At 72.6% G+C, this 113,715-nt stretch carries 103 protein-coding genes (1 of these 103 running past the window's edge); 53 read left to right on the top strand and 50 right to left on the bottom strand.

Annotated features, from left to right (window positions below):
* Positions 1–464, top strand: partial view of a methyl-accepting chemotaxis protein gene (locus AB0368_RS20240; protein WP_366155437.1) — the 3' end only. The gene continues 724 nt to the left of window position 1, outside the view; 464 of the gene's 1,188 nt are visible here — the last part of the coding sequence; the start codon falls outside the window, past its left edge; it ends in the stop codon at positions 462–464.
* A 4-nt stretch (positions 465–468) separates the two neighbouring features.
* Here the strand turns inward: AB0368_RS20240 and AB0368_RS20235 are convergent, their stop codons facing one another.
* Both AB0368_RS20235 and AB0368_RS20230 read right to left on the bottom strand, forming a co-directional pair.
* The gene (locus AB0368_RS20235) at positions 469–969 is read right to left on the bottom strand and encodes an NUDIX domain-containing protein (RefSeq protein WP_366155436.1); all 501 of its coding nucleotides are present in this window, start codon (positions 967–969) and stop codon (positions 469–471) included.
* A complete protein-coding gene (locus AB0368_RS20230) occupies positions 962–1,744 on the bottom strand; it encodes a hypothetical protein (protein ID WP_366155435.1) in 783 nt (260 codons plus the stop codon). Before AB0368_RS20230 ends, AB0368_RS20235 begins: the two co-directional genes overlap by 8 nt.
* Before the next feature lie 88 nt (positions 1,745–1,832).
* Here AB0368_RS20230 and AB0368_RS20225 point away from each other — a divergent pair, with 88 nt between their 5' ends.
* Positions 1,833–2,639 carry a DUF3097 domain-containing protein gene (locus AB0368_RS20225; RefSeq protein ID WP_366155434.1) on the top strand — a complete coding sequence of 269 codons (807 nt, stop codon included), beginning with the start codon at positions 1,833–1,835 and terminating at the stop codon, positions 2,637–2,639.
* On the opposite strand, the gene AB0368_RS20220 is transcribed toward AB0368_RS20225, so the two are convergent.
* Positions 2,636–3,949 (bottom strand): serine hydrolase domain-containing protein, encoded by a 1,314-nt coding sequence (locus AB0368_RS20220; protein ID WP_366155433.1) that lies wholly within the window; start codon positions 3,947–3,949, stop codon positions 2,636–2,638. The genes AB0368_RS20225 and AB0368_RS20220 overlap by 4 nt on opposite strands.
* Before the next feature lie 116 nt (positions 3,950–4,065).
* Here AB0368_RS20220 and AB0368_RS20215 point away from each other — a divergent pair, with 116 nt between their 5' ends.
* The 3 genes from AB0368_RS20215 to AB0368_RS20205 all read left to right on the top strand — a co-directional run bounded on the left by AB0368_RS20215 (position 4,066) and on the right by AB0368_RS20205 (position 6,545).
* Positions 4,066–4,515, top strand: coding sequence for an NfeD family protein (locus AB0368_RS20215; protein ID WP_366155432.1), 450 nt, complete (start codon positions 4,066–4,068; stop codon positions 4,513–4,515).
* Between the two features lie 9 nt (positions 4,516–4,524).
* Positions 4,525–5,640 carry an SPFH domain-containing protein gene (locus AB0368_RS20210; protein ID WP_366155431.1) on the top strand — a complete coding sequence of 372 codons (1,116 nt, stop codon included), beginning with the start codon at positions 4,525–4,527 and terminating at the stop codon, positions 5,638–5,640.
* Positions 5,641–5,831: 191 nt separating this feature from the next.
* A complete protein-coding gene (locus AB0368_RS20205) occupies positions 5,832–6,545 on the top strand; it encodes a hypothetical protein (protein WP_366155430.1) in 714 nt (237 codons plus the stop codon).
* A 5-nt stretch (positions 6,546–6,550) separates the two neighbouring features.
* Here AB0368_RS20205 and AB0368_RS20200 read toward each other — a convergent pair whose 3' ends face one another.
* From AB0368_RS20200 to AB0368_RS20190, 3 genes are read right to left on the bottom strand one after another with little or no spacing between them, the layout of a single operon-like run.
* Positions 6,551–7,087 (bottom strand): GNAT family protein, encoded by a 537-nt coding sequence (locus tag AB0368_RS20200; RefSeq protein ID WP_366155429.1) that lies wholly within the window; start codon positions 7,085–7,087, stop codon positions 6,551–6,553.
* 39 nt (positions 7,088–7,126) lie between these two features.
* Complete coding sequence (locus tag AB0368_RS20195) at positions 7,127–7,933, bottom strand: RNA methyltransferase (protein WP_366155427.1); 807 nt, start codon at positions 7,931–7,933, stop codon at positions 7,127–7,129.
* Between the two features lies 1 nt (position 7,934).
* Positions 7,935–8,522 carry a dihydrofolate reductase family protein gene (locus AB0368_RS20190; protein ID WP_366155426.1) on the bottom strand — a complete coding sequence of 196 codons (588 nt, stop codon included), beginning with the start codon at positions 8,520–8,522 and terminating at the stop codon, positions 7,935–7,937.
* A 182-nt stretch (positions 8,523–8,704) separates the two neighbouring features.
* Here AB0368_RS20190 and AB0368_RS20185 point away from each other — a divergent pair, with 182 nt between their 5' ends.
* On the top strand, positions 8,705–11,404 hold the full coding sequence (locus AB0368_RS20185) for a hypothetical protein (protein WP_366155425.1): 2,700 nt from the start codon (positions 8,705–8,707) through the stop codon (positions 11,402–11,404).
* A gap of 58 nt (positions 11,405–11,462) precedes the next feature.
* Here the strand turns inward: AB0368_RS20185 and AB0368_RS20180 are convergent, their stop codons facing one another.
* The gene (locus AB0368_RS20180) at positions 11,463–12,764 is read right to left on the bottom strand and encodes a hypothetical protein (protein ID WP_366155544.1); all 1,302 of its coding nucleotides are present in this window, start codon (positions 12,762–12,764) and stop codon (positions 11,463–11,465) included.
* Positions 12,765–12,843: 79 nt separating this feature from the next.
* On the opposite strand from AB0368_RS20180, the gene murD reads away from it, so the two are divergent.
* The 8 genes from murD (at position 12,844) to AB0368_RS20140 (ending at position 22,201) form a co-directional block, all read left to right on the top strand.
* Positions 12,844–14,196 carry a UDP-N-acetylmuramoyl-L-alanine--D-glutamate ligase gene (gene murD, locus AB0368_RS20175; protein ID WP_366155424.1) on the top strand — a complete coding sequence of 451 codons (1,353 nt, stop codon included), beginning with the start codon at positions 12,844–12,846 and terminating at the stop codon, positions 14,194–14,196.
* Positions 14,197–14,525: 329 nt separating this feature from the next.
* Complete coding sequence (locus AB0368_RS20170) at positions 14,526–15,500, top strand: MurR/RpiR family transcriptional regulator (protein ID WP_366155423.1); 975 nt, start codon at positions 14,526–14,528, stop codon at positions 15,498–15,500.
* 64 nt (positions 15,501–15,564) lie between these two features.
* The gene (locus AB0368_RS20165) at positions 15,565–16,869 is read left to right on the top strand and encodes an extracellular solute-binding protein (RefSeq protein ID WP_366155422.1); all 1,305 of its coding nucleotides are present in this window, start codon (positions 15,565–15,567) and stop codon (positions 16,867–16,869) included.
* A gap of 59 nt (positions 16,870–16,928) precedes the next feature.
* Positions 16,929–17,918 carry a sugar ABC transporter permease gene (locus AB0368_RS20160; protein WP_366155421.1) on the top strand — a complete coding sequence of 330 codons (990 nt, stop codon included), beginning with the start codon at positions 16,929–16,931 and terminating at the stop codon, positions 17,916–17,918.
* The gene (locus tag AB0368_RS20155; RefSeq protein WP_366155420.1) at positions 17,918–18,817 is read left to right on the top strand and encodes a carbohydrate ABC transporter permease; all 900 of its coding nucleotides are present in this window, start codon (positions 17,918–17,920) and stop codon (positions 18,815–18,817) included. The genes AB0368_RS20160 and AB0368_RS20155 overlap by 1 nt, the downstream gene beginning before the upstream one ends.
* A 35-nt stretch (positions 18,818–18,852) precedes the next feature.
* Positions 18,853–20,286 (top strand): N-acetylglucosamine/diacetylchitobiose ABC transporter substrate-binding protein, encoded by a 1,434-nt coding sequence (gene ngcE / locus AB0368_RS20150; RefSeq protein ID WP_366155419.1) that lies wholly within the window; start codon positions 18,853–18,855, stop codon positions 20,284–20,286.
* Positions 20,287–20,337: 51 nt separating this feature from the next.
* A complete protein-coding gene (locus AB0368_RS20145) occupies positions 20,338–21,249 on the top strand; it encodes a sugar ABC transporter permease (RefSeq protein WP_366155418.1) in 912 nt (303 codons plus the stop codon).
* A gap of 19 nt (positions 21,250–21,268) precedes the next feature.
* The gene (locus AB0368_RS20140; protein ID WP_366155417.1) at positions 21,269–22,201 is read left to right on the top strand and encodes a carbohydrate ABC transporter permease; all 933 of its coding nucleotides are present in this window, start codon (positions 21,269–21,271) and stop codon (positions 22,199–22,201) included.
* Between the two features lie 6 nt (positions 22,202–22,207).
* Here AB0368_RS20140 and AB0368_RS20135 read toward each other — a convergent pair whose 3' ends face one another.
* The gene (locus AB0368_RS20135) at positions 22,208–22,582 is read right to left on the bottom strand and encodes a response regulator (RefSeq protein WP_366155416.1); all 375 of its coding nucleotides are present in this window, start codon (positions 22,580–22,582) and stop codon (positions 22,208–22,210) included.
* 119 nt (positions 22,583–22,701) lie between these two features.
* On the opposite strand from AB0368_RS20135, the gene AB0368_RS20130 reads away from it, so the two are divergent.
* The 4 genes from AB0368_RS20130 to AB0368_RS20115 all read left to right on the top strand — a co-directional run bounded on the left by AB0368_RS20130 (position 22,702) and on the right by AB0368_RS20115 (position 27,758).
* Positions 22,702–24,396 carry a bifunctional 3'-5' exonuclease/DNA polymerase gene (locus AB0368_RS20130; protein WP_366155415.1) on the top strand — a complete coding sequence of 565 codons (1,695 nt, stop codon included), beginning with the start codon at positions 22,702–22,704 and terminating at the stop codon, positions 24,394–24,396.
* A gap of 278 nt (positions 24,397–24,674) precedes the next feature.
* Positions 24,675–25,286 (top strand): GtrA family protein, encoded by a 612-nt coding sequence (locus AB0368_RS20125; protein WP_366155414.1) that lies wholly within the window; start codon positions 24,675–24,677, stop codon positions 25,284–25,286.
* A 20-nt stretch (positions 25,287–25,306) separates the two neighbouring features.
* Complete coding sequence (locus tag AB0368_RS20120) at positions 25,307–27,220, top strand: amylo-alpha-1,6-glucosidase (protein WP_366155413.1); 1,914 nt, start codon at positions 25,307–25,309, stop codon at positions 27,218–27,220.
* A gap of 10 nt (positions 27,221–27,230) precedes the next feature.
* Positions 27,231–27,758 carry an NUDIX domain-containing protein gene (locus tag AB0368_RS20115; RefSeq protein ID WP_366155412.1) on the top strand — a complete coding sequence of 176 codons (528 nt, stop codon included), beginning with the start codon at positions 27,231–27,233 and terminating at the stop codon, positions 27,756–27,758.
* Here the strand turns inward: AB0368_RS20115 and AB0368_RS20110 are convergent.
* Together AB0368_RS20110 and AB0368_RS20105 are read right to left on the bottom strand one after the other, a co-directional pair.
* Complete coding sequence (locus AB0368_RS20110) at positions 27,719–28,405, bottom strand: response regulator transcription factor (protein WP_366155411.1); 687 nt, start codon at positions 28,403–28,405, stop codon at positions 27,719–27,721. The genes AB0368_RS20115 and AB0368_RS20110 overlap by 40 nt on opposite strands.
* On the bottom strand, positions 28,402–29,598 hold the full coding sequence (locus AB0368_RS20105) for a sensor histidine kinase (RefSeq protein WP_366155410.1): 1,197 nt from the start codon (positions 29,596–29,598) through the stop codon (positions 28,402–28,404). Before AB0368_RS20105 ends, AB0368_RS20110 begins: the two co-directional genes overlap by 4 nt.
* A gap of 146 nt (positions 29,599–29,744) precedes the next feature.
* On the opposite strand from AB0368_RS20105, the gene AB0368_RS20100 reads away from it, so the two are divergent.
* The 3 genes from AB0368_RS20100 to AB0368_RS20090 all read left to right on the top strand — a co-directional run bounded on the left by AB0368_RS20100 (position 29,745) and on the right by AB0368_RS20090 (position 33,943).
* Entirely contained in the window at positions 29,745–30,275 is a 531-nt protein-coding gene (locus tag AB0368_RS20100) for a DUF1707 domain-containing protein (RefSeq protein WP_366155409.1), read from the top strand.
* A gap of 92 nt (positions 30,276–30,367) precedes the next feature.
* Positions 30,368–31,189, top strand: coding sequence for a metal-dependent hydrolase (locus AB0368_RS20095; RefSeq protein WP_366155543.1), 822 nt, complete (start codon positions 30,368–30,370; stop codon positions 31,187–31,189).
* A gap of 123 nt (positions 31,190–31,312) precedes the next feature.
* Positions 31,313–33,943: a glucosidase gene (locus tag AB0368_RS20090; RefSeq protein ID WP_366155408.1), complete on the top strand. Its 2,631-nt coding sequence runs from the start codon at positions 31,313–31,315 to the stop codon at positions 33,941–33,943.
* Here AB0368_RS20090 and AB0368_RS20085 read toward each other — a convergent pair.
* A complete protein-coding gene (locus tag AB0368_RS20085; protein ID WP_366155407.1) occupies positions 33,915–35,072 on the bottom strand; it encodes a hypothetical protein in 1,158 nt (385 codons plus the stop codon). The genes AB0368_RS20090 and AB0368_RS20085 overlap by 29 nt on opposite strands.
* A gap of 175 nt (positions 35,073–35,247) precedes the next feature.
* Between AB0368_RS20085 and AB0368_RS20080 the strand changes: the two genes are divergently transcribed.
* Genes AB0368_RS20080 through AB0368_RS20070 form a run of 3 tightly spaced genes read left to right on the top strand, consistent with a single transcriptional unit; the run spans position 35,248 to position 39,853 of the window.
* On the top strand, positions 35,248–36,078 hold the full coding sequence (locus tag AB0368_RS20080) for an LLM class F420-dependent oxidoreductase (RefSeq protein ID WP_366155406.1): 831 nt from the start codon (positions 35,248–35,250) through the stop codon (positions 36,076–36,078).
* A complete protein-coding gene (locus AB0368_RS20075) occupies positions 36,075–36,458 on the top strand; it encodes a TIGR03668 family PPOX class F420-dependent oxidoreductase (protein WP_366155405.1) in 384 nt (127 codons plus the stop codon). The genes AB0368_RS20080 and AB0368_RS20075 overlap by 4 nt, the downstream gene beginning before the upstream one ends.
* Positions 36,459–36,514: 56 nt before the next feature.
* Positions 36,515–39,853 carry a hypothetical protein gene (locus AB0368_RS20070; protein WP_366155404.1) on the top strand — a complete coding sequence of 1,113 codons (3,339 nt, stop codon included), beginning with the start codon at positions 36,515–36,517 and terminating at the stop codon, positions 39,851–39,853.
* Here the strand turns inward: AB0368_RS20070 and AB0368_RS20065 are convergent.
* The 9 genes from AB0368_RS20065 to AB0368_RS20025 all read right to left on the bottom strand — a co-directional run bounded on the left by AB0368_RS20065 (position 39,850) and on the right by AB0368_RS20025 (position 50,393).
* The gene (locus AB0368_RS20065) at positions 39,850–42,222 is read right to left on the bottom strand and encodes an excinuclease ABC subunit UvrA (RefSeq protein WP_366155403.1); all 2,373 of its coding nucleotides are present in this window, start codon (positions 42,220–42,222) and stop codon (positions 39,850–39,852) included. The genes AB0368_RS20070 and AB0368_RS20065 overlap by 4 nt on opposite strands.
* Positions 42,223–42,278: 56 nt before the next feature.
* Positions 42,279–42,548: a hypothetical protein gene (locus AB0368_RS20060; protein ID WP_366155402.1), complete on the bottom strand. Its 270-nt coding sequence runs from the start codon at positions 42,546–42,548 to the stop codon at positions 42,279–42,281.
* 75 nt (positions 42,549–42,623) lie between these two features.
* Positions 42,624–43,202 carry a DsbA family protein gene (locus tag AB0368_RS20055; RefSeq protein ID WP_366155401.1) on the bottom strand — a complete coding sequence of 193 codons (579 nt, stop codon included), beginning with the start codon at positions 43,200–43,202 and terminating at the stop codon, positions 42,624–42,626.
* Positions 43,203–43,222: 20 nt separating this feature from the next.
* The gene (locus AB0368_RS20050) at positions 43,223–44,245 is read right to left on the bottom strand and encodes an aldo/keto reductase (RefSeq protein WP_366155400.1); all 1,023 of its coding nucleotides are present in this window, start codon (positions 44,243–44,245) and stop codon (positions 43,223–43,225) included.
* 19 nt (positions 44,246–44,264) lie between these two features.
* A complete protein-coding gene (locus tag AB0368_RS20045; RefSeq protein ID WP_366155399.1) occupies positions 44,265–45,854 on the bottom strand; it encodes a DHA2 family efflux MFS transporter permease subunit in 1,590 nt (529 codons plus the stop codon).
* A 262-nt stretch (positions 45,855–46,116) separates the two neighbouring features.
* Entirely contained in the window at positions 46,117–46,299 is a 183-nt protein-coding gene (locus tag AB0368_RS20040) for a hypothetical protein (RefSeq protein WP_366155398.1), read from the bottom strand.
* Between the two features lie 34 nt (positions 46,300–46,333).
* Positions 46,334–47,602 carry a reverse transcriptase family protein gene (locus tag AB0368_RS20035; RefSeq protein ID WP_366155397.1) on the bottom strand — a complete coding sequence of 423 codons (1,269 nt, stop codon included), beginning with the start codon at positions 47,600–47,602 and terminating at the stop codon, positions 46,334–46,336.
* 242 nt (positions 47,603–47,844) lie between these two features.
* A complete protein-coding gene (locus tag AB0368_RS20030; RefSeq protein ID WP_366155396.1) occupies positions 47,845–49,650 on the bottom strand; it encodes an anthranilate synthase family protein in 1,806 nt (601 codons plus the stop codon).
* A gap of 158 nt (positions 49,651–49,808) precedes the next feature.
* Positions 49,809–50,393 carry a hypothetical protein gene (locus AB0368_RS20025; RefSeq protein ID WP_366155395.1) on the bottom strand — a complete coding sequence of 195 codons (585 nt, stop codon included), beginning with the start codon at positions 50,391–50,393 and terminating at the stop codon, positions 49,809–49,811.
* Positions 50,394–50,618: 225 nt separating this feature from the next.
* Here AB0368_RS20025 and yiaA point away from each other — a divergent pair, with 225 nt between their 5' ends.
* Positions 50,619–51,080, top strand: a complete 462-nt coding sequence (gene yiaA, locus AB0368_RS20020; protein WP_366155394.1) for an inner membrane protein YiaA — start codon at positions 50,619–50,621, stop codon at positions 51,078–51,080.
* A 4-nt stretch (positions 51,081–51,084) separates the two neighbouring features.
* Here the strand turns inward: yiaA and AB0368_RS20015 are convergent, their stop codons facing one another.
* The gene (locus AB0368_RS20015; RefSeq protein ID WP_366155393.1) at positions 51,085–51,324 is read right to left on the bottom strand and encodes a hypothetical protein; all 240 of its coding nucleotides are present in this window, start codon (positions 51,322–51,324) and stop codon (positions 51,085–51,087) included.
* A gap of 168 nt (positions 51,325–51,492) precedes the next feature.
* Here AB0368_RS20015 and AB0368_RS20010 point away from each other — a divergent pair, with 168 nt between their 5' ends.
* The 5 genes from AB0368_RS20010 to AB0368_RS19990 all read left to right on the top strand — a co-directional run bounded on the left by AB0368_RS20010 (position 51,493) and on the right by AB0368_RS19990 (position 57,063).
* The gene (locus tag AB0368_RS20010) at positions 51,493–51,867 is read left to right on the top strand and encodes a response regulator (protein WP_366155542.1); all 375 of its coding nucleotides are present in this window, start codon (positions 51,493–51,495) and stop codon (positions 51,865–51,867) included.
* A gap of 15 nt (positions 51,868–51,882) precedes the next feature.
* A complete protein-coding gene (locus tag AB0368_RS20005; RefSeq protein WP_366155392.1) occupies positions 51,883–53,874 on the top strand; it encodes an ATP-binding protein in 1,992 nt (663 codons plus the stop codon).
* A gap of 45 nt (positions 53,875–53,919) precedes the next feature.
* Positions 53,920–54,957, top strand: coding sequence for a LacI family DNA-binding transcriptional regulator (locus AB0368_RS20000; protein WP_366155391.1), 1,038 nt, complete (start codon positions 53,920–53,922; stop codon positions 54,955–54,957).
* A gap of 32 nt (positions 54,958–54,989) precedes the next feature.
* Positions 54,990–56,675 carry a glycoside hydrolase family 13 protein gene (locus tag AB0368_RS19995; RefSeq protein ID WP_366155390.1) on the top strand — a complete coding sequence of 562 codons (1,686 nt, stop codon included), beginning with the start codon at positions 54,990–54,992 and terminating at the stop codon, positions 56,673–56,675.
* Positions 56,676–56,784: 109 nt separating this feature from the next.
* Positions 56,785–57,063 carry a hypothetical protein gene (locus AB0368_RS19990; protein WP_366155389.1) on the top strand — a complete coding sequence of 93 codons (279 nt, stop codon included), beginning with the start codon at positions 56,785–56,787 and terminating at the stop codon, positions 57,061–57,063.
* 3 nt (positions 57,064–57,066) lie between these two features.
* Here AB0368_RS19990 and AB0368_RS19985 read toward each other — a convergent pair whose 3' ends face one another.
* On the bottom strand, positions 57,067–58,275 hold the full coding sequence (locus AB0368_RS19985; RefSeq protein WP_366155388.1) for a pyridoxal phosphate-dependent aminotransferase: 1,209 nt from the start codon (positions 58,273–58,275) through the stop codon (positions 57,067–57,069).
* Positions 58,276–58,367: 92 nt separating this feature from the next.
* Between AB0368_RS19985 and AB0368_RS19980 the strand changes: the two genes are divergently transcribed.
* On the top strand, positions 58,368–60,068 hold the full coding sequence (locus tag AB0368_RS19980; protein WP_366155387.1) for a methyl-accepting chemotaxis protein: 1,701 nt from the start codon (positions 58,368–58,370) through the stop codon (positions 60,066–60,068).
* Between the two features lie 3 nt (positions 60,069–60,071).
* On the opposite strand, the gene AB0368_RS19975 is transcribed toward AB0368_RS19980, so the two are convergent.
* The gene (locus tag AB0368_RS19975; protein WP_366155386.1) at positions 60,072–61,784 is read right to left on the bottom strand and encodes a HAMP domain-containing sensor histidine kinase; all 1,713 of its coding nucleotides are present in this window, start codon (positions 61,782–61,784) and stop codon (positions 60,072–60,074) included.
* A 141-nt stretch (positions 61,785–61,925) separates the two neighbouring features.
* Here AB0368_RS19975 and AB0368_RS19970 point away from each other — a divergent pair, with 141 nt between their 5' ends.
* The 3 genes from AB0368_RS19970 to AB0368_RS19960 are packed head-to-tail and all read left to right on the top strand — an operon-like array spanning position 61,926 to position 64,869.
* The gene (locus AB0368_RS19970; protein ID WP_366155385.1) at positions 61,926–62,300 is read left to right on the top strand and encodes a response regulator; all 375 of its coding nucleotides are present in this window, start codon (positions 61,926–61,928) and stop codon (positions 62,298–62,300) included.
* Positions 62,300–63,415, top strand: coding sequence for a HEAT repeat domain-containing protein (locus tag AB0368_RS19965; protein ID WP_366155541.1), 1,116 nt, complete (start codon positions 62,300–62,302; stop codon positions 63,413–63,415). The genes AB0368_RS19970 and AB0368_RS19965 overlap by 1 nt, the downstream gene beginning before the upstream one ends.
* A complete protein-coding gene (locus AB0368_RS19960) occupies positions 63,412–64,869 on the top strand; it encodes a glycosyltransferase (protein ID WP_366155384.1) in 1,458 nt (485 codons plus the stop codon). Before AB0368_RS19965 ends, AB0368_RS19960 begins: the two co-directional genes overlap by 4 nt.
* Here the strand turns inward: AB0368_RS19960 and AB0368_RS19955 are convergent.
* Complete coding sequence (locus AB0368_RS19955; RefSeq protein WP_366155383.1) at positions 64,837–65,502, bottom strand: DUF3159 domain-containing protein; 666 nt, start codon at positions 65,500–65,502, stop codon at positions 64,837–64,839. The two genes, AB0368_RS19960 and AB0368_RS19955, sit on opposite strands and share 33 nt — an antisense overlap.
* 104 nt (positions 65,503–65,606) lie before the next feature.
* On the opposite strand from AB0368_RS19955, the gene AB0368_RS19950 reads away from it, so the two are divergent.
* Complete coding sequence (locus AB0368_RS19950; RefSeq protein ID WP_366155382.1) at positions 65,607–66,782, top strand: PP2C family protein-serine/threonine phosphatase; 1,176 nt, start codon at positions 65,607–65,609, stop codon at positions 66,780–66,782.
* Positions 66,779–67,072: a cold shock domain-containing protein gene (locus AB0368_RS19945; RefSeq protein WP_366155381.1), complete on the top strand. Its 294-nt coding sequence runs from the start codon at positions 66,779–66,781 to the stop codon at positions 67,070–67,072. Before AB0368_RS19950 ends, AB0368_RS19945 begins: the two co-directional genes overlap by 4 nt.
* Before the next feature lie 60 nt (positions 67,073–67,132).
* Here the strand turns inward: AB0368_RS19945 and AB0368_RS19940 are convergent, their stop codons facing one another.
* A complete protein-coding gene (locus tag AB0368_RS19940; protein ID WP_366155379.1) occupies positions 67,133–67,450 on the bottom strand; it encodes a hypothetical protein in 318 nt (105 codons plus the stop codon).
* A 168-nt stretch (positions 67,451–67,618) separates the two neighbouring features.
* On the opposite strand from AB0368_RS19940, the gene AB0368_RS19935 reads away from it, so the two are divergent.
* Positions 67,619–67,921: a hypothetical protein gene (locus AB0368_RS19935; RefSeq protein ID WP_366155378.1), complete on the top strand. Its 303-nt coding sequence runs from the start codon at positions 67,619–67,621 to the stop codon at positions 67,919–67,921.
* A gap of 11 nt (positions 67,922–67,932) precedes the next feature.
* On the opposite strand, the gene AB0368_RS19930 is transcribed toward AB0368_RS19935, so the two are convergent.
* From AB0368_RS19930 to AB0368_RS19910, 5 genes are all read right to left on the bottom strand, one after another.
* Positions 67,933–68,193 carry a hypothetical protein gene (locus AB0368_RS19930; protein ID WP_366155377.1) on the bottom strand — a complete coding sequence of 87 codons (261 nt, stop codon included), beginning with the start codon at positions 68,191–68,193 and terminating at the stop codon, positions 67,933–67,935.
* A gap of 133 nt (positions 68,194–68,326) precedes the next feature.
* Complete coding sequence (locus AB0368_RS19925) at positions 68,327–69,889, bottom strand: CocE/NonD family hydrolase (RefSeq protein WP_366155376.1); 1,563 nt, start codon at positions 69,887–69,889, stop codon at positions 68,327–68,329.
* A 106-nt stretch (positions 69,890–69,995) separates the two neighbouring features.
* Positions 69,996–70,436, bottom strand: coding sequence for a MarR family transcriptional regulator (locus AB0368_RS19920; RefSeq protein ID WP_366155375.1), 441 nt, complete (start codon positions 70,434–70,436; stop codon positions 69,996–69,998).
* Positions 70,433–70,852, bottom strand: a complete 420-nt coding sequence (locus tag AB0368_RS19915) for an EVE domain-containing protein (RefSeq protein WP_366155374.1) — start codon at positions 70,850–70,852, stop codon at positions 70,433–70,435. The genes AB0368_RS19920 and AB0368_RS19915 overlap by 4 nt, the downstream gene beginning before the upstream one ends.
* Positions 70,849–71,283 (bottom strand): SRPBCC family protein, encoded by a 435-nt coding sequence (locus AB0368_RS19910; protein ID WP_366155373.1) that lies wholly within the window; start codon positions 71,281–71,283, stop codon positions 70,849–70,851. The genes AB0368_RS19915 and AB0368_RS19910 overlap by 4 nt, the downstream gene beginning before the upstream one ends.
* Positions 71,284–71,415: 132 nt before the next feature.
* Between AB0368_RS19910 and AB0368_RS19905 the strand changes: the two genes are divergently transcribed.
* From AB0368_RS19905 to AB0368_RS19895, 3 genes are read left to right on the top strand one after another with little or no spacing between them, the layout of a single operon-like run.
* Positions 71,416–72,417: an ATP-binding cassette domain-containing protein gene (locus AB0368_RS19905; RefSeq protein WP_366155372.1), complete on the top strand. Its 1,002-nt coding sequence runs from the start codon at positions 71,416–71,418 to the stop codon at positions 72,415–72,417.
* Positions 72,414–73,199 (top strand): ABC-2 family transporter protein, encoded by a 786-nt coding sequence (locus AB0368_RS19900; RefSeq protein ID WP_366155371.1) that lies wholly within the window; start codon positions 72,414–72,416, stop codon positions 73,197–73,199. Before AB0368_RS19905 ends, AB0368_RS19900 begins: the two co-directional genes overlap by 4 nt.
* A gap of 1 nt (position 73,200) precedes the next feature.
* Positions 73,201–73,989, top strand: a complete 789-nt coding sequence (locus AB0368_RS19895) for an ABC-2 family transporter protein (RefSeq protein WP_366155370.1) — start codon at positions 73,201–73,203, stop codon at positions 73,987–73,989.
* Here the strand turns inward: AB0368_RS19895 and AB0368_RS19890 are convergent.
* The 7 genes from AB0368_RS19890 to AB0368_RS19860 all read right to left on the bottom strand — a co-directional run bounded on the left by AB0368_RS19890 (position 73,949) and on the right by AB0368_RS19860 (position 83,920).
* Positions 73,949–74,647 carry a phosphatase PAP2 family protein gene (locus AB0368_RS19890; RefSeq protein ID WP_366155369.1) on the bottom strand — a complete coding sequence of 233 codons (699 nt, stop codon included), beginning with the start codon at positions 74,645–74,647 and terminating at the stop codon, positions 73,949–73,951. The two genes, AB0368_RS19895 and AB0368_RS19890, sit on opposite strands and share 41 nt — an antisense overlap.
* A gap of 30 nt (positions 74,648–74,677) precedes the next feature.
* Positions 74,678–75,391, bottom strand: a complete 714-nt coding sequence (locus tag AB0368_RS19885) for a phosphatase PAP2 family protein (protein ID WP_366155368.1) — start codon at positions 75,389–75,391, stop codon at positions 74,678–74,680.
* A 34-nt stretch (positions 75,392–75,425) separates the two neighbouring features.
* The gene (locus AB0368_RS19880; protein WP_366155367.1) at positions 75,426–77,771 is read right to left on the bottom strand and encodes a DUF3488 and transglutaminase-like domain-containing protein; all 2,346 of its coding nucleotides are present in this window, start codon (positions 77,769–77,771) and stop codon (positions 75,426–75,428) included.
* The gene (locus AB0368_RS19875) at positions 77,765–78,892 is read right to left on the bottom strand and encodes a DUF58 domain-containing protein (RefSeq protein WP_366155540.1); all 1,128 of its coding nucleotides are present in this window, start codon (positions 78,890–78,892) and stop codon (positions 77,765–77,767) included. Before AB0368_RS19875 ends, AB0368_RS19880 begins: the two co-directional genes overlap by 7 nt.
* Positions 78,893–79,011: 119 nt before the next feature.
* Positions 79,012–79,998 (bottom strand): MoxR family ATPase, encoded by a 987-nt coding sequence (locus AB0368_RS19870; protein ID WP_366155366.1) that lies wholly within the window; start codon positions 79,996–79,998, stop codon positions 79,012–79,014.
* 10 nt (positions 79,999–80,008) lie between these two features.
* A complete protein-coding gene (locus AB0368_RS19865; RefSeq protein WP_366155539.1) occupies positions 80,009–82,636 on the bottom strand; it encodes a fibronectin type III domain-containing protein in 2,628 nt (875 codons plus the stop codon).
* Positions 82,637–82,822: 186 nt separating this feature from the next.
* Positions 82,823–83,920 carry a tetratricopeptide repeat protein gene (locus AB0368_RS19860; protein ID WP_366155365.1) on the bottom strand — a complete coding sequence of 366 codons (1,098 nt, stop codon included), beginning with the start codon at positions 83,918–83,920 and terminating at the stop codon, positions 82,823–82,825.
* A 162-nt stretch (positions 83,921–84,082) separates the two neighbouring features.
* Here AB0368_RS19860 and AB0368_RS19855 point away from each other — a divergent pair, with 162 nt between their 5' ends.
* The 3 genes from AB0368_RS19855 (at position 84,083) to AB0368_RS19845 (ending at position 86,636) form a co-directional block, all read left to right on the top strand.
* Positions 84,083–85,336, top strand: coding sequence for a lamin tail domain-containing protein (locus AB0368_RS19855; protein WP_366155364.1), 1,254 nt, complete (start codon positions 84,083–84,085; stop codon positions 85,334–85,336).
* 254 nt (positions 85,337–85,590) lie between these two features.
* Entirely contained in the window at positions 85,591–86,196 is a 606-nt protein-coding gene (locus tag AB0368_RS19850) for a response regulator transcription factor (protein ID WP_366155363.1), read from the top strand.
* 29 nt (positions 86,197–86,225) lie between these two features.
* Entirely contained in the window at positions 86,226–86,636 is a 411-nt protein-coding gene (locus AB0368_RS19845) for a VanZ family protein (RefSeq protein ID WP_366155362.1), read from the top strand.
* Here AB0368_RS19845 and AB0368_RS19840 read toward each other — a convergent pair.
* Genes AB0368_RS19840 through AB0368_RS19795 form a run of 10 tightly spaced genes read right to left on the bottom strand, consistent with a single transcriptional unit; the run spans position 86,609 to position 97,829 of the window.
* Positions 86,609–87,388 (bottom strand): glycoside hydrolase family 16 protein, encoded by a 780-nt coding sequence (locus tag AB0368_RS19840; protein WP_366155361.1) that lies wholly within the window; start codon positions 87,386–87,388, stop codon positions 86,609–86,611. The genes AB0368_RS19845 and AB0368_RS19840 overlap by 28 nt on opposite strands.
* Positions 87,389–87,392: 4 nt before the next feature.
* Positions 87,393–88,598 carry a cytochrome P450 gene (locus AB0368_RS19835; RefSeq protein ID WP_366155360.1) on the bottom strand — a complete coding sequence of 402 codons (1,206 nt, stop codon included), beginning with the start codon at positions 88,596–88,598 and terminating at the stop codon, positions 87,393–87,395.
* Complete coding sequence (locus tag AB0368_RS19830; protein WP_366155359.1) at positions 88,595–89,764, bottom strand: glycosyltransferase; 1,170 nt, start codon at positions 89,762–89,764, stop codon at positions 88,595–88,597. The genes AB0368_RS19835 and AB0368_RS19830 overlap by 4 nt, the downstream gene beginning before the upstream one ends.
* On the bottom strand, positions 89,710–90,858 hold the full coding sequence (locus AB0368_RS19825) for a GNAT family N-acetyltransferase (protein ID WP_366155358.1): 1,149 nt from the start codon (positions 90,856–90,858) through the stop codon (positions 89,710–89,712). The genes AB0368_RS19830 and AB0368_RS19825 overlap by 55 nt, the downstream gene beginning before the upstream one ends.
* On the bottom strand, positions 90,855–91,670 hold the full coding sequence (locus AB0368_RS19820; protein WP_366155357.1) for a Wzz/FepE/Etk N-terminal domain-containing protein: 816 nt from the start codon (positions 91,668–91,670) through the stop codon (positions 90,855–90,857). The genes AB0368_RS19825 and AB0368_RS19820 overlap by 4 nt, the downstream gene beginning before the upstream one ends.
* Entirely contained in the window at positions 91,667–92,785 is a 1,119-nt protein-coding gene (locus AB0368_RS19815) for a glycosyltransferase (RefSeq protein WP_366155355.1), read from the bottom strand. Before AB0368_RS19815 ends, AB0368_RS19820 begins: the two co-directional genes overlap by 4 nt.
* Positions 92,782–93,504, bottom strand: coding sequence for a polysaccharide deacetylase family protein (locus AB0368_RS19810; RefSeq protein ID WP_366155354.1), 723 nt, complete (start codon positions 93,502–93,504; stop codon positions 92,782–92,784). The genes AB0368_RS19815 and AB0368_RS19810 overlap by 4 nt, the downstream gene beginning before the upstream one ends.
* Positions 93,494–95,035, bottom strand: a complete 1,542-nt coding sequence (locus tag AB0368_RS19805; RefSeq protein WP_366155353.1) for a lipid II flippase MurJ — start codon at positions 95,033–95,035, stop codon at positions 93,494–93,496. The genes AB0368_RS19810 and AB0368_RS19805 overlap by 11 nt, the downstream gene beginning before the upstream one ends.
* Entirely contained in the window at positions 95,032–96,414 is a 1,383-nt protein-coding gene (locus AB0368_RS19800) for an O-antigen ligase family protein (protein ID WP_366155352.1), read from the bottom strand. The genes AB0368_RS19805 and AB0368_RS19800 overlap by 4 nt, the downstream gene beginning before the upstream one ends.
* A gap of 2 nt (positions 96,415–96,416) precedes the next feature.
* Positions 96,417–97,829 (bottom strand): sugar transferase, encoded by a 1,413-nt coding sequence (locus tag AB0368_RS19795; RefSeq protein ID WP_366155351.1) that lies wholly within the window; start codon positions 97,827–97,829, stop codon positions 96,417–96,419.
* 401 nt (positions 97,830–98,230) lie between these two features.
* Here AB0368_RS19795 and AB0368_RS19790 point away from each other — a divergent pair, with 401 nt between their 5' ends.
* From AB0368_RS19790 to AB0368_RS19770, 5 genes are all read left to right on the top strand, one after another.
* Entirely contained in the window at positions 98,231–100,108 is a 1,878-nt protein-coding gene (locus AB0368_RS19790; protein WP_366155350.1) for an adenylyl cyclase, read from the top strand.
* 131 nt (positions 100,109–100,239) lie between these two features.
* Positions 100,240–101,709 (top strand): S8 family peptidase, encoded by a 1,470-nt coding sequence (locus AB0368_RS19785; RefSeq protein ID WP_366155349.1) that lies wholly within the window; start codon positions 100,240–100,242, stop codon positions 101,707–101,709.
* 20 nt (positions 101,710–101,729) lie between these two features.
* A complete protein-coding gene (locus AB0368_RS19780; protein ID WP_366155348.1) occupies positions 101,730–103,028 on the top strand; it encodes a hypothetical protein in 1,299 nt (432 codons plus the stop codon).
* A gap of 88 nt (positions 103,029–103,116) precedes the next feature.
* Complete coding sequence (locus AB0368_RS19775) at positions 103,117–105,132, top strand: S8 family serine peptidase (RefSeq protein WP_366155347.1); 2,016 nt, start codon at positions 103,117–103,119, stop codon at positions 105,130–105,132.
* Positions 105,132–106,016, top strand: coding sequence for a hypothetical protein (locus AB0368_RS19770; protein ID WP_366155346.1), 885 nt, complete (start codon positions 105,132–105,134; stop codon positions 106,014–106,016). Before AB0368_RS19775 ends, AB0368_RS19770 begins: the two co-directional genes overlap by 1 nt.
* A 12-nt stretch (positions 106,017–106,028) precedes the next feature.
* On the opposite strand, the gene AB0368_RS19765 is transcribed toward AB0368_RS19770, so the two are convergent.
* On the bottom strand, positions 106,029–106,403 hold the full coding sequence (locus AB0368_RS19765; protein ID WP_366155345.1) for a hypothetical protein: 375 nt from the start codon (positions 106,401–106,403) through the stop codon (positions 106,029–106,031).
* A 67-nt stretch (positions 106,404–106,470) separates the two neighbouring features.
* Here AB0368_RS19765 and AB0368_RS19760 point away from each other — a divergent pair, with 67 nt between their 5' ends.
* Entirely contained in the window at positions 106,471–107,196 is a 726-nt protein-coding gene (locus tag AB0368_RS19760; protein WP_366155344.1) for a YdcF family protein, read from the top strand.
* 42 nt (positions 107,197–107,238) lie between these two features.
* Positions 107,239–107,940, top strand: a complete 702-nt coding sequence (locus AB0368_RS19755) for a glycosyltransferase family 2 protein (RefSeq protein WP_366155343.1) — start codon at positions 107,239–107,241, stop codon at positions 107,938–107,940.
* Here AB0368_RS19755 and AB0368_RS19750 read toward each other — a convergent pair.
* Together AB0368_RS19750 and AB0368_RS19745 are read right to left on the bottom strand one after the other, a co-directional pair.
* Positions 107,937–109,772 carry a HAMP domain-containing sensor histidine kinase gene (locus AB0368_RS19750; protein WP_366155342.1) on the bottom strand — a complete coding sequence of 612 codons (1,836 nt, stop codon included), beginning with the start codon at positions 109,770–109,772 and terminating at the stop codon, positions 107,937–107,939. The genes AB0368_RS19755 and AB0368_RS19750 overlap by 4 nt on opposite strands.
* Entirely contained in the window at positions 109,769–110,461 is a 693-nt protein-coding gene (locus AB0368_RS19745; RefSeq protein ID WP_366155341.1) for a response regulator transcription factor, read from the bottom strand. The genes AB0368_RS19750 and AB0368_RS19745 overlap by 4 nt, the downstream gene beginning before the upstream one ends.
* A 91-nt stretch (positions 110,462–110,552) precedes the next feature.
* Here AB0368_RS19745 and AB0368_RS19740 point away from each other — a divergent pair, with 91 nt between their 5' ends.
* The 3 genes from AB0368_RS19740 to AB0368_RS19730 are packed head-to-tail and all read left to right on the top strand — an operon-like array spanning position 110,553 to position 113,661.
* Positions 110,553–111,773, top strand: coding sequence for an HlyD family secretion protein (locus AB0368_RS19740; protein WP_366155340.1), 1,221 nt, complete (start codon positions 110,553–110,555; stop codon positions 111,771–111,773).
* The gene (locus AB0368_RS19735) at positions 111,770–112,468 is read left to right on the top strand and encodes an ABC transporter ATP-binding protein (RefSeq protein WP_366155339.1); all 699 of its coding nucleotides are present in this window, start codon (positions 111,770–111,772) and stop codon (positions 112,466–112,468) included. The genes AB0368_RS19740 and AB0368_RS19735 overlap by 4 nt, the downstream gene beginning before the upstream one ends.
* Positions 112,465–113,661 (top strand): ABC transporter permease, encoded by a 1,197-nt coding sequence (locus tag AB0368_RS19730; protein ID WP_366155338.1) that lies wholly within the window; start codon positions 112,465–112,467, stop codon positions 113,659–113,661. The genes AB0368_RS19735 and AB0368_RS19730 overlap by 4 nt, the downstream gene beginning before the upstream one ends.
* Positions 113,662–113,715: the final 54 nt, after the last annotated feature.

Raw genomic sequence — 113,715 nt, 5'->3', positions numbered from 1 at the left:
TCGCCGCGCAGACCAACCTGCTCGCCCTCAACGCCACCATCGAGGCCGCCCGGGCCGGCGAGGCGGGCCGCGGCTTCGCCATCGTCGCGGGCGAGGTCAAGGAACTGGCGCAGGCCACCGCGCAGGCCACCGAGGAGATCGCCCGCCGCATCGAGGGCATCCAGCACGACACCGGCGAGGCGGTCGAGGCGGTCAGCGGCTTCTCCGCCATCATCGGCACCATCGCCGAGCACCAGGTCACGATCGCCGCCGCGGTCGAGGAGCAGTCCGCGACGACCGGGACCATGGTCCACGGCGCGGGCCTGGTCAGCAGCGGCAGCGAGCAGATCAGCCAGGCGATCGGCGCGGTCAGCACGGCGGCCGGCGAGGTGCGCGGCGCGGCCGTGGAGACCCACCGCGCGGTCGGAGAGCTGACCGGTACGGCGGCTCGCCTGCACGACCTGGCGGAGGTCTTCCGCTCCTAGGCCGTCACTGGCCGGCCACCTGGGCGAACCAGCGGCCGGCCACCCGGGTGTGCAGCTCGAAGCCGAGCTCCTGCGGCTCGCGGAGGACCAGCCGCTCCCGCGTCTCGCCGGTCACGGCGGCCTCCGGGAGCTCCGCGGCCGTGGCCACGGCCGGGAAGAGGCCGAAGATCAGCAGGGTGCCGTCGGGGGCGCTGAGCGCATCGAAGAGGCGTACCGAATCGGGGTCGGACCGCAGCCCGGCCTCCTCCCACAGCTCCCGGGCGGCGGCCTGCTGCCAGGTCTCACCGAACTCGATGAAGCCGCCCGGCAGGGCGAGCCGGTCCTCCGCCGGCGGGATTCCCCGCCGGATCATCAGCAGGCCCCCGCCGACCGGCTGAACCGCCACGGCGACCGGCGCCGGGTTCCGGTAGCTGGTCTCCCCGCACGCCCCGCAGCGCCGCGGCCACGGCTGGCCCGGAATGAAGCGGGCACCGCAGAACGTGCAGTGCGCGAACCGGTCAGCCATGCAACGGGGAGTTGCAGGCCGCGACCAGAGCCTGCCGGCAGGCCGTCAGGAGCGGGCGCAGGGCCGCGTCGCGCTGCTGCGCCTCGTAGGTGTTGACCGCCCCGCCGGGAGCGTTGTGCTCGGCGAGCGCCAGCACCTGGTCGAGGATGCTGGCGCGGGCGAAGAGCCGCCGCGACCGCGGGTCGAACCCGGGTGGCAGCGTCGCCGTGCTCTCCGGGCGGCGTAGGGCCTGCAGCGCCCCGGCCAGCTCCGGGCGCCACTGGGCGACGTCCAGGCGGGTGAGCTGGGTGGTCGCCTCGGCCAGCGCCTGGGTCAGCTGTGCCTCGGCCTCCGCCGACCCCATCTGGAAGACCGGCCTGTACTCGGCGACCGGGAAGAACCGCCACAGCACCGTCTCGAAGGTGACGCCCGAGCCGGACGTGTGCCGGCGCACCTCGGGGACGATCCCGAACCCGGGCGTCACCAGCGCCTCGCCGGCCACCAGCGCGGCGCCGGTGAGTTCGCCGGGGCCGGGAAGGCCCCGCGGGTCGCCGGGAACCGGCAGCACCAGGCGGATCTCGTCGGGGTGCAGCTTGGCGAACGTGGGCAGCGCCTGTCCCAGCGGCACGTCCGTCCAGGTGCCGGGGGCATCGGCGACGAGGTGCTCCTCGTCGCCGGCGATCTCGTCGGCCAGCTCGTCGAACGGGACGAGGCCGGCGCGCCAGGCGCGTACCCACGCGACGAGCCGGGTGGACCGGCGCGCAGTGAGGGTCGCCGCATCTGCTGCGGGGGACATGCGAGCAAGGGTACGTGGCGCGCGCCGACGTTGTCTCGGCCGGAGCGTCGCAACCGGCGTGTCCGCGCGGACGGGTTACCGTGCGGACATGTATGGGGAGGACGTACTCGCGGGCAACTGGCGGCGCCGCAAGGTGATACCCGAGGTGGACGCCGAGCCCGGCCTGGTGGTCGAGGACGCGGACGCCGGCTTCTGCGGCGCCGTGGTCGGATTCGAGTTCGGCGCCGTGGTGCTCGAGGACCACCACGGCCGCCGCCGCAACTTCCCGCTGGAGCCCGCCGCGTTCCTGCTCGACGGCCGGGTCGTGACGCTGCGCAGACCGGCGGCCGCAGCGGCCGCGCCGAAGCAGAAGCGCACCGCCTCCGGGTCCGTCGCGGTCGAGGGCGTCCGCGCCCAGGTCGCCAAGGCCAGCCGGATCTGGGTCGAGGGCATCCACGACGCCGCCCTCGTCGAGCGCATCTGGGGCGACGACCTGCGCGTCGAGGGCGTGGTGGTGGAGCCGCTCGACGGCATCGACGACCTGGCCGGGGCGATCCGCGACTTCCGGCCCGCCCGCCACCGGCGCGTCGGCGTGCTGGTCGACCACCTGGTGCCGGGATCCAAGGAGAGCCGCATCGTGGCCGCGGTCACGGACCCGGACGTGCTGGTCACCGGCCACCCGTACGTCGACGTCTGGCAGGCGGTGAAGCCGCAGCGCGTCGGGCTGCGCGAGTGGCCCGTGATCCCGCCCGGCCGGCCCTGGAAGGAGGGCGTCTGCCAGGCGGCGGGCATCGCCGAGCCGGCCGAGATGTGGCGCCGCATCCTGAGCAGCGTGAACAGCTACAAGGACGTCGAGACGCCCCTGATCAACGCGATGGAACGCCTCATCGACTTCGTCACCGAGCCCGCCGGCTAGGCGAGGTGACGCGGGTCCCGGCTGAAGACGAAGCTCGCGACGTCCAGCTTCTCCACCGTGCCGTCCGCCGCCCGCAGGACGGCGAGCACCTCGCCGGCGTTCGCGCCCGCGGTGCCGCGCCAGCGGTCCGGGGCCTCCCGGACGAACCGCCACGGCGCCCGGGCGGCGAAGCCGGTCGGCGCCATCACCAGCTCCTCGCCCTCGGCGGTCACCTCGAACTCGCCGCCCATCCACCACCAGCGCCCGCACAGCTCCGCGGCCTCGCCCTCGGGGGCCGCCCCGGGACGCCACGGCTGGGGCGGTGCCGGCTCCGCGTCCAGCACCGCGGTCAGCGCCTCCAGGGACACCGCGCGGATGCTGGTGCCGCGCAGGCCGTACGAGTTGGCGAAGGCGATCACGCCGGTGCGGCTGGGACGGTGGACCAGCAGCTGGGAGACGTAGCCGGGCATCGAGCCGCCGTGGCCCACGTACACGCGTTCGCCGACCCGGTTGAGCTCCGGGCCGAGACCGTGCCCGGCGGTCCAGGTCTCGTCCTGCATCACCACCGGCGTGCACATCTCGTCGACGGTCTCCCGGCTCAGCACCGTGGGCGCCGGATCGGCGAGGAACGCGGCCCACTTCGCCATGTCGGTGACGGTCGACCACAGCTGCCCGGCCGGGGCCATCGCGACCGAGTCCGGCCGTGGCTCCTCGTGCAGGCTGCCGTCGAGGGCGTGGACGACGTACCCGCGGGCGAACGGCTCGACGGGGGAGTAGGTGGTCCGCTTCATGCCGAGCGGGTCCAGGACGCGCTTGCCGACGAGATCGGCCCAGGAGTCCCCGGTGACCCGCTGCAGAACGGCCCCCAGCAGCCCGTACGCGAGATTGGAGTAGTGGTAGGTCCGGAACGGCGGCCCGGCGATCTTGTCGGGTGCCAGGTCCGTCAGGAGCCGCTCGAGGCTCATGCCGGCGGTGCGCTCCCACCACGGGCCGTCCGGCTCGCGCTGCAGCCCGGAGACGTGGCCGAGCAGCTGGCGCAGGGTGATGCCACCGACCGGGGTGCCGGGCAGATGGCGGTACAGCAGGTCGTCGAGCCCGAAGAAACCCTCGTCGCGCAGCTGCATGACCATCGTCGCGGTCAGCGTCTTGGTGATCGAGCCGAGCCGGTACTGCGTCTTCGGGTCCGGCGGCGGGGTCTCGCCGGCGCCGGTGAAGTGCAGCAGCGAGCGGTCGCGGACCACCGCCAGCGCCAGTGACGGCGCCCGGCCCGCGGACTGCGCGCGAGCGGCGATCTCGGTGACACGTCGGCCGGTATCCGGCAGCAGGGACACGGTGAGCCTTCCTGATGGGGAGTCCTGGGTACAACTGCGGTACGCGGATATGGCTACGCGAGAACAGCTGCCGGCGCGATGTCGCTACGCGTGCGCGAACGTGTCACGATCTGGGTGTGGAAGCTGTCCTCTGGTTGGTGCTCGGCATCGCCCTCGCGATCGCGGAGGCCTTCACCGCGACCTTCCTCATCATCTTCTTCGCCGTCGGGGCCCTCGCGGCGGCCGGCGCGGCGGCGCTCGGCGCCTCCCTGCTGGTGCAGGCCATCGTCTTCGCCATCGTGTCGGGCCTCTCGGTCGGCGCGCTCCGCCCCGTCATCATGCGCCACCAGCGGCCGGCGTCCGAGACGGGCGAGACCCCGATCGGCATCGAGGCGATCGAGGGTTCCCACGCGATGGTGCTGGAGGAGGTCGACGCCGACCACGGCCTCGTGAAGATCGACGGTGAGCTGTGGACCGCACGCTCCTTCGACGGAGCCGAGAAGTATCTGCCGGGCGAACGCGTCCGGGTCATCAAGGTCAGAGGCGCCACGGCCATCGTGTGGCGCGACGACATGCCGAACATCTAGAGAGGCACCATGGACGCCGTTATAGGTGTACTCATCTTCGTCATCGCGCTCTTCGCGGTGATCACCCTCATCCGATCGGTCCGCATCGTCCCCCAGCAGCGCATGGACGTCGTGGAACGGCTCGGCAAGTACAAGCGCACCCTCGCCCCGGGCCTCAACCTCCTGGTCCCGTTCGTCGACGCGGTCCGCACCAAGGTCGACATGCGCGAGCAGGTCGTCAGCTTCCCGCCGCAGCCGGTGATCACCTCGGACAACCTCGTGGTCAGCATCGACACGGTGCTCTACTTCAAGGTCGTCGACCCGGTGCGCGCCACGTACGAGATCTCGAACTTCCTCCAGGCCATCGAGCAGCTGACGGTCACCACCCTGCGTAACGTCATCGGCTCGCTCGACCTGGAGCGCGCGCTGACCAGCCGCGAGGAGATCAACCGGCACCTGTCGAGCGTCCTCGACGAGACCACCGGCCGCTGGGGCATCAAGGTCACCCGCGTCGAGATCAAGGCCATCGAGCCGCCGGCGAGCATCCGCGACTCCATGGAGAAGCAGATGCGCGCCGAGCGCGAACGCCGCGCGACGATCCTCAACGCCGAGGGCCACAAGCAGGCGGCGATCCTCACCGCCGAGGGCGAGAAGCAGTCCGCAGTCTTGCGCGCCGACGGTGACCGCCAGTCCCGCATCCTGCAGGCCGAGGGACAGGCCAAGGCCATTCGTACGGTCTTCGACGCGATCCACACCGCCAACCCGTCGCAGAAGGTCCTCGCGTACCAGTACCTCCAGGCACTGCCGCAGATCGCCAACGGCACGGCCAACAAGGTCTGGATCGTGCCGACCGAGCTGACCAAGGCCCTCGAGGGTCTCGGCGGCGCCCTGGGTGGCCTCGCGAACATGGCAGGCGACGTGCCGTCGGAATCGGTCGACACGGGCGCCGTCGAACGGGAAGCCGCGGCGGCGGCCCAGGCGGCCGCGGACGAGGCGGCGGCCGTCAACGCCCAGGTCCGGGCCGCTGAGGCGCAGGTCTCGGGTGACAACGGGCCCAAGGGGTTGCCGGCGCCGGAGACCATCCCGCCGTCCGCTGCCCTGGGAGCGGCGGACTACAACGGCGCGGGAGAGCCTGAACGCGCCTGATCCGGGTGATTGACGATGCGGGGCGGCCGGTGGCCGCCCCGCTTCCGTGTCCAGGGCACCCCCGGCCGGGTGCGGGATCGTAGCGAATATCGCAAAACGCCGCGGATCACCGCTGCTTTTTGCCATGGTGGATCCAGGATTCCCGACCGGTGCCCCCGGCCGCTCGGCTTGAGCCCGATCAAGGCGGAGCCATGAGCATCAGTCAGCACCAGACGGCGAGCGGCCGCCCGCTGCGCGTATCCCCGGCCTGGGTGGGCGCCGCCCACCCGTCGGCCGCCGAGGATCACCTGCTCCCGATCCGGGAAGCGGTCTGGATCTGGTCGGTACGCCGGTACGCCCGCACCGCCCTCTGGGCCCTGCCGGTGGGCGCCGCCCTCTACGGCTGGTCGACCCTGGGGGTGCCGAGCCCCGCCGGCCAGCTGGCGGTCCAGGTCGCGGCGGGCTGGCTCTGCACCATCGCGATGATCGCGCTGGCGGGGCTGCTCGCCGGCTCCCGAACCCGCCGGCCGGCCGTGGCGGGCCTGCTCATCGGCCTGGCCGGCGCCCTCCTGTGGCTGCCCCTGCTCACCCTGCCGGGCGGCGGCACGACTCCCGCCGGCTTGGCCGGCCCCGCCGCGCCGGACGCCGGCGGGCTGCCGGGCCTCGGCCTGACGGCGGCGCAGGTCAACACCGCGTCCGTCATCGCCGCGGCCGTGATGGGGGTCGGGTGGCTGCTGCTGGGGTGGGCGGTGCTGCGCTCCAGACTGGTCAATCCCGCCGACGGCGTGCTGCTGATCCTCGCCGCCGTGTCGATCGGGGCGGGCTCGTTCGCCGTCAAGCCACTGCCGACGGTCGGTGCCCTGATCCTGCTGGCCGCGGGCATGGGTCTGGCGTGGACCGGCTCCCGCCTGATCCCGCCCGCCTGACCCCCCTAGTGGGGCTTGATGCGATACACCACTGAGCGCCGCAGGGAGCCGGGTGGGACGGTCGGGTCGTCGAAGTCGTCGGCCGGGTCGCGGGTCATGCCGAGCCGGTGCATCACCGCCTGGGACCGCTGATTGCCCGCCGCGCAGATCGCCAGGATCTCGGCGAGTCCGAGGACGTCGAAGCCGAAGTCCAGGCATGCGTGGCCGGCCTCGGTCGCGTAGCCGTTGCCCCAGGCCGACCGGGCCAGCCGCCAGCCGACCTCGACGCCCTGCAACGGCATGCCTTCCTCCACGGGGTCGAGGCCGGCCATGCCGATGAGCTCGCCGGTCGCCGCCAGCTCGATAGCCCACCAGCCCCAGCCGCGCTGGTCCAGGTCGGACCGGAAGGCCTCGATCGAGCCGGCGCTCTGCTCGTAGGTCATGACGGCCGGGAAGTACTCACGGACGACCGGGTCGGCGTTCATCGCCGCCCATGGCAGGACGTCCTCGTCGCGCCATCGGCGCAGGATCAGCCGTGCGGTCTTGAGCTCGGAGAAAGTCATCGCGTCCTAGGGGAGTAGGGCCGGTGGCCGGGCATCCGTTCAGAGGTCGTCATCGCGTCCCAGTTCCCAGAACGCCACCGCTGCTGCCGCCGCAACGTTGAGCGAGTCCACGCCGCGGCGCATCGGTAACCGTACCGGGGTGTCGCTCGCCGCCAGGGCGTGGCGGGACAGGCCGGGGCCCTCGGCGCCGAGCAGCAGGGCGGGCCGGGCCCGGTGGGCGGCGTCGAGGCGTTGCATCGGCAGTGCGTCCCCGGCCGGGGTCAGCGCCAGCACCGTGAAGCCCGCGTCGCGGACCCGGTCCAGGCCCTCCGGCCAGGGCTCCAGGCGGGCGTACGGCACCGCGAACACCTCGCCCATGCTCACCCGTACGCTGCGCCGGTAGAGCGGGTCCGCGCACGACGGTGACAGGAGGACGGCGTCGATGCCGAGGGCCGCCGCGCCGCGGAAGACGGCGCCGATGTTGGTGTGGTTGTTGACGTCCTCGAGGATGGCGACGCGGCGGGCGGCGGCGAGGACCTCGCCGGCGTCGCGCAGGGGCAGGCGGTGGAAGGACGCGAGCACGCCGCGGTGCACGTGGAAGCCGGTCGCCCGCTCCAGCACGGCCTGGGTGGCCGCGTAGACCGGCGCGTCGCCGAGGTCGTCGAGCTGGTCGACCCGCTTGGCGTCGACCAGATAGGACCGGGCCCGGTAGCCGGCGCGCCGCGCGCGGCGCAGCACAAGCTCGCCCTCGGCGATGAAGAGGCCGTTCGGCGGCTCCCACTTCGTGCGCAACTCGAGATCGGTGAGGGCGCGGTAGTCGCCGAGCCGCTCGTCGTCGGGGTCGGTGATCAGCTGGACGTCGGGCACTTCAGTCCACCCGGTAGGTGAGGTGGGTGGCGTGCCCGGAGACCCGCACGTGGACCTGGCGCAGCGCCCGGGGCGTGGCACCGGTGAAGAGCGGGGTGCCGGAACCGAGCAGGACCGGCGCGAGGTGCAGCCGCAGCTCGTCGACGAGGCCGGCGTCGATCGCGCCGCGCACGATCTCGCCGCCGCCCATGATGACGGCCTCACGCTCCTCGGCCATCGCGCGGGCCTTGGCGACGGCGCTGCGCAGCCCGTCGACGACGAACGTGACCCGCTCACCGAGCCGGGCCCGGTCGGGCGGGTTGCGCGTCACGACCAGGATCGGCGGCGGGGCGGCCAGGTCGGCGCCGTAGCCCATCTCGTCGTTCCACCCGTGCGGGCCGTCGATGATGTCGAACAGCTTGCGGCCCATGACGACCACGCCGGTCGCATCGGTGGCGGCAGTCAGCACCTCGCGGTCGACCGCGTCCCCGTCGAACACCCACGTGTGCAGCCCCTCGCCGCCGTGGCCGAGGCCGTGGGCGAGATCGGGGCCGGGGCCGGTCACGAACCCGTCGAGCGACACCGAGATGTCGGCGACCACCTTGCCCATGCGCATCTCCTCGGCTCGTCCGCGTGCAGAGCCGAGCATGCCATCCGGGTACGACAGGACCCGCCGCCGGGCCGTGCCCAGCGGCAGCCCCGGCTCCCTCCGGCGGGGTAGCGGCGGCAGATCGCGCCCGGCGGCAGTACGGTTGTACTGTTCGCGTCGTTCGGCGGTCGGGGGGTGTGCTGGTGTCAACCGGTTCCGGATCCGACCCCCACCTGCTCGCGTTGCTCCGCGCCATGCGGTTGCGCTCGGCCGCGCCGGATGCGGCCGCGGCTGGGGAAGCCGACGCCACCGCGGCGCTGACCAGCCAGGCAGCGCCGACGGAGGACCGCGAGAGCGCCGAGGCGGTGCATCCGGAGGAGCTGCTGCACCCGGACTGGCCCACGGCCCACCCGAAGACGGAACTGCCCGCCGAGCAGCACACCCTCCCGCCGGTCGAGCTGCCGCCGGTGCATCCGTCCCACGAGCTGCAGGAACGGGGTGTCCCGAGGCCCGGCTTGGAGCGGACCGCCGCCGAGGCGGCCGGTGATCTCCGAGCCGGCCTGGGTTCGGTGCCGTCCAGTCCGCGCCCCGTCCCGCCCACGACCCCCAGCCCGTCGACCAGTCCGGACACCGCCGGGGCTTCGTCCGGCTCCGACGTCAGCGGTGCCGCGACCTCGGGCGCCTCCAGCCCCGCGACGCCGAGCACGGGCGCCTCCAGCCCGGCGGCGCCGAGCTCGGGGGCCTCCGGTCCGACGCCCAGCGCCGGATCATCGCCGTCCGCCGGGGTCACCATTCCCGGCTACATCCTCCCTTCCCTGGTGGAAACCGAGTCCGGGTCGGTCTCCGGCGGCGCCCCGCCCGCCCCGACCAGCGAACCGATCGTCGACGGCCCCGCGCGGCCCGCGACGCCGGCCGCACCCGCGGGACGCACTCCGGCGGGCTCCCCGGCCCCACCCACGGACATCGCCCCCGGTCACCTGATGGATCTGCTCCCGCAGTACCTTGCCCGCCAGACACCGGCGGCCCCTGCGCCCGGGAACACCCCGCAGACGCCGCCCACACCCACGAACCCGCCCGCTGCCCTGCCGCCGGGCCCTACTGCTCCGGGCGCGCCGCCGCTCACCGGCACCACGCCCCCGAAAACTCCGGTCGCCGGTACGCCGGGGTCCGGCGCACCGACCGCCCCCACCCCGGGAAGTCTGTCGATCCCCGCGACGCCGATCACACCCCGGCCACCACAGGGCAGCCCCATCCCGGGCACCCCTGTCCCGCTGCCGGGCGCCGCGACGCCCGCGCTCCCGCCGGTCCCCGGTGCCCCGGTTCAGCTACCGGGCGCGGCGACGCCCGCGCTCCCGCCGGTCCCCGGCGCCCCGGTTCAGCTACCGGGCGCGGCGGCGCCCGCGCTCCCGCCGGTCCCCGGCGCTCCGGTCCAGCTCCCGGGCGCCGCGACGCCCGCGCTCCCGCCCGCCAGGCCCGCAAGTCCGTCGACGCCCGCGCTCCCGGCGTTCCCGGGGGCTCCCGCGATCCCGCCGGGCACCCGCACCGACGTACCGGCCAACCGCCCCACGATCCCGTACCCGCCGGGCGCCGGACCCTGGCCCGGTGGCCTCCCGGTCTCCTCGACCCAGCCGATCGAGGCCATTCCCAGGGTCGGCGGTCCGCGGCCGACCGGGCCGCCCTGGCCGGGTGATCCGATTCAGTCGCTCGCGCCCCCACCGCCCCTGCGCCCGCCGATGCCCGTCCCGCCCGCCCGGACCCTGGCACCGGTCGACGGCATGAATCCGGCCGACGACGCGATGATGCACGAGGTGCAGCGCCTGCTCAGCAACAGCTTGTCGCTGGCCGGGGGCCCGCCGGAGGTCGCCGCCCGGCTGCGGGCCGCGCTCGTGCAGGCGGAGCCCGCGCTGTTCCGTGGCATTCCCGGCGACGTCGCTTCGCAGACGGATCAGCTGGCGGACGGGCTGACCTGGCTGGTGCACAACTTCGACCAGCCGCCGGCGTTGGTAGCCGGCTTCGGGCGGCTCGGTGCCGCGCTCGCCGAGTGCGGGATCGCTCCGCAGCAATTGCAGCTCGCCGGGGCGGCGCTGGCCGAGGCGATGCGGGCGGGCATGGCCGCGAACGGGTGGCGGCAGGACTTCGACCAGGCGTGGCGGTCGACGTGGCAGCACGCGTACGAGTGGATCGCGCACGGGATGGCCACGGCCCGGTACCAGCCCACGACCTGGACCGCGGTGGTCGAGCGGCACGACCGGCGCCGGGACGACCTGGCCGTCGTGCGGCTGCGGCCGTACCTTCCGATGCCGTACCGGCCGGGGCAGTACGCGCGGATCGAGGTGCCGGAGCTCCCCGGGCTGTGGCGGCCGTACTCGCTGGCCGGGGCGCCGCGCCGGGACAACATCGTGGAGCTGCACGTACGGGCGAAATCGGTGAGCGGTGTCAGCGGCACGCTGGTGCATCGGCTGGGCGTCGGCGACAAGGTGCGGATCGCGCGGGCCGAGGGCGGGATGTGCCTGCCGGAGTCGGGCCGCGACCTGCTGATGATCGCCGGGGACACCGGGGTGGCCCCGCTGAAGGCGCTGCTGACCGAGCTGGCGGCGACCGCCGATCCGCGGTCGGTGGTGCTGTTCTGGGGCGCGCGGACCCTCAGCGAGCTCTACGACATCGACGAGATCGCGGCGATCGCGGGGTCGGCGCGGCGGGCCACGGTCGTGCCGGTGATCTCCGAGGGGCCGGCCGGCCCGTACGCGTCCGGCCTGGTCACCGATGCCGTGGCCGCCTACGGGGAGTGGTCCGAGCACGAGGTCTATCTGGCCGGGCCGCCGCTCATGCTGGCCGCCACCGCCGCCGCTCTCTACCAGCTCGGAGTTGCGCCCGAGCGGATCCACCACGACGCTCCGGAGTGATCGACTGCACCGCAGCGAAGCAAGGGCCAGGAGAGCACGACCATCAGGCACAGGGTGATCAGAGCAGCAACGACAGGGCTTTCGCGTACGCCGGAGGCAGGAACGTCTGCCCGCCCGGAGTGAGCACCGCGTCCCGCGACGCCTCGGCCCACGCCGCGGCCGGCACCGCCTCGCGCAGCGCTACCACGACAGGCGCATCGCGCCACTGCGGGTCGTCCGCGAGCATGGTCAGCGCGACCAGAGACTCCTCGACCTCGCCGACGCATTCAAAGGGCTTGTGCGCGTCGATGCCGAGCAGTTCCAGGTAGCCGGGGACCTGGGCCGGGTCGGCGAACAGGTCGCGGCCGAAAATGCGGGTCAGCCGTTCGCGGGGCATCGACGGCGCCATGGCGAGCGCGACGAAGCGGCACTTGGGGCAGTCCCCGCACCAGCGGGCCGTCGGGTCGTGCAGCTTGAACGCCTTGTTGCAGCTGGTGACCACGTCGTCGTACGCGGTGAACCGGGCGAACAGCTGGGCGATGTGCAGCTCGGACAGTGACCGCAGGAGCGAGAAGTACGGCTCGGTGAGCCCGGCGTGGGCGGTGATCGCGGCCCGCAGCAGTCCTTCCGCCTCGACCCCCTTCGACCACTGGTGGTTGATCGGGTGACCGTTCCAGATCAGGTTGGGGTCGGACGCGGAGCGCTCGTTGGACATCACCACCGGGCCGAGTCCGTGCAGCGTGGCGGTGGCGATCGCGATCAGCGAGTTGATCGCGGTGACCGGGATGTGGCCGTTGCGGGCGCCGGCCTTGTTCAGCTCGAACAGGCGCGGGTCGAGCCTGCGGCGGGCGGCCAGCGCGGGCAGGCCGGAGGCGGCGTTCACATTGACGATGACCGGGTTGGGGTTGACCGAGAACGGCACCGGGTCGAGGCCGGCGGCGCGCAGGATCTCGAGGGTGACGATGGAGTCCTTGCCGCCGCCCACGGCCGACAGGGGACGCCCGTCGGCGTTGTCGACGGGTGCGGCCGGCTCGGACCCGCCCGGGACGTCGACGGTCATGTCGAGCACGTACGGCAGCTGGTTCACGTACGCGTACTCGCCGAGGCCCTGGCTGTAGACGGCGTCGAACAGGGCCTTCGCCTCGGCCGGCACGGCCGTGGGCGCCTCGATGCGCTCGGGCGCGCCGATTTTGTAGTAGCTCACCCCGGCGACCACGTGGAGCAGCTCGAGGACCCGGTGGAAGGTGTCCGGCACGGCGGCGCCCACGGGCACCGGGAAGGTGATCGTCTCGGTGAAGGCCTCGGGGGCGGGCCCGTCCAGCAGATAGTCGAACGTCGCGACCCCGGTGGCGGGGTCGTAGGCGTACGAGGGGAAGCGCATGACGTCGAACTGCACCCGCGAACTCCTGTCACTGGACCGACGGGCAATACTAGTGCGACTCGACAGAGGGAGTGTTCCTGTGCGCCTGGCAGACCTGCGCGGACGGTCCGTGGCCGTCTGGGGTACCGGCCGTGAGGGCCGGGCCGCCGTGACCGCGATCGCCGCGCACGGGCCGGCGCGCCTGATGGCGGTGGACGACAGCGCCAACTTCCTCTCGGTGCCGTGGGAGGGCGAGCTGGCGTCCCTGGCGCCGCTCGCCGGCGGTGACCACGCCTTCCCGACGCTCGCCGCCGCCGACGTCATCGTGCGCTCGCCCGGGGTGCCGCAGACCCATCCGTGGATGGCCGAGCTGCGCGGCCGCGGGGTGACCGTCACGGGCGGTAGCGCGCTGTGGATGGCCGAGCACGCCCGGCGGACCGTCGGGGTCACCGGCAGCAAGGGCAAGAGCACCACATCCGCGCTGATCAGCCATCTGTTGGCGGCCGCCGGCCGGCCCAACGTCTTCGGCGGCAACATCGGTGTGCCGCTGCTCGACCTGCCCGCCGCCGAGCAGTATGTCCTCGAGCTGTCCAGCTACCAGTGCAGCGACCTTGCCGATTCGCCCCGGGTCGCGGTGGTCACCTCGCTCTTCCCGGAGCACCTGGACGCGCACGGCGGTGAGCGCGAGTACTACCGCGACAAGCTGAACCTGCTGGCGCACGGACCGGAACTGATCGTCGTCAACGGCGCCGACCAGCGGCTGGTCCGCGAGACGATCGACGTACGGGACCTCAACGGCTTCCCGGCGATCCCGGCCGGTTCCGGCGACTCGCGGTTCCGCGTCGACGACGACGAGCTCGTCTACTGCAGCGACGAGCCGCTGTTTCCCCGCGACACGCTGCGGCTGCGCGGGCGGCACAACGCGCGCAACCTGTGCGTGGCGCTGGCCGTTCTCGACGGGGTGGGCATCGATGTGCCGGGCCTGCGGGAGGAGCTGCGTGCGGCGGTCGCGTCGTTCGAGGGGCTGCCGCATCGGCTCGCGGAGATCGAGGATCCGTCCGGGCTCACCTTCGTCGACGACACGCTGTCGACGAGTCCGTATTCGGCGATGCACGCGATCGACGCGTACGAGGGCCGCCCGCTGACCGTCCTGGTCGGCGGCACGGACCGGGGCCTGGACTACGCGCCGCTGCGCGAGCATCTGCGGGGCCGGGAGATCACCGTGATCGGGCTGCCGGACAGCGGTCCGAGGATCCTGGCCGAGCTGGCCGGGCTGCCGGGCGTCCGTACGGAGTCCGCCGAGGATCTGCCCGCCGCGGTGCGTCTCGCGCGCAAGATGACGCCGGCCGGCGGGGTCGTGCTGTTGTCGCCGGCCGCCCCCAGCTACGGCCGGTTCCGCAACTTCGAGCACCGCTCCGAGGTCTTCGCGCAGGCCGTGCGGAACAGCGCTTAACCGGTTCTGGGCATAATTTTCGCCAACTGACGGAACACCCTCGCAGATTGCGAGGGTGTTTCACGTTGCGCCACAAACCGGCTGTTCGGGGGAGTCGGCGGGGGCCGTACGGCCTATGAACGAAGCGGTACAAATCCCCGCATGTGATGGCGGTCACGTCGTAACGGCCATATGGGATTGACGGGGGTCAACCGATGGTCACGCAATGCGGCGGTAGCCGATTGCTCCAGGTAACGGTTTGAAAACTTCGCCCACAGACTTGACAGAAAGGGGTCCGCAGTAAGAACTTTTACCGCGACAGTTAACACCCCTTGATGAGAGGACGGCCCATGGTCGAGCCGGACGTGGACGGCACCGCCTCTACCGTGGTGGCCGACCCGCTGGTGCGCGATCAGGCGCCCGCTCCCGTGATCTCCAACGCGAGCGACGGCGTGCTGCTGCGCGTACGTACTCTGCTGCCGGAGTTCACCGGGGCCCTGCAGCGCGTCGCCGAGCAGGTCCTCACCGACCCGGCGGCGGCCTCCCGCGCCACGATCGTCGAGCTCGCCGAGCGCTCCGGCACCTCGCCCGCGACGGTCACCCGCTTCTGCCGGGCGATGGGCTTCGACGGGTACTCGGACCTGCGGCTGGGCATCGCCGCCGAGACCGGCCGGGCCCGCTCGGCCGGCTGGACCGTCGACATCGGGCGCGAGATCCAGCCGAGCGACCCGCTCTCGCGCGTTCTCGCCCAGATCATGGCCGCCGACACCCGGGCGATGCACGACACCGCCGCGCTGCTCGACCTCGCGGAGGTGGAACGGGCCGCAGTGGCGATCGCGGCCGCGCCCCGGGTCAACATCTTCGGCGCCAGCGGCAGCGCGCTGGTCGGCGAGGAGATGCAGTTCAGCCTGCACCGCATCGGCGTGGCGGCGTGGGCCTGGACCGACGTGCACAACGGCCTGGCCAGCGCCGCGCTGTCGCGGGCCGGCGACGTCGCGCTCGGCATCTCGCACTCCGGCGAGACCGGCGAGACGATCGAGCTGCTCGCCGAGGCCAGCAGCCACGGTGCCACCACCATCGCCCTGACCAGCTTCCCCCGCTCGCCGCTGGCCGAGCTGGCGGACATCGTCCTGCTCACTGCCACGCAGGCCACGACGTTCCGCCCCGACGCACTCTCCGCGCGCCACCCCCAGCTGGTCGTGCTCGACCTGCTCTACGTCGCCGTCGCCCAGCGGACCCACGAACGTTCGCACGCGGCCTTCCAACGCACCGCCCAAGCCGTCAGCGGCCACAAAGCCGTCAAGGACGGCAGCTCCGCCCCTTAGAAGTGCCCGACAGCACCAGCTCCCCTCACACCCCCCAGATGTGAATTCTTTCCAGGAGGAAAGCGTGAAGCGCAGACTCGCGGTCACCGCGTCGCTCGCCGCGACGCTGCTGGCCGCCGCCGCATGCGGTTCGAGCAGTGACAGCAGCACCCCCAACGCCAACGCGTCCGTCAACGGCGCCGGCAAGACCATCAAGGTGTGGCTGATGGTCGACGCCCAGGGCGGCTGGCCCGAGGTCGTCAAGCAGGCCAACGACCGCTTCACCCAGGCCACCGGCGCCCAGGTCCAGGTGGACTACCAGCAGTGGCAGGACCACCTCGCCAAGCTCGACACCACCCTGGCCGGCAGCGAGGTCCCCGACGTCGTCGAGCTGGGCAACACCGAGATGCCGAAGTACGTCTTCAACGGCGCCTTCGCCCCGCTGGACAAGTCGCAGTTCGAGAACTCGGGCCAGTGGCTGACCGGCCTGTCCGCCCCCTGCGAGCTCGACGGCAAGACCTACTGCGTGCCGTACTACGCCGGCGCCCGGGTCCTGCTCTACAACACCGACCTGTTCGGCAAGGCCGGCCTGTCCGCGCCGAAGACGTACGAAGACGTCGTGGCCGCGGCCAAGAAGCTCAAGGAGAAGAACGGCAGCGACAAGCAGTTCTCCTCGTTCTACATGCCGGGCAAGTACTGGTACGCCGCGATGGCGTGGGTGCACGGTTCGGGTGGCGACATCGCCAAGAAGAACGGCGACAAGTGGGCCGGCACCCTGTCCGAGCCGGCCGCCCAGGAAGGCCTGACCAAGTGGGCCGAGCTCGCCAAGACCTACTCGACCGGTGACCCCACCAAGGACGAGGCCGACCAGGACCCGGTGTTCGCCCAGGGCAAGACCGGCATGCTGTACGCCAACGGCTGGGAGCTGGGCTCGGTCCAGGAACAGCCGAAGGACCCCAACGACCCGGCCTCGGCCAAGGTCAAGACCAAGGTGAACGGCAAGGTCGCCTCGGCGCCGATGCCCGGCGTCCCGTCGTTCCTCGGCGGCTCGGACGTGGCCGTCACGGCGAAGAGCCCGAACGCCGACCTGGCCGCGAAGTGGGCGCAGATCTTCACCGACACCAAGTCGCAGGAGGGCCTGATCGCCAAGGGCGCGCTGCCCAACGCGACCAACCTGCTCGACAAGGCCGCCGCGGTGAAGGGCAACGAGGCGACCGCGCAGGCCGCCAAGGAGACCTGGTTCGTGCCGATGGCTCCGAAGTGGTCCGAGGTGGAGTCCGCCAACGTCCTGCAGGACATGCTGGTCAGCATCGCGACCGGCAAGTCCACGGTGGCCGACGCGACGAAGGCCGCCGACGCCAAGATCAACGAGATTCTGAACGCCGCCTGACGCACGCCGGTGCCGCCCCCCCGTACCGGTGGGCGGCACCCCTCACCGCAGGAAGAGAGGTGAAGAGACAGATGTCGGTCGTCGACTCCCCGTCAGCGCCGCCGGCCCCGCCCGCGCCGGCCCCGGCCGCAACGCACGCCGGGCGCAAGCGCCGCAGGACCACGGGCGGCCGGGTGCCGTACGTCCTGGTGCTGCCCAGCCTGCTGCTGCTGGCCGCGCTGCTCGGATACCCGCTGGTGCGGATGGGCGTGCTCTCCTTCCAGCAGCTCGGGCTGCGGCAGCTGTTCGCCAACCTGCCGCCGGAGAACGTCGGGCTCGACAACTACACGCGGGTCCTCACCGACCCGGTCTTCTACCAGGTGCTCGGCCGTACCGTCGCTTTCACGGTGGTGTCGGTGCTGCTGACCGTGGTGCTGGGCCTGGGCGTCGCCCTGCTCATGCGGCGCGTCTGGGCGCCCGTACGGATCATCATGATCGTCGCGATGATGTTCGTCTGGGCCATCCCGCAGTTGGTCGCGACCCAGACGTTCCGCTGGCTCGTCGACTCCGACTTCGGCGTCCTCAACTGGCTGATCGACCGCATCCCGGGCGTCGACTTCGCGAACCACAGCTGGTTCGCCGACCCGATCCAGGGCTGGAGCGTCATCACCACGATCGTCGTGTGGGCGGGCATCCCGTTCATCGCGATCACCCTCAACGCCGGCCTCACCCAGGTGCCCAAGGAGCTGCTGGAAGCGGCCGTGATCGACGGTGCCTCCGCCTGGCAGGCGCTGCGCCGGGTGACGCTGCCGATCCTCAAGCCGCTGCTGGTGATCGTCACGACCCTGTCGGTGATCTGGAACTTCGGCCTCTTCACCCAGGTGTGGGCGGTGCGCAACGGCCGGCCCGAGGCCCAGTACCAGGTGCTGGCGACCTGGTCCTACAGCCTGGCGTTCAAGAACAACAACTACGGCCTGGGCTCCGCGATCGCGATCATCTCCGTCCTGCTGATGCTCGGCGTCATGGTGTTCTACATGCGCCAGATGTTCAAGATCGGAGATGTGGACTGATGGTCGCCGTCGCACCCCAGACCGCCGTACGCACGCGGCGCCGCCAGTCGCGCGAGTCCGACACGCCCACCGTCGGGCGCAGCTTCGGCGGCACCATCGTCGCGAACCTGGCCGGGCTGGTCTTCTCCCTGGTCATGTTCTTCCCGATCTACTGGGTGGTGAACACGGCGTTCAAACCGGCGCCCGAGATCCTCCAGTACGACCCGACGTTCTATCCGCACGGCTTCACGCTCGACAACTTCAGGTCGGCGTTCAACGCGCCGTTCTTCCAGCGTGACCTGGTCAACGGCGTGCTGATCACCGTCGGGGCGGTGATCGGGGCGCTGGTCGTCGGCTTCCTGGCGGCGCTGGCCATCGCGCGGTTCCGGTTCTACGGCCGCAAGGCGATCATCCTCATCGTCCTGTCGGTCCAGATGGTGCCGCTCGTCGCGGTCCTCATCCCGCTGTTCCTCATGCTGCAGGACTACAAGCTGACGAACAGCCTGCTCGGCGTCACGCTGGTCTACATCGTGCTGATCCTGCCGTACACGGTGTGGACCCTGCGGGGCTTCATCCAGGGCGTGCCACGGGAGCTCGACGAGGCCGCGGAGATCGACGGGGCCGGCCGGTTCCAGGTCTTCTGGCGGATCATCCTGCCGCTGACCGGCCCGGGCCTGGTGGCGACCTCGGTCTACGGCTTCATTCAGGCCTGGAACGAGTTCATCATCATCAACACCCTCAACGACCAGGCGAACCAGAACCTCATGGCCTGGCTCATGCAGAACCAGACGAGCAAGGGCACCTTCTGGGGTCCGCTCATGGCTGGGTCGATCCTGACCGCGCTTCCGGTGGTCGTGTTCTTCCTGATCGTCCAGCGCAACATCGCCACCGGCCTGACGGCGGGCGCCGTCAAGGGCTGACCCGGCACCGCAACAACACCCTGAGGAGAAAGTGCATGACCGAGATTTTCAAGCCTGAGGTGGACCGCCGGACGCTGCTGCGCCGAGCGGCCGCCGTTGGCCTGCTGGCCACGCCCGCCGTCGGCATGCTCAGCGCGTGCGTCGGCGGCGGCAAGGACGACGACACCACGTCCGACAAGCCCAAGGGCACGGTCTCGGCGACCAACCCGCTGGGCGTCAAGGAGGACGAGCCGCTGGAGATCATCATCTTCAACGGCGGCCTCGGCACCAAGTACGCGACCGACGTCGACATCCCGTCCTACAACAAGCTCTTCCCGAACTCCAAGGTCACGTTCAACCAGACCGAGGAGATCTCCACCGTGGTGCAGCCGCGGTTCAGCGCCGGCAACCCGCCGGACATGATCAACAACTCCGGTTCCAAGCTGATGGACCAGGGCGCCCTCGTCCAGGCCGGTCAGGTGCAGGACCTCACCGACCTGTTCGCCGCGCCGTCGGTGGACATCTCGGGCAAGACCGTCAAGGACACCCTGATCCCGGGCACGATCGAGCAGGGCACGTTCAACGGCAAGCCGTACGTCCTGAACTACGCGTTCACCGTCTTCGGCCTCTGGTACTCCGGGAAGCTGTTCAAGGACAACGGCTGGACCGCGCCGACCACCTGGGCCGACTTCATCAAGCTGCTCGACGCGATGAAGGCCAAGGGCATCACCCCCTACGGGTACGCCGGTGCCAACGCGCCGTACTACCAGTACACGGTGATCCTCGCCAGCGCCGCCAAGATCGGTGGCGCCGACATCCTCAAGAACATCGACAACCTCGAGGACGGCGCCTGGACCAACGACGCCGTCAAGCAGGCCGCGGCCGCGTGGGCCGAGGTCGGCGCGAAGTACTCGGACAAGGCGTTCCTGGGCCAGAAGCACACCGAGGTTCAGCTGAAGCAGAACCAGTACAAGGTGGGCCTCTACCCTTCCGGCTCCTGGCTGGAGAACGAGCAGGCCAAGGACACCCCGGACGGCTTCGACTACCAGCTGATGCCGCTGCCGAGCGTGACCACCGCCGACAAGCTGCCCGTCACCGCGCTCTACGCCGCGGCCGGCGAGCAGTACTTCGTCGCCAGCAAGGGCAAGAACCCGCGCGGCGGCATGGAATTCCTGCGCCACATGCTCTCCAAGAACGGCGCCATCGGGTTCACGAAGCTCACCAAGACCCTGACCGTGGTCGCGGGCGCCACCGACGGCATGGAGATCAGCGCCGGCCTGACCTCGGGCAACAAGGCCCTGGGCGCGGCCGGTGCCGACACCTTCAGCTTCCGCTTCGACACGTGGTACAAGAAGCTCGACGACGAGGTTCGCGCCGCCACCAACGAGCTGATGTACCAGGGCGGCACCGCCGACAAGTTCTGCCAGCGAGTGCAGAAGGCCGCCGACGCCATCAAGAAGGACTCCTCCATCGAGAAGTTCAAGCGCTGACCCTTATCCACCCGACGAGTTGAACCGCGATCACGAACGGAGCACGGAACCATGAAGCACGGCAGGTACCCGTTCATCATCGGCTTCCTGATCGTGCCGGTGGCCATCTATGGGACGTTCGTGGTCGCGGCTTACCTTCAGGCGTTCCAGTTGTCGTTCACCAACTGGCGAGGCTTCTCGCCCGAGGTGAACTACATCGGGTTCGACAACTTCACCCGGCTGTTCCAGGACAGCACCTTCTGGAAGGCGATCCAGCACCACGTCCTGCTGCTGATCTTCCTTCCGCTGCTGACGATCGTCCTGGCGCTCTTCTTCGCCTTCCTGCTGAACGTGGGCGGCGGCTCGAAGGGTGGCCGTACCCGTGGGGTCTGGGGGTCGAAGGTCTACCGCGTGGTGTTCTTCTTCCCCCAGCTGCTCGCCCTGGCCCTGGTCGCCGTCATCTTCGCGCGGGTCTACTCGCCCGACGAGAGCGGTCTGATCAACGGCCTGCTGAACCAGTTCGGCGGGGGGCCGATCCTGTTCCTCGCGGACAAGAACCTGGCACTCTGGTCGATCCTGGCCGTGCTCGTCTGGCAGGCGGTCGGCTTCTACGTGGTGCTGTTCTCCGCGGGCATGGGGTCCATCCCCACGGAGATCTACGAGGCGGCGGCGCTCGACGGCGCCACCCGCGGCACGCTGTTCTTCAAGGTCACGCTGCCGCTGCTGTGGAACACCCTCCAGGTCGCGTGGGTCTACCTCGGCATCGCCGCCTTCGACGCGTTCGCCTTGGTCAACGTCATGTCCGTGGACCGGGGAGGCCCGGACGGGGCGACCACCGTGCTGGGCCTGGAGATCTTCCGCAACATGCAGGACTACGCACAATTCGGCTACGCCTCGGCGATGGGCGTCGTGCTGTTCTTCCTGACCATCACCTTCGCGGCGCTGACCCTGCGGGTCACCCGGCGCGACGCCGTCGAGCTCTGAGCCGTACCGGGAGCCTGAGATGACCAACCTGCGTACCGATATCTCCGCACCACCGCCCGGCACCGTGCCGTACCCGGGCCGGCGGCACGCCGCCGCGGCGAACCGCGACAAGGGCGAGGCGAAGCTCTTCAGCGGTTTCGCCCACGTCGCGCTGGCGATCTGGGGGATCCTCGTGATCGCCCCGCTGATCTGGGTGATCCTCGCGTCGTTCAAGAGCAACACCGAGATCTTCACCCACGCGCCGTTCAGCCTGCCGAGCAAGATCTCCTTCGAGACCTACAAGACGGCCTGGACCGAGGCGCACATCGGCCGCTACTTCCTCAACAGCGTCTTCGTGGTGGCGCTCAGCACCACCGGCACCATGATCTTCGGGTCGATGGCCGCCTACGTGCTCGCCCGCTACAAGTTCGCCGGCAACCGCTTCATCTACTACCTGTTCGTCTCGGGCCTGGCGTTCCCGGTCTTCATGGCGATCGTGCCGCTGTTCCTGATCCTGCAGAACCTCGGCCTGCTGAACACGTACACCGGTCTGATCCTGGTCTACATCGCCTACTCGCTGCCGTTCACGGTGTTCTTCATGACGGCGTTCTTCAAGACGCTGCCGAACCACGTCGCGGAGGCGGCGATCGTCGACGGCGCCTCGCACACCCGGCTGTTCTTCCAGGTCATGCTGCCGATGGCCCGGTCCGGCCTGGTCAGCATCACGATCTTCAACATCGTCGGCCAGTGGAACCAGTACCTGCTGCCGGTCGCGATCATGCAGGGCCAGGGCGCGGACAAGAAGTGGGTCCTGACCCAGGGCATCGCGAACATCTCGGTGTCGGCGGGCTACCAGGCCAACTGGGCGGCGCTGTTCGCGGCGCTCACCCTCTCGATCCTGCCGATGATCATCGTGTACGCGTTCTTCCAGCGTCAGATCCAGTCGGGCCTCACGGCCGGCGCCACGAAGTAGGTCACCTCACGGGGTGATCAGCCCCATGTAGGCGAGCTTCTGCTTGATGGTGTCGGGCGCGAACGGCTTGAGGACGTACTCGTGCGCCCCGGCCGCCAGCGCCCGCACCATCTGGCTGTGCTCGCCCTCGGTGGTCACCATCATCATGCACATGTCCCGCAGCGGGGGCATCTTGCGGATGTGGCGGATCAGCTCGAGGCCGTCCATCACCGGCATGTTCCAGTCGATCAGCGCCACGTCCGGCACGGTGGGGATCTCCACCAGCAGGTCGAGGGCCTCCTGCCCGTTGCTCGCCTCGTACGCCGAGAAGCCCAGCCCGGCCAGGGTGCGCTGCAGGATACGACGCATCGTGCTCGAGTCGTCGACCACCAGAGCCAGCATTCGGTCGCATTTCGAAGAGGGTGGGCAACGGATTCCATCGGCCGGTGCATTCGCTTCCTGAGCAGATCGCTCTCCGGCGAGTTCCGGTTTCTGTCGTACCCCTGTTCCAGAATGACGGGGTGCTGGTAGCCGCGGTCTCCGACGACGGGAGCTGGCACGGCCCGGGGCACCTCCAGGCCGTGCACCCCGACGGCACGCCCGCGTCCGGGCCGCAGCCGGTGGCCGACCTGCCGGCCGCGATCGCCGAGCGGGAGGCCGCCGAGCGCCCCCGCTGGGTCTGGGCCGCCACCGCCGACTGCTATCCCGCGCTGCTGCGGACCGGGGTGCGCGTCGCCCGCTGTCACGACGCGGAGCTCATCGAGGCGCTGCTGCTCGGCCACGCCGGGCGGTGGGGTGAGCCGCGGGCGCTCGCCGCCGCCTTCGCCCGGCTCACCGGCGGGCCCGTGCCGCCCGATCCGCCGCCCCGGTTGGCGCAACCGCCGGGCTTCGCCCAGGCCGCGCTCTTCGATGCCGCTGCCGGTCCGCCGCCCGCCGCCGGCCCGGTGGTCCTCGAGGCCCTGACGCGGGTGTACGCGGACCAGCAGCGTCGCATCGCGGCGACCGGGCAGCCGGGGCGCTTCGGCCTGCTCGTCGCGGCGGAGTCGGCCGGGGCGCTGGTCGGCGCGGAGATGGGCCACACCGGCCTGCCCTGGCGCGCGGACGTCCACGACGAGCTGCTGCGTGACCTGCTCGGGCCGCCTCAGCCGGTGGGGCCGCCCCGCCGGCTCGCCGAGCTGGCCGCCGAGGTCAACGCCGCGTTCGGCATGCACGGCCTGCACCCCGACTCGCCGGCAGAGGTGCTGCGCGCGTTCGCCCGGGCGGGCATCGACGTCCCGAACACCCGGGCCTGGGTGCTGCGCCGGGTCGAGCACCCGGCGGTCAAGCCGCTGCTGGAATACAAGGAGCTCTACCGCATCTGGACGGCCCACGGCTGGGCCTGGCGCGACGCCTGGGTGAGCGAGGGCCGCCTCCGCCCGGAGTACGTCCCCGGCGGCGTCGTCTCCGGCCGCTGGGCCACCCGCGGCGGCGGCGCCCTCCAGGTGCCCAAGGTGGTCCGGCGCGCCGTGGTGGCCGACCCGGGCTGGCGCTTCGTCGTGGCCGACGCGGGCCAGCTCGAGCCCCGCGTCCTGGCCGCCGTCTCCGGAGACACCCGCCTCGCCGCAGCCGGCATCGCCGACGACCTGTACGCAGCCCTGGCGACCGACGCCTTCGGAGGCGACCGGGCCCGCGCCAAGGTCGCCTTGCTCGGCGCCATGTACGGCCAGACCGGCGGCGCCGCGATCCCGGCCCTGGCGGTGCTGCGCCAGAGCTACCCGACTGCCTTCGACTACGTGGAGGCGGCGGCCCGCACCGGCGAGGCGGGCGGCTTGGTCCGCTCCTGGCTGGGCCGCACCTGCCCCCCGGCCTCGACAGCCTGGCGCGACGCAGGCCTCGACCCACCGGAGGAGGCAGGCTCCGCCGAGGCGCCCCAGGGCGGAGCGTCCGGCCGCGCCCGGGGCCGCTTCACCCGCAACTTCGTCATCCAGGCGACGGCGGCGGAGTGGGCCCTGGTCCTGCTGGCCACCCTCCGAACGGCACTGGAGGGCCTGCGCGCCGAGATCGTGCTGTTCGTCCACGACGAGGTGGGGGTGCACTGCCCCGAGGAGGAGACGGAGCAGGTCGTCGCGGCGGTGCGGGCCGGCGCGGCTCGGGCGGGGGAGCTGCTGTTCGGGCGGACCGAGGTGCGGTTCCCGCTGGATGTGTCGGTGGTCGAGTGCTATGCCGACGCCGCATGACCGGCCGTGGCCCGCCGGGGGGCTGACCCGCCGCGGCCCCGCCTGATGGCCGGAGCCGCCGTCGTCCGCCCGGGCGTCCCGAGTGCGCCATACACAGGCCGGGCTGGGCGGGACCCGCCGGGCTGGGCTTCACCGACCGGGTTTGCGGGGCGCCGGCGCCGAATTCCGCCGGCTCTGCGCGGTGCCGGGAACCCTCAAGGGGGATGTGGAAGCCGACCGGAGTGTGGCGCAGGCGAATAGCCCGCCCGCCGCCGCGCCGGGGACCTAGGCTGTCGCGGATGTGGGTGACCGGACTGCTGCGCAGACACGATGAGTCGGCGAAGTTCGTGGTCGTCGGCGGCATCTGTTTCGTTGCGACGGCTGTCATCAACTACGCGCTCAAGCTCACCGTCCTGCACGCGAAACCGGTCACCGCCCTGGCGATCGCCACGATCATCGCGACCGTGCTCTCGTACGTCCTGAACCGGGAGTGGTCGTTCCGTCGGCGCGGCGGTCGTGAGCGGCACCATGAGGCCGGGCTGTTCTTCGCCGTCAGCGCGGTCGGCGTCGGGCTCACCGTGCTGCCGCTCGCCGTCTCCCGGTACGTCCTGCTGCTGCGCGTCCCCGACGTCGGGCGGCCGGTGCAGGAGATCGCGGACTTCGTCAGCGGAATGATCCTCGGCACGCTCATCGCCATGGGCTTCCGGTGGTGGGCGTTCCGCCGATTCGTGTTTCCCCACCCGGAGGGCCGCGCCCCCGCCCGGGAGAAGCAACAGAAGCCCGACGAGCCGGCGACGCGGCAGAAGCCGGAGAAAAGACTGAAGCCAGAGAAGAGGCTGAAGCCGGAGAGCCCGAACAAGACGGACAAACCGGACAAACGCGAGAAAGCGACGGAGCCCGGAGCCCGGTGAGCCGCTACGAGAGGACGACCATGCGTCGCATCGCGTTCGGTCCGCAGGTCTGCGGGCGCCTCGACGAAGGCGCCGCGCGCGAGTGGCTACTCACCGACGGTCTCGGCGGGTACGCCATGGGCACCGTCAGCGGGCTGCGTACCCGGCGCTATCACGGGCTGCTGGTCGTGGCGGGACAGACGCCGGCCGCGCGTCACCTCGGGCTCGTCTCGCTCGATCCGGTCGTCACGCTCGCGTCCGGCGCGGTGGTGCGTCTCGGCACGCACGAGTGGGCCGACGGTGCCGTCGCTCCTCGGGGCTACGAGCTTCTCTCCGGGTTCGAGCTCGTGGACGGGTTGCCGCGGTGGCGGTGGCGGATCGGTGACGTGGTGCTCGAGCGGGAGATCGCGATGGCGTACGGCCGCAGCAGCCTCGCCGTCGTCCATCGGCTCCTCACCGGCGGGCCGGTCAGCCTGCGGCTGCAAGCGCTGTGCACGTGGCGTGACGTGCACGGGGAGCGGACCGCCGCCGGTCCCGAGCCCGATGTCGTCGAGGTGGACGGCGGGTGCGTGGTCGACGGCGCGTACCGGTTGCGGGGGCCCGGATTTCGGGGCTCGGGGCAGTGGTTCCGCGGTGTGCGGCACCGCGAGGAGGCGGCGCGCGGACTGACACCCATTGAGGATCTCTGGTACGCGGGGAGCTTCCAAGCCGAACTGCGCCAGGCCGGGGCCACCGCGTCGGTGTCGGCGTGGGCGGACGACCTGACCGCCGCCCCCGAGCCGGCCGAGGAGGTCGTCGCGGGTGCGCGTACCCGTCATCGGGCGGTCGTGGCAGCGGCCGCACCGGCCGACGATGCGCAGGCCACCCTGGCGCTGGCGGCCGATTCCTTCGTGGTGCGGACCGCGGCCGGGCCCGATGTGGTCGCCGGGTATCCCTGGTTCGGGGCCTGGTCGCGGGACACGATGATCAGCTACGAGGGGTTGTTCCTCGCCACCGGGCGGGAGACGGTGGGCCGGTCGCTGCTGCAGAGCTACGCGGCGACGTTGTCGCAGGGCATGCTCGCCAACACCGCCGACACCGGCAGCGTGGAGTACAACACGGTCGACGGCACACTGTGGTTCCTGCACGCGGTCGGCCGGCACGTGGCGCTCACCGGGGACACCGACCTGGCCGCCGAGCTGGTGCCGGACCTGCGCTCGGTCGTCGACGCGCACCTGGCCGGCACCCGGTACGGCATCGGCGTCGACCCGGCTGACGGGCTGCTCCGGCAGGGCGCCGCGGGCGAAGCGCTGACCTGGATGGACGCGCGGGTCGACGGGGTGGCGGTGACGCCGCGGGCGGGCAAGCCGGTCGACGTGAACGCGTTGTGGGTCAACGGGCTCGCGATGGTCATCAAGCTGGCCTGGCAGGCGCGGACCAACGCCGGGGCGGCGACCCGGGCCCATCCCGCGGCGCTCGCCTCGTTCGCGCGGCGGTTCCCGGCCGGTGGCGGGCTTCTCTACGACGTGGTGGACGGGCCCGGCGGTGACGACGCGACGCTGCGGCCCAACCAGTTGCTGGCCTGGTCGCTGCCGTACGCGCCGCTGCGCCCCGAGCCGGCCGCGCTGCAGACGATCGGGGCGGCGCTGATGACGCCGCTGGGTCCGCGCAGTCTCGCGCCCGGGGCGCCCGGTTATCGCGGCAGTCACCGGGGCTCGCCGGCGCAGCGGGACACGGCGTACCACACGGGTACGGTGTGGCCCTGGCTGACCGGGCCGTACGTGGCGGCCTGGCACCGGCTCGGGGTGTCGGCGGAGCAGACCCTGTCCGACGCCGACGGTCACCTCGGCGAGTACGGGCTCGGGTCGGTCTCCGAGACCGCCGACGGGGACGCGCCGCACGGCGCCACCGGCTGCCCGTTCCAGGCGTGGTCGGTGGCGGAGGGGTTGCGCGCCCGGCGGCTGGCGGGGCCGTAGGGTTCTGCGGGTGCCGGCATCCGACTACGTCAAGAACCTGCGCGCCCGGGTGGGCCATGACCTGATCATGTTCCCCACGGTCAGCGCCGTCGTGCTCAACGACCGCGGCGAGATTCTGCTGGGGCAGCGCAGCGACAACCACCGGTGGTCGCTGATCGCGGGGCTGATGGACCCCGGCGAGCAGCCCGCCGAGGCCGTCGCCCGGGAGGTGCTCGAGGAGACCGCGGTCCAGGTCAAGGTGGAGCGCCTGGCCGGGGTGGCCCTGCACGAGGTCACCTATCCCAACGGGGACCGGTGCCACATGGTGAACACCTGGTTCCGGTGCCGCGCCACGGGCGGCGAGGCCCGGGTCAACGACGAGGAGTCCATCGCGGTCGGCTGGTTCCCGCTGGACGCGTTGCCGGAGCTGAGCGCGTTCGCGCTCCAGCGGATCCGTACGGCCCTCGACGACGGTGCCCCGGCCTGGTTCGCCCAGCCGGGCGAGTCCGTCGAAGGGAGTCAGGCCAGCCAGCCCGGGCGGATCAGCCCGGCCTCGTAGGCGAGCACTACCAGCTGCGCGCGGTCGCGGGCGGCGAGCTTCACCATCGTGCGGCTGACGTGCGTCTTCGCCGTCGCCGGGCTGATCACCAGGCGCGCCGCGATCTCGTCGTTGGACAGCCCCTCGCCGACCAGCACCATCACCTCCCGTTCCCGGTCGGTGAGCTGCGCCAGGGTGCGCTCGACGGCCTCGGGCGGGGCGGCCGGGCGGCCCCGGCCGCCGGGCGTGGCGAACTCGCCGATCACTCGCCGGGTGACGCTGGGCGACAGCAGGGCGTCGCCGGCTGCCACCGCGCGGATGCCGCGCAGCAGCTCGACGGGTTCGGTGTCCTTCACCAGGAACCCGGACGCGCCCGTGCGGAGCGCCTCGAAGACGTACTCGTCGAGCTCGAACGTGGTGAGGATGACCACCCGGGTCGCGGCCAGGGCGGGCTCGGCGGCGATCCGGCGGGTCGCCTCCAGGCCGTCGACGCCGGGCATGCGGATGTCCATGAGCACCACGTCGGGGCGGGTCTCGGCGGCCAGGCGTACCGCCGCCAGGCCGTCGCCGGCCTCGGCGACCACCTCGATGTCGGGCTCGGCGTCCAGCAGGGCCCGGAAGCCCGCGCGGACCAGGGCCTGGTCGTCGGCGAGCAGCACCTTGATCACGGTTCCCCCTCGGTGGCAGCGGCGGTCGGCAGCGTCGCCGCCACCAGGTATCCGCCCTCGGGCAGCGGGCCCGCGCTCAGCGTGCCGCCCAGGCTCTCGGCGCGGGCGCGCATGCCGGCGATCCCCGAGCCCGCGCCGTCCGGCTCGGCGGCGACCGCGGTGCCGTCGTTGCGGATCCGCAGGCGCAGCTCGGCCGGGGCGTACTCGATCGCGACCTCGGCGCCATCCGCGGCGGCGTGGCGGCGCACGTTGGTGAGGGCCTCCTGCACGATCCGGTACGCCGCCCGGTCGACCTCGGCCGGCAGCGGACGCCGCTCCCCGGCCGTGGTGGTGCTGACCGGCAGGCCGGCATCCGCGGTGAGGTCGGCGAGGCGGTCGAGTCCCAGCGCGGGCTGCCGGGGCGCCGCCTCCTCCTCGGGGCGCAGCACGCCGAGCACCGCCCGTACCTCGCGCAGCGCTTCCGCGCTCGCCGTCTTGATCGCCGTCAGCGCCTCTCGGGCCTGCTCGGGCCGGTTGTCCATCAGGTGCAGGCCGACGCCGGCCTGCACGTTGATCAGCGACAGGTGGTGGCCCAGCACGTCGTGCAGCTCGCGGGCGATGCGCAGCCGCTCGTCGGAGGCCTGGCGGCGCTCCTGTTCCTGATGGGCCCGGGCCCGCTCGGCGTTCACCTTCGTCATCTCGGCGATGTACGCCGCCCGGGACCGTGCGGCGTTGCCGAGCACCATGGCCAGCCCCAGGCCGAGCGCGGCGAGCACGGCGTCCCGCACTCCGAGCCGGACCGCCTCGGGGACCCCGAGCTGCTCGGCGAAGATCCCGGTGACGGCGACCCAGGCCGCGTACAGGGTGGCCGCCACGGCGAGGGCAGGGCGCCCGCGGCCGGTCCTGACGGCGGTGAACAGTGCGACGGCCGGGGCGACGGCGTAGGTCCAGGAGGGCGGGAACAGCGTCGCCAGCCCGATGGTCGCCGTCCCGGCGACCGCCAGCACCGCGAGCGGGGCCTTGCGGCGCCAGGCGAGCGCCAACGGGCCGATCAGCAGGAGCGTCCACGCGATGACCTGGGTGGCGTGGAGGAGTGCGGCGGCCTCCGCCCGGTTGCCGAAGACGTGGAAACACAACACGCCGATGACGGCGCCCGGCCCCGAGCCGTGCCGGGGCGGCCGCCACGGGCCTCGGTACCGGCGGTGGTCTCGCACGGCAACGACGCTACGGCACCCCGGCGGGGCGGGGCATCGGCACGAGGTGGGGTCAGCCCCTGCGCCGCCCGGAGTAGCGGCGCGGGCCGGCGTACTCCCTGGGGCGTACGCCGGTGACGGTGGGTGCGCCGCTCACCGCGTACCGAATGCTCCGCAGGACCGACGCGGCCCGGCGCCGGCGCGACCACCCTGGAATGCAGCACCCCGCCACGTTGCAGGAGGAGACCATGTATCCGAACCCCGCCACCCGGCTCCGCACCTCCGACTCCGAGCGCGAGCAGGTCGCCGAGATCCTGCGGGCCGCCATGACCGAGGGCCGGCTCACCCTCGAGGAGGGCGAGGAACGGCTCGGACAGGTGTACGCGGCCAGATACCGCGACGAGCTCGCACCGCTCACCGCCGACCTGCCCGACGGCGGCCGCCGGGCGCTCGCCGAGACGCCGAAGGCCCGGGCCGCGACACGCCGGGACGTCCGCCGTCACGCCGGCTTCGTGGTGTTCGTGGCTGCGCTGCTGACCGGCCTCTGGGCGCTCTCCGGCGCGCCGTTCTTCTGGCCCGCGATTCCGCTCGCGTTCCTGGTCATCGGCCTGATGAGGCACGCGCGCCACGGCGCGGACGCGCGGAGCCGCTACTACCGCCGGCACGTCGCGCCGTGGAACGCGCCGGACTATCGGTGATCATGGCCACTCCACAGTAGACGTGGCGGTCGTTGCCCACCCCACCCCGCGATGCGACAGTAGGCGCCTTACGGGGAGGGGTGGGCAAGACCATGATGGGTCCGTCGCACGCGCTGTCGGGCGCATCCGTCTGGCTGGCCGGCAGCTGGGCCCTGGACCACTTCGCCGGGTACGGCCAGAGCCCGCTCGCCGTCGCGGTCGGCGCCACCGTCTGCGCGGGCGGCGCGCTCCTGCCCGACCTGGACCTGTCCGGCAAGGTGACCCGCAACCAGGGCGGCGCCACGGTGGCCCGCACGTTCGGGGTCTTCTCGCTGTTCGTCGCCGAGGTGGTCGAGAAGATCTCGCTGGGCATCTACACGGCGACGAAGCTGAGCCGCGACCCGCGCCGTAACAACGGCCACCGTACGTTCACCCACACCCTGCCGTTCGCCGGCCTGGTGGGCTGGGGCACGACGACCGCCTGCGCCGCGTACGGGAAATGGGCGGTCGTCGCGATCGTCTTCCTCATGGCCGGCCTGGCGCTGCGCGGCCTCTTCGACGAATGGGCGGAACGCGCCGGCTGGCTCATCGTGACCCTGGCCTCGGGCGTGATCGCCTGGTCGACGGGTGCGAGCCTGCCGGGCGACCGCGGCTACCCGATGCTGGGCTTCGCGGTGGGGGTGGGCTGCGTCGTCCACCTCTTCGGCGACATGATCACCAAGAACGGCGTACCGATCCTCTGGCCGATCCCGACCGGCCGCCGCATGTGGCGCATGGTCGGAGTCCCCAACGGCATGGCGGTCCGGGTCGGCGGCCGCGGCGAGACCCTGGTGCTGCGTTCACTGTTCACGGTGGTCGCGGTCCTGGCGGTGCTGGGCATGTTCGCGCCGCACTTCCTCCAGAACCTCGACCTGGAGAAATGGGCAGACGGGTAGCTCCCGCCCGTACCGCCGTCGCGGTAGTGGATCTCCCACGAGACACCTTCGGTTAGTGTTCGTAACACCGGGCCGCAACAGTCTCAGGGGTGACCGGCGGGGGACGAAGGTCGAGGTGTGGGGGTGAGCGACGGCGTGGCGGCGGAGCGCGAGCGCCTGGCGCGGGGGGACTCCGGGGAGCAGCCGTGGCGAGCCTGGGGTCCCTACCTGGCCGAACGGGCCTGGGGCACCGTGCGGGAGGACTACAGCGAGCACGGCACCGCCTGGGACTACTTTCCGCACGATCACGCGCGCTCCCGGGCGTACCGGTGGAATGACGACGGCATGGCCGGCGTGTGCGACGACCGGCAGACTTTCTGTTTCGCCCTGGCTTTGTGGAACGGCCGGGATCCGATCCTCAAGGAGCGGATGTTCGGGCTGGGCGGCGACGGCGGCAACCACGGCGAGGACGTCAAGGAGTACTGGTGGTACCAGGACTCGACGCCCACGCATTCGTGGATGGGCTGGCGTTATCACTACCCGCAGAGCGCTTTTCCGTACGACCAGCTGGTCGCGGTCAACGGCCGGCGCTCCCGTGAGGAGCCCGAGTACGAGCTGGTCGACACCGGCATCTTCGACGAGGACCGGTTCTGGGCGGTGACCGTCGACTACGCCAAGGCGGGGCCGCGGGACATGTGTGTCGTCATCACCGTCTCGAACCGTGGCCCGGACGAGGCAACCCTGCACGTGCTGCCGACGCTGTGGTTCCGCAACACGTGGTCGTGGGGGCTGCCGAACCGGCCCGTCCCGGTGCTGACCGGCACCCCGGGCCGGATCAGTGGTGAGCACCGCAACCTCGGGCAGCTGACCCTGGCCGGTGAGGGCGACCCGCCGGCGCTGATGTGCGACAACGAGACCAACTCGCAGCGGCTCTGGGGGCTGCCGGGGACGAGCATGTTCCCCAAGGACGGCATCAACGACTTCGTCGTGGGGGGCGCGCCGACCGTCAACCCCGCCGGGACCGGCACGAAGGGCGCCCTGCACTACCAGGTCACGCTGGGGCCGGGGGAGAGCCGGCAGATCCGGCTGCGGCTGACCGAGACCGACGAGCCGGTGGAGCCGGACCTAGGCGAGGGCTTCGCCTCGGTGGTCGAGGCGCGCCGGGCCGAGGCCGACGCCTACTTCGCCGAGCTCATCCCCGCGGCGGCCTCCGCGGAGGAGGCGGCCGTCGCGCGGCAGGCCATCGCGGGACTGATGTGGGGCAAGCAGTTCTATCACTTCGACGTCAAGCAGTGGCTGCACGGCGACCCCGGGTCGTCGCCACCGCCGCCGGGGCGGCGCTACGGGCGCAACAACGCCTGGTGGCACATGAACAGCTTCGACGTCGTCTCCATGCCGGATCCCTGGGAGTATCCCTGGTACGCGGCCTGGGACCTGGCGTTCCACTGCGTCACGATCGCGCGGGTCGACCCGGGCTTCGCCAAGGCGCAGCTGCTGCTGTTGCTGCGGGAGTGGTACATGCACCCCAACGGCCAGATTCCCGCGTACGAGTGGGCGTTCGGCGACGTGAACCCGCCGGTGCACGCGTGGGCGGCGCTGCGGGTGTTCGAGATCGACGGCGGGCGTGACCACGACTTCCTCGCCCGGGTCATGCAGAAGCTGCTGCTGAACTTCACGTGGTGGGTCAACCGCAAGGACGTCGGCGGCTACAACGTCTTCGAGGGCGGCTTCCTCGGCCTGGACAACGTCGGCCCGTTCGACCGCTCGGCGGCCCTGCCGGTGGCCGGCGTCCTCGAGCAGTCCGACGGCACCGGCTGGATGGCCATGTACGCCCTCAACCTGCTCGACATGTCGATCCGCCTCGCGCTGCACGACCGCACGTACGAGGACATGGCGACGAAGTTCTTCGAGCACTTCGCGTACATCGCGGAGGCCGCGTACCGGCAGGGACTCTGGGACGACGAGGACTGCTTCTTCTACGACGTGCTGCGCCTGCCGGACGGCCACAAGATGCCGCTCAAGGCCCGCTCGATCGTCGGCCTGCTCCCGCTCGCGGCCACCACCCGGCTCAGCGCCGACACCCTGCACCGCCTGCCCGAGCTGAGTGCCCGGCTGCGCTGGCTGCTGGCCAACCAGCCCGACTACGCCGACGTGATCAGCGCCCGCCGGCTCTCGCCGCACGGCCGCCAGCAGCGGTTGCTGTCGATGGTGGGCCAGGACCAGCTGCTGCGGATCCTGGCCCGGATGCTCGATCCGGAGGAATTCCTTTCCCCGTACGGCCTGAGAACCCTGTCGCGGGCGCACCTGGAGAAGCCCTTCACGGTGTCGCTGGGCGGCTCCGACTTCACCGTCGGGTACGAGCCGGCGGAGAGCACGAGCGGCCTGTTCGGCGGCAACTCCAACTGGCGCGGCCCGGTGTGGATGCCGGTCAACTACCTGCTGATCGAGGCGCTGCGGGAGTTCGCGGCGTTCTTCGGCGACGACCTGATGGTGGAGTACCCGACCGGATCGCAGACGAAGGCGCCGCTGAGCAAGGTCGCCGACGACCTCTCGCGACGGCTGATCTCGCTGTTCGTCCCCGACTCCTGGGGCCGCAGGCCGATCTACGGCGCCTGCGAGCTCTTCCAGAACCATCCGGACTGGAAGGACCTCGTGGTGTTCCCGGAATACTTCCACGGTGACAACGGCGCGGGGCTGGGAGCCTGGCACCAGACGGGCTGGACCGCGCTGGTGGTCGACCTGATCCTCACGCTGCACCGCCCGGAAGACTCCTAGCCGGAACGCCGAGGTACGTCAGGGCGGAAGCCGCGGAGGTCATCGACGGCAGCGTCGTGAGGAACTGCCGCCACCGCATGCGGTCGCGCCGCCACTTGGCGAGGAAGGTCACGCAGAGCCCCGGGCTGATCGTCTCGAGGCTGCGCAGCGATGCCGCCAGGGCCTGCTCGGCCTCGTGCTTGTGGTCCGCGAGCCGGGGCGCGGTCGGCACGCGGTCGCGGATGGATGTGATGAGGTCGTGCCGCTGGCGCAGGAAGCCCGCCCAGAACTCGGCCGTCGCCGCCTGGGCCTCGCGCCCGTTGTCGAGCAGCGAGAACATCCCCTCGGCCAGGCAGTCGCCGAACTCCTCCTGCCGCGCGCGGTCCGGGTCCGCGTACGGATTGAAGGGTTGTTGCTCGCAGACGCCGCCCACGGCCACGCTGCCGATCCGGCGGCCGTTGAGCAGAAAGAACCAATCCTCGTTGTAGATGTGGGGAAAGAAGGAAATGTTCCGGGCCGCGGGGATGAGCAGCGCGCCGCCGCCGACGAACGTGCCCTGGTCGCCGCCGGTCGCCCGGTTGGCGTGGCACACCACCGAGTTGTCCTCGAACCCGGTGTTCTCGAGCCCGACCGCGTCGTGGTGATCGAGCAGGGCCGCCGCCCCGGCCAGCAGGCCGGCGTCGACCTCCCGGATGTCGTCGTCGAGGAACAGCACCCGGCGCCACCCGAGCATCCGGCCCACGGCCAGGCCCAGGTTGCGTTTGTCGGCCGTGTCCGTGGTGCGCCGCACCGGCTGGCCCCTCAGCAGCTCCGTCGTGCGGAACCGGGGCAGGAAGGACTCACCCCGGAAGTCCGCGGCGCTCATAGCGACGCCCGTGCCCCGGGCCCGGTCGAGCGCGGCCGCCGCGTCGGCCCGCCGGCTGCACAACACCACGAGCGGGCAGCCGAATTTCATCGCCAGGCTGACGGCGTGGTCCAGCATCGACACCGCCCGCGCCGTCGGGACGATGATCGCGTCCAGGGCGGCCGCGTCCGGCAGCGCGACGTCGCGGACCAGCAGCTTCTCGTGGGAGGGATGCTGGCCAGCGGTACTGCCGGACGTAGAGGAATTCGGTGTTCCGGTCCCGGATCGCCGGGTCGGTGAGCGCACGGACGACACCGTTTCTCCCTCGGTTGTACATGCCGTTGCAGACGGCTCCTCAAGGCCGAGATGGACGGCTTGATCGTCGGCGCGGGGCCGGTATCGGCCTGCTCCTCAGCATCATCGCGCTGGTGGCTCTCCTGACGTACGTCGGCGGGCGCTGATCCGGCCCTAGACTCGGGGCATGGAGTTCGGTGTCGGCTACTTCCCCACCCATGACGGCGTCCGCCCCGGTGAGATCGCCCGGCGGGTGGAGGAACGGGGCCAGGACGCGCTCTTCTTCGCCGAGCACACCCACATCCCCGCCAGCCGGGAGACGCCGTACGCCGGCGGCCCGGTCCTGCCCCGCAAGTACTGGCACACGTACGACCTGTTCGTCGCGCTGACCGCGGCTGCCGGGGCCACCACCCGGCTGCGGGTGGGCAGCGGCGTCTGCCTGGTCGTCGAGCGGGATCCCATCACCACCGCGAAGGAGGTCGCCTCGGTCGACCACCTCTCCGGCGGGCGCCTGGAGTTCGGCGTCGGCGCGGGCTGGAACCGCGAGGAGATGGCGAACCACGGCACGGACCCGCGTACCCGGATGCGGCTGCTCGGCGAGCGGGTCCGCGCCATGCAGGCCATCTGGACCCAGGAGGAGGCCTCGTACGCCGGCGAGTTCGTCTCCTTCGACCGGATCTGGTCGTGGCCGAAGCCGGCGCAGCGGCCGTGGCCCCCGGTGCTGGTCGGCGGCTACGGGCCCACCGTGCTCGACCGGGTGCTGGCGTACGGCGACGGCTGGTTCCCCAACTACGGCGCCGACGACCTGCTGGACCGCATCGCCGAGCTGCGGGCCCGCGCCGAGCGGCCGGTCCAGGTGCAGCTGCTCAGCGTCCCGCCCGACCCGGCCGTACTGGAGAAGCTCGAGACCGCGGGCGTGCACCGGGCGTCGTGCTGGCTGCCGTCCGGCCCGTGGAGCGTGGTCGAGGCGGCGCTGGAGCGCTGGGAGCGCGCGATCGGCGAGCTGACCGGGCGATGACGCCGGCCGAGCGGTTCGCCGCCGCCCGGGTCGCGCGGCTCGCCACCGTCACCCCCGGCGGGGCGCCGCACCTGGTGCCGATCGTGTTCGCGCTGGTCGGCGACGTGATCCACACCGCCGTCGACGCCAAGCCGAAGCGGCACCGCAGCCTGCAGCGGCTCGCGAACATCGCGCACGAGCCGCGGGTGAGCGTGCTCGCCGACCACTACGACGAGGACTGGTCGGCGCTGTGGTGGGCCCGCGCGGACGGCGTCGCCACCGTCACCGACGTGCCGGAGCCCGCCCTCATCGACCGCTATCCCCAGTACGAGATCACGCCGCCGCCCGGCCCGTTCCTGCGCATCGTCGTGCACCGCTGGACGTCCTGGTCGAGCACCTAGTACTCCTGAGTACGCCGACTCAGGAGCTGAGCGGGGCTTGCCGCGAGGATCATCCGGTGACCGCGTACCCGTGCCCGTACTGCCGTACCGAAGCCTCCCTCGCCACCGGCTGCCCGGGGTGTGGCCGGGGCCCGGACCCCGACGCCGCGGAGGTCGTCCGTCTGGACGCGGAGATCCCGGTGCTGACCGCGCGGCTCGCCGCCGCTCGGGAGGCCGTCGCGGGGGCCGATGCGGCGCTGCGCCGGGCCTGGACCGGGCGGGAGGCCGCCGCGACCCGGGTGCGGGCCGCCGTCGCCGCCGCCGCCAAGGCCGCACCCCGGCCGGCGCACGCTCCCGCGATGACCGCGCCGATGACCACGGCGACCGCGGAGGCCTCGGCGCGGGTCCTGACCGAGACCTCCACGCGGCTCGTGCAGAACACGCTGTTCACGCTCGGCGGCCTGCTGCTGGCCGTGGCCGCGATCGTCTTCACCGCCGTGGCGTGGTCGCAGTTCGGCGTGCGGGGCCGGGCCGGCCTGCTGGCCGTCGTCACGGTCGTGGCCCTGGCCGCGCCGCTCGCCGCGCTGCGCCGGCGGCTCACCGCGACCGCGGAGACCTTCGCCGCGGTCGGGCTGCTGCTGGTCCTGCTCGACGGGTACGCGGCCTGGTACGTCAACCTCTTCGGCATCGCCGACTACTCCGCGTACGGCTACGCGGGAGCCGTGTGCGCGGTGACCGCCGCGGTCGCCGCCGGATACGAGCACGTCACGGGGCTGGTCGGCCCGCGCTTCGCCGCCCTGGTGGTGGCCCAGCCGGTGCTGCCGCTGCTCGTCGCGCCGCTGCACCCGGACGCCACGGGGTGGGCGTACACGATGAGCGCCGTGGCCCTGATCGACCTGGCCGTGGTGCACCTGCGCCGGTCGGCGCTCGGCCCGGTCGGGATCGCCGCGTACGCGCTCGGCGGCATCGCCGTCAGCACCTCCGGCATCTTCGCGCTGGTCGCGCTGGCCCTCGCCGGTACCACCGCGCAGGCGGCCCTGGCGGCGTCCGCGCTGGTAGTGGCGGCGCTGGTGGTGCTCACCGGGGCGCTCGGAGCGCCGGTCCCGGCCGCGCGGGTGGGTGCCGGGGCGCTGGTCGTCGTGGCGTTCGTGATCGCGGCAGCCCGCTTCGCGGAGGTCGCCGGCGGTGCCCGCCCGGCCCCGGTGCTGGTCGCTGCGGTCGTGGCCGCGGCGGCCGTGGGGGTCCGCCTGCTTCCCGCACGGGTACGCCGAGGGCCGCGGATCGGCGCCCTGATCACGATGGCGCCCGCCGCACTCGTGGCCCTGCTCGACACCGCCGTGGCCGCGGCGACCGGGGACGCCGACTGGCGGTTGCCCGCTGTGCTGGTCGTGCTGACCGCGGGGGCGACTGTGCTGCTGCCGTACGCCGCGGTCGGGCTCGGCGGAGCCACGGCCCTGGCGCTGGCGGCGCCCGCGGGTCTGGGGCTGGCGTGGTGGGCCGCCCCGCCGCTGGACCTGGCCGTGGTGATCGCCGCGCTGATCCTCGCCGCGCGTGGCACCCCCTGGGCGGCCGGTAGCGCCGCGTCGGCCGGGGCCGCGCGTCCGGGCGGCTCGGCGGCCGGGGCCCTGCGTTCGGGCGGCTCGGCGGCCGTGGGTGCGCGTGAGGGCGGCTGGGCGGCCGGGGTTGCGGGGCTGCTGGTGGTGCATGCCGTGGTCGTGGCGTCCGCCGAGGCCGGGGTGGCCGCGGCGACCCTGGCGGCGGTGGCCGGCATCGCGCTGGTGACGGCTTGGCGAGGGCCGCAGTGGATCGGGGGTGCGGCCCTCGCCACCGGCCTCCTGGCGCTCGCGCCGGCGGCCTGGCAGGGTGCGGCGGCGCTGGGGTGGTCGGCCGCCGTGCAGGGCCGGGTCGTGCTCGCCGCCGCGGCCGCCCTCGTGGGGACGCTGTGGCTGATCCACCGGGACCGGCGGTGGGCGACCGCGGCGGTCCTGCTGGTCGTCGTGTCAGCGCCGCTCGGGGCGTACGCCTCCGGGGACTCCGCGGCGATCTACGCGGCCGTGGGCCTGGTGCTGATCGCGGCGTCGGTGCCGCTGCTCGACGTGGAGGACCGGGTGTGGGCGGCTGCCGCCGCCGCGCTGCTCGGCGCCGCGTGGCTGGCCGAGGCCGCGGGCGGGCTGCTGACCGTCTTCGCCGGGCCGTGGGCGCACGCCGGCGACCGGTGGAGCGGGCCGGTGGCCTGGGCCGACGTCGCCGCGACGGCGACCGTTGCGGTCGCCGCCGGGATCGGCGCGCGGTTGCTGCGGGGATGGTCGGCGGCGTTGTGGGCCGCGCTGCCCGTGGTGGCGGTTGCGGCTGTCATGGGTACGGCCGCACTCCGGCTGCCGTGGCCGGGCGTCCCGGCCGCCGCGCTGGTGACGGGGCTCGCGTTGCTGATCGTGGCGGCGCTCCGGGGGACCGCCCGGCGGGCCGGGGCGGCGGTGCCGGTGGGGGCCGGCCTGCTCGCCGCCGCCCTCGCCGCGGCGCTGGCGACCGACGCGGCGACGATGGCCGCCTTCGGCGCGACGGTGATCGCCGGGGTGACCGTGGGGGCGGCCGGCCGGGCGTCCGGGGCGCGCATCGCCGGGTGGTCGGCGGCGGCCGGGTCCGCGTTCGTGACGGCGTACACGGCGGGGCGGGCGGTCGAGCTGACCGTGGCGGGTACGGCCTTCGTGGTGCTGGCGGCGGCCGCGGCGGTGCTGGCGGGCGGTGCGCTGCTGCGGCGCCCGGTCGAGAGCCGGGTGCTGCAGGCGGCGGCGCACGGCGGGGCCCTGGTCGCACTCCTGCTCACCGTCGGCTCGGCCCGGTACGCGGCCGCCGTGTGCACCCTCTGGGGCATCGCCCTCGGTCTGCGGGCCCTGGTGCGCCGTGCGGGCGGGCAGCGGGTGCACGTGGTCGCTGCGGCGTCGGCCGAGGTCGGCGGGTGGTGGCTGCTGCTCGCCGCGGAGCAGGTCGCGGTCGTGGAGGCGTACACGATCCCGGCGGCCGGGGTGGCGCTGCTGGCCGGCCTGCTGGCGCGGAGGTCCGTGCCGGGGTTGTCGAGCTGGGCCGCCTACGGCCCGGCGCTGGCGGCGGCGCTCCTGCCGACGCTGGCCTCGGTGCTGACCGGCGAGGGCGAGCCGCTGCGCCGGCTGCTGCTCGGCGTCGCGGCGCTGGCGGTGCTGCTGGCCGGGTCCCGGGCGCGGCTGCAGGCCCCGGTGGTGGCCGGCGGCGTCGTGCTGACGCTGGTGGCGCTGCACGAGGCGGCCCTGGTGTGGGACCTGCTGCCACGCTGGATCCCGCTGGCGGCCGCCGGCCTGCTGCTCGTCGGGGTCGCGGCGACCCTGGAACGCCGCCGCCGCGACGTGGCCCGGGTCCGCGCCGCCCTCACCCGGATGGGCTAACCGCCGACGTACGCGGCCAGGTGCTCGCCGGTGAGGGTGGGGCGGGCGGCCACCAGGTCGGCGGGGGTGCCCTCGAAGACGATCCGGCCGCCGGCGTGGCCGGCGCCGGGGCCCAGGTCGATGATCCAGTCGGCGTGGGCCATGACGGCCTGGTGATGTTCGATGACGATGACCGACTTGCCGGCGTCGACCAGCCGGTCGAGCAGGCCGAGGAGCTGCTCGACGTCGGCGAGGTGCAGGCCGGTTGTCGGCTCGTCGAGGACGTACACGCCGCCGTTGCCGGCCATGTTGGTGGCCAGCTTGAGCCGCTGCCGCTCGCCGCCGGAGAGCGTGGTGAGCGGCTGGCCCAGGCTGATGTAGCCGAGCCCGACGTCGGCGAGGCGCCGCAGGACCGCGTGGGCGGCCGGGGTGCGTGCGTCGCCGGCGCCGAAGAACTCCTCGGCCTCGGTGACCGACATGGCGAGGACCTCGCTGATGTCGCGGCCGCCGAAGCGGTACTCCAGGACCGACGCCTGGAACCGCTTGCCCTCGCACTCCTCGCAGACGGTGGCCACCCCGGCCATCATCGCCAGGTCGGTGTAGATGACGCCGGCGCCGTTGCAGGTCGGGCAGGCGCCCTCGGAGTTGGCGCTGAACAGGGCCGGCTTCACGCCGTTCGCCTTCGCGAAGGCCTTGCGGATCGGCTCGAGCAGCCCGGTGTAGGTCGCCGGGTTGCTGCGCCGCGAGCCCTTGATCGCCCCCTGGTCGACCGACACCACCCCGTCGCGGCCCGACACCGAGCCGCGGATCAGGGAGCTCTTGCCCGACCCGGCCACGCCGGTCACCACGACGAGCAGGCCGAGCGGGATGTCGACATCGACGTTCCGCAGGTTGTGGGCGGCGGCGCCGCGTACCTCAAGTTTGCCGGACGGTGTGCGTACCGCGGGCTTCAGCGAGGCGCGGTCGTCCAGGTGGCGCCCGGTGAGTGTGCCACCGCTCCGCAGGCCCTCGACGGTGCCCTCGAACACCACCTCGCCGCCCTTGGTGCCGGCGCCCGGGCCCAGGTCGACGACGTGGTCGGCGATCGCGATGGCCTCCGGCTTGTGCTCCACGACCAGCACGGTGTTGCCCTTGTCCCGCAGCTGCAGCAGCAGGCCGTTCATCCGCTCGATGTCGTGCGGGTGCAGGCCGATCGTGGGCTCGTCGAAGACGTACGTGACGTCGGTCAGCGACGACCCGAGGTGGCGGATCATCTTGGTGCGCTGGGCCTCGCCGCCGGACAGCGTGCCGGACGGCCGCTCGAGGCTGAGGTAGCCGAGGCCGATGTCGACGAACGAGTCCAGGGTGTGCTGCAGCTTCTCCAGCAGCGGCGCCACGGACGGCTCTTTCAGGTTCCGCACCCAGGTGGCGAGGTCGCTGATCTGCATCGCGCAGGCGTCGGCGATGCTGACCTTCTTGATCTTCGACGAGCGCGCCGCCTCGCTGAGCCGGGTGCCGTCGCACTCGGGGCAGACGGTGAATGTGACGACCCGCTCCACGAAGGAGCGGATGTGCGGCTGCATCGCGTCGACGTCCTTGGACAGCATCGACTTCTGGATCTTCGGGATCAGGCCCTCGTACGTGAGGTTGATGCCGTCGACCTTGATCTTGGTCGGCCCCTTGTAGAGCAGGTCGTTGAGCTCGCGCTTGGTGAACCTGCGGATCGGCTTGTCCGCGTCGAAGAAGCCGCAGCCGTTGAAGATGCGGCCGAACCAGCCGTCCATGCTGTAGCCGGGGATCGTCAGCGCGCCCTCGTTGAGCGACTTGCTGTCGTCGTACAGTTGGGCGAGGTCGATGTCGTTGACCCGGCCCATGCCCTCGCAGCGTGCGCACATGCCGCCCGTGATGCTGAACTCGCGACGCTCCTTGACGGTTCGTCCCGCACGTTCCATGGTGACCGCACCGGCACCGCTGATCGAGGCGACGTTGAACGAGAACGCCTGGGGCGAGCCGATGTGCGGCTTCCCGAGCCGGCTGAAGAGGATGCGCAGCATCGCGTTGGCGTCGGTGGCGGTGCCGACGGTCGAGCGGGGGTTGGCGCCCATCCGCTCCTGGTCCACGATGATCGCGGTGGTCAGCCCCTCGAGCACGTCCACGTCGGGCCGCGCGAGCGTCGGCATGAAGCCCTGCACGAAGGCGCTGTAGGTCTCGTTGATCAGGCGCTGCGACTCCGCCGCGATCGTCCCGAACACCAGCGAGCTCTTGCCCGAGCCCGACACACCGGTGAACACGGTCAGCCGGCGCTTCGGGAGCTCGACGCTGACGTCCTTGAGATTGTTCTCCCGCGCGCCGTGCACCCGGATCAGGTCGTGGCTGTCGGCGGCGTGCGGCGCGGCGTTCGTCGAGTCCATGCCGCTCACGCTAGCCGCGGCGCGGCCGTGCCTGCTTCTCTATTCGTGATCGTTCTTCACTGGTCGTGGACGATCGCCTCTGCGACCCGGCGCAGCTCGCGCTGGTCGGGCACGAACCCCGCGGCGATGTCGCGGTGCAGGCCCGCCTTGGTCTCGTCGAGCAGCTCGTCGGCGACCTCCTCCACGGGCTCACCGTGGTAGTCGTCGGAGACGCGATCGGACGCGGCCTTCATCGCGGAGGAGAGCTGATCCTGGAGCGGGCCGCGCAGCTTCTCCTCGACCGGCCCGAGACTGTCCGGGTTCAGGGTGACGTGCGGCTCGACCATGGCGGGCTCCCCCCGTACGAATGCTGACGGCGCGACGCGATTACCCACCGGCGCCGAACCGTCAAACGCGGAATGTCAGGATCGGCCCCGCTTCAGTTCGAAGAAGGTACCGCTGCGCGCCAGCGGTACGACCGCGTCCCAGATCGCGAGCGCCTCCTCGGGGCCGGGCACCTCGCCGATGATCGGGCCGTGCACGCCGCGGGCGGCGCCCTCGACCAGCAGCACGGGCGAGCCGATGTCCGGGCCCGCCGAGCCGAACGCCAGGTCGTGCGACTCGCGGACCGCCTCGTCCCAGGCCTCGTCGTCCAGGATGGCCTTCGGGTCCGCGATGCCGGCCGCCTCGGCCGCCTGCACCACGATGTCGTCGCTCAGCGGCACGCCCGCCTCGTGCGTCCGGGTGCCCAGCTCGGTGTAGAACGCGCCGATGGTGTCGTCGCGGTGGTCCGCCCGCAGCGCCTCGACCAGCCGCAGCGCCTTGCGCGACGCGGCCATCATCGGCTTGTACTGCTCCGGGACGTCGCCGCCGTTGAGGATGCTCAGGCTGAACGCGCGCCAGCGCAGGGTCACGCCGCGCTCGGGCGCCACGCCGACCAGCCACCGCGAGGTGCGCCAGGTGAACGGGCAGGCAGGGTCGAAGAAGTAGGTGGCCTCCATGAGCCGATCCTATGCCGCCCTCAGCCGAGTTCGCGGCTGCGCTGGTCCACGCCGAGCACCCCGTACGGGTAGTCCGGCGCGTGCAGGTCACTCGCCGCGTCCAGGGCCTCGGTCTCAGCCTCGTCGAGGTGCAGGTCCGCGGCCCGCAGGTTCGTCTCGAGCTGCTCGACCGTACGGGCGCCCAGGATCGTCGAGGCCACCGCGGGCCGGTCGGTGACCCAGGCGAGCGCCACCTCGGCCATCGAGATCTCGCGCGACTCCGCGACCCGCTGGACGGCGTCGATGATCGCCCACGTACGGTCGGTGCCCCGCCGCTCCCACGCCTCCATGCCGCGGCCCGGATCCTCGCCCAGCCGGGTGGCGCCGGAGGGCCGCTGATCGCGCCGGTACTTCCCGGACAGCCAGCCACCGCCGAGCGGGCTCCACGGCAGCAGGCCCAGTCCGGCATCCCGGGCGGCGGGCACGATCTCCCACTCGATCTCCCGGACCAGCAGGCTGTACTGCGGCTGCAGCGTGACCGGACCGGCGATGCGCAGCTTCCGGGCGAGGTGGACGGCCTTGGTGAGCTGCCAGCCGGTGAAGTTCGAGAACCCGTAGTAGCGGATCTTCCCGGCCTTCACGAAGCCGTCGAGGGTCAGCAGAGTCTCCTCGAGCGGCGTGACCGGATCCCACGCGTGCGCCTGGTACAGGTCCACGGTGTCCAATCCGAGGCGGCCGAGCGAGGCGTCCAGCGCCCGGGTGAGGTGCCGTGCGGACAGGCCCAGGCCGTTCGGATCGCCGGCCATGGCGAAGCGCCCCTTGGTGGCCAGCACGATCCGGTCGGTCAGCTCTGCCGGGCGGTCGGCGAACCAGCGCCCGATGATGCGCTCGGACTCGCCGGCCGCGTACACGTCGGCGGTGTCGACCAGGGTGCCGCCCGCCTCGGCGAAGCGGTCGAGCTGGGCGTGCGAGACCTTCTCGTCGGACTCGGCGCCGAAGGTCATCGTGCCCAGGCAGAGGCGGGAGACGGCGCAGCCGCTGCGCCCGAGGGTTCTGTACTCCATGTCCGAAACGTAGCTCGATTCAGTGGAGCACGACCGGAGCGGCGACGTGCTCGCCGCTCTGCCGGTCGTCGAGCAGGTGAGACTTCTCGCGCTTGCGCGGCAGGAAGAACGCCGGAACGAAGGTGACCAGGACCAGCACGAAGCCCACCCAGAACGTCGTCGCGAACGAGTCGGCCACGAACTGCAGGCCGCGCTCCAGGAGACCGGGCTCGACCGGGATCTGCTGAGCCAGAGCGGGGTTCTGCTGGACGCCGATCGCCAGGCCGGCCTCGGTGACCGGCGCGCCGGTCTGCGGGTCGAGGACGCCCGGAATGGCCGGGGATTCGTTCAGCTCGCTGGTCAGGATCACCGACATGACGGCCGAACCGACCGAGCCGGCGATCTGCTGCAGGATGTTCAGCAGCGTGGATCCGCGCGCCACCTCGTGGTGGGTGAGGGTCTTCAGCGCGGACGTCATGATCGGCATCATCGTGCCGCCCATGCCCAGGCCCATGACGAACAGCGCGCCGCACAGCAGCACGTACGAGGTGTCCGTGCCCACCTGGGTGAACGCGAAGAAGCCCGCCGCGATGAGGACCAGCGCGAACGGCACCGTACGCCCGACCGGGATCCGGTCGGCCAGCATGCCCGCGATCGGCATGGTGACCATCGCGCCGATGCCCTGGGGCGCCATCAGCAGGCCGGCGTGCAGCGTCGACTCGCCGCGGACCTGGAGGAAGTAGCTGGGGAAGAGCAGGCCGGCGCCCATGAACGCGACCATGAAGACGGCCATCGTGACGGAGGCCACCGAGAGATTGCGGTTGCGCAGCAGGCGCAGGTCGAGCAGCGGGTGCGCCGGCTTGAACGAATAGAGGATGAAGCCGATCACCAGCAGGCCGCCGGCCAGCATCGGCACCCACACCTTGTTGTCCGCCATGGTCCCCGCCTCGGGCAGCGACGACACGCCGTACAGGAAGAGGGCCAGGCCCGGGGAGAGCATCAGCATGCCGAGGAAGTCGAAGGACTCGGACGGCTCCGGGGCGTCCTTCGGCAGCGCCCAGGCGGCGTAACAGAGAGCGATCGCGCCGATCGGCAGGTTGATCAGGAAGACCCATTTCCAGCTGGCGATGTCGATCAGCCAGCCGCCCAGGATGGGACCGCCGATCGGGCCCAGCAGCATCGGGATGCCCAGCACCGCCATCAGCCGGCCGATCCGCTCCGGCCCGGCCGCCCGCGTCATGATCGTCATGCCGAGCGGCATCAGCATGCCGCCGCCGAGGCCCTGCAGGACCCGGTAGCTGATGAGCTCGCTGATGGAGTCGGCGGTGGCGCACAACCCGGAGCCGAGGGTGAACAGCAGCAGGGCGGTCATGTAGAGCCGCTTCGTGCCGAAGCGGTCAGCCGCCCAGCCGGTCAGCGGGATCACCGTCGCCAGCGCCAGCGTGTACCCGGTCATGGTCCAGGCGACCTCGGCGTACGTGGCCTTGAACTCGGTCTGGAAGGTGGGCAGAGCGACGCTCACCACGGTCACGTCGAGGATGGACATGATCGCGCCGAGCACGATCACCCCGGCGATCTTCAGCACGGCGGCGTCGAGCTTGCCCGGTGCGGCCACGGGTTGACTGGTCACAGCGAAATCTCCTGGTAAGGCGGCCGCGCGCCGCATGGCACGCGGGTCCCTGCCATTGTCAGGGTTGATGGATCAGCTGTGGCTGCGGGGACCGGAATCGGTGCGGTTCCGACCTCGGCGTCATCGCCGTCCCCGTTGCCGGGGCGCCCGCCACCACTTCCGCGGGCCACCCTGCCGGGCGCCGGATGATCTCGCAAACCGTTTACGGCGATGGCGGCCTCGACCACCCGGACGCCGCCGTCCGCGCCGAACTCGACGGGTCTCAGACCGGCTCGGGCTCGCCCGCGGGGACGGAGCCGGGGTCGTCCGGGCCCGGCATCGGCTCGACCGGCGCCGGCGGCAGCGTCTCCGGGGTGTCCGGCGAGAGTTCGCCCGGGTCGTCCGGCACGGGCTCGTCCGGGTCGATCGGCGGGTAGGTGTCGGGATCCGGTCCGGGTAGCACCATGATCGGTACAGTGCCCGGTCCCCGGCCCCGGCAATCATCGAGGCCGGTCGCCGGCGAGGGCGGCGGCCAGCAGGGTGTGCAGCTTGGCGGCCCGGGCGGGGTGCCGGTGGGCGATCCAGGCGACGCGACCGCGCAGGTACGCGGGGAAGTCGTCGTGGCGTTCCCGGTTCGCCTCTTCGAGGCCGTGGCGGGCGGCGTCGTGCAGCATCGCCCGCAGGCGGTCGTAGTCCTCACGGCCGACGGCCGGGTGGTCGTTGACCACGAGGCCCGCCAGGCGCTGCCGGTCGCCGCGGCCGCGGATGCGGGTCTTGGCGGGGTGCACCCGGAAGCCCTCGTCCGTCACGACGGCCCCGGCGGCGGCGATCAGGCGGGCCGCCTCGCCGCGGGTCGGGTCTCCCGAGAAGGCCAGGTCGTCGGCGTAGCGGGTGTAGCGCACGCCGAACCGGTCGGCCAGCCCGGCCAGCCGCCGGTCGAGCCGGTACGCGACCAGATTCGCCAGCGCCGGCGACGTCGGCGCACCCTGAGGCAGATGAGGTTGCCTCAGCAGCGCGGCGCGGTGCCGGTCGGGTGACCGGCGGAGCACGGCCGCCGGGGTGCGGGTGGTCATCATCGCGGTGAGCGTGTGCGCGACCGGTTCCGGATAGCCGGCCGTGCGCAGCAGGCCGTAAATGCGGCCGGCGGTGATCGAGCTGAAGAACGCCGCCAGGTCCATCCTGATCACCAGCCGCTGCCCGCTGTGGGGTGCGGCGAACGTGTGCACGCCGCGGCCCGGGACGAAGCCGTGGGCGGCCGGGTGGATCGGCAGGCGGCCCAGGACGTCGTCGAGCAGCCGGCGTTGGAGGTCGCGCAGCCGGGGTTTCGGCGCCTCGATCAGCCGGTGGGGCAGCCACGCGTAGCGGTAATGGCGCAGGCGTTCGTCGTGGGCGTGACGGTTCAATTCCCGGCGGTCGGCGAACCAGTCGAGCTCGTCGCCGCCGAGATCCAGGAACGACGCCAGCGCCGCCAGGTCGTCGATCGGCGGGGTGTGCCAGCGCATGCGGATCACGCGGACGGGTGTGGCCCGCCGCAGCCGGATCCGGTGCCGCCGGACGAGCCGGCGCCCGGCGGGCGTCTCCAGCGCGGCGAGGAAGGCAGCCAGCTCGCGGGGACGGTCGGCCGGTGGATGCCGGTACGCCCGCAGCACCGCGAGCACCACGGCGCCGAGCCAGCGCGGCCGGCCGCCGAGCACCGCCGTGCCGATCCGGACCAGACGGCCGGGTCGCCAGCGGGTGGTGAGGAAGGCGTCCGCGAGCGCGGCTGACACCCGTACCGGTGGAACAGCGTGCCCCGACGATGCCCGGTCGTGCCTGCGCTGTCTCGCGCGGAGCGCGGTGGCGCGCCGGCGATGCGCTGCGTGGCTCAATGTCTCGCCCCCGGGGGTGCCCCGGAGAGACCGTCGGCTTGCCGGCGGTCGAGCTCGGGACACGCTGCCACCGGTCGCCGAGTATAGGGCCGGTGGTCCAAGAGGAGGCTCTCGATCCGCTTGAACCACCGACGTCCTTGTCGCTACCCGCTCACTGCGGGACTAATCACCCGGGAGAGAAGTGGCGGGAGAAGTTCCGCCAGGATGCTGAGCCCGTCCGTGCTGAGCACCGATTCCGGGTGGAACTGCACGCCCGCGAAGCCGGGACCGCGCAGGGCGTGGACGGTCCCGTCCGGATCGGCGGCGATCTCCACGCCGGGCAGCGGCGCCGTCAAGGCCGTGAAGCTGGAGTAGAAACCGACCCGGCGCCGCGTGCCGAACAGGTCGACGTCGCGTGCCACCCCCTGGTAGGTCGACTCGCGCCGGCGCAGCGGCAGGCCGAGTGTGGCGGCGAGGATCTGGTGGCCCAGGCACACGCCGAGCAGTGGGCGCCGGGCGGCGACCAGCCCCGCCACCAGGCCGCGCAGCGTGACCATCTTGGCGTCGTCCGAGGCCGGGTCGCCCGGACCGGGACCCGCGACGACCAGGTCGGCCACGGGTACGGCGGACACGGTCCACGGCACCAGGGTCACCGCGAGGCCCAGCGCCCGCAGCTGATGGGCCAGCATCGCGGTGAAGGTGTCCTCGGCGTCCACGACGACCACCGTCCGGCCGTCGAGGGCCGGGACGGTCAGGGCGCCCGGGTGCCGCTGGTCGAGCCAGAAGCGGGCCAGGCCGTCGTTGCGGGCCGCGAGCGCCGCCTGGATCGCGGGGCTGTCCGGCTCCGGGCGTACCGTCGTCGTCCGGGCCCGGGCGGCACCCAGCGCGGCCAGGACGCCCGCGGCCTTGGTGTGGGTCTCGGCGACCTCGCCGTCCGGGGTCGAGTGCCGGACCAGCGTCGCCCCGACCGGCACCCGCAGCTCGCCGCCGGGGGAGATCTCGGCGGTGCGGATGAGGATCGGCGCGTCGAGGGTCTGCCGGCCCTCGTCGTCGTGCCCGAGCAGCGCGAGCACCCCGGCGTAGTAGCCGCGGCCGCGGCGTTCGTGCCGGGCGATCACCCGGCTGGCGTTCTCCACCGGGCTGCCGGTCACGGTCGGCGCGAACATGGTCGCGCGCAGCACCTCGCGCACGTCGAGCGAGCCGCGCCCGGCGAGCAGGTACTCGGTGTGGGTGAGATGGGCCATCCGCTTCAGGTACGGGCCGACGACCTGACCCCCGTGCTCGGCGACCGCAGCCATCATCTTGAGCTCCTCGTCGAGCACCATGTAGAGCTCGTCGATCTCCTTGCGGTCGGCGAGGAAGCCGAGGAGGTCCCGCTCGCCGTCGTGGCGGAAGGTGCCGCTGATGGGGTTCATCATGGTCAGGCCGTCGGCGACGCTGACGTGCCGTTCCGGGGTCGCGCCGACGAGCGTACGGGTGCCGGTGTGCACCAGGAACGTCCAGTACGCGCCCCGCTCGCCGGTGAGCAGGTTGCGGAACGCCGCCCGCGCCGCGTCGACCGGGTCGCCGCCGACGGTGGCCTCGAAGACCCGGTGGATGACGAAGTTGGCGCCCTCGCCCTGCCCGATCTCGTCGCGCAGCACCGTACGCACGATCGTCGCGTAGTCCTCGTCGGAGATGTCGAAGCCCTGACCGGCGAGGCGCAGCGGGGCGGTGGGCAGGGCGGCGATGGTCTCGGCCAGCGGGGCCGTCCGTACCGAGCGGATCCGCAGGCATTCCAGCGGCGCGCCGTCGTCGACGCAGGCGAAGCCTCGTTCGGCGACCTGCCGGTACGGGACGAGGGCGAGCGTCTGCGGTCCCGCGCCGGCGGGCAGCGGGATGTCGGCGAGCCGGTCCACGGTGACGACGTCACCGTGGAGGATCTCGACGTGGTCGGCACCGTCGCGGTGCAGCAGGGCAAAGGGTTCCATGGGTCCTCGATCTGGGCGGGGACCGCCGCCGAGGATCGGGCCATACGACAACGGCCGCCTCGTCGGAGGCGGCCGCGGTGGATGGTTACGCGCGGAAGGGTGTGGCCGCCGGGAAGGCGGGCCACCACATGCTCAATCGCGCGTGCATGGCGCCGAGCTTAGGGCCCGTCGCGGTAGCAGCGCCAGCCCGCGGGGCGGGTGTCGTCGATCTGATCGGCCCAGGCGGCGGAGCCGTAGCGCCACCGGCAGGCCGCGTCCATGTCGATGGGCACCGGGTCGCGCAGGATCCGGCCGCACATCCAGCCGCCGTTGGCCGAGAGGGCGAGGGTGCGCCTCCCGACGGTGGCCCGGCAGTACGCCGAGAGCAGCTGCGGCAGCCCGGCGTCGTCAGCGGGGCCGAGCAGCACGGGGGACGCGGACGAGCGGGATGCGGACGGGGAAGCGCTCAGTTTGCGTTGCTGGGCGACCGCATTCAGGGGCCGCCGCGACGCCGCCGGTACGGGGTTCGCCACCGGTGGCGGGATCGAGATCGCCGGCAACGGTACGGCGGCCTGCGGCGTACCGGCGTCGTGCAGGAACAGGGGGACGGTGGCGGCCAGCGCCAGCACCGCCGCGACCACGACCGCCCAGGGCCACCGGTGCGGCCGGGTCAGCGAGATCAGGTGGCGGGGGGCCGCCGTCCGCAGCGTGAGGTAGCGACCGTGCCCGGTGGCCCGGTGCCGGCCGTCGACCTGCTGAGGCACGCCTGCCGCTCCTCCCTGTGCAACGCCGCTACCGGCCGGAAACTTCACCCACCGTAATCGTGTTGGGGGAGTGCGACGTCAGACGTTCAGGCGGCTGCGGGCCCGCCGTCCGTACCGTTCGGCCTTCTACCCAGCGGGGTTGAGTACTGCTACTCACGGTCACCGGCCGGGCGCTGCCGCAGACTTTTGCAGGTCAGACCCCACCTAAAACGTTCGGAGCGCCTCGTGTCGTACCAGCCTTCTTCCCCGGCCAAGCCCACCGCCGCCTTCGTGGGCGCCTCCTGGACGGTTCTGTTCCTCGGTGTCCTGTCCTTCGCCACCGGACTGTGGAACGCCACGATGACTATCAGTGAGAAGGGCTTCTACGCCGCCGTCCTGCTGCTGGGGCTCTTCGCCGCGGTGTCGTTGCAGAAGTCGGTACGGGACCGTGCCGAAGGGCTCCCGGTCTCGGCGTTGTACCTGGGCCTGTCGTGGTCGGTCGTCGGGATCTCGACGGTGATGCTGGCGGTCGGCCTGTGGAACAGCGACATGGCCCGCAGTGAGAAGGGCTTCTACGGCCTGGCGTTCGCGATGACGATGTTCGCGGCGGTCGCCGTGCAGAAGAACGTCCGGGACATGCTGCAGTACCGGGCGCCGTCGCACGCCGTGGCCGCAGCGGCCGTCGCCCCCACGATCATCGCCCGATGACCGTTCAGGCGGCCTCGTACGCCGACCGCACCGCCTGCTGGGCCCAGCGCATGCGGCCGAGCGCGCAGTCGGGGTGCTCGCCGAACTCCTGGGCCACCAGGGCGGCGCAGCCGCCCTCGCCGAGGCGGTCCACCGTCTCCGTGACGACGGCCCGGATCACCTCGGGGGTGGGGTGCTGCGAGCGCTGGAGGTCGGAGACGAACAACGCCTCGTTGCGGAGGTCGTCGGAGTCGATAGCGGTCATCGGGTCCTCCTGCCGGGGGTCGAAGCGGGCGTCTGTGTCCAGGACACCTGGCCGGAGCTGCAGCTTCGCTGCGCGAGAGTTGCCATGCGGTTGCGGAGAGCGGCATTCACAGAGCGGACCAAACGGATATCGTGCTGATAACGAGCGAAACGCATGGGGGGAACAGCCGTGACGGTGGTCCTGGTCGCCGACGACGACGCCGACATCCGTGACCTGGTGGCGTTCAAGCTCGAACAGGCCGGCCTCGAGGTGATCGCCGTCGAGGACGGGCAGGCCGCGGTGGAGCAGGCCCGGGCGCGGCACCCCGCGCTCGCCGTCCTCGACGTGTCGATGCCCGGTCTGTCCGGAATTGACGTGTGCCGGATGCTGCGCGCGGATCCCTCCACCTCGGGAATGCTGATCATCATGCTGACGGCCCGGGTGCAGGAGCAGGACGTCGAGGGTGGTTTCAGCGCGGGCGCCGACGACTACGTCACCAAGCCGTTCAGCCCCCGCGAGCTGGTCTCGCGGATCCAGGCCCTGCTGAGCCGGGCCCGGGCCTGAGGGGACCGGACGCCCATGCCCCGGGACCGGTCCGTCGGGCGCCTGCTGACCCTGGCGTTCGGCGTACTGGTGGTTCTGATCGTGGGCTCCGGGGCGGCGCAGACCGCCGCGCTGGTCATGCAGCACCGGGTGGTCCGCGAGCTGTCCACACACGTGCAGCCGCTGGAGCTGGCCAACGCCGAGCTGCGGGGCGCCCTCGCCGACGGCCAGCAGGCCCTGCGCGGCTATCTGCTCACCGGTGACGGCCAGCTGCTCGATACGTACTACCTCGCGCGCAGCGACTACCAGCTCACCGGGCGCAGGCTGCGCGAGCTCGCCGACGACCGGGAGAACGGCGCCGTCGCACGGCAGCTCGGCCGCGCCGACGTCTGGTGGAGTCTCGCCGAGCAGCAGCGCCAGGCGCCGCCACGCAGCGACGTGGCGGCCGCGTACGTGGCCAAAGGCCGGCCGCTGTTCCAGGCGTTCACCGCCGAGAACCGCTCGCTCGACGCCGAGCTCGCCGCCCGCGCCGAGGTCCTGCATCGGCGCAGCACCCGGCTCAGCACCGTGACGACGGGCGTCGTGATCGTCCTGACCCTGCTGGCGGCGATGACCGCGGTCCTCGCCGCCGGCGTGATCCGGCGCCGGATCACCGGCCCGCTGGCCCGGGTCGTGTCGGTCATCGACCGGCGTCGCGCCGGGGAGCTGGACCTGCGCGCCGACGCGTCCGAGGGTCCCACCGAGGTCCGGGCCGTCGCGCAGGCGATCAACGAGATGGCCGTGGAGGGCGACCGCATCCGTGGGGCCGAGAAGGACGTCGAGCGCCTGCGGGCCGAGACGCGGCAGCTCGGCTACCGCATCCGGTCGCACCTCAAGGTGGAGGAGGCGCTCCAGGAGGCGGTGCGCGGCCTGGCCGACATCGTCCGCGCCGACCACGTGCTGGTCCGGATGGCGCCCGGCCAGACCGACGTTCCGCCGCTGGTGAGCCTGCGCGACGAGCATGTCGGCGGGGTGCTCAAGGAGCTCGCCGACTGCGACGTCGCCTGGCTGCGCAGCGGCGACGCGTGGTCGTCCGGGGAAATGGCGGCCGCGGAGCAGGGCGCGCCGCCGGAGGACGAGCGGCGTGCCTGCGCGGCCGCCGGTGCCGGCGCGGTCCTGACCGTCGCGGTCAGCGGCAGCGACGAGTGCCTGGGCGCGCTCACCTTGATGCGGGACGCCGGGCCGGCCTGGTCGGAGGTGGAGCTGCGGCTGGTCGAGTCCGTCGCCGCCGATCTCGGCCGCGGCGTGCACCACGCCCGGCTGTACGAGCGCGAGCAGCACCTGGTGGCCCGCCTGCAGGAGCTGGACACGGCGAAGACCGACTTCATGTCGACCGTCTCGCACGAGCTGCGCACGCCGCTGACCAGCATCGCCGGCTACGTCGAGCTGCTGCTCGACGCGGAGGGCGGCGAGCTGACCCCGCCGCAGCAAAAGATGCTCGAGGTGATCGGGCGCAACACCCGGCGGCTACGGGAGCTGATCGAGGACATGCTGATCCTGTCCAAGATCGAATCGGGTTCCTTCCGCCCCTCGCGCCGGCCGGTCGACCTGGCCGAGCTCGCCGGCCACGCGATGACGGCGATGGGGCCGGCCGCGGCCAAGGGTCAGGTGACGCTCCGCACCGAGGTCGAGGGCCCGATCGAGCTCAGCGCCGACCCCGACCAGCTCGACCGAATCCTGACGAACCTGCTGTCCAACGCTGTCAAGTTCAGCAAGCCCGACGGTACGGTCACCCTGTCCGCCCGCCGCCAGGGCGAGGAGGTGCACCTGACGGTCGCGGACAACGGCATGGGCATCCCGCCGGACGAGCAGCAGTCCCTGTTCGCCCGATTCTTCCGCGCCAGCAACGCGATCCACCAGGCGATCCCCGGCACCGGCCTGGGCCTGGCCATCGTGCGGACCATCGTGGACAACCACGGCGGCCGCATCGCGGTGGACTCGACCCAGGGGGTCGGCACCACGGTCACCGTCCGGCTCCCGGTGCGGTGACTGGGATATCGTGAGCGCCCACCCACGACAGCGAGGTGTGAGCGCATGCGACGACGGGCCGGCGGCAAGCCGACGTCCAGCGATGTCGCCGCCGCGGCCGGGGTTTCCCGCTCCGCCGTGTCGTTCGCCTTCAACAACCCCCAGCGGATCTCCACCGCCACCCGCGAACGCATCCTCGCCGTCGCCGAGGAGATCGGGTACGCCCCCAGCACGCTGGCCCGGATGCTGCAGGCCGGCACGACGAACTCCCTCGGCGTGCTCCTGCCCCAACGGCTCGCCCGGGTGCTGGACAACCCGTACTACGCCCGCTTCCTCATGGGCGTGGGACAGGTCTGCGACCAGGAGGGGTACACCCTGTTGCTGTCGCCGCCGCTGCAGGACTCGGTGCTCAAGGCCATCCCGTACGCGGCGGTCGACGGCTTCGTGGTCTGCGGGCTGGAGGCCGACCGCGGCGAGGTCGCCGAGCTGGAGCGGCGCGGCATCCCGTTCGTGCTCATCGACAGCGACCGGCACGAGAACGCGCCCAGCGTGGATGTCGACGACCACGGCGGCGCCCGCGACGTCGCGCGATACCTGCTGGACCTGGGGCACCGGCGGATAGCGGTCCTGTCGATGGATCCGGGCCCGGACACCGCCGTCCGTGGCTACCGGGGTCCGCTCGCGCGGCGGATGGCCGGCATCGCCGAGGCGCTGGCCGGCGCGGGGCTGAGCATGGCCGACGTGAAGCTGGCCGAGGTGCCGGTGACGCGGACCGACGGCTATCGCGCGACGAGGCAGCTGATGGCGCAGGACCCGCCCACTGCGATCCTCGCCCTGTCCGACGTGCTCGCGTACGGGGCGGTGGACGCGCTCAAGGAGCTCGGGGTCGAGGTGCCGGGGCAGGTCTCGGTGACCGGATTCGACGACCTCGCCGAGTCCGCGTGGTTCCGGCCGCGGCTGACCACCGTACGCCAGCCGATCGTCACCAAGGGTCGTACCGCCGCGGACTTCCTCATCTCCGCCATCCGCGGCGAGGACCAGCATCCCCATCAATCACTCAGTACGTCGCTGATCGTCCGGGATTCGGCGGCCGCACCCATGTAACACGTGTTAGTAACGTGCTAGCGTCTCGCGCCATGACCGATCAACTGATCGCACGGCGGGACTTCGCCGTCGCCGCGTCCGTCTCCTGGTGGCGGGACGCGGTCATCTACCAGATCTACCCGCGCAGCTTCGCCGACGCGAACGGCGACGGCATCGGGGATCTGCCCGGCATCCGCAGCCGGCTGCCGTACCTCCGTGAGCTCGGCATCGACGCCGTGTGGCTCTCGCCCTTCTACGCCTCGCCGCAGGCCGACGCCGGCTACGACGTGGCCGACTACCGCACCGTCGACCCCGTTTTCGGCACGCTCGCTGATGCGGAGGGCCTCATCGGCGACGCCCACGACCTCGGCCTGCGCGTGATCGTCGACCTCGTCCCGAACCACTCGTCGGACCAGCACGAGTGGTTCCGGCGGGCGATCGCCGAGGGGCCCGGCTCGCCGTTCCGCGAGCGGTACCACTTCCGGCCCGGCCGCGGCGCGGACGGCGAGCTGCCGCCCAACGACTGGCCGTCGATCTTCGGCGGGCCGGCCTGGACCCGGGCGGCGAACCCGGACGGCAGCCCGGGCGAGTGGTACCTGCACCTGTTCGCCCCCGAGCAGCCCGACTTCAACTGGGACCACCCGGCGGTCGCCGACGAGTTCCGGACGATCCTGCGCTTCTGGCTCGACCTCGGCGTCGACGGCTTCCGCATAGACGTCGCGCACGGGCTGGTCAAGGCCCAGGGCCTGCCCGACCTCGGCGTCGAGACCCAGTGGCACCTGCTCGACGTCGGCGTCAGCCCGTGCTTCGACCGCGACGGCGTGCACGACATCTACCGCAGCTGGCGGCGCATCCTCGACGAATACCCCGGCGAGCGGATCGCGGTCGCCGAGGCGTGGGCGCCGACGCTCGAGCGGGTCGCCGCGTACGTACGCCCGGACGAACTGCACCAGGCGTTCAACTTCAGCTACCTCGGCACCGCCTGGAACGCGGCGGAGCAGCGGCGGATGATCGACGCCTCGCTGGCGGCCATGCGGGCGGTGGGGGCACCGGCGACCTGGACGCTGTCCAACCACGACGTCGTCCGGCACACCACCCGCCTCCTGCAGGCCGGCGAGGGCGAGGACGGCGAGGTCGCCGGGCGCCGCCCCACGGAGGTCGACCCTGCCGCCGGGCTGCGCCGGGCCCGCGCCGCGTCCCTGCTGCTGCTGGCGCTGCCCGGGGCGGCGTACCTCTACCAGGGTGAGGAGCTGGGCCTGCCGGAGGTCGTGGACCTGCCCCCGGAGGTGCGGCAGGATCCGGCGTTCCACCGGGCCACCGGCCAGGACGGCTATCGCGACGGCTGCCGGGTGCCGATCCCGTGGCACGGCGACCGGGCGCCGTACGGCTTCGGTCCGGAGGGCGGGCCGAGCTGGCTGCCGCAGCCGGAATCCTGGGCGCGGCTCAGCGTCGCCGCGCAGCAGGGCGAACCGGGCTCGACCCTGTCGCTGTACCGCGCGGCCCTGGCCGTCCGCCGGTCGCACCCCGGCCTCGGCGCCGTGGACGACCTGCGCTGGGTCGAGGCCGGGGAGGGCGTGCTCGCCTTCGACCGCGACGGTTTCCGGTGCACGGTGAACATGAGCGCCGAGCCGGTCCGCATCGCCCGCCCCGGCGACGTGCTGCTGGCCAGCGGCCCGACCGAAGCGGACCCGGACACCGTCGTGCTGCCGCCCGACACGACCGTCTGGTGGAACGTCTGAGCCGCTGACCGCGCCCGGCGGGGCCCGGTGGCCAGGGTCGCGTCGGGTGGCGGACAGCTGAGTACGCGTACCGATGGCAGGCGGCCCGGCGGTGGGAAGACTGGCGGGCATGCGTATGACGACAGCGATCCTGACCACGACCGCGTTGGCCACCCTGCTCCTGGCCGGCGGCTGCGGCTTCCACGACGCGATGTGCTCCTCGGGGGAGTACCCGGTGAAGGCCGTCCGCAGCACCACCGGCGGGGACTGCGTCAAGGACGGCGAGGAGCCGCCCGCCGGCTACGTGCGCTACCCGCAGGGCAAGGTGCCGAAGTACGTCGACGACGAGTGGGACCGCTACTGGAGCGAGCACATGCTCGACGCCGACGGCAACGAGGTGGCCTCCTGAGCCCTACTGCTCGTACGTCTCCAGGAAGCGGCGCAGCCGGTCGGTGGCGTCGTCGAGCACGTCCACCGGGGCCAGGAAGACCATCCGGATGTGGTCCGGGGTCGGCAGGTTGAAGCCGGTGCCGTGGGACAACAGCATCAGTTGCTGCTCCAGCAGGTCGATGATGAGCCGCTGATCGTCGCGGATCTTGTGGACCTCGGGGTCGAGCCGGGCGAAGAGGTAGAGCGCCCCCTCGGGTTTCACGCAGTCGACCCCGGGGATCTCGTTGATCTTCTGCCAGGCGTGGTTGCGCTGCTCGTAGAGGCGCCCGCCGGGGCGGATCAGCGTGGTGATGCTCTGGAAGCCGCCCAGGGCGGTCTGCACCGCGTGCTGGGCCGGCACGTTCGGGCACAGCCGCATGTTCGCCAGCAGTTGGAGGCCCTCCAGGTATTCGGCGGCGTGGGTCGTGGGCCCGCTGACCGCCATCCACCCGGACCGGAAGCCCGCCGCCCGGTACGTCTTCGACAGCCCGCCCATGGTGAGCACCAGCAGGTCCGGGGCGAGCGCCGCCGCGCAGACGTGCTCCGCGTCGTCGTACAGGATCTTGTCGTAGATCTCGTCGGAGAGCACCAGCAGCTGGTGCCGCCGGGCGATCTCGAGGAGGCCGAGCAGGGTCTCGCGCGAGTACACCGCGCCGGTCGGGTTGTTCGGGTTGATGATCACGATGGCCCGCGTGTTCGGGGTGATCTGCGCCGCCACGTGCTCGAGATCCGGCTGCCAGCCCTGCGACTCCTCGCAGCGGTAGTGCACCGGCCGCCCCCCGCACAGCGTCACGCCGCCCGTCCACAGGGGGTAGTCCGGGCTCGGCACGAGCACTTCGTCGCCGGTGTTGAGCAGCGCCTGCAGCGACATGACGATCAGCTCGGACACCCCGTTGCCGAGGAAGACGTCGTCGGGCTGGACGTTCTCGACGCCGAGGGTCTGGTAATACTGCGCGACCGCGACCCGGGCCGAGTAGATGCCGCGGGCGTCGCTGTAGCCCTCGGCGTCGGTCAGGTTGTGCACCATGTCCGCGACGATCGGCTCCGGCGTGTTCAGTCCCCAGGGGGCCGGATTGCCGAGGTTGAGCTTGAGGATGCGGTGGCCCGCGTTCTCCAGCTCCTGGGCCCGCCGCAGCACCGGGCCGCGGATGTCGTATCGGACATTCTTCAGCCTGCTCGCCTGGGACACCATACGATCGAGACTAGGCCCCACCCGGCGGTGAGCCGCGTCATGGGCGTGGGTTCGTCACTCAGCTCGTCCGCTAGCGCGCCGACAGGTTTCCTGTGCGAAGAAAGCTCAGACGATTCATTCCGACCGTCGCCGCCCTGATCGGGTGCGGGGCCGCCTTCCTGTTCATGCAGCAGGTCACGACCGGGGCGTTCGACGGCCTCGAGGCGCGGCAGGTGGCCCAGGACGCCGACCGGATCCGTTCGGGCCTGGACACCCAGGCCCGGCTGCTCACCACGTTCGGCGCCACCAACGCGGTGTGGGACGACACCTACCAGGACATCGCCACCGGGAACAAGGAGGCCTTCGCCGAGGACTTCCCGCCGGACGCCGACGAGAGCGCCGGCAACTTCGACGCCATCCTCGGTGTGGATCTCGACGGCCGGTTGGTCGCGGGCGGCATGTCCGGCGGCACGGCGTTCCAGGCGCCCCCCGACGGGCTCACCGATCCCCAGGTGCTCGGTCGTTTGTTCGACCCCGCCGCGGCGGCCGGGACCGCCCGCTGCGGCATCGTCTCCGCAGACTTCAAGTACCTGTTCTGCGGCCTGGGCGCGTTCCCCAACTCCGGCGAGGGGCGTCCGTCCGGTGGCCTGGTGCTGTTGCAGCGGCTGTCCCCGGAGCGGATGAAGCTTTTCAGCGCGGACATCAACCTGCCCACGGTCGTCGCCGGGCAGCGACGCAGCGCCGGGGACGCGCAGAAGCCGGTCACCAGCCTCGTCGGTGCCGTAGACGTGCAGACGACCGTGTTGAGCGCCGACCGGATCGCCCTGGACGCGAACATCAAGACCGCCGACGGCGCCGAGCTGGTGCTCGAGTCGGTCCGAGGCCGACCGATCCACGCCGCCGCCACCAGCACGGCGGGCAAGCTGTTCGCCTTCATCGCGGTCGCCACCCTGCTCATCGTGGCGCTGATGACCTGGTCGGGCCGCCGGGCGGTACGCCGCCGGGTGCGCCCGCTGCGGCAGACGACCGAGCAGATCGTCGCCTCCGGCGACTACGACCTGAGGGTGGGCGTCACCGGCCACGACGACATCGCCGCCCTGGGCCGGACCATCGACGCCATGCTCGACACGATCGGCAGCCGGGACCGCCTCCTGCAGAGCGAGCAGCAGCAGCGCAGGCAGGAGCTGCAGGAGACCCACGAGCGGCAGACCGCCGCGGAGCGCGAGGCCCAGGAGCACGCCCGGCAGCTCGTCGACGAGACGTCGTCGTTCGTCGCGAGGCAGCTTGCCGGCGTCTCCGACCAGGCCACGGCGGTCGGCGTGGCGGCCGGCCGCATCGACGAGCGGGTCCGCGACGCCCGGGTGGCGGCGGGCCACCTGCTGGACAACAACACCGAGGCCAGCCGGGCCGTCGGCACGCTGCACGACAGCCTGCGCAAGGTCGACGAGGTGGCCCGCTTCATCGGCGGCATCGCCCGGCAGACCAACCTGCTCGCGCTCAACGCCGAGATCGAGGCGGCCCGGGCCGGTGCGGCCGGTCAGGGCTTCGCCGTGGTGGCCAACGAGGTCAAGACGCTGGCCGGCACCACCGCCGAGTCCACCGCGACGATCAGCGCCACCCTGGACGAGCTGAACCGGCACGTGACGGCGGTCGTCGAGATCATGACGACCATGAGCACCACCATCGCCGCGATCGACCACACCACGTCGGACGCCCAGCAGATGACGGAGGAGCAAGAGGCCGTCGTGGCCGACCTGACCGCCCGCGTCGCGGAGGCCGGCGAGCGCCTCGAGGCGCTCGTCTCCCGCACCTGACAGTCAGGCCAGGTCGGCGGCGAGGAGTTCGGTTCCCGGGTCCGGGGCGACCGGGGAGGCCGCCACGGTGAACCAGAAGATGCTTCCGCCGCCCGGGTTGGGCGTCACGCCGAGCTCGCCGCCGTGCCGGGCGACGATGCGGCGGCACAGCGCCAGGCCCAGGCCGGCGCCCGGGTAGGCCTCGGCGGCCGCGGCCCGGTGGAACGGTGCGAAGATCCGGTCGCGCTCTTCCTCGGGTACGCCGATGCCGCGGTCCGCGACCTCGATGCGCCACCAGCCCGGGGCGTGCTCGTGGGCGTCGACGGCGATGCGGGCTACCGAGCCCTGCCGGACGAAGCGGACGGCGTTGTCGACCAGCCGGCCCAGCACCTCGCCGAGCAGCCCCGCGTCGGCCAGGACCGCGGGCAGGTCGCCCACCTCGATCCCGGGGCGCCGGCCGTCGATCCGGTCGAGCCGGTCGGCGACCACCTCGAGGGCCAGGGTGGTGGCGTCGACGGCCTCCAGCTTGAGCGCGGCGTCGGGCGCGGATGAGTACGCCAGCAGCTCGTCCACCAGCGTGAGCATGCGCCGGGTGTTGTGCCCGATGCGCTGGAGGAAGTCCTGTGACTCCGGGTCGAGCCGGGGTGCGGCGTCTTCGAGCAGCAGGTCGGTGAAGCCGGCGATGCTGTGCAGCGGGGTGTGCAGACGTTCCCCGGCCGCGGTGGCGAAGCCGCGCAGTTCGGCCTCGCGCTCGCGGAGGGCCTCGGCGGCGACGGCAGCGGCCTCCTCGGCGGCGCGTGCCCGGTCGAGCAGCACCCCGCGGTCGGCGACGTCGTCGCGGGTACGGGCGGCGGCACCGCGGCGACCGGCCTCGACGGCGAGGATGCTCGCGGCCAGGGCCAGGGTCAGAACCGTGGTGCCGAGCATGGTCAGCGGGGCAGCGGCGGAGAGTTCCGGGCCGACCAGCGCGGTGACCGGGCGGACCGAGACCTGCCACGAGAGCCCGGCGAAGGCCAGGTCGACGATCGCGTGCCGGGCGCCGTGCGGGTCGCCGCCCCAGCGGCTCACCTCGCGGGCGACGCCGTCGGGCGCGGTCACGGTGAGGACGGTGGCGACGCCGGTGACGCCGGCCGCCCGCAGGGACTGCTGGAGCAGCTCGGGGGCGCGTACGGCGACGACGACCCAGCCCTGGAAGGTGGTGCCGTACACGGGGGCGACGAGGTCGAAGGCGAGCGCGTGCTGGGCCGGCGGCAGGTCGCGGTCCGCGGGCAGGACGTGCGCCGGGCCGGCCACCAGGCGGCCGTGAACGCGGGCCAGGGCGAGGGCGCCCGCGAGGTCCGGGCCGGGGTTCAGGGTGCGGCGCGGCGGTGGCGTGCTGCCGTCGACGGTGTGCTGGGCGAGGATCGTGCCGGCGGCGTCGACCACGACGACCTGGTGCGCGCCGGGGAGCCGGTCGCCGACGATGCGGGACACGACGGGGGAGAGGCCGGCGGCGGGCGGGGTGGCGGCGGCCGCGACCAGGGTGTGCAGGGTGTCGGCGTACCGCTGGAAGGTCGTGTCGAGCGCGCTCCGCACGCTGATGGTCCGCATGGTGAGTGCCGCGGAGGCGGCGTCGTCCTCGGCGGCGGCGAGGCCGGATGCGGCCGCGGCGCCGGTGCCGAGCCCGAGCACGAGCGTGACAGCGGCCAACGCCGCGCCACGCCGGCCGATGGCCTCGAGCCCCCTGGTGAAGTTCACGGAGCCTCTATCGGACGTGGCGGCGACGCGGTTGAGAAGGCCGGGACCGGTTGCAGCTTTGCTCCTCGTTCCCGGCGATGCATGCCCACATAACGGATATGTTGGACAGGTCAGCGGCCGGTTCGGCACTCCGGGGGGACGATGAGCACGATTCTGCTCGTCGAGGACGATCCGGACATCCGGCATCTGGTGGCGTACAAGCTCGGCAAGGGCGGCATGGACGTGATCGGCGTGGCCGATGGGGTGGCGGCGCTCCGGGAGGCGCGGACGCACCCGCCGGACCTGGTCCTGCTCGACGTCCGGATGCCGCACATGTCCGGCATCGAGGTGTGCCGCGAGCTGCGGGCCGGGCCGCTGTCTCCCGACGTACCGATCATCATGCTGACCGCCCGGTCCCGCCCGCAGGACCTGGAGCAGGGGTTCGCCGCCGGTGCCACCGACTACATCGTGAAGCCGTTCAGCCCGCGCGAACTGCTGGAGCGCGTAGAGGCCGCGCTGGCGCGGGTGACCCGGTGATGCTGCACGTCTTCACCGTGGTCATCGCGATCCTCGCCGGGATCGTCGCCGTGACCGCGGTCGGCATCATCGTCGTCCGGCTCCTGCGCCGGACCCGGCTACGCAAGCGGGCGCAGCTCGCCACGCTCCCGCGCCGCGCGCTGCTTGCCTTCGTGGCGGAGAACGGCGAGGAGGGCGGCGACGAGCTGGTCGCCATCCCGGACGACGCCTGGCGCGCCGCCGAGCCGCACGCCCTCGCGCTGCTCGGCAAGCTGCGCGGCGAGGCCCACCTCGGGCTGGTCTCCGTGTTCCTGCGCCGCGGCACCGCGCGTACGGCCCTCGCCCGGTTGCACTCCCGCAGCCCGGTCAGGCGCGCCCGGGCCGCCCAGGTGCTCGGCGACCTGGAGCTGCGCCAGGCGGTACCGGAGCTGTGCCGGCTGCTCACCGACCGGCATGCCGAGGTGCGCGTGGTCGCCGTACGCGCGCTCGGCCGCATCGGTGACCCGGCAGCGGCCTGGCGCATCATCGCCAGCCTGGACCGCTCCGATCCGATCCCGTCGCTGCTGGCCAGCCACACGCTCGCGCAGCTCGGCGCGGAGGCCGAGGTGACGCTCTCGGCCGCGCTCGACCACCCGCAGGCCCGGGTACGCGCGGTCTGCCTCGACGCTCTCGGCCTGCTCGGCGCCACCGGCTCGGTGCACCGCGTGGCGCGGGTGCTGCGCGAGGACACGAACCTCGACGTCCGGGTGGCCGCCGCGGCGAACCTGGGCAAGCTCGGTACGCGCAGCGCCCTGGACCCGCTCACCCTCGCGGTGCACAGCTCCCGTCCCACCACGCTGCGCGCCACCGCGGCCCGCGCGCTGGGCGACATCGGTTCCCCGGCGGCGGTCCCCGCGCTGGTGGCACTGCTCGGCGACGAGGCGTACCAGGTGGCTCACGAGGCCGCGCACGCGCTGCGCCGGATCGGCCCGGCGGGGCTCGACGCGCTGCGGGAGGCCGTCGACCGGGACCGGGCGTGTGCCGAGGCCAACGGGGCCGGCGCGCACGCGCAGCGGTCGGCCGCGGCCCTGCACGCCGAGGAGGCGCTCGCGCTCGCCGGGGTACTCGGGGCGGAACGGGTCGGGGCCGCCCGGTGACCGACCTGGTACGCGACCTGCTGACGTACACGGACTTCGCGATCTTCGCGTACTTCATCGCGCTCAACAGCGGCTACCTCGTGCTGATCGTCCTGGCCGGGCTCGAGTTCCGCCGCCACCTGCGGCGCCTGCCGTTCGCCGGCGCCGACGACATGTTCCGCAGCCCGCTGACCCTGCCGGTGTCGGTCATCGTGCCCGCGTACAACGAGGGGGCCGGCATCGTCGCCGCGGTCCAGGCGATGACCGCGCTGCGCTATCCGCGCTACGAGGTGGTGGTGGTCGACGACGGCTCCAGCGACGACACGTTCGAGCTGCTGCGGGAGCGGTTCGACCTCGTTCCCGTGCCGCGGGTGGTGCCGGCGGAGATCCCGTACCGGTCGCAGGTGCTGTCCGTGCACGTCGCGCGCGCCAACCCGCAGACCCTGACCGTGGTCCGCAAGACCAACGGCGGCAAGGCGGACGCCCTCAACGTCGGCATCAACCTGGCCCGGCACCCGCTGGTCTGCATGGTTGACGCGGACTCGGTGCTCGACCCCGACGCCCTGCTGTCGGTCGCGAAGCCGTTCGGTGACGACCCGCTGCGCGTCGCCGCCTGCGGCGGGGTGGTCCGCATCGCCAACGGCTGCAAGGTGGTCGGCGGCCGCGTCGTCGACGTCCGGATGCCGAAGCCCTGGCTGCTGCGGGTGCAGGTCGTCGAATACCTGCGGGCGTTCCTCATGGGCCGCACCGGCTGGTCGCGGCTCGGCGGCCTGGTGGTGATCTCCGGCGCGTTCGGCATCTTCCGGCGCGACCTGGTCGTTCAGGTCGGTGGCATGGACCCGGACACCATCGGCGAGGACGCCGAGCTCGTCGTGCGCCTGCACCACCACCTGCGCCTGGCCAAGGCCGACTACCGCGTCATCTTCGTCGCCGAGCCGGTCAGCTGGAGCGAGGCGCCGTCCAGCATGAGGGTGCTGGGCCAGCAGCGGCGGCGCTGGCACCGCGGCATCGCCGAGATCCTCAGCAAGCACCGCGGCATGATCCTCAATCCCCGTTACGGCCGCATCGGCCTGCTCGCCCTGCCGTACTACGTCGTGTTCGAGCTGCTGGCGCCGTTCGTCGAGCTGCTGGCGGTGGTCCTGCTGCCGCTCGGGCTGTGGGCGGGCGCGGTCAACATCGGCTTTGCGTGGCGCTTTGTGCTGGTGGCGTACGGCTACGGGCTCCTGGTCAGCCTGATGTCGCTGTTCATCGAGGAGGTCTCCTTCCACCGCTATCCGCGCTGGTCGGACATGGTCCGCGGGGTGGCCGCGGCGATACTGGAGAACTTCGGCTACCGCCAGGTGCTGGCCGTGTGGCAGGCCGCCGGCGCCGTGGGGGCCTGGCGCGGGCGCAAGGCGGTGTGGGGCGTCATGCAGCGCGAGGGCTTCGGTGGCGACATGGACTCACCCGAGATGGTCGGCGTCAGCCGGGGCTGACTGTGCCTCCGTCCGCGGGTGGCGCAGCCCGGGATGGCCGGCCGGCAGGCTGCGGCGGATCACCCACCAGCTGACCGCCAGGCATGCCGCCACCAGCGGCCAGGTCAGCACCGCCCGCGCCACCCCCAGCGCCACGACCGCGTGCGCGGCCCAGAGCGGCACGAACACCGCCAGCCGCAGCACGTACTGCAGAACCCAGATCCAACTGCCTTTCGAGTACGCCCGCAGCAGCGCCGGATCGCGCCGCCACCGCGTCTTCTGCCCGAGGACCGCGCCCACGACGACGCCGAGCAGCGGCCACCGGATCACGATGCTGACCGCCCACGCCAGCGCGCTCAGCGCGTTGGTGACGATCTGCAGCAGGAAGAAGTCCTCGGCGCGCCCGGTGCGCAGCGCGATCATCGCGGCGACGCCGACGCCCAGCAGCCCGATGAGCACGGCGCGCGGACGGTCACCCTGCCGCAGCCGGAGCATCGCCACCGCCGCCGCGGCCACCAGCGCCGCCGCCGTGCCCGCCCCGAGCGACCGGCCGCCGATCAGCCAGCCCGCGACGAACACCACCGGCGGCACGGTCGCGTCGAGCGCGGCCCGCCGTCCTCCCAGCACCTCGGCCAGCGACTCCGGTTCCGCCACGCCCCACCCCGTTCTCGAGTTAGGTCAGCCTACCTTTCAGCTGTACGACGGTGGGGGTTGCGGGAGCGGCAGTTGCGGGTAGGAACCCGGGCATGGTGGATCCGATGGAAGCGGTGCGTCGCCTGCTGGATCTACGCCACCGCAGCCGTCCCGAGGATCTACCGCCCGCGCTGGCCGCCGTGGCGCCGCTGCTCGGCGCGGACCGGCTCACCGCCCTGATCATCGACTACGAGCAGATCTCCCTGTGGCCGCTGCACGGCACCCCGGACGACGACGAACCGCGCAAAGTGGACGACACCCTGGCGGGCCGGGCGTACTGCACCGCCGAGACCACGTACGCCGAGTCCCACCTGTGGCTGCCGCTGCTGCACGGAGCCGAGCGGCTCGGCGTGCTCGAGGTCCGGCTGGACACGGACCCGGACCGGCGCCTCCACCGCGACCTGCGCGTCATCGGCGCGCTGGCAGCCGAGCTGATCGCCAGCCGCCGCTTCTACGGCGACGCCGTCGAGCGCACCCGCCGCCGGCTCCCGATGCAGCTCGCCGCGGAGATCATCTGGAACCAGCTGCCCCCGCTGACCTTCGCGGCCGACGACGCGCTCGTCACGGCCGTGCTGGAACCCTGCTACGACGTGGGCGGGGACGCCTTCGACTACGCGGCGAACGGCGACGTGATCCACGTGGCGCTCTTCGACACCGTCGGCCACGGCATCAGCGCCAGCGCCCTGACCACGCTGACGCTCAACACGTACCGTAATGCCCGGCGGTCCGGTCTCGGCCTCGCCGACACGTACCGTTCCATCGACAAGTGGATCCGCCTGCAGTTCCCCGGCGCCTTCGTCACGGCGGTCCTGGCCGAACTGGACACCACGACGGGTGCGTACAGGCGGGTGGCGGCGGGACACCCTGCGGAGCTGCACCTGCGCGGCGACCGTGCGATGGCGGCGCTGCCCACGCCGACCGCGCTGCCGCTGGGCCTCGGCCACATGCTCGATCGCCCGCCGGGCGTCACCGAGCTGATGCTGGAGCCGGGGGACACCCTGGTGCTGTACACCGACGGCATCACCGAGGCGCGATCGGCGGACGGGGAGCTGTTCGGGCTGGAACGGCTGAGCGCGTTCGTCGGCGAGGCTTTGCGGCTGCGGATCCCGGCGCCCGAGGTGATGCGGCGGCTGATCCACACGATCGTCTCGTACGAGAACGGCGAACTACGCGACGACGCGACCGCGGCCTTGCTGCAGTGGCGGCCCTCACGGCCCGGTGGTGCAAGACTGACCCGATGACGAGCGCGGGTTCGGTGCGTACCTTCGACGCCGACGAGGGCTGGGGCGTCATCGACGGCCCGGATGTGCCGGGCGGGTGCTGGGTGCACTTCTCTGTCATCGCAGCGGCCGGCTATCGCGAGCTGATGCCAGGACAGCTGGTGTCCTTCTCCGCCGAAGCGGCGAGCCAGGACGGGTTCGCCTTCCGCGCGGTGAAGGTCTGGACGGGTGACGTCGAGCCGCCCGGACAGCCCGGGCCCGGGGAGAACTCGACGGCGTACCGGAGCACGCTGACGCTGACATTCGAGTGACGTACCGCGGCAAAGCGGAAGGCCCCGACAGTCGTGTCGGGGCCTTCCGGGCGTCGTCGCTCAGCGAGCGGTGCGCGGGTCGCTGTCGTGGCTGCGAGAACCGGACTTGGCCAGCCCGCGGCTCACCAGGTAGCCGATCGTCAGCAGCGTGATGAACCACCACGCCTTGTCGGCGGCGAAGTAGTCCGCGCCGTTGTCGGCCGCACCGTCACCGACGACATTCGAGGCGATCAGTACGCCGATGACCGCGGCAACGTAGACGAACAGCTCCGTCGTCTTCCAGGACGGCTTCGTCTCGTCGCCGTGCCGACGGGTGTGCGCCACGTCCGTGACTTCGGTGCGTCCCTGGGTCTTGGGGGTATTGGTGGTGGTGCTCATGGTGTGTCTCCAAGGCTCATCGGGGGGATCGCCGAGGAGTGAGATCCACTCCGCCGGCACGGATCTTGTACCCGCGGCCGACATTCCCAACCTTTTCCCAGGAACCTTTCATCTTTTGTCACCGGGTGACGCATTCTGGCACCGTCACGACGAACGGAGAACGCGGCAGTGAGTCCCGATGAGAACACCTACGTGCGGGATCAGAACGCCCGGGTCGACCCGATGCTCACCCTCGGCACGATCACCGTCGCGGGCCTGCGGGACATCCTGGCCGACCTGCCCGGCGATGCCGTCGTGGTCGTCGCGGGAGACGGGGCAAGCGACGACTGTTCACCCCTGAGCGACGTGGAGGAGTGCTGGTACTTCCCGGCCGACGGTGAGTCCGCGCCGCTCGGGCGCGACGCCGACGGCAATGTCCACGAGCCCGGCTCCCGTGATCTGTACGCCGTGCTGCTCCGTCCCACCCGCTGACCGCAGGTGGTTCACCGCCGTCGGTCGGTGCCCCGTCCGGGCGCGGACAGGAACACGGTCGCCGCGGGACGTCCCGTCGCTTCCTGTTCGACGGCCGGCGCTTCGGCCTCGGCGAGTTCCGGCTCGTGCACCCGCTGGTGCAAACCCTCGGCCTTCTCCCGCAACTGTTGCAGCGTGACCTGGCCACGCTCGCCGCTCAGGTCGACCTCGATGCGGCAGAACCGGTCACAGGGGTACTCGACGACGAACATCGCCTGCGGGCCGGTGGTCATTGGACGTCACCGCCGATGCGCAGAAGGCAGGCGTCGCCACATCCGAAAAAGCTATGCATCTCCCAATCCTCCCACAGGCATGGCGCCCGTCGGCCCCAGCACCGTCGCATCGACGGTCCTGGGGCCGACGTTCTCAGCGCAGGGGCAGGTCCAGCCAGGAGGGGCCGGCGAGCGTGAGCGGCGCCCCGCGGGTGTTGGCGTCGAAGTAGAGCGGATCCTTGGTGTCCACCACGAGGGCAACCTGGTGCCCGGGCCGCACGTCGTACGAGGTCATCGGCAGCGCCAGATCCACGGAGAACGGTCGCGTGGCACCGTGCCAGCTGGTGGGTGCCTGGGTGATCAGCCGGCCGATGCCGAGCGCATCGAGATCGTAGAGGTACGCGATCACGGTGCCGTCCGGCCGTTGCGGGACGATGCCCAGGTGGACGCGGGCGATGCCGCGAACCGGTGCCACGCCGGCCTGCCGGTCGGACACCCAGACGCCGGCGTGCCTGCGGTCGACGCTGGGCAGCCACACCGTCGGCGGAATGCCGGTCAGCTGCTCCAGGCCGTTGCTGATCAGGGCGATGCCGCCATCCGCGGTGGTGTCGATGCCGGAGGTCACCCGGTAGGACCAGTCGGAGCCGGTCGCCCGGCCGAGAGTCCCGGTCTTGGCCCATCCGTCGGGCCTGCCGAGTTCCTGCCGCTTCAGCTGGCCGGGAATCGGGCCGGTGCCGGCGTAGGACTCCGCGGCGCCGGAACCGTGCGGGCGCAGCACCACCGGCGGTTCACGGTCGATGCCGTTGTCCACGTCCCGCAGGTAGTGGTCCAGCCACCTGTGCAGGCTGGTCCAGACGTGATTGGGCACGCCGAGCAGGCCGGAGGCCTCGACGGTGGCGTGGTCACCGGGGGCCAGCTCGAGCCGCCGGGGTGTCTTCAGGTTGTCGAACAGGTCCACCATCTGATTGACCGGGAAGATGCTGTCGCCGTAGGCGTGCTCGATCAGGACGGCCGGGTGGTTGGCGTTCAGTTCGTCGACGCTGTAGCGGACGGACCGGTCCCGGGCCCACTGCTCCCGATAGTCGTCGTTGCGGCCGGCCCAGTAGTCGTCGAGGATCTGGTTCATCTCGTCCGACGGGTGGCCCACGAGCCGGGCGACGGACTGCAGGAAGAAGGCTGCCTGCGGCCGGCGCGTCTCCTCGCCGGACATCGACTCGGCCATGTCGGCCCAGCCGCTCATCGAGACGACCGCCCGCAGGCGCCTGTCGTGGGCCGCGGCCAGCAGGCTGATGCCGCCGCCGTAGGAGAGCCCGGCGATACCGATCCGGTCCGGGTCGACGTCGGTGTGCGCGATCAGCCAGTCGATGGCGGTCGACGCGTCCGCGATGTCCGGCGGTCCGGCGACCTCGATCTTCCCGCCGGAGAACCAGAACCCCCGTGCGGTGTAGGAGAGGACGACGTATCCGCTCTCGGCCAGCTTCCGGGCCTGCGCCAGGTACTGGAAGTCGTTGAAACCCCAGCTCGCGACGAAGATGATGCCGGGATGGCGGCCGGGTGCCGCCGGCGCGATGACGTTGGACTTCAGCGTCACACCGTCCGCGGCGGTGATGTCGTTCCAGTGGAAACCGGTGGTGGAGGCGGCGGCTTCCGCGCGGGTGAGGGGGCCGGCGGTGAGGGCGATGAGGAGCACGGCCATGGCGGCGACCATGCGACGCATAGACGAACCTCGACTCATAGACGGTTACCGCAAGGTAACTTAGGTTCGCCATTCGGACAAGCGCGCCGCCGCGCCCGCCGGCCTGGTGCAGTGCCTGTCCTGCGGTTTACCGGCGACGCAGTGCGCGTAGCGCGGCGGTGAACGTCGGCAGGTCGTCGCCGAGGCCGGCGAAGAACGCCGCGTCGCAGGCCTCCACGGCGACCACTGTGCGGTTGGCAAGGTCGCGGCCGGCCTGCGTGACGGCCACCGCCCGGGCCCGCCGGTCGGTGGGGTGGGCGGGCCGGTGGACCAGCTCCCGGTTCTCCAGCGTGCGAAGCACCTGGGAGGTCATCATCGGGTCGGTGGCGGCCATGTCGGCGAGCGCCTTCTGGGTGACCGGTCCGGAAGCCTGGAGATAGGTCAGGGTGGCGAGCAGGACGAACTGGACATGCGTGATGTCGAACGGCTTGAGCGCGGCTCGCTGTGCGGCCTGCCACCGGTTCGTCACCTGCCAGAGCAGCAGCCCGGGGCTGTCGTCCGCGCTGGCGTGGCGAGTGTCGAGGCTCATGACGTGGGCGCCGGGACGTGCATGGCGGCGTGAATCGCTTCGAAGTCATGATCGGTGAGCGGGATCAGGCCGCGGCGTAGCTGGTAGCCCCAGTGGGGTCCGGCGGTGAGGTCGAGCTGCAGCGACCGGATCGGGATCTCTGCCGGATTCGGCAGGTAGTCGACCCGGCGTCGCCAGGGGTGGAAGTCGCCCTCGTGGGCTTGCCAGATCTCGTCGTCGGCCACCACGCCGATCGCGGTGAGGGCCTGCAGTGGTTCGCCGTTGCGCAAGCTTGTTCGCGGTGAGTAGTAGACGAGCCAGTCACCGGCGGTGAGCCGGGCGAGGCCGTCGCGTTTGCCGTGACCGAGCTGGGCGATGCCCCGCTCGGTGCCGCGTCGCACGTGGTCGCGGCAGACCACACCGAGCCAGTGGCTCATGCTGTCACGCCTGCGGCGCGGGCGGCGGCCTCGAGGCGCGAGAGGTCGTCGCCGAGGCTCTTGGCGATGCCCTTGCCCAGTACGGCGTTCCAGAGGAAGGCGAGTGGGCCGGCGATCGTGACGTGCACCGAGACCGTGGTGCGGCCGCCGGGCTCCTCGGTGACCCGGTGCTGGAACGTGAGTTTCGCGCCGATCAGCAGGGAGACGTCGGTGAATTCCCGGCCTGGGATGAGCGAGGTGACGACGAACCGGGTCGCCGGGCCGCCTTTGGGCTTCAGGATGCCGGTGGCGCCGGTCCGGAACGGTCCGTCGAGGCGTACCCATTCGGTGTCGGTGTTCCAGGCCGGCCAGGTGGCCATGTCGGCCCAGCGCTCGAAGAAAGCCTGGCCGGGGACGTCGGTCGTGATCTGGGCGGTGGCGATCGTCTTCATGCCATTTACTATGCGCGCTTACTAACTGGAAGTCAAGGCGTCCGGGCCCATGAGAATGGGATTGCGCTTCGAGAGCGGTTCCGTACGGTGGTGCCCGTCAATGTCGGGCATCCACACGGGGGTTGCTTTCGCATGCCTATCGTCGAGGCGCGAGCCCTGACCAAAGTGTTCCGCCGCCCGGACAAGGGCCCCGGCCTGGCCGGCTCGGTCAGGCATCTGGTCGCCCGCCGCTTCCAGGACAAGGTCGCGGTCGACCACGTCGACCTGTCCATCGAGGCCGGTGAGGCGGTGGCGTACGTCGGCCCGAATGGCGCCGGGAAGTCGACGACCGTCAAGCTGCTCAGCGGCATCCTCGTGCCGACCACGGGCGAGGTACGCATCGACGGGTTGCATCCCCAGCGCGACCGGATGACGGTGGCGCACCGTATCGGGGTGCTGTTCGGGCAGCGTACGCAGCTGTGGTGGGATCTGCCGGTCGCCGAGTCGCTCGCCGTGCTGCGCGACATCTACGGCGTCGACCAGGCCACCTACCGCAAGCGGCTGGCCCGCTTCGACGAGGTGCTGGAACTCGGCGAGATCCTGCCGGTCATGGGGCGCAAGCTGTCGCTGGGCCAGCGGATGCGCGCAGATCTGGCCGCGGCGCTGCTGCACGGCCCGCAGATCGTCTACCTCGACGAGCCGACCATCGGGCTCGACCTGGCGGTGAAGGACCGGGTGCGCGAGTTCTTCCGCAGCATCCGGGACGAGGGCACGACCGTCATGCTGACCAGCCACGACCTGGCCGACATCGAGGGCTTCTGCCGCCGGCTGGTGATCATCGACGCGGGGCGGATCATCTTCGACGGCGACCTGGAGGCGGTGAAGGACCGGTTCGCCCGGGAGCGGATCCTGCACGTCGAGACGACTCGGCCGGTGCCGCTGGAGACCCTGCGGGCGTCGCTGCCCGGTGCGGAGGTCACGGTCGAGGACACCCCGATCCGGTACGCCGTGCGCTTCGACCGGTTCACCATGACGGCCGGGCAGGCGGTTACCGCGTTGGCCGGGCTGACCGACCTCGTGGACTTCCGGGTGGACGAGCCGAGCATCGAGGACGTCATCCGGCGCGTGTACTCGGGGGAGCTGGTGCTCGGATGAGGGGCTACCGGGCCCTGGCACGGGCCACCGCGCGGGCGGCTCTCGCGTACAGATTCAATCTCCTGCTCGGTCTCGGCGCCGTGCTCGTCCAGCTCGTCGCGTTGCTGGCGGTGTGGCGGGTGATCCTTGCGGAGTCGTCCGTGAACGGGTTCACCTGGCCGCAGATGCGCGCCTACCTCCTGGTGGCGTTCGCGGCCGGGACGGTGGTCTCGGTGCTGGGCGACTTCCGGATGGCCTTCCGGATCCTCGACGGGGACGTCGCGCTGGACCTCGTCAAGCCGGTCGACTATCAGCGGGCCCGGTTCGCCGAGGCGATCGGCGGGCTCTGGATCGAGGTCATCCTGATCGGAGTGGTCGTCGGTGTCACGCTGGCCGTCACCGGCGGCGTGGACACCCCGGCCGCGCCCGCGCTCGCCCTGTTCGCGGTGAGCATGCTGCTACTCGTACCGTTGAAATTCTTGATCGTCTATGTGAGCACGCTGGCCTGCTTCTGGACGCAGAACTACATCGGAGTCCAATGGGCGCGCCTGGCCGTGGTGAACCTGCTTTCCGGAGCGCTCATCCCGCTGGTGTATCTGCCGGGCTGGCTCGCCGCGGTGGCCCAATGGTCGCCGTTCGCCGGACTCACCTCCACCCCCGCGCTGATCTTCCTGGGCCGCGTCGATCCGTGGCACGGGCTGCAGCTGGTCGCGGTGCAGCTCGGCTGGATCCTGGTCCTCTGGTTCGGCGCGCGCCTGGTGTGGCAGGCGGCGCTGCGCCGGCTCACGGTCAACGGAGGCTGACATGCGGACGGCACGGCTCTACCTCCGGCTGCTGGGCGCCCACTTCCGGTCGATGCTGGAATACGAGGCCGACTTCCTGATCCTGGCGGCGGCCACCGTACTGATGCAGGTGGTCAACATCGTCTTCCTGTCGGCACTGTTCGCCAAGGTCCCGGCGCTCAACGGCTGGACGTTCTGGTCGGTGCTCGTCATGTTCGGGGCGGTGGCCCTCGCCGAGGGCGTCGGCTCGCTGTTCTTCGACGGCATGTGGAGCCTGGCCTGGCAGATCAACCGGGGCGAGCTCGACTACTTCCTGGTCCGGCCGTACCCGGTGGTGCTGCAATCGAGCAGCGCCGCGATCGGCATCAACGGCCTCAGCAACATCGTGATGGGCGGGCTCATGATCGGTACGGGGCTGGCGCACGTGGACGTCGCCTGGACACCGTGGCGGGTGCTGCTCGGCATCCTGCTGCTGATCAGCTCGATCGTCATCAAGCTGTCGATCAACCTGGCCACCAACGCGGTGTCGTTCTGGCTGTCCAGCCCCACGCCGCTGTTCGCCTTCGCCATGCACCAGGTGGGCGACCTGGCCCGCTTCCCGCTGTCCGTCTACCCGGTGGCGCTCAAGGCGGTGCTCGGCGCGGTGCTGCCGTTCGCGTTCATCAGCTTCTTCCCGACCGCGTACCTGCTGGACGCCGGGCCGTCGCGGTGGATCGGGCTGCTGACGCCGGTGGTGGCGCTGTATTGCGCCGGCGCGGCGGCGTTCATCTTCAGACGCGGGCTGCGGCGCTACGAGAGTGCGGGAAACTAGGACGTCTCCGCAGCACCTTCTCGTCGAGGAACGCCCGGGTCATCACCCACACGCAGACGCCGCCGTTGAAGAACGAGGCCGTCACATCCGTCGGGTGGTGCATGCCCCGGTACATCCGGCCGACGGCCACCCCGATGGGCACGAGCAGCAGCAGCCAGCAGGCCGCGCGCAACGCCGTACGGTTCGTCAGCCGCACCAGGACGACCGCGAGGCCCAGATACAGGGCCACCGCCGCGGAGGTGTGACCGGACGGGAAGCTCGAGGTCGGCGGCGAGGCGTCCATGTGGTCGACGCCCGGCCGGTTGCGGTCGATCACAAGGGTGGTCAGGAAGAAGACGATCGCCTGCGCGGTGACCGCGGCACAGAGGAAGAGCGACTCCCGCCACCGCTTGAGGGTCAGCCGCAGGATCAGGGCGGCCAGCGCTGTCACGGCGATGATCACTGGGGTGCTGCCCACCGTGCTGAAGAACAGGGAGACCGCATTGCCTTCGGCCGTACGGTCACGCTCCAGTTCGCGGTTCACCGAGTCCTCGACGGTGAGCGGCCACGTGTGCTGCATGACCTTGGTGATCAGGAGGCCGATGGCCACCATGACGCCGAACAGAAGGGCCACCGGGACGAGCACCCGCTTGAGAACCTGGACCGCGACATCGGACATGGCCGCGCCTTTACCCGAAGCGGGCTCCGGCTACGCATCGCTGGATCGGGATGTGGCGATGTCGGGGCCGGTGTCGGACAAACCGGGCTCGACGCCCTCCTCGACGACCGTGTCCAGGCCTCGGCGGGTGAACGCGGTCGCCGTCGCGGCCACCACCGCCACGCCGAGCAGCCAGCCGGCCACCACATCGCTGGTCCAGTGCACGCCGAGGATGATCCGGCTGAGCCCGGTCAGGACGGTCACCGCCACCGCGCCCGACCACAGCGCCCACTTGTGGCGCACCACCGGAAGCAGCACGAGGACGAACACACCGGAGGTGAGGGCCGCGTTGAGCGCGTGCCCGGAGGGGAACGAGAAGCCGGCGGCGCGGGCCACCGGGTCGAGCAGGTCCGGCCGGTGCCGCCCGACGAGCAGCTTCAGCACCGCCCCGAGCACCCCACCGACGACCATCGTGGTGACCACCCACAGGGCGAGCCGCCGGGCCCGCCGGAGTACCAGCCAGACCACCAGCAGCAGCGCGGCCACCCGCAGTGGGTTGGGTGCGAAGAGGTTGGTCAGCCACACCGTCGCGTCGCGCCAGCCACGGTGGGCCAGCGCCCACGTGTGCAGCGCGTCGGTGATCGCGGCGTCCGCGTCGTGCAGCGGCGACCAGTCACCGACCACCAGGACGGCGAGCAGCGCGAACGGGACGAGCAGCGCGATCGACAGTACGGCGGCCGTGGTGAGCCGCAGACCGAGTCGCATGACCGTTCTCTACCCGCGTCCCGGGCGGCTTACGCTAACGCTTGCTGCCCGCGTCCGGATGCCAGCGCAGCGGCCCGGGGTGCACGCTCCACCAGGCGCGACGCCACCACGGCCGGGTCTCGCGGAGGGCGTCGGCGTAGGCGACGGCCTGGACGCCGGCCCGGTCGGCCTGCTCGGGGGTCGCGGCCCCCGGGGCGAACGCCACCGTGTTGACCGCCGACACGAGATCGCCCAGCGGTGGCAACTCCAGCCCCTCCGGCTGGGCGGCCAGGCGGGTTTCATCACCCTCCGGCTGGGCCGGGCGGGCTTCACCGGCATCCGGCGGGACGGACCGGCGGAGGGCGAGATTCGTTCGCCGGGCGGGCCGGCGACGCGGGGGCGGGGCCGTGGCCGCGAAGGCCGCCGCCTCGGTCGCCGCCAGGTGGTCTGGGACGGGGCGGCCGGCCAGCCGGAGCGCATCGGTGAACTCGAACCAGGCTCCGGTGATCCGCTCGCCCGGGGCACCCGTGGTCAGCCGCCGGCGGCGCAGGCCCCGGCGCATCAGCACCACCGCGGCCGCGGCCGCGACCAGGAGCAGCACCACCGAGCCTCCGGCCCCGGACGCCACCACGGCGGTGGACGGCCCGCCCCGGCCTCGTGCCGGCGGAGCGGCGACGAGCGGCGGCGCCGAGGCGCTCGGCGTGTCCGTCGCCGTGGGGGGATCGGAGGTCGGCGGGGCCTTGGACGGCTTCGGCGTGAAGTCGTCCTCCACCGGCCGCGGTGCCTCGTCGCTCTTGGGCAGCGGGTCGAACGCCACCCAGCCCAGATCGTCGAACAGCACCTCGGGCCAGGCGACGGCGTCGCCACCGTTCACCGTGCCGCCGGCGCCGGGCGCGTCGAAACCCACGACGACCCGGGCGGGCAGGCCGGTGAGCCGGGCCAGCAGGGCGAACGAGGCCGCGAACTGCTCCGAGGTGCCTCGCTGGCCGCCCTGGTCGCGGGGGCCGAAGAGGAAGAACGACAGATTCGGGTACGCGTGCCCGCTCGGCGCGTCCGCCACCTTCCGGTAATGCTCGGCAAGGAACTCCTCGATCGCGGCCGCGCGGTCGTACGCGGCGCCGTTGCCGTCCGCCAGCTGGTCGGCGAGGCGCTGGATCTCCTCGGGCACGTTCGCGCCGACGGTGAGGAACCGGGCCACCGGATCCCCCGTGGGCGCGTCCGCGCCGGGCAGCAGGTTGTAGTCCGGCTCCTGGGTGTCCGACGTGACGGTGTAGCGCAGCCCTGGGCGCAGCTCCTCCGGCCGGATCACGGTGCCGGTGGCCGCGTCGTACGCGACCCGGGTGCCGTCCACCCCGGCGGGTGTGGGAACGACGGGCAGCAGCCGCCCGGTCAGCTCGTCGACCGTGATCTGCTGGGTGACCCGGTCGACCGGTACGCCGGGCAGCAGCGCCGGTGCCGGCAGCACCCGCCCGGCGTTGCGATACGTGGCACCGACCCGCCACGTGATGCCGTCGTAGTCGGGCAGCACCGCCAGCCGCAGCCGTACCGTCCCCCGCCCCTTTCCGGACGGGCCCACCTCGAGCAACCGCTGCTCCGGGGCCAGGGCCCAGCCCGAGATCCGGTTCAGCGGACTCTCGTCGAGGCTGTCCACCTGCGGCGGTTCGACGTACCGTCGCGGGTCGACCGGGGTGGCGGAGACCCGGCCGCCGACCCAGGGACCGACCGCCGCGACGAGGCCGGCGAGGACCACCAGGCCGGCGGCGGACCCGGCGAGCGCGCGGCCACGGACCGCCGTCCGGGTCTCCGGCGGCACATCGGCGAACGCGGGACCGCCGGGCGACCGTACGGTCACCGCCAGCGCCACGATCACCGCGGCGGCGAAGGCGAGCGTCGCCCACCCGGCGCTGCCCGCGTTGGGACCGACGACGTAGAGGGCGCCGCCGTACAGGGCGGTCGCGGGCAGGCAGCCGAGCAGCACCCGTCCGGCGCGGACGGCGACCTCGGTGCCGGCGAGCCCGGCCAGCCAGGCGGCGACCACCGGCACGACCACGGTGTCCGGCGTGGACTCCACCGGGATCATGGCGGTGAGCAGCCGGGGGATGCCGTTGGCGACGGCGTCCGTGACGATCTGCGGCAGCGGGTCGTCGAGCCCGGCCCGGCCGGCCGCGACCTTGAGCGCCACCGCCGTGTACCCGGCCAGCACCACCACGGAGATCGGTGCGACGGTCCACGACGGCAGCCGCCGCACGGCGACGCCCACGCCCACGGACCCCAGGCCCGCGCCGGCCACCAGCTGCATCAACAGGTCGTCGGCGTAGATCCGGCCGAGCGCCACGCCGGACAGGGCGATGAGGACGATCAGCACCACCGGTACGACCGCAGCCCGCAGCCGCCTCACCATCCGCGTACCCCGTCCCAGGCGCTCGCGAACTGCTCGCCGTCCTCGGCCTCGATGACGATCATCCCGCCGCCCGCGGACACCGGCGCCGCGTCCTGGTCGCCGAACAATCCGGCGATCACCACCGGGTACGGCCCGCGCAGGGCACTCACCGCACCCAGGTCGGCCCGCCCGCCGGGACCGGTGAGGTAGACGAGCGTGTCGCCGAGCCGGTTCTGCCGCAGGCTGCGCACAGTCCGGGTGAGGTCCCCGGCGCGCAGCCCGGCCTCCGTCAGCACGTCCAGGAACGGGCCACCCGTCGGCCCGGAGACCAGGTGCAGGGCGACCGGCAGGTCCTCGCGTACGGCGGCGGCGATGATGGAGGCAGCCGCCTCGCACGCGGCCTCGAACGACTCGGCGGTGCCGTCGCGCAGGCCGGGGTGGGCGGCCGAGCGGTCGTCGAGCAGCACCACGATGGTCGGTTCGCTGGTGTCGAGCTGCTCGCGGACCATCAGCTCGCCGACCTTGGCCGAGCTGCGCCAGTGCACCCGGCGCAGCTCGTCGCCGACGACGTACTCCCGCAGCGAGTCGAACGTGATGGTGCCGTGCGGCACCTTGTCGATGCGCCCGTCGAGGCTGCGCGCCATTCCGGCCGGGACGGCCCGCAACAGGTGGATGCGGGGGTGCACCCAGACGGTCGTGGTTCCCCCGTACGCCCGCGAGAGGGTGAGCAGCCCCAGCGGATCGTGCCGGGTGATCCGCAGCGGTCCGACCGGCACGACGCCGCGCCGGGTGGTGGGCACCGGATAGCCGACTGTGGTGTCCCGCCCGGGACGCAGCCGCAGCAGGGGCACGGGCACGTCGGCCCGGCCGCACCGGTCCGTGGCGATGAGGTTGGCCGCCCGCAGCCGGCTCGTGTTGCGCACGGTCAGGGTCATCGTGGCGGGCTCGCCGCGCGCGACCCGGTCGGGGTCGGCGACGCGGTCCACGCCGAGGCGGGGCCGCCAGAGCCCGAACGCCACGCCGCAGACCACGGCGACGGCGGCCGCCGCGCCGAGCAGGGCGAGGTCCGGGTAACCGAACCGGAAGCCGAGCAGGAGCAGCGTCACGGCGGCGGCGATGACGCCGAAACCGCGGACAGTGATCCCGAGGCTGTGCGCCGAGAGCCTGGCCGCGGAGAGTCGGAAGCGCGGGCGTGGGGCGTCGGGTGCCGAGACGTTGGGCGCCGAGAGCCGGAAGCGCCGGGCCGGAGCGCCGGGCGCGCTCACGCCCCGACGCGCTGGTTGTCGGGCAGCGGGACCGGGACCGAGCGGATCGCGTCGTCCAGCACCTCGGCCGCCGTCACGCCGCGCAGCTGGGCGTCGGCCGACAGCAGGACACGGTGGGCGAAGACCGGCTCGACGAGGGTCTTGAGGTCTTCCGGGAGCACGTACCCGCGGCCGTTGATGAGCGCCCACGCCGAGGCCGCGCGGGTCAGGGCGATCACGCCGCGGGGGCTGACGCCGACACGGACCTGGGGGTGGTCGCGGGTCGAGGCGGCGAGGCGGACCGCGTACGTGTAGAGGGGGTCGGCGATGTGCACCCGGGACGCCATCCGCACCATCTCGCCGACGGTGGCCGTGTCGGTGACCGGCTCGAGGGTGTCGGGGGAGCGCAGGGCCGCGCCGCGCAGCACCTCGACCTCGACGTCCTCGGCCGGGTAGCCCACCGAGAGCTTGACCAGGAAGCGGTCGAGCTGGGCCTCGGGCAGCCGGTAGGTGCCGTCCATCTCGACCGGGTTCTGCGTCGCCACCACCAGGAACGGCTGCGGCACCGGGTGCGGTACGCCGTCGACGGTGACCCGGCGCTCCTCCATGACCTCCAGCAGCGCCGACTGGGTCTTGGGCGACGCGCGGTTGATCTCGTCGGCGATGACGATGTTGGCGAAGACCGGGCCGGGATGGAACTCGAAGCCGCGGCTGGCCTGGTTGAAGATCGTGACGCCGGAGACGTCCGAGGGCAGCAGGTCCGGGGTGAACTGGATGCGGCGCCACTGGCCGCGCACGGCCGCGGCCAGCGCCCGGGCCAGCGTGGTTTTGCCGACGCCGGGCACGTCCTCCAGCAGCACGTGTCCCTGGGCGAAGAACGCGGCGAGTGCCAGGCGGACCACTTCGGGCTTACCGAGCACGACCGTGCCGATCCGGTCGGCGAGCTCGGCGGCGATGCCGGCGAAGCCCTGGACGTGCTGGGGCGGAAGGGGTTCGGTGCTCACGGGCATGTCCTCAGCAGGTGGGCAGGTCGTTCACGTCGTCGCCGCCGTCGAGGTTGAGCCACGCGAACGGGATGTAGTTCTTGCCCTCGTAGGCGACCTGGATCCACCAATCGGATTCCTTGTGGTTGTTGTAGATGTAGGAATCGATGTTCGACCCCTTCTTCTTGCAGTAGGCCTCGAGCCGGGTTCCGGGTTTGGCCCAGCCGACCTGCTTGTCGTTGTCCTGGCGGGTGACGCTGAAGACCTCGTTGCCGTTGCGTTCGTTCGGCCGGTCGGAGTCGCAGTAAGTCGCGGTGTCGCCGTTCTCGCCGTTCTTGCACGTTGCGGTGCCGAAGAGTGAGTCGGTCTTCTGGGCCCTGCTCGACGTCACCGAGCCGGCGGCGTTCTTGGCGGTGACCGTGAACGTGTACGCGGTGCTGGGCTTGAGCCCGCTCACCTTGAGGCTGGAGCAGCTGCCGGACGCCGAGCCGCCGCCGCCCGACGCGGAGACCGAGCAGCTCGCGGTGCCGCCGCCGGCGTCGACAGTGAAGGTGACGGTGGCGGTGTCGAAGGTTGCCGACGAGCCGGTGACGGTGATCGCGGGCTTCGCCACCGTCCTGGCCGTCGCGGAACCCGCCTCGCTCTCGCCGGCCTCGTTGACCGCGCGGACCTCGACCGAGACCGTCTCGCCCTCGCCGAAGCCGTCGAGCTTGACTCCGGTGCCGTCGGTGACCTCGGTGGTGCGGCCGCCGGCGGCCACCACGTACTTGGAGATCGGCCGGCCGTTGTCGGCGGGGGCCGCCCAGGTCACCCGGACCGTCCCGGGCTGGTCGCCCACCGTCGCGGCGTCGACGCCCTCCGGACGGCCCGGCTTGGCGAACGGGACGACGCTGGCGCTGACCGGGGACGCCTTCGAGCCGGCGCCGCGCTCGTTGATAGCGACCACCGTGAACGCGTACTGCTTGCCGTACTCGAGCTCGCCGTCGGCGATGGTCAGCGACGTGCCGTCCTCGGTCTCGCCGACGGGTGAGCTCCCGCCCTCGCTGATCGCGGTGACCGTGTAGCGCTCGATCTTCAGACCCTGGCCGTTGGCGGCGGGCCAGTTGACCACGACGGTGCCGTCCGGCTTGGCCTCGGCGGTCACCGCCGTCGGCGCGTCCGGCACCTCGGAGGTCGGCTTGACCGCGTTGCTGGTGCGCGACGGGCCGTCGCCCTTCTTGTTCACCGCGTGGACGGCGAACCGGTACGTCTCGCCGTTGGTGAGCCCGGTGACCTCCAGCGAGCGCTGGTTGGCGCCCACCTGGAAGGTCTGGTCCGCGCCCTCGACCACGTACCGCGTGACTGCGGCGCCGTTGGCGGGGGCGGCCTGCCAGCTGACCCGCACCTGGGCGTTGCCGGCCGCGGCCCGCACGGTGCGCGGGGCGCCGGGCGTGGTCACCGGAGGCTTCTTGGGCTTCGGCGGGGGCGGCGGCGGGTCCGGCGGGGTGGGCGGCGGGTCGCCACCGAGGACGTCGTCCGCGTACTTGTCGACGACCCGGACCCGGTGCGCGTTGTCGACGACGCGGGCGGTGGACGAGCCGGGCGCGTTGATGAACAGGTAGTTCTCGCGGACCTCGAGCTCGAGCGGGCCGCCGGGCTTCCGGAAGCCGATGTCCTTCTGCGCGCGCCCGGCCTGGTCGAAGACGTGCACGGCGCCGGTCGCCTCGTCGGCGATGTAGAAGTAGCCCTCCCACGCGACCGCCGCTTGCAGCTCGGGGCCGTCGCCGGGGACCGGGAAGTCGGCGGTGGTGCGGTCGCCGCTCACGCCGTACACATGCCGGGCGTCCGGGACGGTGACCGGCACGACGGCGCCGTCGGTGTGCGGCGGCAGCGAGCCGGGACCCTCCAGGGGGAGGGTGACGGCCGTCTTCACCTTGTCGCGGATCGTGGTGAGCATGTTGGTGGTGCGGTTCAGCACAGCGACCCCGTTCTCCAGGGTGGAGATCGTGAGGTCGTGGTTGCCCGGCGCCACGGATTCCGTCCGGACGAGGACCGGGCCGGCGGCCGCGCCGCCGGCACCCCCGGTGGCCGACTGGTCCGGCAGGGGCGCGGGCGTGATCGCCGAGACCGTGCCCTCGCTGGGCACGGCGATCCACAGCTTGCCGTCGCCGTCGAACACGCCGCCGGTGATGCCGGGCGGATAGCGCAGCGGCTGGCCGACCGCGGTCAGCGTGCGCGGGTCGAGCTGGCTCACCTCGCCCTGCACGGTGTCGATGACGAAGGCGGAATCCTCGTCGAGGGCCACGCGCACGCCGAGGCCGGTCGTGGTGTCTGTCCGGGCGGCCTCCTTGAGGGAGGTCAGGTCCATCGTGCTGACCACGCCGGTCTGCACGTCGCGGAGGATCACGAAGCGGTCGTTCTGGGTCACCTGGATCTGGTGGCCGCGCGCCTGGGGCACGTCGACGCGGGTGTCGACCCGGGCGGTCACGCCGTTGACCCGGGCGACCTCGCCCTGGGCCCGGCTCCACACCCAGGAGGCGGCATCGAAGCTTGCGACGGCCTGGTCGGCGGCGCCGAGCCCCAGCACGGTGAACCCCAGGCCGGCCACGAGGGTCAGCACGGTGCCGATGGTGACCAGTCCGCCACGGCTGCGCCACGCGCGCCCGCGGCGCCCGGTCACGGCGTCCTCTCCGGGCGCGTCTGCACTGGTCACGGCACTGGCGTCGGTGCTGGTCACCTGGCTGCATCCCTCCCCGTCTCGGCGGCTGCCCTCCCCAAGGACGCAGGCCATCATAGGGGCCGGTGGGTCCGCGTGGACACCCGGCGAGTCACGGTTGTGGATAAGTGTGATCGCCCAGAGTGATCATCAATCGCTCTCGGTGGGTGCCGCGCTCGTGCCCGTACGGCTCGTGCACACGTGCGGCGAGGTGGCGAACTGGCTGGTGCTGTAGACGGCCACGACGGCGAAGCAGTAGTCCAGGTCGGCGTTGAGGCCGTTGAGGTTGAACGAGGTGGTGGTGGGCCCGACCTGGCCCATGGGTTTGAGCTGCTCGCCGGGGTGGCCGCCGGTGATCATGAACGAGGTGCGGCCGTTCGCGGGGTCGGACCAGAAGACCTGCACCGACGATCCGTAGTCGCGCAGTCGCACATCGGTGGGGGCGGGGCCGCTCAAGGTTGGCACGTCGGATTCGTCACTGCCGTCGTCCCGCCCGGCGAGGACCACGACCAGCGCGACCACCGCGATGATCACCCCGAGAACCGCGGCGATCGCCGCGAACAGGGCCGGTCCCTTGCTGGGGTACGACGATGCGCGGCGGGCCGGGCCCGCGGGCGGCGCGGTGGTGATCGGCGGCGCGGAGATGACCTGCGGCTCGGGCTGCTCGAACCGCGACGCCGTGAAATAGGCCCCGGGCTGCCGCTGAACAGGCACCGACGGAGGCGACGCGGAAGGCTGAGGTGCGAAGTGCTGGGGTGGGGAGGGCTGGGGTGCGAGGGACTGAGGCGGGGGAGTGGGTAGCTCCATGCGTACCGTCGGGGGGTCCTCGCCCAGATAGGCCCGCGCCCGCGTGACCGCCCAATGGTCCGCACCGAGCACCGCCGGACCGTGCGTGGCCACCCGGCCGAAAGCCCGCCGCGCCTCGTGCCGGTTCTCCATCTCCTCGGCGACCACCCCGAGGTCGAAGGAGATGCCCAGCATCACCGGATCTGTGTCGCCGAGCCGCCATTGCCCGGCGGCGTACGCCTCCTCCAGCACCCGCCGCGCGGAGGACGGATCCCCCGCCCGCTGGTGCACGGTGGCGAGCTGCTGCGCGGTCGCGAGCACTTCCGGGTCGTCCTCGCCGAGGTTGGCCCGTCCCAGGCCGACGGCGTGCTCGAGCAGGGCGCGGGCCTGGGCGAGGTCGCCGGCGTCGGCGAGGGCCTGGGCGCGCTGCCGGGGGGCCAGGAGCGGGGACGGGTGGGACACGCAGCCATGCTGCCTAAAAGAGGCTCGTCCCGCCAGTAGGGGGCCGAACGGCTAGTTCATCGGACAGCTAGCCGACGCACACGTTCTGTGAGCAGCGCTCGCGGCGTTAGCTTGCGGCCAGGTCCGCCGCCGGTGGGCCGCCGACGTGGGTGGTGAGTCGCCATGACGTACACGGTGCTGACGGGACGTTTCGTTATTCGCTATCCGGACCTGCCGCGTCAGGGGCCGGAGCCGGACGGGGACACGGTCAAGTTCCGGCCGGACTCGCCGGCGCTGGTGGAGGGGCTGCCCCGGCCCTCCGGTTCGCCGCCGGACCTGACCGCGCGGGGCATCTCGGTGCGCCTGGAGGCCATCGACGCGCTCGAGACCCACTTCGCCGAGACCCACCAGGATCTCGGCGGTGCGAACGCCGCCCGCGAGGAGCTGTTGCACCTGCTGGGCTTCACCGGCGTGCAGTTCTTCGACGACCATCCCAACAAGGTGCGGGCGTCGGACCAGGACGACGTGCGCGGGTACGTGCTGTCCAACGGCATCGACGCCAACGGCCGCATGATCGGCTTCGTGCAGCCGGGGGAATCCCCTGACCCTGACGGCGGCACGGTCTTCCTCGACGACGCCGGCATCGACCGGTCGCTCAACAGCCGGCTGCTCGCAGCGGGGCTGGTCTATCCGGCCTTCTACGCCACGTTGCCGGGGTCGCTGCGTACTCATCTCGCCGGGATCTCCCGGAAGGCGCGGGCCGACCGGGCGGGGATCTGGGCCGCCTCGACCGCCGATCCGGACGGGGCCGCCACCGTCGCCGATCTCGCCGGGCTGCAACGGCTCACCATCTGGCCGAAGCTGTTCCGCCGGCTGGTGCCGTATCTGGCCACGGGGGCCACCGGCCTCGACGGCCTGGACGCCTGGCTGCGCTCGGACCCGGTCAACCGGGACGACTCGCTGTTCCTGCTCGACCGGCTCGAGACCGGGAACCTGCACGACATCATCGAGGCGTCCGGGCAGCGCGTGCGGATGACGATGTGGCCCGAGGACTTCATCATCGACCCGGATCCGGCCGCGCCGGGCACGCCGACGACCCCGCCGAAGCAGGCCACCGGCGATGTGGTGATCGTCGCCGCCCTGCCCGACCCGGCCGGCGGCGACCGCGGCCGGGAGCGGCTGACCCTGCTGAACACCACGGCGGCGGCGGTCGACCTGACCGGATGGACCCTGCGCGACGGCAACGGGCGTACCCAGGTGCTCGCCGGATCGCTGGCCGGCGGCGACGTTCTCCAGCTCGTCGCGAGTGACGGGGTGACGCTTGGCAACACCGGTGGCACGGTGACGCTCGCGGACGCGCTGGGCAGCCCGATCGATCGGGTCAGCTACCGGGCCGGGCAGGTCAAGGAGGGCCGGACCATCGCGTTCGGCCGGTGAGCGGCCAGTTCCTCTTCGGTCGATCGGACGGACATTTCGTTCAGCGCCGGACGTCATGACGCGTGTCGATCTTCGCAATGCCGCTGACCCATCCGGTCGTGGTGCCGTACCGAATGACATGAGCTGCGGAAATAAGGGAGCGCGTCCGGAAAGGACGAATTGGCCGGGCGCGCTCCGATGCCGTTTTCCGACCATGCGCGAATGGCGACCGAGGACTAAGTTCCGAAGTGGGCCGCGACCGGCTAGGAGGCGTGATGATCCGAGTTCTGGTGGTGCGCGACGGGGGCTATTTCGGCATCCACGTGCGGGTGCTGCTGAGCGCCCAGCAGGACATCGAGGTCGTCGGCACCCTGCCGCTGGAGCCCGACGTCGCGGCCCGCGCGGTCGAGTTCTCGCCCGACGTGGTGGTGATCGACACCGAGTTCATGGTGAGCCAGGTGCTGCCGGCGGCGGCCGAGCTGCGGGCGCGGATCCCGTCCTGCTCGGTGCTGGTGCTCTGCGATCCGACCAAGCGCGGCATGCTCCCGCCGCGGCGCCGCGGCGGGGACGTCAGCTTCCTGCTCAAGGACGCGTCGGCGCCCTATCTGGCCGACTCGGTGCGCCGGCTCGCCGCGGGGGAACGGATCGTGCACCCGCGGCTCCAGGCGGCCTCGCTCAACACCGAGCGCGGGCTGAGCACCCGCGAGCTGGAGGTGCTGGGGCTGGCGGCCGAGGGGGAGTCGGTCAACGAGATCGCCAAGCGGCTCTACCTGTCGGGCGGCACCGTCCGCAACTACCTGTCGTCGGTGATCGGCAAGACCGGCGCCCGCAACCGGCTGGACGCGATCCGCATCGTCCGCAAGGACGGCTGGCTCCGCTGACGACCCAGCAGATCAGGTCGCGGCGGCGGATGGTCACCGTTTCGATCTTCCTCCTGTACGCGCTGAGCGTCGTCGCGGTCACCATCTTCCCGATCGTGGTCCGGCCCCCGGAGGCCCGCTGGGACGTGCCCTGGTGGATCGTCGTGCACTGGGTGCCGTTCCGGGTCGAGGCGCTCAGCTTCCTGCTCAACGTCGTCATGTTCGTGCCGCTCGGCGTGCTGGTGCCGGTGCTGTGGCGGGGCGCGGACTCGACACGCCGGACGGTCGCGGTGTCGCTGGCGGCGAGCACCGCGATCGAGCTCACCCAGCTGGTGCTCTGGCTGACCCTGGGCAGCTTCCGCACGGTCGACGTCAACGACCTGATCGCCAACACCGCGGGCGGGCTGGCCGGGCTCATGCTGCTGCGGGTGGCTCAGCGCGCGCTCCACGCCCGGATGTAGTCGACGCGTTTGGTGGCCGTGGTAGTCGCCGGATCCGGCGGGATCCTCGAGTAGACGGCCAGATTCGAGATGATCGTGGTCAACGCGTCGGACGAGGCGCCGGTGTGGCAGACCTTCCGGCCGTCGGCGTACCAGGTGGTGCCGGACGGCTCGATGGCCACGCCGTACGTGTGCCAACCGCCCGCGGGGTCGAAGCCGGGCTGCCACTCGCACCGCTCGCCCGCGCCGGAGAACTGCGTGCCGTAGAGGCGCCGGTGGTTGTCGGAGTAGAACTCGTACACGTCGGTCTCGGTGTGCCGGTCCACGCCGCGCGCTTGCCAGGTCCAGAACGCCGGCCAGAAGCCGCGGGGTCCGGGCAGGATCGAGCGCTCCTCCAGGTAGCCGTAGCGGAAGGAGTAAGACGGCGTGCTGGTGATCAGGCACGACGTCCAGTCGTAGCGCTGCCCCGAGGACGGCGACACGACCGGCTCCCGGCGGGCGGTCATCACTAGTTCGCCGCCGCCGACCGTGCAGTTGGCCGCCCGGTTCCACTCGAGCTGCTGGTTGCCCGGGTTGCCGCGGCCCTCGTCGGACTCGGCGCTGGAGCGGTCGGCCCAGCGCGCCGGATCCAGCCGGGTGCCGTCGAACTCGTCGCTGAATACGAGCCGCCAGCCGCCTCGGTGACCGTCGGGCATGGCCTCCGGCCCCGTCCCGGCGGGCGACGGTGTGCAGGCGGCGAGGAGGACGATCAGCGCGACGATGGCCCGGATCATGGCTTCAGCACCTGAAACGGAGCCGGCCGACGCGGTTGTCGAAGCTGGACGCGACGAGTTCCGGTTCGCCTGCCGAGCGCAGGCCCGGCAGCCGGGTCAGCAGCTCGCGGAAGAGCACGGTCATCTCCTGGCGCGCCAGCGCGGTGCCGAGGCAGAAGTGCGGGCCTCCGCCGCCGAAGCCGACGTGCGGGTTGGGCCGCCGGGTGATGTCGAACGCGTCCGGGTCGGCGAAGACCGTCTCGTCGCGGTTGGCCGCCGCGTAGCAGAGCATCACCTCGTCGCCGGCGCGCAGCGGATAGCCGTGCAGCTCGTGATCGCTCGCGACCGTACGCCGGAACTGGATGATCGGCGACGAGTGCCGCACGACCTCGTCGACGAACCCGGTGGCGTACCGGTCGAAGTCGCCGGCCAGCAACTCCCGCTGCTCGGGGTTGACGGTGAGCAGGTGCAGCCCGTGCGCGATGGCGTTGCGCGTGGTCTCCACCCCCGCCACCAGCAGCAGCGAGAAGAACGAGCCCAGCTCCCGCCGGGTCAGCCCGCTGCCGTCGACCTCGGCGGTGACCAGTGCGGAGATCAGGTCGTCAGCGGGTTCGCGCCGCCGTTGCCGGGCCACCCGGCCGACGACGCGGTGCATCCGGGCCAGCGCGCGCAGGCTGCGGCCCGGTACGCGCAGACGCCGCCGCACCTCCGTTCCCGCGCCGGCCCGCTCGATCTGGGCAAGCAACTCCCGCCGGTACGGCGCCGGGATGCCCATCATCCGGCAGATGACCTCGAACGGCATCCGGGCGGCGGCCGCCGCGACGAAGTCGCCGGATCTCGCGGTCGCGACGTCGTCGGCGATGCCGCTCGCGGTGCGGCGGACGTCCTCGGAGATCCGGGCGAGCACGCGGGGGGTGAAGGCGCGGCTGACGATGCCGCGCAGCCGGGCGTGCCGGGGATCGTCCAGGTTGACCATCGAGTCGCCGAAGACGAACCGGACCCACCCGGCCGGCTTCGGCGTCGTGACGCCGGGGCCGCTGACGAACACCTCCGGGGTACGGCTGGCCGCCACGACGTCGCGGTGGCGCAGGAGGGCGTACGTGCCGTCGCCGCACACCGCGGGGCGGTCCAGGCCGCGCAGCAGGCGGAACGCCTCCAGCCGCTGTGCGGGTGGCCTGCGCCAGAACGCGGGATCGGTGAGGTCGAGCGCCTCGCGGTGCACGGTGGTCATCGGGTGCCTCCCATCGGTGCACCGGCGACCGCGGCGGTCCGCCCCGCCAGCCGGTCGAAGGTCAGTCGCTGATCGAAGCGGGCGGCGTGCCGGGCCGCGACAGCGCCCTCGGCTCCCGCGAGTGCGGGATCGAGCAGCCGCCGGGTGACCGCGGCGGCGAGGGCCGACGGGTCGCCGGGTGCCACCCGGGCCCCGACGGCGGAACCGACCGCCTCGGCGAGCCCGGGGATGTCGCTGACGACGACGCTGCGGCCGGTCGCCAGCGCCTCGAGCACGGTCAGCGACAGGCCCTCCCACCGCGACGGCAGCACCACCACGTCCGCGGCGGCCAGCCAGTCGCGGACGTCGTCGGCCGGGCCGGCGAAGGTGACCCCGGGCGTGCGGGCCGCTCGCAGCGTCGCGTCCAGGTCGCCGGCGCCGACCAGGGCCAGCTCGGCCTGGGGGCACCGCGCGCGGACGGCGGGCCACGCCGCCAGCAGCACGTCCTGGCCCTTCTGCCGGGTCAGGCGGCCGATACAGACCGCCAGCGGGTCGGAGCCGGGGCGGCCGAGGCGCTCCCGGGCGGCGGCCCGGGCACCCGGGCCGGCGGGACGGAACCGGTCGAGGTCGACGCCGTTCTGCACCACCGCATAACGGCCGCGGACACCGCCGGCCCGGCCCTGCTCCACCTCGCCCTGCCCGACGCAGAGCAGCAGGTCGGTCCAGCGGGCCGCGACGCGCTCCCAGGCCAGGCTCGCCGCCCGCAGCGCGCCGTCGACGGCCAGCCAGGACCAGCCGTGCGGCTGGAAGAGGATGGGCACCCGCCGGGACGGGCGCAGCCGGCCGGCGAGGCCCGCCTTCGAGGCGTGCAGGTGGACGACGTCCGGGCGGGCGCGGTCGACGAGGGCGCGCAGCCGCAGCGCCTCCGGCACCGACTCGGGCCCCGGGCTGCGTACCGCCGGCCAGCGCAGCCGAGGGACGCCCGCCCGGGCCAGGTCGTCGGCGAGCCGGCCGCCGTCCGGGCAGGCCACCGAGACCCGCCAGCCGCGCGCCATCTGGTCGAGGCAGGCCGCGACGACGTACCGGGCCACGCCGCCGTCGGCGGGCTGGGCGACGTGCAGCACCGCGACGCTCATCGCGGGCCGCCGGTCAGCCGGCGCGTCCGGTCCCGGACCTCGCGCAGCCACGGCGCGTGCTCCTTGGCGGCCAGCACCGCGGCCCGCGTCGTCCGGACCCGGGCGGCGAACGCCCTCGCCCGCACGCTGCCGGGCCTGCCGAGGATGAGGCGCTGATTCAGCGCTTCCCGTGGCTGCCAACGCGCCTTGTACTCCTCCGCGCCGCGAAGCATGCTCATCGTCGGCAGCCCGAGCCGGTGGGCCAGCGGCAGAGTGTCGGCCATCAGCATCGTGCTCACGTCGACCCGCTCGCGCAGCGCCGGGTCGGCGCCGTAGAGGTAGCCGCCGACCAGGTCACGGCCGATGAGCATCAGCGACGAGGCCATCAGCCTGCCGTCGATCCTGTACTCCATCATGGCCGCCTGGCCGGCGGCGAGCATGCCGCCGACGGAGCGGGTGAGGTGCCCGGCGAAGGCGGGGCTGAGGTGCTGCTCGTTGATGCCGCGGCCGCGCCACTGGAGCTCGTGCAGCCGCAGCAGCTCGGCGACCGCCGGTCCGGCCTCGGCCGCCGGGACCTCGCGGACCGCCACGCCGGCCCGGTCGAGCTGGTTGAGCCGGCGCCGGACGGTCTTGCGGGTCTTGGGTGGCAGGCCGCGGACGAGGTCCTCCATCGGCGTGGCCGGCACTTCGAGGCAGAGCGACGCGGGGCACCGCCACCGGCCGCCCTGCCAGGAGTCCCAGAGGGCCGTGCCGCTCACCGCGCCGGGCCGGGACTCGGGCAGGTCCACGGCCTGCCAGCCGGGCTCCAGCAGCAGCGCCTTGGCGAGGATCCGGGCCGCCGGGCGGACCACCCGGTCGGCGGCCAGCACGTCGGTGAAGTCGGCCAGCGAGCCGCCGAGGGGCGTCAGTACGGTGCAGCCGGCGTGGTGCCGCAGCTGGAACGGCGCCGCCGCGACGAGCCGGCCCTCGTGCCGCACCAGGACCAGGCGCAGGGTGCCCGACGTCGCGTACGAGTGCCACCACGACTCGAGCCACGAATACGCCTGGAACGGTGAGGCCGTGCCGCAGCGGGCGTACAGGTCCTCCCACTGGTCCCGGAGCCCGGCCAGCCCGTCGTCGCCGCGACGGGTCTCCGCCGTCCACATGTCCCTGTCCACGGTGATCATTCGTCCTCCATTCCGGCGACAGTGGCCCGCCCGACGACGCGTTGCGCCGGGATCACCTGCTCGGGAGGGTCCTCGCCGAGCGGTGCGTCCAGCGACGACGCCCGGTATGCGGTGATCGCCTTGGGCGGTCGCTGGACGAGCGCGACGCCCGTGAAGCGTTCGACGTCCGGCGTCTCGTCCTCGGTGATCTCCGCTTCATAGCGCTCCGGCTCGGCCTGCACACCTTCTTCGTCCTCGTCCTCGGCACGGTCGCGGACGGTCGTGGACCGGCCCACCCCGGCCAGGACGGCGAGCCCGCCGATCAGCAGCCCGCCGGCCGCGCCGACCGCCAGTTCGAGGGGCGGCTTGGGCGACGTCGGCTTCTCCGGGACGGTCGCCGGGGCCAGCATCGACAGCGTCACCTTGGTGTCGGACCGGCGCAGGCCGCCGTAGTCGGCGAGGGCACCGGCGACCGCGTTGGCCAGGTCGGTGGTGTGCCGGGCGCTGGTACCGCTCGCGGTGATCTCGACGACGGGCGCGTCGGGCGACGTCGACGCGGTGACTGAGGAGAGCCCGGTGCGGTCGCCGCCGAGCCGGGCCGCGGCCTGGGCCAGCACCGGGCCGCTGGTGGCGATGCGGCCGTACGCCTGCGCGAAGTTGAGCGCGGTGATCGATTCACCCGGCTCGCCGATCGCCACCACGTACGCCTTCGCGGTGTAGGTGGGTGTCTTCATCGCGGCATAGGTGGCGCCGGCCGCACCGCCCACGAGGGTGAGCAGGAGCAGCAGCCCGAAGCGGCGGACCAGCCGCCGCAGGATCTCGCGTGACTTCACCGTGGTGTTCCTTTGCTCTCGGCTCGTTCGGGGGCGGGGACGATCCGGTCGTAGAGGCAGCCGACGGACTCGGCCAGCCGGGCGATGTCGTAGCGGCCGACGATCGCCGGGACGGGCCGCCGGGCGCCGCCGCGCTCGGCGAGGCCGGCCAGCTCGGCCCGCAGCGCCCGCGGCAGCGACTCGGGGTCGCGCGACAGCCGCCGGGCCGACTCGTCGCCGGACTCCTCCAGCGGCGGGCAGACCGCGTAGAGGGCCGGCAGGCCGCAGGCGAGGGCCTCGAGAACGGCCAGCCCGAAGGTCTCGTGGCCGGACGGGGAGACGAACACGTCCATGGCGCAGAGCAGGTCGCGGACGTGCCCGACCGATCCGGCGAAGACCACCCGGCCGCCGACGCCCTGGCGGTGGGCCTGGTCGCGCAGGCTTCGGCGGGCGGAGCCGTCGCCGACGAGCAGCAGGGTGGCGCCGGGCACCTGCGTCAGCGCCCAGATCAGATGGTCGAAGCGCTTGCCCGGCTCCAGCCGGCCGACCCCGCCCACCACGACCGCGTCCGGGGCGATGCCGTAGCGGGCCCGGGCCGCGGCGCGCCGGAGCGGGTCGTAGCGGAACTCGGCAGCGTCGATGCCGTTGGGGATGACGCTGATCCGCCGCGCCGGCACGCCCCACGCGCGCAGCCGCGCCGCCACCGTCCCGGAGACCGCGATGGTGACCCGGCCGGCGCGCTCGGTCGCGAGGTAGAGGGCGCGCACGGCGGTCGAGGTCCGGCGGCCCTCGATGACCCCGTCGCCGAGGGAGTGCTCGGTCGCGACCGCCGGGACGCCGGCCAGCCGGGCCGCCACCCGGCCGTGCACGCAGGCCCTGTACAGGTGGGTGTGCACCAGGTCGAAGCGGCCGTCGCGGATCAGGCGGCGCAGCTTCACCACGGCCGACACGTCCCGGTTGCTCGACATGGTGAGCTCGTGGACGGTCGTGCCGTCGGCCCGGATCGCGGCGGCGACCGCGCCCGGGTTCGACAGGGTGACGACCTCGCAATCGTGCGGCAGCCGCCGCAGCAGCAACCGCAGCTGGTGCTCGGCGCCGCCGGGGGCCAGGCCGGTGATGACGTGCAGGACCCTCATCGCGCGGCCCTGCCCGCCCGCAACCGGTGCCGCGCCAGCTTGGCGAAGAGGCGCGGCGCGGTGTCCCGGTCACCGATGAAGGTCCGCGGTACGGCGTGCCGCCCGTCCAGCGGCGACGAGTGCACGGCGCACGCGTAGTCGTACCCGGTCTCCTCGACCGCGCTGACCTCCCGGGCGCCGGCGTCGCCGTACGGGTAGCAGAAGCCCGTGACGGCGGCCCCCGTGATCTCGGCGAGGAGCAGCCGGCTGCGGCGTACCTGATCGAACAGCTCGCCGTCGCCTACCTCGGTGAGCCGTACGTGCGAGAGGCTGTGCGAGCCGATCTCCATGCCCGCGGCGGCGGCGCGCCGGACGTCGGTGACCGTCATCAGGCTCTTACGCGGCCCGGGCTCGTCCCAGGAGTTCCAGCCGCCGAGCGAGCCCGCGACCACGAACACCGTGGCGGTGAAACCGTGCCGGTGCAGGGCCGGGAGCACCTCGGAGACGAAGTCGGCGTACCCGTCGTCGAAGGTGAGCCCGACCAGCCGGGCGCCCCGGCCCTCCCGCCGCGCCTCCAGCAGCTCGGTCATCGACACGCCCCGCAGGCCTCGGGCGGCGAGCCAGCGCAGCTGCCGCTCGAACCGCTCCGGCCGGACGGTGACCTGGTACGGGTCCGATTCGTACTTGTCCACCGAGTGGTACATCAGCACCAGCGGCAGGGGAACCAGTTCAGCTTCCATGGGGGATCCTCCCCTTCCACGCCTCGTCGAGGCCCGTCAGGCGGGCGAGGGCGGCGAATACTGCGAGCACCACCAGGCCGCCGACCACGGCGGTGGGCAGCGGCGGCCATGCCGCGAGGGCGCGACCTGTGAGCCAGCCGGCCGTTCCGGCCACGAGGGCCGCGGCGGCCAGCTTCGCCGCCGAGGCGCCGACCGCCGGCACGGAGACGGCGATGACGCGGGCGCGCAGGCCGAAGAGCAGCAGCACGGCGGTGGTGGTGATGCCGATGCCGTTGCCGGCCGCGATCGCGTACGCGCCCAGGAACGGCACCGCGGCCGCGGCGACCACGGCGGTGAGGGCGAGCCCGGCGGCCATCGTGACGGCCGGGTACCAGGTGCGGCGCTCGCCGGTGAAGAACGGGCGGGACAGCACGCCGACCATCGCGTGCCCGAAGACGCCCAGCGCGTACACCCGCATGATGGACGCCGTCGCGGCCGTGTCCTGCGCGGTGAACCGGCCGTGCTCGAGCAGCACGGCCACCACCTGCGGGGCGAAGGCGACCAGGTAGGCGGCGGCCAGGAAGATGAGCGCGGTGACCGTCCGCAGGTCGGTCTCGACCCTGCGCCGCGCCTGTTCGAGCTCGCCCGCCGCGACGCTGCGCGCGAGCGTGGGGAAGGTGACCGTGCAGACCAGCAGCGCGATCAGCATCGGGATCTGCGCAACCTTCTGCGCATAGTTCAGGTACGAGATCGTGCCGGGCGCCAGCGTCGAGCCGAGGTACCGCTCGACGAACACCTGGGCCTGGCGGGTGAGGGTGTACGCGACGATCGGCGCGACCACGCCGAGCATCACCGGGGAGCCGGTGAGCCGCCAGCGCCGGGGCAGTCCGACGTGCCGCAGGAAGCTCGGCACCTGCACGAGCACCATGAAGATGCTGCCGAGCGCGACCCCGGCGGCGGCGCTGACGATGCCGAGCCGTCCGTGCAGCGTGGCCATCAGCGCGACGATCCCGACGTTGTACGCCAGGTGGATGGCCGCCGGCGCGCCGAACACGTGGTTGGCGCGCAGGGCGGCGCTGAGGTAGCCGGCGATCCCGAAGGTCAGCACGGTGATCGCCGTGAGCCGGGTGCAGGTGACGGCGAGCTGCGGGTCGGCCAGGCCGGGAGCGACGACCCGGACCAGCAGCGGGGCTCCCAGCGCCACCGCCGCGGAGCTGAGGACCAGCACGGCGACGACCGGCGGCAGGGTGGTGGAGACGACCGCCCGGGTCGCGCGGACGGCATCGCGCTCGGTGGCCCGGGTCAGCGCCCGGCTGAACACCGGGATCATGAGCAGCGACATCGCGCCCTCGACCACCAGGACGAAGGCGGTCTCCGGCACGGTCCAGGCGACCAGGAAGGCGTCGGTGCCGCCGTCGGCGCCGAAGAACCGGGCCAGCAGCAGGTCGCGGACCAGCCCGAGCAGCGACCCGGCCATGGTGATGACGATGGTCACCAGCGCCGCGCGGACGAGGGTGGTGCGCACCGGGCTGCGGTCGGCGGTGGCCGTCATCGGGGGAACTCCTCGGGTGGGCGGGGAATGATGACGCTGCGCCGGGCAACGAGGCCGAGGGTCACGGCGAGCAGCACGCTGCTGGGGCCGCCGCCGATGTCGCCGTAGACGAAGTCGACCAGCGTCCACACCATCAGGGCCGGCGCGGCGAGGTCGAGGAACCGCTCCTCGGCCGCGGGCAGCAGGCTGGGCCGGCGCCGGACGGCCCCCACCGCCAGGGTCCCGAGCAGGCCGCCGAAGGCGAGGATGCCGACGGTGCCCTGTTCACTGAGGACCATCAGGTACTGGTTGTGGGCGGACAGCAGGGGTTCCCGGCTCACGCCGGAGGCCGCATCGCCGACGTCGCTGCCCGCGGAGAGCGCCACCGAGGCGTAGCTGTCGCGGTAGCCGGCGAAGTCCTTGAGGCCCACGCCGATCACCGGGTGGTCGGCCCAGATCGCGGTGGCGGCGTGCCAGAGGGCGTACCGGTCCTGCACCGATTGGTCGGGTTCGCTGCCGGACGAGCCGATGCTGGTGATGCGCTGGCCGAAGGTGCCCGTGGCAGGGTCGCCGCCGCTCGCGCTCAGGGAGAGCAGGGCGAAGGCGATGGTTCCCAGGCCGGCGAGGACGACGGCGAGCCGCCAGTCGGCGATGACGAGCAGGATCAGCACGGCGCAGGCGGTGGCGATCCACGCGCCTCGGCTGAGGGTCAGCCCGAGCGGCAGGAGCAGCGACGCCGCGCCCGCGAGCAGGGCCGTCCGGGCGCGGCCCCGCAACGCCAGGCCGAGGGCGAGCGTGACGACCAGGCCGTAGCCCAGCAGCGCGGCCAGGGCCATCACCTGCTCGGCGCCGAACGTGCCGACCGCGCGGACGTACTCTCCCGCGTACGAGGCGCCGGTTTTCGTCGCGTACTGGTAGACGCCGACCGCGCCCTCGACGACGGTGACCGCCACGACGGCCCCGGCGACCAGGCGGACGTCCAGCCTGTCCCGCAGTGACATCGCCACGGCGACCGGGACGAGGACGAACAGCTCGCTGTAGCGGATGAAGCCGACGACGCTCGCCGACACGTCGCTCGCCGTCACCGTGGCCAGGGCGAAGGAGGCCAGGGCCGCGCCGAACGGGAGCCAGCCGCGCCGGGCGGTGGACCGGTCGCCGCCGAGCAGCCGCACGCCCAGCACGGCGACCACGACCCCGGCCGCGAGGTCCGCCGCGGTGATGTGCCCGGAGGCCGACACGTCGCTGATGTGGCTCGGTACGCAGATCAGCAGGACCGTGCCGACGACCAGGACGCTCGGCCGGCGTACCGCGACGTCCACCGCCGTCAGCAGCCAGGCCAGCGGCGCGAGGGCCACGCGCACCGGACCGCGCACGACCGTGAGGGGCAGCGGGGCGGTCATGGTCAGACCCGGTGGATGCTGATCATGGCGCCGACCGTCCGCAGGATGATCTTCAGGTCCATCCCGATCGACCAGTGCTCTATGTAGTGGTTGTCGAAGCGCACCCGCTCCTCGATGGACGTGTCGCCGCGCAGCCCGTTGATCTGCGCCCAGCCGGTGATGCCGGCGGGCACCCGGTGCCGGTCGAGATAGCCGGCGTACGTGCGCTGGAACTGCTCGACGAAGTAGGGCCGCTCGGGCCGCGGGCCGACCAGCGACATGCTGCCGCGCAGGACGTTCACCAGCTGGGGGAGCTCGTCGAGCGAGCTGAAGCGCAGGAACCGGCCCACCGGCCCCACCCGGGCGTCGGTGTTGATGTTCCACTTGACCTGGGACTCCAGGTCGGTGGACGGGGTCAGCGAGCGGAACTTGACGATGGTGAACGGGTGGCCGTCGCGGCCGACCCGCTGCTGGCGGAACAGCACCCCGTGGCGGCCGGACTCGATCTTCACGGCCAGCGCGCAGAGCAGGAACACCGGGGCCAGCAGCACCAGGGCGACCGCCGCGCCGCAGATGTCGATGAGCCGCTTGACCGCCCAGCGGCGCATCTGGACCGGCTCGGGGCGCAGCCGGGCGAGCGGGATGCCGCGGATCAGCTCGGCGCCGCCGCAGCCCACGGCCAGCTCGAACAGCCGGGGCACGACGTGCACGGTGACGCCGTGGCGCCGGCACCGGCGCAGCGCCGCGACCAGGTCGGCGTCCGGAGTGGCCGGGTAGGCGACGATCAGGTGCAGCGGCTTGTACTTCTTGACCGCCTTCTCCAGGTCGGCGGCCGGGGCCATGATCGGCAGGCTGAGCGGCGTGAGTGTGCGGGGGCCGACGAACCCGACCGGGGCGATGCCGTACGCGCGGTCCTCGCGCAGCGCGTCGGCGAGCCGGACGGCGACCTCGCCGCAGCCCACCACGATGGCCGCGCGGCCCGGGGAGCGGCGGCGGTGCCGGCGCAGGAGGCGGTAGCCGGCGATCCGGCCGGCCATGGTGCCGGCGAGGATCGCGGCCAGCACGCCCGGGGCCGGCGACACCGGCCAGGGCAGCCAGACGCCGGAGACCGTGGCGATGGCGAGCGCGAGCACCAGGCGGGGGAGGTCGTCGAGCACCGCGAACTGCAGGCGGGCCCGGTAGAGGCCGGTGGCGGCGAGGGTCAGGACCACGGCCGCCGCCCGGACCATGGCCGTGACCCAGCCGGAGCCGGTGGCGGCCGACACGGCGGCGACCGCGGCCGCGTCCAGGACGACGAGGACGGCACCCTCGCCGAGGCCGGTGCGGGCGGCCCGGACCGGCCGGGCCGGCACGGGTGGTACGACGGGACGGGCGGTGAGCTCGGCGGGCCGCCCGCTCGTGCGGCCCGGCCGGATGGTGGAAGCGATCTGGAACACGGCCCTCCCTGCCCGGCAATCGCGCCGCACCTGCGTGGAGAGAGGCCGGTGGCGGCATCGTGAAAGACGTTCTGCAAGAAGCGTCGCAGCCGCGCGGGTCGCAATTACAGTCGCAAATGTCACGGAGAATGTGAGAGAGTTTCACGCGCGATATGACATTCACGGAATCGCGTCGCGGAATTGCTTTCCCGCCATTTACCGCCGGACGGTGCGGCGCGGGCGACGCGAGGGCATATTGATCATCCTTTCGGCCTTGCCGGTTCCGGAACCGGGGCGAGATGTCCGCATGCGGCCCCGAATGCGGCACGGAGAGAGCGCTCCACCACTTGACATCCGGGCTCGTCTATCGCTTTCTGTGACCTGGTTCATTGCAGCCCTGTTACGGAAAGGACCACCTGAGCATGTCGACACGCCCCTCCGGGCGCCGGCGCCTCGCCCGGTTACTCGCCGTCGGTCTCCTCCTGGCGACCGCCGGAACACTGACGGGTACGTCCGCCTCCGCGGCACCGTCTCAGTACGGGAACACCGTGCCGGGCCTCGGACCCAACGTCACCGTCTTCGACCCGGGTATGCCGGTCGAGCAGATCCAGGCGACCCTCGACGCCACGCACGCCAAGCAGGTCGACAACGAGATGGGCACCGACCGGTACGCCTACCTCTTCAAGCCCGGCACGTACGGCACCGCGGAGAAGCCGCTGCAGATCAAGGTGGGCTACTACACCGAGATCTCCGGGCTCGGCGCGTCGCCCTCCGACGTCGTCATCAACGGCAAGGTCGAGGTCTACAACCGGTGCCTCGAGAACGGCGGCACCAGCAACTGCCTCGCGCTGGTCAACTTCTGGCGCACCCTGTCCAACCTCACCATCAACGTCAACGGCGCCGGCCAGGACGGCTGCCGCGCCTCGGCCAACTTCTGGGCCGTGTCGCAGGCCGTCTCGCTGCGCCGGCTCGACATCAAGGGCGGCAACCTGTCGCTGATGGACTACTGCACCGCCGGTCCGCAGTTCGCCAGCGGCGGCTTCATCGCCGACTCGAACATGCCCGACGTCGTCAGCGGCTCGCAGCAGCAGTGGATCACCCGCAACAGCAAGGTCAAGAGCTGGTCCAACGGCGTGTGGAACCAGGTCTTCTCCGGCGTCGAGGGTGCCCCGGACGACTCGGCGTTCCCGAACCCGCCGTACACGACCGTCGCGCAGACGCCGGTCAGCCGGGAGAAGCCGTACCTGTTCGTCGACGCCAGGGGCAGGTACAACGTCCGGGTGCCGTCGGCGCACCGGGGCACCAGCGGCACCTCGTGGGACGAGGACCTCACCGCGGGCCGGACCATCCCGCTCAGTGACTTCTTCGTCGCCAAGCCGTCCGACCCCGCGTGGAAGATCAGTGCCGCGGCCACGCTCGGCAAGAACCTCCTGTTCACCCCGGGCGTCTACAACATCGACCGGGGAATCAACGTGTGGCGCCCCAACTCGGTGGTGCTGGGCATCGGTCACGCGACCCTGACCGCCGTGAACGGCGCCACGCCGCTGTCCGTGGCCGACGTGCCCGGCGTGGTCGTCGCGGGCGTCACCATCGACGCCGGCACCAAGGAGTCGAAGACGCTGCTGCGCGTCGGCGACAAGCACGGCATCGGGATCAGCTCGCCGAGCAACCCGACGACCCTGTCCGACGTCTACTTCCGCGTCGGCGGCCCGCACATCGGCAAGGCCGACACCGCGCTCGAGGTCAACAGCGACAACGTGCTCATCGACCACACCTGGGTGTGGCGCGCCGACCACGGCGTCGAGGGCTTCACCGAGGGCGTCAACGGCGACACCCAGCGCTGGCACACCAACATCGGCCGGCAGGGCGCGGTCATCAACGGCGACAACGTCACCGCGACCGGCCTGTTCGTCGAGCACTTCCAGCGCTACAACACGACCTGGAACGGCGACAAGGGCACGACGATCCTCTACCAGAACGAGCTGCCGTACGACCCGCCGACGCAGGCGGACTGGATGAACGGCAAGGTCGAGGGCTTTGCCGGCTACAAGGTCGGCAACCGGGTCCGCACCCACACCCTGTACGGCGCGGGCGTCTACGTGTTCAACCAGAACAACCCCGCGATCCACACCGAGAACGGCTTCGAGGTCCCGGACCGCCCGGGCGTCAAGCTGCACCACATCATGACGGTGAACCTCAGCGCCGGCGTCCTCGACCACGTCGTCAACGGCGTGGGCGGCCCGGCCGACACCACCAAGGTCGGACAGCCGGTCTACGTCAACGAGTACCCCGCGCCGTAACGGCATCGCAGCGGAAAACGGACGGGCCGGAGCATTGCGCTCCGGCCCCTCCACCGATCGGGTGATACGTGCTGTCGGAAACTGCACCCAGCCGTTCACCAGTGCTCTGACCTGCGCTTACCGTCCGCCTCATGGCGTTCGCGGAGGGCGGTCACCGCTCCCGGCTGATCGGCGACCTGAACCGGTCGCCGGCCGACGGGCCGGACGAGCCGGTGCCCGTCCTGCTGGAACTGAATGTGCTCTACCCCGGTGGCCTGCAAGTCGTCACCGAGGCCTTCGCCGACCTCTGGGACGACCGCACGCCGGAGCCGTCGAAGGTCACGGCGAAGCTCTTCCAATGCGTGCTCACCCGCGCGCAGCTGCACGAGATCATGACCGCCGACCGCCGGGCCGCGGTCGCGGCGGACCGGCCGGTGATCGTCTTCAAGGCCTGGCCGGACTATCCGCTGTACCCGCAGATCGACCGGTCCGCGCCGACGGTCAAGGCAGACGCGGCGTGGCGCTCGTACAACGCCCGGGGGCGGGGCGTGGTCTGGGCGGTGGCCGACTCCGGCATCGACGCGTGCCATCCGCACTTCGCCGCGCTGGAGCTGGCCACGGATCCGCGTACCGGAAAGACCGCGGGCCTGCACCGCGACTTCACCGCCCTGGTCCGCCTGCCCGGTGACCCGGCGCCGGACCCCGAGTCGCCGCTCACCGACGCGCAAGGTCACGGCACCCACGTCGCCGGGATCATCGCCGGCGGCACCCCGCCGGGCCGGGTCGCGCACGTCGCCGCGTCTGAGGAACCCCTGGACGGCGGGTACGTCCAGCGCCAGCGCGTCGGGACCCTGTGCGGCATGGCGCCGGACTGCGAGCTCGTCAGCCTGAAGGTGCTGCGGCGCACCGAGCTCGGCACTTTCGTCACCTCGTCGGCCGCGGTCATCCGGGCGCTGGAGTATCTGCGGACCGAGGTGAACGCCGACCCGGCCGTGCTGCGGGTGCACGGCGTCAACATCAGCCTGGGCTGCTCCTGGGATCCGGAGCACTACGCCGCCGGCCAGTCGCCGCTGTCGCGGGCGGTCAACCAGCTCGCCGACGCCGGTGCGCTGGTGGTCATCTCCTCCGGCAACGGCGGCGGTGGCGTCGGATCCCGGGCGGACAGCACCGCGCTGCTCGGCACGATCACCGAGCCGGCGCACGCCGACCGGTGCATCGCGGTCGGCTCCACCCACCGCGAGGCGCCGCACGCCTTCGGCGTCTCCTGGACCTCCGGCAAGGGGCCCACCCTGGACGGACGCCTCAAGCCCGACGTCGTCGCACCCGGCGAGTGGATCACCTCCGCCGCCACCGGGCTGGTCCGCTCCCGGGCCGGCCTCGACGACCTGCCCGCCGACGATCCGGAGCGGCTGCTCACGTACGCGGAGCAGTCCGGCACCTCCATGGCGGCACCGCACGTCTCCGGTGTGCTGGCCGCCTTCCTGTCCGCCCGCCCCGAGTTCATCGGGCGCCCCCGCGAGGTGAAGCAGTTGCTCATGGCGACCGCGACGGACCTCGGCCGGGAACGCTACGCCCAGGGCAGCGGTGTGGTGGACCTGATGCGGATGCTCGCCGACGCGTGAGCGCCGGAAAGGACTGGACCATGAACCAGTGGGAACTGCACTACGACCGCAACGGCACGCTGACCGCCCCGGCCGAGGCGACGTTCCTCGACGACCTCGCCGCCCGCGGGATCACCGACCTGTTCGTCTTCAGCCACGGCTGGGGCACGGGTGAGCAGCGGGCCCGCCACCTCTACGACTCGCTCTTCCCGCTCATCGCCGGCATGGTGCCACCGACGGCCGGATTCGCGGGCGTCTTCTGGCCCTCGCTGTGGTTCCCCGACCCGCCCCCGGAGGCGGCCGCCCAGGTGCGTGCGGCGGTGGAGGCGGACCGGCCCGGCGCCGCCGACGCGGTGGTGTCCGGCAAGGAGGTCGCGCAGACCCTTCTCGCGTCGTTCGAGCTGGCCCGCCAGGCCGCCGTGACGCGGATGGGCGAGCTCGTCGACGAGGGCACCGCGGGCGTGGGCTCCGATCCGCCGGCTGTCCAGCAGGTCCGGCTCGAGGAATTCCACTCCCTTCTGGGTACGGTCTTCGCCGCGAACCGCCTCGACCCGGAGGACTCGGGCGAACGGTCGCTGCTGCTCGCCGACGACCCACGCGTGGCGTACGCCCGGATCGCCGACATCCTCGGCAGCGCGCCCGCGGACGGCGACGCGCAGGGGCTCGGCGACCTCTTCGACAAGGTGTGGAGAGGGGCGAAGGACGCGCTCCGGGTCGGGTCGTACTTCGAGATGAAGGGGCGGGCCGGTGACATCGGGCGCCGCGGCCTCGGCCCGATGCTGGCCCGCCTGCACCAGCGCCTGCCGCAGGTCCGGGTGCACCTGGCCGGCCACAGCTTCGGCGCCCGGCTGGTCTCCTTCGCGCTGGCCGGCATCGGGTCGGCGGCGCAGAGCCCGGTCGCGTCGCTGTGCCTGGTGCAAGGCGCGTTCTCGCACTACGCCTTCACCCCGCTCAGCGGCATGCCGTTCGGCACCGCGGGCGCCCTGCACGCCGTGGCCGACCGGGTGCACGGCCCGCTGACGGCCACCTTCAGCCCGCACGACTGGGCGGTCGGCCGCTGGTACCCGAAGGCGTCCTTCCTCGCCCGCGAGGACGCGGCCGCCGCCGTGGACCCGGCGATGCAGTGGGGCGGGATGGGCGCGCACGGCTTCCAGGGCGCCACCCCGGCCCAGACCCGCACGCTGCTGCCGGCCGGGTCCGCGTACGCGCTGGCCCCCGGTACCTTCTACGCCGTCGACGCGTCGCAGATCATCGCGGACACCGGGCAGTCGTCGTTCTCCGGCGCCCACTCCGACATCGTGCACCCGGAGGTCGCCTGGCTCATCGCCGCAGCAACCTGAATGCACCTCAGCAGTTCTCACCACCACCGAAGTCCGGCCGATGTCCGAGGTCGCCGGTGCTGCGCCGGCGGCGAGGGGGATCTGACCGATGGCGGTGCACCAGGCTCGGTTGTCCGGTGGCGTACGTACCGTGGCGGCGCTGTGCACCGCCGCGGCCGTCGGCTCGGCGGCGGTGGTCGCGGTGGCCGGGACCCTCCTGGACGCCGGGGGTGGCATGCCGTGGACCCCGGTCACCACCGGCCTGACCGCCGACCCGGCGGCGCTGCTGCCGGCGGAGGTCAGCGCCGCGGAACCCGCCGTCGTCGTCACCACCGTCCTGGACGGCAGCGGCCGGCCGGTCGTCGCCACCCGGCGGGCCACCGACCGGGCCGCGGCCGAGCAGCTGATCCGCGCGGGACAGCGGACGCCGGGTGCCGTCGACGTCGAGCTGGACGCGCCGGCCCGGCTCCTCGGCGCGCCGACCGGCACCGACCAGTACCGCGGCTCGCAGTGGGACTTCGCCAAGCTGGGCGTCACGACCGCCTGGCAGCGCTCCACCGGCGCGGGGGTGACGGTCGCCGTGATCGACAGCGGCGTCGAGGCCACCCATCCGGACCTGGCCGGCCAGATCCTGCCCGGCATCGACCTGGTCGCCGGCACGAGCGGGGTCAGCAGCGACGAGAACGGCCACGGCACCCACGTCGCGGGCACGATCGCCGCCCTGACGGGCAACGGCACGGGCGTCTCGGCGGTCGCGCCGGACTCGCGCGTGCTGCCCATCCGCGCGCTGAACGCCAGCGGCACCGGCGCCATGTCGGACGTGGCCACCGGGATCGTGTACGCCGCCGACCACGGCGCCCGCGTGATCAACATGTCGCTCGGCTCCAGCTCGCAGGTGGCGGCGGTCAGCAACGCGATCCGGTACGCCCGCAGCAAGGGAGTCGTCGTGGTCGCGGCCGCCGGCAACGCCCGCACGTCCGGCAGCCCGACCCTGTACCCGGCCGCCGACGAGGGAGTCATCGCCGTCGCCTCGACCGACTCGACGGACGCGTACAGCAGCTTCTCCAACGCGGGTGCGTACGTCGACGTCGCCGCGCCCGGGGGGAACATCCTCAGCACCGTGCCGGTGGCGAAGGGCAGTTACGCGTACTACAGCGGCACGTCCATGGCGTCGCCGCACGTCGCCGCGGTGGCGGCGCTGCTGGTGGCCGCCGTTCCGACCCTGACGCCGGACCAGGTCGAGCAGGCCCTGAAGGACACGGCCACCGACCTCGGCGCGACCGGCTGGGACCCGGACTACGGCCGGGGCCGCATCAACCCGGCGGCCGCGCTGGCCGCCGTCGCCCTGCCGACGACCGCCCCGACCACGACCGCCCCGACCACGACCGCCCCGACCACGGCCGCGCCGACGACGGCGCCGACCACGGCTGCCCCGACGACGGCGCCGACCACGGCCGCCCCCACGACGGCGCCGACCAAGGCCCCGCCCACGACCGCGCCCACGACCGCGCCCACGACGGCGCCGACCACGGCCCCGCCCACCGTCGCGCCGACCACGGCCCCCACGGCCCCGCCGACCACCCCTGCTCCCAAGGTCACCGTCGTGATCTCGTCGCCGGCCCGATCCCGGACGGTCCCGTACGGCACGGCGGTCACGACCGTCTTCACCGTCACCGCCGGGAAGCGGCCCTGGGCCGGTCAACCGGTGTCCGTCTGCGCCGGCGAGACCGGTGCCGCCCTGGTCTGCACGCCCACGACCACCTCGGCCACGGGCACGGTCGGGCACACCCGGACGGCGACCCGCCGGTTCCAGGTACGGCTCGTGGTGGCGGGGTCCGCGTCGGTGAACCCGGCCACGTCCGCGACGTACACGTACACGCCACAGGCGCAGATCCGGGCCGCGAGCGCCGGCTCCGAGCTGACCGCGCGGGTGACCGGGGCCGCCGGCCAGGTCGCGCTGGTGCAGCGGGAGAACGGCCGGACCTGGGTCGGCGTGCGGAGCTTCCGCGCCGTCCCGGAGCAGTCCTTCAGCGGACTGCGGGCCGGCCGGTACCGCGTGTGGCTGCCGAGCACCTCGGCCGTGCTGGGCGGATACAGCTCCACCGTGTCACTGAAGGGGCACTGATGCTCCGGCACCGCCTCGCCACGATCCTCGCCGTCGCCGGGTGCATCGCCGCCGCCTCGGCGCCGGCCTCAGCGTCGGGTCCGGCACCGTCGTCCGGCTTCGTACCGTCGGCAGTCGCCTCGGCCTCGGCGCCGGCCACCACGACCGCCGCCACCGCTTCGGTGCCGGTCACCAGGGCCGCCGCGGGTAACCGCAAGGCGTACGCGACGATGGGCAACCCGGCTCCCCGCTGGAACCCGTGCGCGGTCATCGGCTACCGCTTCAACCCGACCCGCGCGCCGAAGGGCGCGCTGACCGACGTCAAGGGCGCCGTCCGGCGGATCAGCAGCGCCACCGGCCTGCGGTTCGTGTACCGCGGGACCACCTCGGCCGTGCCGCGCGCCAAGCGGGGTTACAACGCCGACTATCCCTCGGACACCCAGCTCGTGATCGCGTGGGTGTATCCCGGCAAGCAGAGCGAGTGGCTGGCGCAGAACAAGCTCGCCGGGATGGGTGGGCCGGCGTGGAGCACCGGTTACACCGCGAAGGGCAAGGAGACCGGCATGATCCACTGGGCCGGGGTCGTGCTGAACGCGAATATCAAGCTCAGCGGCGGCTTCGGCGCCGGCCCCCGGTACGGCTGGCAGGGCACCCGCGGTCAGCTGCTCATGCACGAGATCGGGCACGCCATCGGCCTGGGCCACCCGGGGATCAACGACACGAAGCAGATCATGTACGGGACGATGACCCACAAGAAGGCCGTCTGGGGTGCCGGTGACCTGACCGGGCTGAAGCTGGTCGGCAGGTCCCAGGGATGCCTCCAGGCCGATCCGCCGGGCGCGACCGCCGCCGCTTTGACCCTGCCCGGCACGATCCTGGACACCGGCGGATTCGCCCTGCCGTGACGGCACGACGGCTCATCGCCGGCGGCGGACCAGGCGGGTGACGAACCGGCGCAGGCCCGGAGCCTTGCGGCTCGCGAGGAGGACCGCGGCCACCACGACGGCGGGTACGGGAGCCCACGAGTCGCCCGGCCCGCCGGAGTCGAGCAGGGCTCCGCAGGTCTCGACCAGCGCCGCCACCGCGCCGAACAGCGCCGCCGGTTTGCCGGCCCCGGCGACCGCCGCGACGACGACCGCCAGCCACACCGTCACGCGCAGCGCCGCGTCGAAGGGGTCGGTGGGCCGCAGCAGGGGAAGCACCGTCAGCGCGACGGCACCCGCGATAGCCAGCACCGGGACGAACGCCCGCAGCGGCATCCGCCGCGGGTGCTCGCGAAGCGCTGACATCACCGCTGGAGGTTATACCGATAGCTTGAATATCCGGAAGCCGTATCGGCGCGGGTACGGTCGGAAAGTCATGAGGTCACCGACCGCCACCGTCCTGCTCGTGTTCGGGCGCGGCGTCGCCCGTTCCGGCGGCGGCGCCTACGTGCTCACCCCGGGCAGCGCCGCGCGCGTGCGCGCCGCCGCGGACTACGTCGCCCGCCACCGTGAGGCCTTCCGCCGCGCCGCCGCCGAGGGCCGGCCGGCCCGGATCGTCTTCAGCGGCGGCTGGGCCGAGGCCTCCGAGGGCGCGGCGGAACCGCCCGCCGGGAGCCGCGAGGGTGACCTGATGCTCCGGGAGGCGCTCGCCGCCGGCCTCCACCGGTACGCGGACCTGCACGCCGAGACCCGGTCCCGCAGCACCCTCGAGAACGTCGTGCACGTGGCGGCCGAGGGGCTGCTGCCGCCCGGGAGCGAGCCCCTGGGCCTGGTGTCCCACGCCTGGCACCTGCCGCGGATCCGCTACCTGACGGCCAAGGTGCTCGGCCTGCGGGGCGCCGACCTGGTCGACGTGCCCGCAGGCGGCGGGGACGACGACGGATCCCGGCGCGGCGAGCGGCTCGCCCACCTCGTGTCCCGGACCTGCCTGCTCGGAGTACGGGACCACGCCGCCCTGGTACGCCGGGAACGACGCATGGTCGCGTGGCTGCGCCGTGCCGAGCGGGCGCTGCGCCGCCGGGCACCCGCCGCCGCTCCGGTCTCCGCGGAACTGCTCGAACAGGTGACGAACACGCGTTCAGCCCTCGACGGGCGGGTATAGGACCGGCGTCCCCGTCGTGGCGGCGGGGAGGAGGGGACGCAGATGACCGTCGTGCTGCTGCCGGTGTACCGGCCGGGACACCACCTGCTCACCCTCGCCGGAGGCCTGCGGGCGGCCGGCGGGGTGGACGCGATCGTCGTGGTGGACGACGGCAGCGGCCCGGAGGCGGACCAGGTCCTGGCGGCCGCCGCCGGGGCGGGCTGCACAGTGCTGCGCCAACCCGTGAACTGTGGAAAAGGCGTCGCGCTCAAGACCGGCTTCGCCCACATCGCCGGTGCCTTCCCGGGACACGACGTGGTCTGCGCCGACGCCGACGGCCAGCACAGCGTCGAGGACGTGCTGCGGGTCGCCGAGCGCACCGCGGCCGCCGGCCACACCGTGCTGGGTGTCCGCAGCTTCGAGCGGATGCCGCTGCGCAGCCGGGTGGGGAACACCGCCACAAGGGTGCTGTTCCGCGCCGCCACGGGCCGGCCGGTCGAGGACACCCAGACCGGGCTGCGCGGCTACCCCGCCGGCCTGCTCGGCTGGCTGCGGGCGGTGCCGGGCGAGCGTTTCGAGTACGAGATGAATGTCCTGCTGCACGCCTCGCGGTGCGGTCACCCCATGGAGCAGGTCACGATCGCCACGACGTACCTGGAGGACAACGCGTCCTCGCATTTCAGCGCGGTGTCCGACGCGACGCGGATCTACTGGCCGCTGCTGCGTTTCGCGGCCTCGTCGCTGGTGCCCTCCCGGATCCGCTAGACCTCGGCGGTGGCCGGTGCCGGGGTCACGGCCGGGAGCGTGATCGTGAAGACCGTGCCGGTGCGCGGCCGGCTGGCCACGGTGATCTCTCCGCCGTGCGCCTCCACCAGCTTGCGCACGATGGACAGCCCGAGCCCGCTGCCGCCCGTTGCCCGGGTCCGGGAGCTGTCCGAGCGCCAGAACCGGTCGAAGATCTTCGGCAGTTCCTCCGGCGGGATGCCGATCCCGGTGTCGCGCACGGCGATGACCAGCCCGGTGGTCTGCACGGCGGCGCTGACCGTCACGCGGCCGCCGGCCGGGGTGTAGCGGATGCCGTTCGACACCAGGTTGCCGACGAGCTGCCGCAGGCGTACGGGGTCCGCGTTCACCTGCGGGTCCGCGGCCACGTCGAAGCTCAGCTGCACGCCCGCGGTCTCGGCGGCGCTGCGGTGAGCCTCCGCCACCTGCGCCAAAATGTCGTGGACGTACACCTGCTCCGGGTGCACCCGCAGGTTGCCGGCGTCGGCCGCGGCGAGGTCGCTGAGGTCGTCGATGACGTGCTGGAGCAGCACCGCCTCCTCGTGCAGCAGCTCGAGCAGCGCGGGATTGGTCGGGGTCAGGCCGTCCTGGGCCGCCTCCAGCCAGCTGCGGATGTTGGTCAGCGGGGTCCGCAGCTCGTGGGCGACGTCGCTGACCATCGCCCGGCGCAGGCTCTCCGAGCGCTCCCGGCGGTCGGCGAGGTCGTTGAGCGCCCGGGCCAGGTAGCCGATCTCGTCGTTGGTGGCCACCGGCACCCGGGCCTGCTGGTCGGCGGGCCGGTCGGCCGCCTCGGTGAGGGCCCGCAGCGGTCCGACGAGGCGCCGGCCGGCGACGATGGTGATCAGGACGGCGACGCTGAGCACCGCGGCGGTCACCAGGGCGATCCGCAGCGTGTTGGTGCGGGAGAGGCTGAAGATCGGCTGCCCGGACTGGTCGTCGCCCGGATCCGTCACGAACAGCAGCGCGGGCGGCGCCACGTACTTGGCCAGCTGGGCCTGCCGCGCCTTCTCGACGCAGCCTCGAATCCGGTCCCGGTCGCGGTCCTGCGTCTTGCTGTCGAACGGAGTACGGCTCTCGGGGACCGGGAGCGGGAACGCCGTGAAGTCGGGCCGGATCTCGATGCCGCGCGGCGAGCTCAGGCCGAGGCAGGGTGCGGTGCGCCGGGCCAGGTCATCCAGGGCTTTGCGTTCGGTCGCGGTGGGTTCGTCGTACACCCGGCAGAAGGCTTGGGCGCCCTTCGGGTCGCTGGTGAGCAGGCGCACCGACGGGCGCCCGCTGGGACCGTCGACGATCTCGCCCTCGACGCCCGTCCGGCGGATGCAGGACAGCTCATCGGTGGCGGCCTTGCGGAGCAGGTCGCGCTCCTTGCGGGGCAGCATGTACGGCCCTACGGCCCGCGGATCGATGCGTTCGTCGCCGCCGGTGAGCGCCAGATCGAGGTGCAGCGGGTCGACGGTGGCCGACGGTCGCGCCGTCCGCAGCGAGGGCCCCGGCGCCGAGTCCGTGATCACCTGCCTGTTCTCGGTCATCAAGGTGATGCGGCGGCCCGTCTTCGCGGCGCGCTGGGCGATGAGCGTGTCGGCGCCGGACCAGTCGGGGTGCGTGGCGGCGTACCCGACCAGGGCGTCGTAGACGCTCTTGTCGTCGGCCAGGGACCGGCCCTGCTCCTGCTGGATCGCCCGGGTGGTGGTCTGGGTGGCCAGCCACGCGGTCGCCACGATCGCCGCGACCGCCACCAGGATCGACGTCGCCAGCAGCCGGGTGATCAGGCTGCGGCGCAGCGGGACCCGGCGGGCGCCGTGGCGGGGGCTCACTCCGCGCCGCCGGTCAGTTTGTAGCCGACGCCGTACACGGTCAGCAGCAGCGCCGGCCGGCGCGGGTCCGCCTCGATCTTGCGGCGCAGGTTCATCACGTGCACGTCGATGGTGCGCTCGGTGGAGCTGCGATCGATGCCACGGGTGTGCTCAAGCAGCTGCGCGCGGGTGAAGACCCGTCCGGGGTGGTCGGCCATCGCCGCGAGGATCGCGAACTCGCCCGGGGTGCAGTCGACCGGGTCGCCGCCGGCGGACACCTCGTGGCGGGCCGGGTCGACGCCCAGCGGGCCGATCCGCCGGACGGCACTGACCGGCCGCTGGGAGCGGGGTGCCCGGCGCAGCAGCGTACGGACCCGGGCCATCAGCTCCCGGGGGCTGTACGGCTTCGTCAGGTAGTCGTCGGCGCCGAGCTCCAGCCCGAGCAGCAGGTCGTCCTCGGTCGAGCGCGCGGTCAGCATGAGGACCAGCAGATCGGAGTCGCGCCGCAGCATGCGGCACACGTTCAGGCCGTCGAGCTGCGGCATCATGACGTCGAGCACGAGCAGGTCCGGCGGATTCCGGCGGGCGTGCTCGAGCGCGCTCCGGCCGTCGTGCACCACCGTGGCCTCGTGCCCCTCGGCCTCGAGATAGCGGCGCAGCACCTCGGCCTGGCGTCTGTCGTCCTCAGCGACCAGTACGTGGGCACACACGTCGGCGACTATAGGTGTGCGGGGCTCGCGTTTCCCATGGCAGAGGCGATACCTGACAGGATCCTGATATTCCATGGCCAGGATCGCCGGCATGGTTGCGAAGTCCGAGGCGCCGACCGAGCTGATCCCGGTCATCCCGGCGCCCCCGCCCCGCCGGCGCCGGGGCCGGTTGCTGTCCGGGGCCGCCGTCGTCGTGCTCCTGGCCGCGGTGCTCGTCGCGGGCTGGCGGCTGCGCGGCGGCGACGCCGCGGAGCGCCCGGCGGATGCGCCGATCGAGGTGAGGACCGCCGCCCTGAAGCGGCAGGACATGTCCGCGACCGAGTCGCTGTCCGGCACGCTGGGCTACGGCACCGCACAAGCGCTGACCGGCAACCGGGACGGCACGGTGACGTGGCTGCCGAAGCCCGGTTCCTTCGTCCGCCGCGGCGAGCAGTTGCTGCGGGTGAACGACCAGCCGGTGCCGCTGTTCTACGGGGCCATGCCGTTGTTCCGTACCCTCTCGGAGCGCAACACCGTCGGCCGCGACGTCCGGATCGTGGCCGCCAATCTCCGCGCCCTGGGCTATTCGACCGGCCGCCAGCCGGCGACGGGGGAGAAAGTGGCCCGGACCCGCCCGGCCCCCGCGCCGGTCGCGTCGCCCAAGCCGCCGAAACCGCTCACCGTCACGACGTGGATCACGGTGCACAAGGGCGAGGACGTCCTCACCTCCGGGCTCATCAGGGCGATCAAGCGGTGGCAGGCCGACGGGGGACTGCCCGTGACCGGCCGGATGGCGGTGGGCGACGTCGCCGTCCTCACCGGCGCGGTCCGCGTCGATTCCGTCGCCGTGCAGCTCGGCGCGCCGGCCGGCGGACCGCTGATGGCGGTCACCCCCACGGCCAAGGTGATCACCGTGCCGGCCGACGCCGGCGAGGCGGGGTCGATCGAGCGCGGCGACCGCGTGACCGTCGCCCTGCCCGGCGACCGCACGGTGCCGGGGAAGATCACCGCCGTGGGCACCTCGCTCAAGGCCGAGGAGGGGCAGAGCGGCGACGAGCCGCCGAAGCTGACCGTGACCGTTGCCGTCGACGACCCGAAGACGATCGCCCGCCTGGACTCCGCCGACGTCGAGGTGAACTTCGTGGCGGAGACCCACAAGGACGTCCTCGTGGCGCCGGTCGGGGCCCTGCTGGCGCTCAGCGAGGGCGGATACGCGGTCCAGGTGCGCGGCGGCGGGCTGGTCGCGGTCGAGACCGGCATGTTCGCCAAGGGCATGGTCGAGATCAGCGGGGCCGGCCTCACCGAGGGCACAGCGGTAGTGACCACCTCATGACCGCGGTCCTGTCCCTGCGCGACGTGGGGAAGGTCTACCCGGGCGGGGTCGCGGCGCTCGCCGGGGTCTCCATCGAGATCACGGCGGGGGAGCTGCTCGCCATCGTCGGCCCGTCCGGGTCGGGCAAGTCCACGCTGCTGCACCTCATGGGCACCCTCGACCGGCCCAGCACCGGGTCGGTGCACATCGGCGGGAACGACACCGCCCGGCTGCCCGACCGCCGGCTGTCGGCGCTGCGCGGGCGCCTGCTCGGCTTCGTCTTCCAGCAGTTCCACCTCACCGACGGCCTCACCGCCGCGGAGAACGTGGCCACCGGCCTGCTCTACGCCGGGGTGCCCCGGCGGGACCGCCGAGCGCTGGCCGCCGAGGCACTGGCCCGGGTCGGGCTGGCGCACCGGGCCGGGCACCGGCCGCACGAGCTCTCCGGCGGTGAACGCCAGCGGGTCGCGATCGCCCGGGCGCTGGTCAACCGGCCGGCCCTGGTCCTCGCCGACGAGCCCACCGGGGCCCTGGACACCGCCACCGGGCACGCGGTCCTCGGGCTGCTGCACCGCCTGCACGAGGAGGGGACCACCATCGCGCTGATCACCCACGACCGGGACATCGCCGCGTCCTTGCCGCGCCGCATCGAGATCCGCGACGGCCGGCTCGTCGCCGACAGCGCCCGGGGGTCGGCGGCGGTGAGCGCCCGGTGATCCGCCCGGTCCGGCTCGCCCCCCTCGACGTGCTGAACCTGGGACTCGTCGGCCTGCGTACCCGCAAGGTGCGAGCGGCGCTGTCGGCGCTCGGGATCTCCATCGGCATCGCGACGATGATCGTGGTCACCGCCATTCCGGCCTCCAGCCAGGCGGCGCTCATGCGCGACCTCTCCGCGCTCGGCACCAACGTGCTGCAGGCCATGCCGCTGCCGGACCAGGATCCGCCGGCGCTGCTGCCCGAGGAGTCGGTCGCGATGGTCCAACGCATCGGCCCGGTCACGGTGGCGAGCGCGGTCGCCAACACCCATACCCTGGTACGCCGCTCCGACCGTACGGATCCGCACGACGGTTCCGGGCTGACCGTGCTGGCCGCCCGCCTCGACCTGCCCCAGGCGATCAACGCGCGGATCCGCTACGGCCACTGGCTCACCGCCGTCACCGGCAGGTTCCCGACCGTCGTCCTCGGCTCGGTGGCGGCGTCCCGGCTGGGCTTCGCGCAGGTGCCGGCCGGCGGCTCCCCGCCGCAGGTGATGATCGGCGACCAGTGGTTCACGGTGGTCGGCATCCTCGCGCCCACGCCGCTGTCGCCCGACATCGACCGGTCGGTGCTGGTCGGCTGGGAGGCGGCCCGCAGCCGGTTGCGCTTCGACGGCCATCCGACCGTGATCTACCTCCAGGCGCAGGAGGACCGGCTGGAGGCGGTCCGCGCCGTGCTGCCCGCCACGATCCACCCGGAGCGCCCGGGACAGGTCACGGTGACCCGCCCGTCGGACGCCCTCGCCGCGAAACGGGCGAGCGAGAACACCTTCTCGTCGCTGCTGCTCGCCCTGGCGGCGGTCGCGCTGCTGGTCGGCGGCATCGGCGTGGCCAACACCATGGTCATCTCGGTGCTGGAGCGCCGGGCCGAGATCGGCCTGCGGCGGGCGCTGGGCGCCAACCGGGGGCAGATCCGCGCCCAGTTCCTCACCGAGGCGGTGGCCCTGGCGACGCTCGGCGGAGTGGCCGGCACGGTGCTCGGCCTGGTGACGACGGTGGCGTACGCGGCGTACCACGGATGGCCGGTCGTGGTGCCGGCACCGGCGCTGCTGGCCGGCGTCGGCGGCGCGGTGGCGGTCGGGGTGATCGCCGGCGTTTACCCCTCAGTACGCGCCTCCCGGCTGACACCCACCCAGGCGCTCGCCACGGTGTGACCGACCGCCGGCCGCGGCGGGATTGGTGTCCCGGGGCGTCGGGTAATGCACAGC

Origin of the sequence: Actinoplanes sp. NPDC051475, from assembly GCF_040689425.1 — a bacterium.
Lineage (GTDB): Bacteria > Actinomycetota > Actinomycetes > Mycobacteriales > Micromonosporaceae > Actinoplanes.
Note: the sequence above shows the minus strand (reverse complement) of the source record. Positions and strands in the feature narration are given on the sequence as shown.

Coding starts and splice junctions, on each gene's coding strand:
- AB0368_RS20235 (WP_366155436.1), bottom strand. CDS start 969: ATGGCTGACCGGTTCGCGCACTGCACGTTCTGCGGTGCCCGCTTCATT.
- AB0368_RS20230 (WP_366155435.1), bottom strand. CDS start 1,744: ATGTCCCCCGCAGCAGATGCGGCGACCCTCACTGCGCGCCGGTCCACC.
- AB0368_RS20225 (WP_366155434.1), top strand. CDS start 1,833: ATGTATGGGGAGGACGTACTCGCGGGCAACTGGCGGCGCCGCAAGGTG.
- AB0368_RS20210 (WP_366155431.1), top strand. CDS start 4,525: ATGGACGCCGTTATAGGTGTACTCATCTTCGTCATCGCGCTCTTCGCG.
- AB0368_RS20205 (WP_366155430.1), top strand. CDS start 5,832: ATGAGCATCAGTCAGCACCAGACGGCGAGCGGCCGCCCGCTGCGCGTA.
- AB0368_RS20200 (WP_366155429.1), bottom strand. CDS start 7,087: ATGACTTTCTCCGAGCTCAAGACCGCACGGCTGATCCTGCGCCGATGG.
- AB0368_RS20190 (WP_366155426.1), bottom strand. CDS start 8,522: ATGGGCAAGGTGGTCGCCGACATCTCGGTGTCGCTCGACGGGTTCGTG.
- AB0368_RS20180 (WP_366155544.1), bottom strand. CDS start 12,764: ATGCGCTTCCCCTCGTACGCCTACGACCCCGCCACCGGGGTCGCGACG.
- AB0368_RS20170 (WP_366155423.1), top strand. CDS start 14,526: ATGGTCGAGCCGGACGTGGACGGCACCGCCTCTACCGTGGTGGCCGAC.
- AB0368_RS20155 (WP_366155420.1), top strand. CDS start 17,918: ATGGTCGCCGTCGCACCCCAGACCGCCGTACGCACGCGGCGCCGCCAG.
- ngcE (WP_366155419.1), top strand. CDS start 18,853: ATGACCGAGATTTTCAAGCCTGAGGTGGACCGCCGGACGCTGCTGCGC.
- AB0368_RS20145 (WP_366155418.1), top strand. CDS start 20,338: ATGAAGCACGGCAGGTACCCGTTCATCATCGGCTTCCTGATCGTGCCG.
- AB0368_RS20140 (WP_366155417.1), top strand. CDS start 21,269: ATGACCAACCTGCGTACCGATATCTCCGCACCACCGCCCGGCACCGTG.
- AB0368_RS20135 (WP_366155416.1), bottom strand. CDS start 22,582: ATGCTGGCTCTGGTGGTCGACGACTCGAGCACGATGCGTCGTATCCTG.
- AB0368_RS20125 (WP_366155414.1), top strand. CDS start 24,675: ATGTGGGTGACCGGACTGCTGCGCAGACACGATGAGTCGGCGAAGTTC.
- AB0368_RS20120 (WP_366155413.1), top strand. CDS start 25,307: ATGCGTCGCATCGCGTTCGGTCCGCAGGTCTGCGGGCGCCTCGACGAA.
- AB0368_RS20100 (WP_366155409.1), top strand. CDS start 29,745: ATGCTCCGCAGGACCGACGCGGCCCGGCGCCGGCGCGACCACCCTGGA.
- AB0368_RS20095 (WP_366155543.1), top strand. CDS start 30,368: ATGATGGGTCCGTCGCACGCGCTGTCGGGCGCATCCGTCTGGCTGGCC.
- AB0368_RS20080 (WP_366155406.1), top strand. CDS start 35,248: ATGGAGTTCGGTGTCGGCTACTTCCCCACCCATGACGGCGTCCGCCCC.
- AB0368_RS20075 (WP_366155405.1), top strand. CDS start 36,075: ATGACGCCGGCCGAGCGGTTCGCCGCCGCCCGGGTCGCGCGGCTCGCC.
- AB0368_RS20065 (WP_366155403.1), bottom strand. CDS start 42,222: ATGGACTCGACGAACGCCGCGCCGCACGCCGCCGACAGCCACGACCTG.
- AB0368_RS20060 (WP_366155402.1), bottom strand. CDS start 42,548: ATGGTCGAGCCGCACGTCACCCTGAACCCGGACAGTCTCGGGCCGGTC.
- AB0368_RS20055 (WP_366155401.1), bottom strand. CDS start 43,202: ATGGAGGCCACCTACTTCTTCGACCCTGCCTGCCCGTTCACCTGGCGC.
- AB0368_RS20050 (WP_366155400.1), bottom strand. CDS start 44,245: ATGGAGTACAGAACCCTCGGGCGCAGCGGCTGCGCCGTCTCCCGCCTC.
- AB0368_RS20040 (WP_366155398.1), bottom strand. CDS start 46,299: ATGGTGCTACCCGGACCGGATCCCGACACCTACCCGCCGATCGACCCG.
- AB0368_RS20030 (WP_366155396.1), bottom strand. CDS start 49,650: ATGGAACCCTTTGCCCTGCTGCACCGCGACGGTGCCGACCACGTCGAG.
- AB0368_RS20015 (WP_366155393.1), bottom strand. CDS start 51,324: ATGACCGCTATCGACTCCGACGACCTCCGCAACGAGGCGTTGTTCGTC.
- AB0368_RS20005 (WP_366155392.1), top strand. CDS start 51,883: ATGCCCCGGGACCGGTCCGTCGGGCGCCTGCTGACCCTGGCGTTCGGC.
- AB0368_RS20000 (WP_366155391.1), top strand. CDS start 53,920: ATGCGACGACGGGCCGGCGGCAAGCCGACGTCCAGCGATGTCGCCGCC.
- AB0368_RS19995 (WP_366155390.1), top strand. CDS start 54,990: ATGACCGATCAACTGATCGCACGGCGGGACTTCGCCGTCGCCGCGTCC.
- AB0368_RS19990 (WP_366155389.1), top strand. CDS start 56,785: ATGCGTATGACGACAGCGATCCTGACCACGACCGCGTTGGCCACCCTG.
- AB0368_RS19985 (WP_366155388.1), bottom strand. CDS start 58,275: ATGGTGTCCCAGGCGAGCAGGCTGAAGAATGTCCGATACGACATCCGC.
- AB0368_RS19970 (WP_366155385.1), top strand. CDS start 61,926: ATGAGCACGATTCTGCTCGTCGAGGACGATCCGGACATCCGGCATCTG.
- AB0368_RS19965 (WP_366155541.1), top strand. CDS start 62,300: ATGCTGCACGTCTTCACCGTGGTCATCGCGATCCTCGCCGGGATCGTC.
- AB0368_RS19950 (WP_366155382.1), top strand. CDS start 65,607: ATGGAAGCGGTGCGTCGCCTGCTGGATCTACGCCACCGCAGCCGTCCC.
- AB0368_RS19945 (WP_366155381.1), top strand. CDS start 66,779: ATGACGAGCGCGGGTTCGGTGCGTACCTTCGACGCCGACGAGGGCTGG.
- AB0368_RS19940 (WP_366155379.1), bottom strand. CDS start 67,450: ATGAGCACCACCACCAATACCCCCAAGACCCAGGGACGCACCGAAGTC.
- AB0368_RS19930 (WP_366155377.1), bottom strand. CDS start 68,193: ATGACCACCGGCCCGCAGGCGATGTTCGTCGTCGAGTACCCCTGTGAC.
- AB0368_RS19925 (WP_366155376.1), bottom strand. CDS start 69,889: ATGCGTCGCATGGTCGCCGCCATGGCCGTGCTCCTCATCGCCCTCACC.
- AB0368_RS19920 (WP_366155375.1), bottom strand. CDS start 70,436: ATGAGCCTCGACACTCGCCACGCCAGCGCGGACGACAGCCCCGGGCTG.
- AB0368_RS19915 (WP_366155374.1), bottom strand. CDS start 70,852: ATGAGCCACTGGCTCGGTGTGGTCTGCCGCGACCACGTGCGACGCGGC.
- AB0368_RS19910 (WP_366155373.1), bottom strand. CDS start 71,283: ATGAAGACGATCGCCACCGCCCAGATCACGACCGACGTCCCCGGCCAG.
- AB0368_RS19905 (WP_366155372.1), top strand. CDS start 71,416: ATGCCTATCGTCGAGGCGCGAGCCCTGACCAAAGTGTTCCGCCGCCCG.
- AB0368_RS19900 (WP_366155371.1), top strand. CDS start 72,414: ATGAGGGGCTACCGGGCCCTGGCACGGGCCACCGCGCGGGCGGCTCTC.
- AB0368_RS19895 (WP_366155370.1), top strand. CDS start 73,201: ATGCGGACGGCACGGCTCTACCTCCGGCTGCTGGGCGCCCACTTCCGG.
- AB0368_RS19890 (WP_366155369.1), bottom strand. CDS start 74,647: ATGTCCGATGTCGCGGTCCAGGTTCTCAAGCGGGTGCTCGTCCCGGTG.
- AB0368_RS19885 (WP_366155368.1), bottom strand. CDS start 75,391: ATGCGACTCGGTCTGCGGCTCACCACGGCCGCCGTACTGTCGATCGCG.
- AB0368_RS19880 (WP_366155367.1), bottom strand. CDS start 77,771: ATGGTGAGGCGGCTGCGGGCTGCGGTCGTACCGGTGGTGCTGATCGTC.
- AB0368_RS19855 (WP_366155364.1), top strand. CDS start 84,083: ATGACGTACACGGTGCTGACGGGACGTTTCGTTATTCGCTATCCGGAC.
- AB0368_RS19850 (WP_366155363.1), top strand. CDS start 85,591: ATGATCCGAGTTCTGGTGGTGCGCGACGGGGGCTATTTCGGCATCCAC.
- AB0368_RS19845 (WP_366155362.1), top strand. CDS start 86,226: ATGGTCACCGTTTCGATCTTCCTCCTGTACGCGCTGAGCGTCGTCGCG.
- AB0368_RS19840 (WP_366155361.1), bottom strand. CDS start 87,388: ATGATCCGGGCCATCGTCGCGCTGATCGTCCTCCTCGCCGCCTGCACA.
- AB0368_RS19835 (WP_366155360.1), bottom strand. CDS start 88,598: ATGACCACCGTGCACCGCGAGGCGCTCGACCTCACCGATCCCGCGTTC.
- AB0368_RS19825 (WP_366155358.1), bottom strand. CDS start 90,858: ATGATCACCGTGGACAGGGACATGTGGACGGCGGAGACCCGTCGCGGC.
- AB0368_RS19815 (WP_366155355.1), bottom strand. CDS start 92,785: ATGAGGGTCCTGCACGTCATCACCGGCCTGGCCCCCGGCGGCGCCGAG.
- AB0368_RS19810 (WP_366155354.1), bottom strand. CDS start 93,504: ATGGAAGCTGAACTGGTTCCCCTGCCGCTGGTGCTGATGTACCACTCG.
- AB0368_RS19805 (WP_366155353.1), bottom strand. CDS start 95,035: ATGACGGCCACCGCCGACCGCAGCCCGGTGCGCACCACCCTCGTCCGC.
- AB0368_RS19800 (WP_366155352.1), bottom strand. CDS start 96,414: ATGACCGCCCCGCTGCCCCTCACGGTCGTGCGCGGTCCGGTGCGCGTG.
- AB0368_RS19790 (WP_366155350.1), top strand. CDS start 98,231: ATGTCGACACGCCCCTCCGGGCGCCGGCGCCTCGCCCGGTTACTCGCC.
- AB0368_RS19785 (WP_366155349.1), top strand. CDS start 100,240: ATGGCGTTCGCGGAGGGCGGTCACCGCTCCCGGCTGATCGGCGACCTG.
- AB0368_RS19780 (WP_366155348.1), top strand. CDS start 101,730: ATGAACCAGTGGGAACTGCACTACGACCGCAACGGCACGCTGACCGCC.
- AB0368_RS19775 (WP_366155347.1), top strand. CDS start 103,117: ATGGCGGTGCACCAGGCTCGGTTGTCCGGTGGCGTACGTACCGTGGCG.
- AB0368_RS19770 (WP_366155346.1), top strand. CDS start 105,132: ATGCTCCGGCACCGCCTCGCCACGATCCTCGCCGTCGCCGGGTGCATC.
- AB0368_RS19760 (WP_366155344.1), top strand. CDS start 106,471: ATGAGGTCACCGACCGCCACCGTCCTGCTCGTGTTCGGGCGCGGCGTC.
- AB0368_RS19755 (WP_366155343.1), top strand. CDS start 107,239: ATGACCGTCGTGCTGCTGCCGGTGTACCGGCCGGGACACCACCTGCTC.
- AB0368_RS19740 (WP_366155340.1), top strand. CDS start 110,553: ATGGTTGCGAAGTCCGAGGCGCCGACCGAGCTGATCCCGGTCATCCCG.
- AB0368_RS19735 (WP_366155339.1), top strand. CDS start 111,770: ATGACCGCGGTCCTGTCCCTGCGCGACGTGGGGAAGGTCTACCCGGGC.